This is a genomic window from Bacillus sp. FSL H8-0545 (assembly GCF_038006105.1).
Classification (GTDB): domain Bacteria; phylum Bacillota; class Bacilli; order Bacillales; family Bacillaceae_G; genus Bacillus_A; species Bacillus_A cereus_U.
Genome location: NZ_JBBOUO010000001.1, coordinates 2,721,001 through 2,836,343 on the forward strand (window position 1 = coordinate 2,721,001; position 115,343 = coordinate 2,836,343).

The window sequence follows — 115,343 nt, forward strand, 5'->3', positions numbered from 1 at the left end:
GCGGCAATTCCAGATCCGGCCATAAATACAAACGTATCCTTCCCGCTCCCCTCGTCATAAACATTCACTTTTTTATTATTGAAATTAACAAGTTCCCCTTCATTGTTCATTAATTTCGATTCCATTCTTAATTGATAGTTATGATATATAAATACAGCGCCTGTTCCAAGGAAAATAATGCTACTACACACCAAAAATATAATCTTTACTATCTTCAATAATTTTTTCATTTGACACCCCTTTCAGCCTATACTGAAAGGGTACAATGTAAAAATAAATTTCTAATAAATTTTTCAAAATTAATATTTTCTCTTTGTTTCTAAGTATGGATTTCTTTTAAAATTTCCAATTCAAAGACCTTTTTTAATACCTACGCAAATCCTTCAAAGTCTCCAATATATCATCTGTAAAGGCAGTAACACCCTCATTCTCTAAAGCTGTAAAATATAAACTTCTTAAGAAAGCTCTAATATTTTGTACTAAAATAGCATGCTGAGGATGTCGGATGTCTTCAACAATTGCTATACTATGTAGCCAGTTGCTCCACTCTTCTTCAGTTAAAAGATTTTGATTACGTAACGACATAATTGGCGTTACTAATCTCTCATCCTCAAAGTGTATGTATACGTAGTCACTCATACGAACTTTTTGACGAACAGCAGCTAGTATTGCATATGAAAACTCACGATTTTGTATTGTACGTGCTAAAGCATCTAGTGCATCTGCCGCATGTGCAGTAGAATGTGCCCAGCCTTTTCCTTCTACGTAACCCCTTACATCTTCTTCTAAATATACATATTCCAGAACTTGTTCTGCCACACTATACAGTTGTTCTTCAGATAACAGTGGTTCTCTTTCATGAACAGATAAAATAAGTGGTGGAATCAATACGGAGAACGCACGTTTAAAAACAGAGTCTGTTCCCTTTTCACCAATTTTATAAAATAAATAATCAGGACTAATTGCTTGTAGCATTAATCCTCGTAATTCTTTTTGTCGAAATACATCATTTGTAATCCACGTGTGAAGCGTACTATAAATCAAATCATCACGTAATTCAGCATCAGGTGATCCGATATAATCTAGCATCCATTGTGCATATGGATATGCATCTACATCTTCTGGTACAGCATAATTATTATTTTTAATTTGTTGTAATTCTGCTTTTAATTCTTGTACTTCTGTCATTATATTTCCTGTCCCCTTTTTACGTTTTTTAATTGCCTTATCCCCTGTTATTCACTTCATAAAATTACTCTCATTATACAAGAATTATAACAACAAATATAATGCTATACATATATTTCTGATTTTGTATTACTTTCTTTCCTGAAATATAACTTCTGGATTTTCTAAATCACTATTCTGAAATATAACATTCGCACACTCTTTCGGGTTATGCTCTTCAATATACATCTTACAAGCCGCATGATACCTGTTCAAAAACATCTTCTCTGCTTCTTCATAACTTCCAAAAACTTCTGTTTCTCGCTTTGCACCACGATTTCTCGCAATCTCAAAATCGGTATCTACAAAAATTTTATAATCAAATAGATGCTCAATGTCTTTTTTCAATAGAAATGTTCCATCTACTATTAGCACCATATTTGACAAGGCCACTAGCGGCTCATTATGTACAGAGACATCCGTTATTAAGTTATGAGAAATCGTTTCATACTGTAAATTCCCGCTAGGTCCTAAAGGCTTTAATAATCTTTCTTTGAAAGCTGTATAATCGTGTGCATCTTCGTAATACCCTCTTGCTGATTCTTTACCTTGTGTATAGCGAATTGCTCTCGGGTTATGAAAATCATCAATGCTTGCACGTGTTACTGGTACTCCGCACTGTTTCAATTCCTCCGCTAGTTCATTTGCAAATGTTGTCTTTCCTGAGGCTGTAATACCACTCACTCCAACTCTTATTGGATGAGTTAAATTTAACGTTAAAATATGATCAGCAATTTCTTTCATTCGTTTTTGGCGATGCACGATATGACCTCCTCATTTTTGTTTACATAACAAAAATTATGATAAATAAAAATATCACTACTTGTCGGTATATTTTTATTTATATACATATTCCTTATTTCCCTTTAAACCCTCGATATAAAGCAGTCCGTAACTCTTGCTTGTATTCCTCAATTTCTGGCATATCGAGCTCTTCTGCTAATCGAATTGCTAATTCAATATCATACGGTACACGTACGAGTTGAATGGAAAAGCTCGCTGCTTCTTTTTCATTGTAAGTTCCTTCAAAGATTAAATAGGATGCTTGTGTAATCTCAAGAGGGTTTCCTACGCTACCAGCATTACATAACGTTTTCCCTCTAAAATTTTGCACATACGCTTGGTGAACGTCACCGTAGCAAACGACATCTGGTTTTCTTTCCCCTTCTATATTTTCCGTCAAATCGCTATTTTCGAACATACTAACACGCTCTTCTCTTGAAGCGTGTGGTTGAACTCTTTCATATAAACTTCTCGGTGAAGCGTGGAACATACGAATGAGTTTCCCGCTCATATAAAACTCGATGGAAAATGGTAAACTCCTTAAATATTCATTTTGTTCTTCTGACAGTTGTTTTTGATGCCATTTTAACGCTTCAAATTCAGTTGGCTTTGTAATGAAATCATCCCAGTTCCCCATTACAACTCCTTCACATTCTTTACGAATGATTTCAATCACTTCGCTAGAATGAGGACCTTTTCCTACTAAATCTCCAAGACAAATAATGCGTTCGATTCCTCTTAATTTAATATCTTGCAGTACTGATTCTAAAGCCGGAATATTACCATGAATATCTGAAATTATCGCTATTTTATCCAAATGAACCCCTCCGTTATTTATTGTTTATTATATCCATATGATATGATTGATACCATTTCGGAATATAGGATAAAAAATGATTATGGTCTTCTAAAATTCGGTTTAATCTCTCCTTCATATCCTTTACTAAATGCGGTGTCGTTCGATTTGTCCATACTATATCGGATGGGAAAATCATTGCTGCGTATAGCGAATACAATTTCCAAAAATGCAGCGATGGTTCACCTCCGCAATAACCGTGAACTTGTCCTACAGCGAATGGTACGCTTATATTAGTCGTAAATAACGCTACTTTATAAAAATCATGAATTGGATCACCAAAATCGAATCTAGCAAAATCAATGACAGCCCTAAATTCATTATGTTCAATCATTATATTGGCTGGATGAAAATCGTCATGTAAAAATACAATTGGACGATTTTTTAATAAGTCTTTATGATTTCCTACAAAGTCTAACACTGTATTTAAATTTAGAAAGTCTACCTCATATTCTTTCAACGCTTCTAAGTATCTTTTATATTTACTCCATATAGACATTTCCCATGAATTACTTGTACCCTCTTTTTCGACTAAATGAATCTTTTTTAGCACTTCTCCGGCCTTTTTTCCAGCCCTATACTGCTCTTCGATAGACAAATTTCTTAATATGTCTTCACCATCTAGTCCATCAATCCACTCAAAAACTTGTACACATTTCTTTAATTCGGTAAGGCTTATAAAATAAATTAGTTTCGGCATGGGAATATGTAACGGCTCTAGCAGCTGCATATATTCATATTCTTCCTGCTTCCGTTCAAAATATGAAAAATCGCATACCTTTATAAAATATCTTTCACCATTCTCTAGTTCAATTTTATATTTCTCATCGAACGAAAAACCTTTTGAAATAACAGTCGCTCTTAAAATACGAGGCCAGTCTAATTTTCTTTCTATCGCTTTTAAAATTGTCTCCATAAAACTCACCTCTATTAATATATGTACATACTACCTAGTACTTCGTGTACTTGTTTACCTTCCTCTTTAAACTCCACCGCAAACGGATATTCCCCATACTGCATTAAACGTTCTTTTACTATCCCTTCCCCAATCGGTTCACAAAACTGCACACTAATACCACCAAACAATACACTTTGACACTCCGCATTCCATTCTTCATTTTTCATGACTGAGCTTGCAGTTAGCTCCATTACTTCTTCCCATTTCCGCACTGTTTCTCGAACATTTTTCACTGCGTAATGAATCGTTTCAATTTGTTGTACTTTGTTTTTATGTTCAGTGATTGTTCCTATGTTACGTAAATCGTTTCTTCTTTCTTCGTCCGTTTCATTCCATTGTATAAAGAAAGGTAATTTCGGTCCGTTCTCTTCTTGCTTTACAAATAACATTTTCCATTCTAAAAGACGGCCATCTTTCCTCATACGTTTTCCTTCAAATGGTCCTATCGTATGTAAGCCGTGCTTGTTAAGCTTAACTGCTAGTTCTTCAATTTCATCTGTTCGAATTGCGATTTGTAGCATCCCTTCTCCATTTTGCAATTTAACAACCGTTTCCTGTACTAATGGATTTTCTGCTTCTTTCGCTTTTTCTTCATGCTTAACTGCTAAAAATTCTATATATGATAAATCAAAGTAACATAAACTATTCCAAGTCCCCCAGTTTGTATGCTCACCGCCTAACGCAGTATGAAAACCTAGTGCCTGCATTTGTTTTGTCGCCTCCTCAGGCGTACAATGAACTGCGTGAACGAGATGATCAAATGTTAACATTTTCTTTCTCCCCTTTCTCTCCATCCTTTTATTGTATATTTTCTTTTTATTTCATTCAATTCAAAAAAATTTAAAACCTAGTTGATTTATACGATTAATATGTATTATAATAAAACAAATTTAAATATTGCTGATTGGAAAAACCAAAGGCACTTTTCTCATACGGGAAAAGTGCCTTTTTATTTATTATTACAGGGGGATTATTTATGCAGAAATTAATTATCTTTGCTATTATCGGATTTTTCGCTCAATTGATTGATGGAGCACTTGGAATGGCGTACGGGGTAACGTCTTCCTCTTTATTATTAATGTTTGGTATCGCACCGGCTGTTGCATCTGCATCGGTTCATTTAGCTGAAGTCGTTACAACTGCGGCTTCTGGTGCATCTCACATCCGATTTGGAAACGTTGATAAATATACAGTTTCCAGGCTTACATTACCTGGAGCAATTGGTGCATTTGTTGGGGCATGTTTTTTAAGTAATTTACCTGGCGATGTAATTAAACCGTATATTTCCTTATTTTTATTTACTTTAGGAGTTTATATTTTATTACGATTCATCATTCAAAAACAAATTGTTTCTTCAAATAAGCGTATGTCTGCTAAACAACTTGTACCGCTCGGTCTGTTCGCAGGATTCGTTGATTCAACTGGCGGTGGTGGCTGGGGGCCTATTACGACACCTGTTCTTCTTGCAAAAGGAAATGATGCTAGAAAAGTTATTGGATCTGTAGATACGAGCGAATTTCCTGTTTCACTCGCTGCAACAATCGGCTTTTTCATCTCACTTGGTTGGGAACAAATAAGCTGGGTTTGGGTATTTGCCCTAATGCTCGGTGGTATTGTTGCCGCACCAATCGCAGCATGGTTAGTACGCATCGTTCCTTCGCATTTACTTGGCGTACTCGTTGGTGGACTTATTATCTTTACGAATATACGTACATTACTTACATCATTTAAAGTTGATCCAACTATTATTACACTTTCTTATGTTGCAGTTAGCCTTATCGTTATTATCTCTATTTTCATTTCTGTCCGTAACCATTCGAAACATTCAACAATTGGATACCCGGCAAATCAAAAACAAATGCTACCATAATTACGTAAAATACCGCCCGATTTACTTCGAGCGGTATTCTTTATTTTTCAATCTTCCAATTTATCATTGTTTCAGTACTATTTACTCTTTTCATATGTAATTTCTCTAATACACGAATAGAGCTATAGTTATCAAGGAGTGTCTCCGCTATAATCGTTTCCACTTCTCCTGTTTGAAAAGCCCATTTCATTAATTCACTAACTGCTTCTGTTGCATACCCTTTATTCCAATATTTCTCAATAAATCCGTAACCAATTTCTACTGTATGTTGCTCGTTCGGTTTCCCTTTAAATCCTATATCACCTAGAACAACATCATCCTCTTTCCGAATAACATACCACGCGCCCCACGGTAATAAAGCCGCATCTTGTTTCACATTTTCTATATGCCCTAAAATATGCGGGCCACTATTGTATCCTTGATTATTCGCAATTTGAACCCATTCTTCCGTACATGGGATAATATGTAATCTTTCAGTTTCTAATTTCATAACGATGTCCCCTTTTCAATTAAACAATACTTCAATTTTACTATAAATATATAGAATATTCATTCTTTTTCGTATACACATATATTTATTCTTTGAAACAAAATAAAAAACTAATCCCCTTTAATAGTTATGTCGAATTATATTTTCTGAATTTTCTTTTAATTTTAAAGGGTTTTTCATTATTTTTTGCGAAACTTTTGTATAACAACTTTTTATTTGTTAATTGTTACATAACAGTAGGTTCGGGTGGAGTTTTGCAAGCGTTTCCTGTACAATAACCGATATTTTTTGACTTTTCCCAACAAAATCCCTTGCAATATATTCAGAAAGTCATTACAATTGCCATATATTAAAAATCTTAGCAATATATAAATCCTCATCAATCCGATGAGGTAGAGGTTGCAACTTTTAAGAGTAGAACGGCCGAGACACAGAGAATGTCACCGACTCCGTTTGAAAGGAAAAGTTGCCGAAGTTTATATTTCTTCTCTGGAAATATTGGCTGGGGCTGTCTCCGAAAGGAACAGAACTGTCACGTTTACAAAATTACCGTGTAGACGTGGGGTGCTATCTTAACGGAAGGGTATGATGGGGTGGTTATTTGTGAAACGTTCCGCCTAATTCTTTTGGCGGTTTTTTGTATTTTTCTCCCCCGCTCCTTCCTATCTTACAAGAAAAGGAGTGTTGAACATGAATAGCGCAACGAATCAAGCTACCTCTAAAACGCAAACTACACAAGGACAAGGTGAATTAAAACGTGGATTAAAATCTCGTCACCTTACGATGATTTCTCTCGGTGGTACAATCGGTACCGGACTATTTCTTGCCAGTGGTGGTGTTATCCATTCGGCTGGACCTGGCGGTGCACTAGTCGCATACGCTGCAATTGGAATTATGGTTTATTTCTTAATGACAAGCTTAGCAGAACTCGCAGCTTACATGCCTGTTACTGGATCATTTAGTACTTATGCAACAAAATTTGTTGATCCATCACTTGGCTTTGCACTTGGATGGAACTACTGGTATAACTGGGCGATTACGATCGCTGCTGAACTAGCGGCCGTAACATTAATTATGAAATTTTGGTTCCCAGATACCCCTTCTCTTATTTGGAGTGGACTTTGTTTAGCTATTATTTTTCTCTTAAACTATTTATCTGTTAAAGGTTTTGGTGAATCTGAATATTGGTTCGCACTTATTAAAGTAGTTACTATTATTATCTTTTTAATTGTCGGTTTTATGATGATTTTTGGAATTATGGGCGGCGAATCTGTCGGCTTTAAAAACTTCACTGTTGCAGATGCACCATTTAACGGTGGTATCATGGCAATTATCGGTGTATTTATGGCTGCTGGTTTCTCATTCCAAGGAACTGAATTATTAGGAGTAGCTGCTGGTGAAACTGCTGATCCAGAACGCAATATTCCAAAAGCAATTCGTTCTATCTTTTGGCGTATTTTATTATTCTACATTTTAGCAATTCTCGTTATCGGTTTATTAATTCCTTATACGACTGAAAGCCTTGCAGCGAGTGATGTTACAGTAAGTCCATTTACACTTGTATTTGAAAAAGCGGGCGTTGCCTTCGCTGCTTCTGTTATGAACGCTGTTATTTTAACTGCAGTTCTATCTGCTGGTAACTCTGGAATGTATGCATCAACTCGTATGCTTTGGGATTTAGCTCGCCAAGGAAAAGCACCAAAGTTCTTAGGCAAATTAGATAGCCGCGGTGTACCTGTTAACGCATTAATCGCAACATCAGTAGTTGGTAGCGTCGCTTTCATCGCTTCTTTATTCGGTGACGGTGTTGTATACATTTGGTTATTAAATGCTTCTGGGATGTCAGGATTTATTGCTTGGGTAGGGATTGCTATTAGTCATTACCGTTTCCGTAAAGCTTATATTGCACAAGGGAAAGATTTAAAAGATTTACCATATCAAGCGAAATGGTTCCCGTTCGGTCCAATCTTTGCATTTACACTTTGTGTTATCGTTATTTTAGGACAAAACTACGGGGCATTTACGGGAGCATCTATCGATTGGAACGGTGTACTTATTTCTTACATCGGTTTACCACTCTTCTTAGTACTATGGTTAGGTTATAAATTTATTAAGAAAACGAAAGTAATTCCACTTGATAAATGTGAACTGAAATAGAATAAAGTATAGCAAAACGAGCAAACAAATTTGTTTGCTCGTTTTTTCATTACAATTCATCTCCCTTCCCTATTGCCACTGTTTTTGCAATAATAGAGGAAATATAAATAAAGGTTGGGATTACATGAACATTCGTATTACTGATGAAGCAATAGCAGCTATACATAGACTAGAACGTGAAGACAAAAAGATTATTCGCATTAGAGGAACAATGACAAACTCTTGCAGCATTTTCGTTGATGTTGATTTAATTTGGGATACATATAATACGGATGATGTTGTATATGAAGATGAACAGCTTATTGTACAAATGGACTCATTCACAAAAGACTACACTGGTGATACGGTGAAACTTGATTATAAGACGACAGGTTTTAGTATAACGACTCCTAGTGAGACGTTGGTGTATGGGTTGTCGATTAAAAAATAAAAATTGTTTTTATCTGACCAATGAGGTGAAAAAATGGGTAAATACGTTCCATTAAAATTTTTATTCAATAAAGAATTAGCAGAAAAAATGGCTGATTCTATTTGTAAACACGAGCCTAATTTCTCTAAAAAAAACTTTGTAGATTCTGTAACATGTAAAGTTGAAAATTTAGAGTTAAAGCAACGTGTCGAAGTAATAGCAGATGAATTACACAATGCATTACAAAAAGATTTTAATGAAGCAATACATATATTACTGAAAACATTGGGACCAGAAAACACAACAGAAGTAGGCACATTTACAAACGGATACATGTACATGCCTATCGCAAAATACGTTGAAAAATATGGACTTAACGATTTTGACTCCTCATTCCATGCAATGTATGAAATAACAAAAAGGAATACTGCTGAATATGCCATTCGTCCTTATCTTGAAAAATACCATGAAGAAACCTTAGACATATTACAGCAGTGGTTACGTGACGAAAACAGCCACATTAGGAGATTAGTTTCAGAAGGTACTAGACCAAGACTTCCTTGGGCAAAAAAAATAGGAGCTCTGAAAGGTGACTTCAGAAATAATTTAAAGCTTCTTGAGCCATTAATGAATGACCCTTCTAAGTATGTTCAAAAATCTGTAGCCAATCACATTAATGATATTACGAAAGAAAATAACGAACTCGTTCTTCAATGGTTGCAACAATTACTCGATAAACAGCATCCTGTTAACCCTTGGATTATGAAACATGGATTAAGAACGATGATAAAAAATGGCACTTTACCAAAAGATTTTTGTTTTTAAGTATTTTAAACAAAAACGCTTATGCTTCAAAAATGAAGTATAAGCGTTTTTTCTCTTTAAAGCATTATCCCTGCCTTAATATATTTTGAAACATTTCTGGCTTACTTTGTTCAAAGCTCTCTATTAGTTCTTTTCCAAATATCGTTATACTCTTTTCCCAAGGATGACCTAAATAGCCCCACTTAAAATCCTTCTGAATAAAGAAATAATAATCTCCATTTGGAAAAATCGGGATAGTCCACTCATCAAATTCATTTCTTTCAAACTCTAAGTGTGGATTCACCCAATAACATTCATGTTGCCAATCAAGTGCCATTATATATTCATTCAATGCTGTATTTTCTTTAAAAACTTGTACCGCTTTATCTTCCAGATCGTCATATGCATTTAAATCTACCGATTCTCCGAAGTAATGAGATATATCATATGTAACAAAAGGACTTGGCACCTTAAAAGATGGAAATACAGAATCACTTGGCGAAAACTTAAGCTCACTATATATCCTGTCCCCAATTTGGTCGTACTCTTTGTCTGTAAACTCCATCCAATTTTTCATTAAACAACTGCCTTCTCTTATAAGTTCAAAGGATTTCCACTCAATTATCCCGAATATATAAATAATCATTCTCGCAAGGAGCCAATTTATATGAATCTATTCGAACACGAAACGTAAAACCGCTTCATTTTAATAAGAGGTCCTCCCTTTCTCTTTTCTTACTATATCATTCATTAACGAAATAGGAGGATACAATTATGAAACGTGATCCATTATTTTTAACTTTATTAGAACGTGCAAAGACAAACTTTAGCGGCTGGGATTTTTCTTTCATTTCAGAAACTGGCCGAATGAAGAGCGAGCCTTTATCATGGTCATATGGCAGTACTGCTTTCCAACTTATGCTGCGTGCAAAATCTATGCTAGATATGGGTACTGGCGGCGGAGAGTTTTTATCTATGTTACAACCATTCCCGCCAACTATTTATGCTACTGAGGGCTATGCTCCGAATGTCCCAATTGCACGAAAGAAATTAGAACCTTTAGGGGTTACAGTCGTAGAAGTGACCGATGATACTGTTTTACCATTTCAAGATGGTCAGTTTGATTTAATTGTGAATCAACATGAATCCTATTCTGCTTCTGCAGTGAAAAGAATTCTTTCCACCAATGGAACATTTCTTACACAACAAGTCGGTGGTCTTGATTGTGCGGAACTTAATGAGCAGTTTGGCACACCGCTGAATAGCGAATTTTCAAGTTGGTCACTCAAAACGGCATGTAATGAACTAAAGGAGAATGGATTTACTATTTTAGAGGCCAAGGAAGAGTTCCCTCTTCAGCGTTTTTATGATGTCGGTGCTGTTGTCTATTACTTACAAGCAATTCCGTGGCAAATTCCTGATTTTACAGTAGAAAGCTATAACGAGGAATTGTATCGCATACATGAAATCATCTTGCAAAAAGGGTATTTTGATGTGAAGCAACATCGTTTTATTATAAAAGCGAATTATGTAGAGTAAAACTTGAATTAGCATTCCTTGCAAAAAAGCCAAATTCTTTATTGGAATTTGGCTTTTTCTTAGTATTTTAACGCATCTTATCCTATTGAGAAATGAGATGTTTTTCATATCGTTTTTTCGTATCATCTTCTGTCAGAATAGACGTTTTGTAATCAACAATATTCCGGGATACAATCTCATTTATTTTTCTTGGTGTTCCGCATCCCATTCACTTAAATAGGATGCATATTCTAATTCATCTGGATTATCATGTAACATAGAAATAAACTCTAATTTATTTCCATCACAATCCAGAAAGTATACACTTGCAGCTGGCATCCATCTTTGGACAATTGGCTCTTGATTTCCTTTCTCCTGGCTTCCTACCACTTCTATTCCACGATTCTCTAACCACAATTTAGAAGTCTTTAGAAATTCTAAATCTACACCAAAAGCAAAGTGTTTCATCTCAAAATCTTCAATATTTTTTACTTCCCATAGTCCAAGCATTTGCTTTTTACTTTCCCCTACCCAAAAGAAAGCCACTTTTCTTTTGGAGAGTTTTCTTGCTAATGCTAACCCCAACTTATTTTGATAGAAATCTATAGCCTTTTCTAAATCTCTTACATGTAAATGAGTTTCGTATATGTTCCGTATCATTCTGCTTATTCCTTTCTTTATTGGTAACTACGGGTTGAGTAGTTACTATTATTATATCGAAATTGAAATATGATAAATCTAACTGAGGTAGCAAATTCAAATAAAAATTCTACTACCTTTGTAGGAAAAATCTCCATTAAATTCAGATGAAATCATATTTAAATAATGAAAAAACGCTATTCTTTTAGTATGAATATAAAGAAGGGATAGCATTTTTTACTCTTGGGGTAGTTAATATTTTCAAGTTGATGGGTATGGAGTAGCATCAACGCCATTCCACATTCCCATTGTTGGCTTTTTGTTTCTATTTAAAAGGAGTATGATATTGTGTACTTATACATATCATCATACCCCTTTCTATTTCCTAACCGTTAACTTACTATAAAAGTGTTAATTATCATCCTCTTTATAGGAGCACCTGCGGATTAAAAGTTACTTCTAATTCATTGAATGTTTTTTGAGGAAAATAAATAAAAATACTAAACTAGTCTAGTATTTTCATTTTTGAAAAAGGATAATATATAAATTCCACCTTGCCAATAACGTTATCTTCTTCAATATAACCTAAACCATTCCGACTATCCTTACTATGTTCACGGTTGTCTCCCATTACAAATAACTTATTTGGCGGAATCTTTGTCTTTTGAAAGTTGTAAAACACTTGTGTATTGTTATATAAATCTTTATTTATATAAGGTTCCTCTTGCTTTTTGTCATTTACGTATACAGTTCCATTCGTTATGTTAATTACGTCACCAGGAAGTCCTATTACGCGTTTCACATAATATTTCGACTCATCTTCTTCCTTAATAATGACGATTTCTCCGTGCTGTAAGCTAGAAAAATGTACAGCGGCTTTATTTACAAATACGTAGTCTTCTTCCTGTAAAGTTGGCTGCATTGATTTTCCTTCCACTTTACATAAAGTGAACGACTGGTACGTTACTACTAGGACAAATATAAATAGTATGTACTTTCCCCAACCTCTCTTAATCTTCTCTTTCATATCCATTCCCACCTTATCAAAACACTTTTTAACTCAAAAATATATCACTGCACCTGTTCATTTGCGCAGTGATATACTACAATTTGAATTTTTTTACTGTGCCTTATTCGGCTATTGTGTTACTGGGACTGGACTTACACCCGATCTCTGCGTTTTCAAATCAAAATATGCATCCAAAATTTCTTTACCAATTGCAGAATTAATACCTGATTTATCATTATTCACCCATGGCACAACAACAGAAAAAGCGACTTCCGGATCAGCATCATATGGCGCATACCCGGCGAGAGTTAAATTATAACATTTTTTTCGATAGTTGTTTTCATCTCTGCCAATATCACTTTCTCCACCGTACACTGTTTCTGCTGTTCCTGTTTTTCCAGCCGGTTTATAAGGTAATCCTTTAAAAGTTCCAGCACCTGTCCCATCAGTCTCCTGGAAAACTCTTCTAAATCCTTCTTTCACATGATTTATATATGACAGATCCATATCCACTCGGTTTAACACGACTGGTTCCATCGAGTGAATAACTTTTCCGACTTCCTCTGGTCTATTTGGTTGCTCTCTAATTTCTTGTACAATTTGTGGTTTCATTCGGTAACCACCATTTGCAATCGTTGACATATATTGCGCAAGTTGCAGCGGCGTATATGTATCATATTGCCCAATCGCATAATCAAGTAAAAAACCAGGTATATTATCGGTTCTACCCATTTGACCAATCGATTCATTTGGAAGGTCAATACCAGTTGGCACTCCTAGACCAAATTGTCTAAAATAATAGCGCATTTTATTAAACGCTTCTTGTTTAATATCTAGCGGATTGTTTGGTACATAATCAATCCCCGCAATCTTTAACGCCGTATTAAACATGTAGACATTGGATGAAACTTGCAATGCTCTTAAATCATCAATATCTCCAAAGTCTTTCCACGATTTCTTCGGCTTCGAACTTCCTTTAAAGAACATTGGTGCATCAAAAAAATGCGTATATGGCTTAATCGCTCCTGTTTGATATCCAGTTAACAACGTAGCTCCTTTTACCGTCGATCCTAACTCATAAGAGCTTATCATCGTTCCTAAAGCGTAGTCTTCTATTTGCATCCCGCCGTCTTTATTTACAATTTTCTTTCCTGCTAATGATAGAATTTGACCATTTTTCGGATTCATCATAACGACGAATGCACGATCCATCATCGGTTCAGAAGAATGAAATGCCCTTAAATTCCTTTCAAGACTTTCCTCCACTTTCTTCTGCAAATCCATATCAACTGTTAACATTAAATTATCTCCACTTTTTCCTTTTGTCACTTTTTCAGTCCGAATAATATTTCCAGCTTTATCAGTAATATTTTTAGACTGTTCTTTCGTTCCATGTAACATATCTTCGTATTGTTTTTCGATGTAACTCTTACCAATACGATCATTTCTGTTATAATCTCGTACTAAATAATAGTCTAATTGCTCCCTTGGTAATCCCTCATTCTCAGTAGAAACACTACCAAGTACAGAACGTAGTATTTTATCATTTGGATATTCTCGCTCCCAATCCACAGTCGTATCTACGCCTGGCAAGATCGATAATCTTTCACTCACTACTGCATATTCATTTTGACTTACATCTTTTTTGACGATTTGTGGCGTCATTTTATATCCCGCATTCATTTTGCTTTTAATTGCTAGTACTTCTATATCCTCTTTCGAAAGCTCGTTTAATTCTTCTTGTGTAATTCTTTCTCGTCTCAACTCTTCTACTTTCTTATCTAAGTCTTTCCCTTCTATTTCCTGCTTCCTAAATTTACTCTCATCTTCTTTCGTTACTTTTGTTGCTGCGCGTTTTTCATTTAACTGCATCCAAAAGTCTTTTTTATCTGTCTCTGTTAACTTGTCCATATCTTCTTGCGGCATTTCAATGAGCTTTGCTAAATTTCTTGCCACTATTAAAACCTCTTTTGAGTCCACTCCTTTCATCTTCGTATATGTAACAGTTCGTAACGGTTTATTATTTACAATAACTTTCCCTTCCCGATCAAACATCTTCCCTCTCGGAACTGGAGTACTCACCGTTACATCTTCCTTTTTATTCACTTCATTTCGATACGTTTCTCCGTCAATGATTTGTACTTTACCTAATTGAATAATAATAGCTGAAAATAAAAGAAACACGATAAAAAATAGTACATTTAACCGAAACGGAATATGAGTCTTTTTCTTTTCCGACTGCTTCTGCTTCTCCTTTTTCTGTCTCATTTTGCTCCCTCGCTTCATTCTATTAACATTTCTCTACATAAAACATACGTTCACTACAGTGCAATCAAATACATCATTATGTATCAAATTTAATTTTATGATATATATAGAATTTTATATTAATTACAAAAGAAATAAAAGATTTAATTTTCAGTTTTTGTATTTTATATCCTATTTATTACCATTCCCCTTAATACGCAATAACATGAATATAATTCATACAAAGAAACTGAGGTGGACATCATCCACCTCAGTTTCTTTACGAAAACAAAAACTTATTTAATCGAAGATAACCCTTTGGCAAATTCACCAATCTTATTTTGAAAAATAAAATCAAAATTGTATTCTTGTCCCGTTAATTCTTCATTTACTAAAATTGTTGTTGCGCCTACTTCCCTCTTTGCGATTTCTGGGAATGACGCGACAGGCTGTACTTTGAGTGACGTCCCCATTACAAGAAGTACATCTGTTTCATATAAACGTTTGATCGCATTTTGATACTGAGGTAACGTATCTCCGTATAAAACAACATCTGGATTTAGTATGAAATTACACTTCTCACAACGCGGCACTTCATGATCAATCATATATTGTAAATCATATCCCGTTTTACACTTTGGACAATGCGCTGTTTGCAGTGTTCCGTGTAAATCAATTACATGTTTACTACCACCTACTTGATGTAAACCATCAATATTTTGCGTTAAAATCGTTATGTCTTTCCCTTGTTCTTCTAGTTCCGCTAAAAAGCGATGCCCACGATTTGGTTTATATTGATGAAACGTATTAATTTGAAAGATTTCTTTATAATGCTTCCAAAACTCTTTCGGACTTCGGTTATAATATCCTCTTGATAAGTACATCTCTACCTTCGCATCAGCATACAATCCATTTGATGAACGAAAATCTGGTATACCGCTTTCCGTACTTGCGCCAGCGCCTGTTAACACTGTAATTTTCTTCGCTTTTTCTAAAATTGAACGTACTTCTTCAAATTGCTGCACAAAAATCACCTCTATGTATATTCCTATACTTATTATACCAGTTGTTTACAGTAGGTGTTGTACAATTCGGTTTACTTACTACGTTGCATTATCTAAACCCAAACCAATTTAATGGTGTAAGAAAGTTATCTTGGGATCAACCATCCTACACTATCACTTCTCATATTGCAAAGGATGGTAGAGAGTTTTATTCATCCGCAAAAAAATAGAAGGTTAACCGTTCTAGAATGCTTAAGATTAATGAGTGTTCCAGATACATACGTTATTCCGCCTCATATACCATTAAGTCAACAATATACACTTGTTGGTAATAGCCGTAGCATTCTTAGTAGCTAAAGCACTCTCACAATCAATTTTGGATTGTTTAGAGGTAGATTCAGTGAAAGGTGTGTCTAATGAGCAAATGACGATTTTTCAATTCATTTAGAAAGTAGCCAGAAGGCTGCTTTTCTTCATCGATGGGCTTAGATAGTTATGGACTACTGGGAGCCTCTTAAGTTATACTTGTATAATATAAAAAATTAATAAGGGGTAATATTAACATTATGAAAGAAAAAAACGAACTTGTTCAAAGTATTCCTCAAACAGGATTTTTTGGGCATCCAAAAGGATTATTCTCTTTATTCTTCACTGAGTTTTGGGAAAGGTTTTCTCATTACGGAATGAGAGCTATTTTACTGTATTATATGTACTATTCGGTCGCAAAAGGTGGATTAGGAATTGATCAATCTACCGCAACCTCGATAATGGCAATTTACGGTTCCTTACTGTTCATGTCTAGTATTATCGGTGGATGGATATCGGATCGTTTATTTGGTCCAAGTAAAACCGTATTCTTTGGTGGCGTTTTAATTATGATTGGCCATCTTATTTTAGCTTTACCGGGTAGTAAAAGTGCGTTATTTATCTCTATGGTCTTCTTAGTTCTAGGAACAGGGTTGTTAAAGCCTAACATATCGAACATCGTAGGAAGTTTATACAGTGAAACAGATGCGCGTCGTGACTCAGGGTTCAGTATATTCTACATGGGTATTAACTTAGGTGCCTTACTTGCACCTTTAGTTGTCGGAACATTAGGTCAGCAATATAATTTCCACCTTGGTTTTGGAGTTGCGGCAATTGGTATGGCAATTGGGTTAGGGGTATTTGTTGGAACAAAACAGAAAAACCTTGGTCTAGTCGGTACACAAGTACCTAATCCATTATCAGATTCGGAAAGAAAAAAGACTATCAAGTATTTCAGTGTTGGTCTGGTTGTATTAGCATTGCTAGGTGTGGTTACAATTCCAACTGGGTTGTTAACTATAAATCGTTTTACATTCTTGATTAGTATCTTAGGGATTGTTATTCCAGCCTATTATTTCATTTATATGTATCGTAGTCCTAAAACAACAAAAGTAGAGCAATCTCGTCTTCTTGCGTATATACCACTCTTTATTGCAGCTACAATATTTTGGTCTATACAAGAACAAGGTGCTATTATCTTAGCGACATACGCGGATCAACGAACTCAATTACAGTTCAATGGAATTACATTGCATTCCGCTTGGTTCCAATCATTAAGTCCAATCTTTATCGTAACGCTTGCCCCGATTTTTGCATGGGTTTGGATAAAGTTAGGCAAGAAGCAGCCTTCAACGGCAAAAAAATTCGCTATTGGATTGCTATTTGCAGGTTTCTCATTCTTAGTTATGATTATTCCGGCTTTAATCAACGGTACTCACTCTTTAGTGAATCCTATGTGGTTAGTCCTTAGCTTCTTTTTAATTGTAATTGGAGAAGTTTGTTTATCTCCTTCAGGGTTATCAATAACGACGAAGCTGGCTCCAGCTGCTTTCTCTTCGCAAACCATGAGCTTATGGTTCTTATCAACTGCGTCTGCGCAAGCAATAAATGCCCAAGTTGTTAAACTGTATAATCCTGCAACAGAAGCAATTTACTTTGGTGTTATTGGTGCTATCTCCATTTTAGTTAGCATCCTGCTGTTTGCATTATCATCAAAAATCCAAAATTTCATGAAGGGACTTCAATAACGGTCTCTTATTGAAATGAACAAATACAAGTTTCTATGTGAAGAGTAGCCAAACGGGTTACTCTTTTTTTGTATAACCATAGCAACCTCCACACAAACGCAATATAATGTGATATTTCTAGGAAAACAAAACATAATGCAACTTGGTAAGAGAGCTGACAAATAGGTAAATTGCTCTCCAATTCTTACATAAGTAATATCCATTACGTATTTTTGATTTTGTTTTTCTGCTTGAAACTCTCGGTTCAAATGGTTTTTAAATACCACAGATGTTTTTCTTCCATAAAACGGACGTTTTTTTCTGATGATAGATTGAACGCCCAGCTCTCTCATCAGACGGCAAACACGTTTATGATTCATTATCATTCCTTCCCGCGTAGATTTGGATTGCGCTTTTTTAAATACTCAACCTGCGCCTTCAAATAAGTATTTTCTTCTTCAAGACTATTAAAATTCTTTCAATTCCAAACACCACGTTGATCCTCAAATGACTCCCCTTGTTGAGCTCGTTTTACCCACTCTACAATTTGAGCATCACTCTTCACACCAAGTTGTTCACGAATTTCTCGTAATGATTTTCCTTCTTCTAATCGAAGACGAACTACTTCTCGCTTTAGTTCTTCTGTATATTTTTGAAATGATTGTCCTTTTTTTGCCATAAAAAAATCCCCTCCAGATAAACCAGTATTGAGTCCATCATGCCAGATGGACTCTTTTTTTACTGTCTACCTATAGGGGATAATACCAATGCCTCTCTTTTATATTTGGAATTCTGCTTGTTGTTCTTCCGTAATAGTCTCATATCCGTCAGGGTTAACTGTATTACTAAAGATTAACTTAGCTGATGTAATCTCCTCAGGCTTCCCTTTAATAATAAGACCTACACTTCCCTCTTTTTTTACTTTACCATAAAATTTACTATCATTATCTTCTCTTTCCCAAATGAAATCATTTCCAATTGCATCCAGCTGTTCACCATTGTTCAGAACAACTTTTTGAAGACCATAGAAATCTACATTTTGATCACTAGTGTTTTCTACACTGTACTGAATTTGTATGTAATTTAGATCCTCAGGCAACTTGTTCCCGCCTGTATATTGAAGTAAAAATTCTGTCATAGACTTATTAACTTTATTAAGCTTAATAATCTTCATATCTTTTACAGTATATTTAATAGGTGCAATATCTACAGTTTGGTTAACTTCTTTAATTTTCATTAATTCGGCTTCATTACCATCTGATTTGGCTTTCTGTCCTACTTTAGATAAGTTTACAGTACCTTTCTCCTCTTTTTCGGACTTGTTAGAAACATCTTTTTGCTCAGCAGAAGTTGCTTTTTCCTTATCCTCTGTGGATGCTTTTTCATTTCCACAACCTGTAAGAATGCTTCCAGTCAGCATGATGCTGCCTAATAAAATTGAAATTTGTTTTTTCATAATGTACCCTCCATGGTGTTTCTCATACTTAATTTTCCCTTGAAAACTTTACCATGGAATATTATATTATGTAAATAGTTACATCAAATTAAAAAGAAATCCAATTTTCGGATTTCTTTTCCTTTATTACCAGTTATTCTATTATTTTTGCAAACATTTTTTAAACTTGCTATTTAGCTACTTTATCATCTTGAAGTTGCTTTTTTATTTCATTTTATATTTCTAATAAATCCTTATCGAATAACAAAATATTAAAATTAGATTTAACCTTCTATACGCGTGACACATAATATTACTCCGAAGAATAGAATTTTACCCATTGCCCTCACCTTAACTATCTCTCCAAAACTTTGTGAAATCATCTATGGAATATGATTGTATCCCAATTTATTCTTCTATTTAATGCGTCGCACCGCCGCACGCTACAATATCTACTTCCACTTCCGTCGTTACCTCGATTGCTAATTCTATCCCTTTACTAATAGTAGAAAGTGACATACTCGGTTGACCTGGATAGTTAGTAGCTTGTTCTGGTAAGAACGGAATATGAACAAATCCACCTTTTATTTTCTTATCATGTTTCTCTAGTTCGTGCATAAGACCATAAAATAAATGATTACAAACGAATGTACCTGCCGTTTGTGAAACAGATGACGGTATACCTTCTTCGCGAAGTTTTTTCACGATTGCTTTCATCGGAAGTGTGGACCAATATGCAGCAGGTCCTTCTTCTACAACCGGTACATCTACTGGCTTGTTCCCTTCATTATCAGCAATTCTTGCATCATCAACATTAATTGCTATTCGCTCTATCGTAACATCTGGTCTGCCCCCAGCTTGTCCAATACATATAATAATGTCAGGCGACAACTCTTCTATATACGCTTTTAATACTTGTATCGATTTATGAAATACCGTTGGAACTTGTTTACTTATAATCTTGTATTCTCCAATTGTTTTTTCATGTAAACTTTTTGCGACTTCCCAAGCTGGGTTGATGCTTTCTCCTCCAAACGGATCAAATCCTGTTAATAATACTGTTTTCATAGTTTCACTCTCCTAATTAGAAACGATATACAAGGCCGTACATGATAAACATATTGATAATGAAAATGGAAAGAGCAATTGGTACTTGCGCCTTAATAACAGCATTCTTATCTTTCAATTCTAAAAGCATCGCTGGAACAATATTAAAGTTTGCCGCCATTGGCGTAATAAGCGTTCCGCAATATCCAGCAAACATACCGAGTGCTGCCATAATTGCTGGGTTCCCGCCGTGCATTTGAACAATTAAAGGCAAGCCAATTCCGCCAGTAATAACCGCAAACGCAGCGAAAGCATTTCCCATTACAACTGTGAATAGCATCATTCCTAAACAGTACGCCATAACAGCAACGAATGGATACTCTGTTGGTAACACTTGTCCGACTAAATCAGAAACGACCTGGCCAACGCCAGATTTTGCGAAAATACCGCCAAGCGCTGCTAACATTTGTGGTAAAATAACAGCCCAGCCGACAGCCTGTAGTAATCTGCTTCCTTCTTGAACAGGCGTTGTTATTCTCGCTTTTGTAATACGCATCGCTGCAACGAATGCGAGTAATGCACCTAACGCTAATGCAACTAACGTTACTTTATCAGGATCAACAAGAGAGACATTTCCCCATTTGATTTTCCCTAATGTCAGTGTACCGATAATTGTAAAAATAGGTATTAACAGTGCAGGCATAAAAATTTTATTCTTTAATTTCTCAGCATGTTTCACACGTTCTTGCACTGGTACTTCTTTCTCCTCGGATTTTGTTACTTTATTTAATGAAGCTAACACGACCATAGCGAGTACGATACAGCCAACGTAAAACGAAGGTATTACATTTCCAAATAAAAATGTAACTGCAAACAATGCCCAAAATAAGCTAGAACCGAATCGGTTTGGATGTTCACGATCAAATGCAATACGAACAGCGATAAATGCAACGATTATTCCTAATACATAATAAATTGTATCCATTGTTATGATGTTCATCTTATATAGCCTCCTTCTCTTGTTTTTCTTCTGCCTTCATTGTTTTCTCTATATACTTATCAAACCTTCTAAACCTAATCCAGCTCACAATTAGTGCGGATATCGCAGTTGGAATACCCCAAAGCGCCATATCCCATACACCGACATGCATACCTACTGAATCGAAGAATCCCTTCATTAATAAAATGGCACCAGTTGCGATAAAAATATCTTCTCCGAAAAACCAAGCTGTATTTTCCGCAGCTGCTGCGTTTGCTTTAATCTTTTCTCTCAATTTTTCAGGTAGTTTACCATATTTACCTTGTGCAGCTCCTTCTGCCATTGGCGCAACTAGCGGTCTCACTGTTTGCGCATGACCACCGATATTAAGTCCAAGTGCTGCTGATGATTCTCTTATCGTAAAATATGACATTAATACTCTTCCAGTTGTTGCTCCTTTTGATTTCGTTATAAGTGCTTCTGCTCTTTCTTTTAAACCGTAACGCTCTAAAATTCCGATTACCGGTAAAGTTAATATGATTGGCATAGACATATATCTGTTTTCTATGAAAAATTTACCGAACATGCTGATCACATCATAAAAGCTTAAACCAGAAACCATACCAGTAACAATACCCGCAACCATTACTACTAACAGTGTATTTAGTCTAAATAAAAACCCAACTGCAACAAGTAGTATCCCAATTAATTTAATCATTTCCAGCACTTCCCCTCATTTATTATTTCGGTGCACTTATAGAAACACCATTAAGTTCGAATGTTCTGTATATTTTTTCCGCAAATTGTACTGCTTTCTCTCCGTCCCCGTGTAAACATATCGTTTGCGCCTGAACTGCTACTTTCTCCCCATTAACCGATTCTACATACCCTTCCTTCACCATTTGAAGTACTTGTTTTATTGCTTCATCTTCATTTTTTATAAGAGCATTTTCTTCTGTACGGCTCGTTAAAGTTCCATCCTGCTTATACGTACGATCAGCAAAAGCTTCTTGTACGAGAGTTATATTATATTTTTCTGTTGCCCTTATAAACGCCTCACTATTCGCTAATCCGTAAAGTAATAATCCAGGGTTAATATGATAAATTGCTTTTGCGATTGCATCCGCAATTTCCGAATCAGTTGCCGCCATATTATATAACGCACCGTGCGGTTTTACATGTTGCATTTTCCCTCCGGCAGCTCTAACAAATCCTTCTAATGCGCCAATTTGATATAAAACATAATCGTACACTTCACTTGCTGAAACATGCATATTCCTTCTTCCAAATCCAATTAAATCAGGAAATCCAGGATGCGCTCCTATTGCTACGTTATGCTGCAGAGCTTTTTCAACCGTTTGCCTCATAACGGCCGGATCACCCGCATGAAAACCACAAGCAACATTTATAGAGGAAACGAACGGAAGAATTTCATCATCATTCCCCATTTTATAAGCTCCAAAACTTTCTCCTAAATCACAGTTTAAATCAATTGTAGTCACGATGTTTTCCTCCTAATCTCAGCTTCGTAAAGCGATGAATTTCTTTAATAGACTCATACTTATTTCCTGTTCTATATATAAGTGTGCAGCTTCTTCCATAGTTATTTTTTCAAAAGTTACATAGTCTCCTGGTTTCAGCTGCGCTAGAAGAGGTAAATCTACTGAAACTACATTTCCAATTCTCGGATAACCACCTGTCGTTTGTCTATCCGCCATTAATATAATAGGCTGTCCACCATTCGGTACTTGAATTGTTCCGAATGTAACTGGGCTCGATAAAATTTCTATCTCTTCAACTCTATTTAAAACATCTCCGTCAAGCCTATATCCCATGCGATCAGCATAATTGGATACTTTATACTCTTTCGAAAAAAACGACTTTATACTTTCTTCTGTAAATTGATCATATTCAAAGTCTGTTATGACGCGAAGAATAGGCTGCTTCTTATATTTTGGTAAAGTATTGTTACAAATTGCCCACTTCGTTTTTATACGCTCTTCTTCTTGTAAATTTCGAATGAAACGACTCCCAACTTCTGCCCCTGTACCAATTTGAAAATAATCTCCTTTTTTCAGCATTCTCCCTTCAATACCGCCAAGAGCAGCACGTATGTAAGTACTTTTACTTCCCATCGTACGATCAATATTTATACCACCCGCAAAAGTCACATACGCCCTGCAACCGCTTTTCGCTTTTCCGAGACAAAGCATGCTTCCTTCTTCAGCTAATACGGGACGCCATAATGGAATGCGTTCTCCATTTAACAACGGTTCCATATCTGCTCCACCAATCGCGAGCAAAGTCGTTTTCTTGATTAACAATTTAGGTCCCATTATTGTAATTTCGAGTCCAGCCTCATTCTCCTCATTACCTACTAACATATTAATCATCCTGAGCGCATTTTTATCCATAGCCCCGCCAACAGGTACACCGTATTGTTGATAATGAGATCGTCCTAAATCTTGGACTGTTGTAAACATTCCTGCATGCAAAACCTCTACATCCATTCTTTAGCCCCCTCAAGCGATACGTACTCTTCCTTTGTTATTGGTATAAATCGTAAATACATACCACTTTGAATATATGTTGGTGTTTCTTCTTTTGGATTAAATAGAGAAATAGGTGTTCGGCCGATAATATTCCAGCCTCCTGGTGTTTCAAGCGGATAAATACCTGTTTGATTTCCGCCAATACCTACTGAACCAGGAGCAATTTGTAACCGCGGCGTTTCTTTTCTAGGTGTTTCTAGTTCTTTCGGTAATCCGCCTAAATATGGGAACCCAGGTGTAAAACCTAACATATACACGAAATATGTTGTTTCACTATGTATTCGAATAACATCCTCTACTTGTAATCCTTGATAATATGCAACCTCTTCTAAATCAGGTCCATATTCTCCCCCGTAACACACCGGTATAGAAATATGTTTCACATCTCGGTTCACTTCTTCTTTATAAGAATCACACAGCTCCTGTATATACTGGCAAACGTGATCATATGGCCTTTCACTTCTCTCGTTTTGCTTCCATACTTCGTACAAATTGTAGTACACCGCTAATGAAGTAAACGACGGAACGCATTCAACCATTCCTGCAAACGGATGCCGCCTCAGCGCTTGAAATAATCGTTGTACTTTTTCGTATATATCCATCCCAATTTCTTCACCAAATGTAACAATAATTGCTTGATCCCCTAACGCAGAAAATTTCATCCCACTCCCTCTTTCTATGCCCAAAAGCCGAGTTCTTTCGAAATGCGGTATGCTGTTTCTTTCACTTTCGCAGTAAAATATGAAATGTTACTTTCGCTATACTCAATTGCTAATCCCGAAATACTAATGCCAGCTACAACCGTTCCATCACTTGCAAAAATTGGTGCTGCTATAGCCGCTGTATGATTTTCTAATTCAGAGTAGCTAATTGTGTACCCTTCTTTTTTCGCCATATGTAATACTTCTAACAAATGCTCCTTATTCACGATCGTTCCATCCGCAAACTGCTTTAAATCTGTTTCCTCTACGTACTTTCTTTTCTCTTCCTCTGAAAAATACGATAGTAAAATTCTAGGACATGCACCAGCATATAGCGGAGCCCTTCTTCCAACCGCCGTATAAACACGTACCGGCTGAACTCCTTCCATCTTCTCAACATAAATTGCATCATTACCATCTTGAATAATTAAATTTACTGCTTGCCCTAAACTATCTCTAAGCTCTTTCATATAAGGTATCGCAATATTTCTTACGGATAACCTTTGTGAAACAAGTTGACCAAATCGTAAAAAAACGACTCCGAGACGATACTTTCCCTTTTCTGTTTTTTGTAAAAAGTCCATTTCTTCTAACGAGCCAATTAAACGATAAACAGATGTTTTCGGCATATTCGTAAGCTGAACCATCTCTGTTAAACTTAGCTCCTCATGCTCATAAAACAACTCTAAAATATCCATTGTCTTAACTGCCGTTTTATTTATACTCATCCTATCTCCTTTTCGTTCCGAATTTCGGAACTTAAATTCCGTTTTTCGAAACAAACCTATAATTTAAAATTATAAAATATTCTTTCAATTCTATCAATATATTTTTCACAAACAAAAAAGTATGGAAGAATATTTCTCCCATACTTTTGCTTTACTTTATAACGCTCTCACTTGTTTCAATGGCCAGAAAACAGCTTGTCCTTTTCCGACAATTTCATCTTCTGAAATAAACCCAAACATACGACCGTCTTTAGATACTTCACGATTATCTCCTAAAACAAACACTTGGCCTTCTGGCACTTTCGTTTTCCCTGTGATTTGTTCTAACGTAAAATCAGGAGTTAATACACGACCTGCTGCCTTTTCTTTAAATTCTTTTAAATACGGTTCTTCCATCGCTTTTCCGTTTACATATAAAACATCATCTTTATACTCAACTGTATCACCTGGTAAACCAATTACTCGTTTTACTAAATCGTACCCTTCTTTTCCGTGGAAGACGATAACGTCAAAACGGTCTAACCCGCTTATACTATAACCAATCTTATTAACGAGAACTCGCTCATTATTTTCTAAAGTTGGCATCATCGACTCACCTTGTACTAATGACGGCGTAAATAGCACCCCACGAACGATAAAGGCAATCGCAAGGGTAATACCTATCGTTTTAATCCATGAGATCAATTCTTTCTTCGTATTTGTCTTCATCGTCTCTCCTCTTTCTTAAATACTTACTTTATTATTTCAACTAACTCTTGTACTAACTTTAGGTCAATTTCAGAAAAACATGACTTACCTTCTCTAACCGCTGTACCTACATGCGCCTGCGTAATTCCAGTTTCATCTAGCAATTTTTTTACATTCTCTTTCGTTACTCCGCTTCCGACAACAAGCTGTATATTCCCTTCACTTTCCTTTTGCATCCCTGTAAGCACCGGAATATTATCTACTACATTTCCTTGTCCGCCTGAAGTTAACACGTGAGTAACTTTATTGAATTTCTTCAAAGCTTTCATCGCTTCTACTGGATTTTCAGTATCATCTATCGCACGGTGATACGTGACATTTATTCCATCTACAACAGATAATAAATCTGCTAATTTCTCTTCATCAACTTCATTTTGTTCGCTTAATACACCTAATACAACACCAGCAGCCCCAAGATTTTGAGCAACTACAATATCTTCTTTCATCATTTCAATTTCTTCTTCCGTATATGTGAAAGACTTTGCATGCGGACGAATCATAACATGAACTGGTATTTCCACTGTTTCTACTGCTTTTTTTATAAAAGCATAACTCGGTGTTAAACCACCTTCTGTATACGATGAAATGAGTTCAATTCGATTTCCACCAGCCTTTTCAATTCGCTTCACATCTTCTAAACAAGTTGCAATAACCTCTAGCATGAGATAACCTCTTTTCGTACTTTTTTCTTATTATACAGTAGGTGAAATAAGAAAAATAGCATTCCACTATAAAACTACAAAAAGAAGAATGAAAAGAAAGATTTATCAATTTTATAATAAATGGAATATATGTTATGTTTTTCTAGTTATTATACATTCTTATATTCTTATAAAGGGAGAAAAATATATGATTCTTACAAAAAAGCGGTTCGTTATCTCTAGTTCATTTATTCTCATCGCATCACTTTGCACGATTACTTTATTAACAAAGCAAAATACAAAACTAGATTCCTCATCTTCAAGTATAGAAAAAGAAACTATTACAGAATTTATGATGCGGGAAAGCCCACGCAAGACTTTAGTCCGTCTTTAGACGTGGGATGAAAGCATCGTTTTTGCATAGCAAAACATGGTATACTTTATTTATAGTCATGCAAAAGACTCTAAAACGACTGTTCTCTGAAAACAGAATACATATGAGGTTGGGGTAGCAAATTCTTCTACTCCGTAAAATGTATTAAGTCGTCATGCAAAAGACGTAAAAACATTTGAGAACCAACAATCTGTACGGTATGGTCACAGTACCGTAGCCCACGAACCTATATGGTCTGTTGTGGGAGTGGTGATGGCACACCGCAATCTTGCACGTCAGCGATACCAGAAATGGACTTCGCCTTTGGTAGCAAGAATCCCACTGACGTTAGTCAGCTTGCCCCTTTAGGGGTGGGAGTGTCAATTATTCAATTAAATTCAAAGAAGATCGTTTAGTCAAACACACGTTACAGCCAAATGAAAGTAAATCCTTTACTTTACGTTCACTCATCGCCAATCCTTTACCAGGTGATTATTCGTTATTTGCACATAATCAAGACGGTTCTGAAGGTAGTATGAATCTTGAAGTACAACCACAATAGAACAAATTAAAAAGGCTATCCTCTTATCAAAAGGATAGCCTTTTTAATTTGTAAAACGAGAATTCCCTATTCTTTGAACAATGACATAATACATGGAATTATATCAACGATTTTTCAAATATATCTATCACAACTCTAAATATATCAACGATTCAACATAGAATACTGATTCACCGACAACGAAAAGTCTGTTCCAGAACGGAACAAACTTTATATTTCTTCATTACGACCGAAACGCCGCATCCGCCAGCATAGATAGCGTTGCATCATCTCATCCATCGGCGGATTGTGTAGTCCTGCTCTGACGTTTAAATAATAGCGATGAAGCGGATTTTTTTCTGATAAACTTTTCGCCCCTACGATGCGCATTGCTTTATCTACAATAGATATTGCCGCGTTCGTTACAACATATTTCGCAGCTGCTAGTTCGGCTTGCAATGATAATTTATCTTCTGCCTCATCGTATTTTTTCGCAATTTGATATAAAAAGACGCGAGCTTGCATAAGCTCAAGTTCTAATTCTCCAACTAATCTTCTAACATTCGGTAATAAACTAATAGAATGATTTAAACTATTTGGCTTGTATGATTCCGCAAACTGAACCGCATAATTTCTTGCCGATTGTGCGATTCCTAAATAACATGCTGGTATATGAAGTAACCAGCCAATCCCCTTAGCTTTAACCTTTGAACCCTTTATATCAGTGAAAAAGCGATCTGGTATCTCTACATTTTGTAAAACGAGATCATGGCTCGCAGTTCCTCGCATTGCGATACTATCCCACGTTTCTTCAATTGATACGCCTATCGTATTCTTTGGAATGACAAACTCTCCGATTTCTTCCTGGCCTTCAACACTTGCTGAAATGATAAAATAATCAAGTACTGGCGCCATTGTCGTAAACGTTTTTCTTCCATTTATAATCCACTTCTCACCTTTTTTGACAGCTAACGTCTCTGGTTTCCCGCCGCGCGTAGGACTACCTGTATTCGGCTCTGTCGCTGCTCGATTAAAAAGCGCACCATTACGCACTTCTTCACAAAACCAAGTGAACATTTCCTCATTCCAAGAGCGATTTTCAGCTAATTCCTTTACAATGCCCAGGTGCCATCCAATTGATAATGCGGTAGCACCGCAGCCTTCTGCTATTTTCTCTTGAAATAAAACGAAGTCATATAAAGAAATCGCATTGCCTCCCAATTCTTTTGGTAACGTTAATTTCGTATATCCGATATCTTTCAAATTATTAATATTTTCATACGGAAATGATCCTAATTCACTTAGTTGATGCTCCCTTTCCATGAACTTCGGAATCAATTTATTTATTTTCTCAATAACTAAAGATTGTTCTTCTGTTTCAACAAATGAGAGTGCCATACATAATCTCCTTTATGTTCGATTCATAAACCGTTCATTTTGTCATTATGATTATATGAAGTTACCTCTCTATTGTTTCACTATTCCGATAAAAATACAATGCTTTTGAACAATAAGAAAAGTTCCTATATGAAAGGATAGGTTCTTTTCTTATATTAATCCCCTTTCAATGCCTTTAATGGCAAAGAGGTTACATATCCAATATACGAGCATAATTCTTTAAAAAAGAAAGGGATTTCTGTATCTAACGTTTTATACGCTGACGTTGGAGTTGGTGATGCATACGCTTCAATTTTAAGATGTTTTGCAATTTTCATCGCACGTTTCATATGAAGTGGATCACTCACGATCGTATATGTGCGTATTCCATTCTCTATCCCAACTTGCTTTGCATTCTTTAAATTCTCCTCTGTGAAAAGAGATTTTGTTTCAATTAAAATATCCTCATCTTTTACACCATGTTTCAGTGCATACACTCTAGCAGTACGCGCTTCCTCAAGCTCTGCCTCAAACTTTGTACCACCTGTGAAAATAATCTTTTTAATATTACCGTTCTTATATAAAGAAATTGCATGATTAATTCTTTCTTTAAATACAGGAGATGGTTTTCCGTTCCATGAAGCTGCTCCCAGCACGATACCAGCATCTGTCTTCACATCATCATCTGTTTTAAAGCGATAACTCCAAATATCGTAAGCTGCATAACTTACATATAAAATAATAGAACAAATCATAAGCAAGAATACTTGCAAGATTCTTCTTTTCTTACTTTTCTTATTTTCTTTCATTTATAACTGCCTCCGTACATCATCCATACTTCTATATAAAAACGTATATATCAAATCATTTTGTTTGAATTTGTTTAAAAGAAGGAATTTTTCTTGTCATATATATTCATTAAAGGGTTTTCATTTAAAATTGAGGATTATCAATTCATTTTTCGTTTGCGGTTTCATTACATTTGTATAATTTATAAGTTTATTACCATACAACTACATTGTAACGAATTTTTTATCATAATGGAATGATGAAACAAAAGAAGTAACTGTTTTGTAAGAAAAAAGGTATATTTTTCATCTTGACGATCAATACACCTTTCTTAATATGAATTATCGTTTTTCTTTATACGACTCTAATTTTTCTAATAACCGTTCTTTTACAGCTGGCCATTCACTTGCAATAACACTGTATACAACTGCATCTCTAACATGTCCACTCGGCAATTTTCTTTCGTTTCTAAGTACACCCTCTTTTACTGCGCCGAGTCTTTCAATTGCTCTTTGTGCTTTTTCATTTCGGGCATCCGTCTTAATTTGTACTCTCCGCATATGCAACTTTTCAAAAGCATATTGTAATAACATATACTTACATTCTGTATTCATACTCGTACGTTGTACACTCGGGTCATACCACGTTTTTCCTAACTCAACAGTCTTATCTTCCACTGAAATGTTATATAAGCGTGTACTTCCTACTATTTCATTCGTCTTTTGATCCACAACAACAAATGGCAAATCTTTACCTGCCCCATAAGCTTTTATCGCCTTTTGAACATATTGCTGCATATCTTGAACAGTATCCATTTTAGAGATTAAATACGCCCAAATATCTCGATTTCCTTCCACGATTGAAAACATTTTTTCGACATCATTGCTATCCATTAACCGTAACTTGGCTCTTTCGTGAATAATTTCCATTTATTACCCCTCCTCTCTTGTAACTATATCATACTACCTTAAATCGTTTTATATTTATATAAAAATATAATATACCTTTAAAATAAAGGTTTATCCCAAATACCTCGTAAACTGTATTTTATGATAAATAAAAATGCGATGCCTTTTATTCAAGCATCGCACTCATAAATTGAATTGAAATTTACTTTTTTTCCATTACTGCAAAATAATTATTTTCGCTATCTGCAAAATTAAATATTCTACCTGAAGGCATATTTACAATTTCTCCGACTGTAACTTTTTTGTTTACTAAATCGCTATATAAACTATCGAATTCTTTTGAGAAGAACATTAAGGAAGGTGTACCAAGATTTAACTCAGGCTGCATTTTAGCAATTAGCTCCTTATTATGGAGAATAATACTTGTTTCAGCTTCTTTAGTTGGAGCAATTTCAATCCATCGCATTCCTTGACCGTTATCTTCCTCTGAAATTACAATAAATCCTACTTTTTCTGTCCAGAATTCCTTCACTTTATCTTGGTTATTTACATACAACATAATTTGACCAACATTATTAATCATCTATTTCAACTCTCCCTTACAAAAATTTTTATTAAACCCAATGTTTTAAACTTTATTATCACCGAAAATAAAATTACGGTATAAAAAACTATTTCAGCGACTCCAATCGCTCATTCAAACGATCCCAAGTTTCGGTGATACCTTGTAGCATGCCCATGTCCATAACACTCTTAAGTGCCTCTTTGTTAGCATATTCAGCACGGTTTATTAGCTTTGTCTTTCCACCTAAATCGATGAATTCCAATGTCATCTCCGTTGACGGCATAGAATCATTTACATTGCCTTCAGCATCTGAAAAGTAATCAGTATAGACAATTTTCTCTGGTTCAATAATCTCTTTATAGACTGCTTTTCCCCATGATTCCATACCAAAAAATTGCTCCAAGTTCTGATTGACACACTTCATACAGTAGTGCCAAACGCCTCCCGGACGGAAGTCGACAGTACATGCCGGAATTTCCCAGCCTCTTGGCCCCCACCAATGTTTCAAATGCTCTGGTTCTTTAAACATACTGAATACTAAATCGCGCGGCGCATCGAAAACGTGCTCCAGTACTAATACCCGATCGTTCTCCACTCTTGATACCATTGTATTGTTTGACATGTTAATTCCTCCTTAAATATGAACTGATTTTATGACTTTTCCTTGTTTTGCAATTCCTTCAAATACTCATCTAAATTATCGAATCTCTCTTCCATCACACGCTTAAATGACTGTACCCAACAATCAAGCGCTTGGAAAGGTTCAGGTCGTAACTTATAAATCCGGCGATTAGCTTCAGCTTGCACTTCCACAATTCCAGTATCACTTAGCACCTTTAAGTGTTTCGAAGTTTGTGGCTGCCTTAATCCCAGATGATCGGCAATTTCCCCAACAGTTAGAGGACCGTCACGCAACAGTTCAACGATATTCATACGATTCGGTTCAGATAAGGCATTCAGCGTCGCCACGTTCACACCCGAAATTTTCTCCGACATATCACTCACCTCGTTAAGTGATGGTCTCCGGTTATAACACATTAATATCATCACTAATATTATCGTCTTGTTGAATTGATTATATCCAAATGAGAATATTCCTGTCAAGGAATATTCAAAAACTAAATTCACACTAAATGTGACTTTCATTTTGAAATAAAGTAAAACTTTAATTCGTGTTTTTTATTTCTCTCCACTGATTATTATCTCGCACGAATTGCGATTTTACGATAAATAAAAAAGAAGTCATTTGAATCAAAATGACTTCTTTTCTGTTTGAATAAATATTAACTTTTATTAAACAGATCATATTTTTCCATGCTCTATTACTTTATCCCTTTTAACCTCACTTAACCTAATTCAATTTCCCTCAACATCTCTTCCTTAGGACCAAACATACGAATTCCTTGTCGAATATACTCTTCCCATATAGGGTGTGAAAGCTCATCAATAATAGTTAATATCGTACCGATTAAATAAGAGAAATAAGAAGAAAATACAACATTTGGTTCTAATAACATTAGTTCTCCTTTTTTCTGACCATCGATTATTACTGAAGAAATACTCTCCTTTGATTCCTCCCAAAAAACGAGTATTTTACTCATTATTTGTGGAAATTGATCGTGATGAGCAATTACATATTGTACTAATCTTAAAGAACTACTTTATTGAATAAAAAATTTCATTTGTTCATATACCATCTTTGAAATTCTCTCTAATGGTGAACCATCGAATTCATGAACTAATAAGAATAGTTTTCTAAAATCTTCAAAAGGTGCTAATACTGCTGCTTCAAACAATTTCTCTTTACTTTCATAGTAATATGCTACACTACCAAAGCTTACTTCTGCCGCCTCTGCTATTTTAGACATAGTAGTCGGAAAATGGGGCAATCTGCTCTGTTAGGTTGATAGGCATATGGAGGTACCTATTCAAGGGAAAATCTGGATAAACCCCAATAAATACTATATACTAATAAACGGGAGGGGATAAAAATGCTAGATCAAATCACTTGGGGAACGCCAGCCAGCTTATTATGCTTAGGATTCTTTTTTGCAGGGTTAGGAATCTTCTTAAGAAGTATTACGTCATATACGAAAAATAAATAAAAGTTCAAAAAAACACAAAATTTTCGTTTAGAGGATACTTTAAAATCTTAGGTTGATGGGCTTGCAGATTGCCCCCAAAACAAAAAATTGTACATTTTCACCTGGAGATATAAATTTTCTCGTTTTGGGGTATTTGCTTTTCTTAGCTTGATAGCCATGTGGGAACACCCTGCTTTTAATAAAAAATAACAAACAAAAGAATCCTTCTTTTTACAGAAGGGTTCTTTTTATAGCTTTATCTTTTTAAAATAATAATTTTCAATTCTACTTTATTTATATTTTTCCAGCTTTCCCCTTTCATTACCTATACCTTTATAAAGTTAACATGATTTTGATGATACTTTTCCTTTTTTAAAGCAACAAATAAGCAATCGGCGTAATAATAAGCAACGTTAATATCGTTCTCTGTACATATAAAATAATAAGTTCAGATACTTTTAACGGAATATCTGTTGATAATATACAAGGGATTGATGCGGAGAAAAACAAAATAGATGATTGGGTAGGGACCAAAATGACTGCTCCGGAACTAGACCAACCTTGGCAAACACCTCAAGGAAAAACCGTAAATGGATACAGAAATACACATACGATTATCATAACTGGTGTAGATGATCACTTTATATACTATAATAATCCATTAGACGGTAAAAAGGATGTACCCACATCAAAATCTCGCTTTGAGTACAGTTATAACCAAATGGGTAAAAAGCTTTAAGTATCGATTAATAAAAAAGCCTATTTTGATCATATGATTCAAAATAAGCTTTTTCTATTACCTCTCATAATCATCCACAATCACTTGAATCACACGATACGATTCTTCAGCTACTTTCTCATTACTATCCCTATTCGCATCGTATGTAATTAACGCCTTCCAAAGCGCCCATCCTCTCGCTCTATTCCATGTTTCTTCATCCATACGTAGTACTTTTTTAAATACCTTTCTACTATTCTTATCAAAAAATGTCCATGCCATCGCTGCATCACAAGCAGGGTCTCCTACTCCTAAAATACCAAAATCAATTACGGCACAAAGCTTTCCATCTTTAACAAGTAAGTTACCCGGTGCAACATCTCCATGGACCCAAACTGGTTTGCGGTCCCATGTTGACCTAAGTGCTAAATCCCAAAGATGTTTTAATAATGTCTCATCAAAAACATCCTTATTATTTTCAATGGCTACTCTTGCCTCTTTATCGTATACAGATATAAGTCCGCCCCGGTAAAAATTATGCGCTCCAGCTATTGGTCCGTTACTCGTATCAATTGATTGCAATTCTACTAGAAATGAACCTAAGTCCGTTGCAAATCCTTTTAAGTCACGAACATTTTCTTTCGTAACTGTTTCTCCCTCTATCCACTTATTAATAGACCAGGACCACGGATACTCTTCAGACGGATTTCCTTTTGCAATTGGTGCAGAAATTGGTAAAGAAAGTTCCTTACTTAATATAGGAAGCCACTTGTTTTCTTTCTCTACTTGCGGTGCATATGCTGCAGCGCTTGGTAATCTGACACTCATCTGATCTCCTAAATGAAACGTTCTATTATCATGCCCGCTAAGCTTTACAGGCTTCACTTCTAAATGTGCCCATTCAGGCAACTGTTCCTGTATTAACTTCTCAACTAAACTTACGTTAATTGGATTCATTCACTTTCTCCTTTTCTTTTGAAATTTACTAAGCCCATCCGTACTACCGATATACTCAAAATCACATCGCTTATAAAAATCATTCAACAGTTGGTTATGCCCAACACAATCTAACTTCAAATACTCTTTATCACTTTGTACATTCTCTTCTACCCATTGTAAAATCCATTCTCCTATTCCATTCCCCTTATACTCCCGCTTCACCGCAAATCTATGAATATATAAAGAATCAGAAACTTCCTCTTTACCAAAAATACGTTCATCCCATTCATTTTGTTTAGGAGATACTGTAACCGTACCGACAATTTCATCTTCCTTCGGAACAACATACGTATATTTCTCGCTTATGCCTTCTAATATTTCAGCTGTAGCTTCTCCTCCTAAAAGATACTGCCATTGATTCACTTCTTTATGTTGTAGCCACTGTGCTACTTCTTTTAATAGAGTGATAATGCTATTACTTTCTTCTTCTGTAGCAATTCGAATTGTATATTCTTTAACTGTATTTCTCTCCATATTGCGTTCTCCTTTCATATTACTACCATACTGACAAACGCGTTCTACCGTCATTTTCATCTGTAACGTATTCAACATAAAAACCTTGATTCAGTGCATTTTCATACATCAACTCAATCGCCTTTTGATTTTTCGCATAAATTTGTATGTAATCACCATCCGCCACTAGCACGACTACTTCGCACTTACTCTCTTTAAATTCTTCATATGTTTCAACCTCTTCTAATACTTCCCCTTTTGGATATGCTTTTAAATCTGCAAAAATGAGATAATATATGTTGTCTTTTATTAATTTTTTAAATTCTAATCCATTCATTATTTTTTTATCTTCCGAAAATAATTCTGACCCTAGGCCATCACGCACTATTAAATAAGATTCCTCATTTTCCACTCGCCAATCAAATACAGTAATATCCACTGGTTTTAACACTTTCCAAAGTAAATTGCTGTATTCATTTGGAATATCTACAAAAATGCCTCTTTTCATTTGTTTGCTCCTAGCTTATTTATTTTCATTTTCGTTCCATACATTATATACCAAATTCAACTACTATATTTTGTCGATACTCTTTGTAACTTGTATTTCATCGCAAAAAAACCGCCCCACTACTAATGAAACGGTTTCCTTCTACTTGTATTTAAGTATTTCACTCAATTACTGCACTACGTTTTAAACTAATTTCTAATATATTCACCACATCAACCATTCATTTTTCATATTCACTTCGCCTTCACAAAATAATATAAAAACCATACCGCATGATTTTGTTCATCTGCAGCTATTCTGCGCAATAAATCTTTCATATGTGCATCCGATGTTTCATCTGAAATTCCCAAATAAAAATCTACTGTCTTTTGTTCATCTTGTATAGCAAATTCTAATCCTTGTAAGTACGTATTAGGACATCCTTCATTGATCTGCGGTTTAGGCTGCTGACCAGTTAAATTCGTATAGATTTGTACAAAATTTTGAAAATGCCTTATTTCATCATTACGAATTTCAAGAATTTGATTTCGTTCTGCCTCGTTTGGAGCCATGGTAGCTAATTTAGCATAGCAGCTTATAGCGCTATACTCTCCGTTTATAGCTTTTTCAATATCACTTATCAACTTATCATTCTGCCTATAACAATCATGATAATTCGAATTATACATCGTATCCCCTCCATAATTTCGCATAACATTTTATGCACTTTGAAATAGTAGGAGCATGTATACAAAAAAGAACCGCAAATACTAATTCTTCAATCACCTTTAAAATATTGAAAAAGCCTATCTATCGCTGCTTAATTTCCTTATCAATTCATAATGAATTCATCAAAAAAACGCTTCACTACAAGTGAAACGTTCTTTACCTTTTAAGCGCTTAATTCAGTTTTATGTTCCTTTATTGCACTACGCTTGAAAGCCGTTACTAAAATGATAACCATACTTACCACACCAATCCAAACGAGCACAGTAACAGGTGTACTCCAGCTTAACCCTTTTCCAAAGAAGAATATTTCTCTAAGTCCTTCGATCATAAATTTCATTGGTAACCATGAGTAAATCCAATCTTGATAAAACGGAGACAACATTTCAGGCGCTAATGATAATAATGGTGCCCCGAAGAATAGTAAGAGTGCGAATAAACCGATACCTTTTAGCCCAACTAATGAAAGTACCGCCGCTATCATTAAGAAGAAGCTAAAAGAAGTGATGGATAAGAATAGAGCCGTATCCCTGAAGTTTGAAATATTTAATCCTACCATGCCATCCGCGATCCATGTTAGACCAAATCCAATTACAAGCGCCGCGATAGCTCCAGCTAATATTTGTTTTAGTTTTAATACAAAGTTTTCTTTTCTTGTACCTACCGGCATTTTGCTAATCGCAATAAAGATGATTGCTGCGCTCGCTAAACTTGCGATCCATAACGGTTGGAATAACGAAATTGGCGAGTTACCGTTTGCACTATTTTTTCCAATTTCATTCACATTCGTTACTTTCTTTGTAATCGGTGTTACTAATTTCGAAACTTGATCAGTTGTTAAAGTAGTCCCTTTTGCTTTAAATCCTTCTAGTAACTGCGTACGAACGTTATTGTTCATATTATCAACTACGCCATTTAACATTTGCCCTGCCATAGTTGAAGCCGCCGTATTCATTCCTTGATTTATTAATATTTCTATCTCTGGCGAAGATGGCTGTGGTGTTCGTAGCGATGCTTGTTTTACGCTAAAGTCTTTCGGAATGACTAGTGCTGCGTAATACTCTTGATTATTTAAACCTGTTTGAACAGATTCCTTATTTTTTACTTCTACCCACTTTACCGCAGGTTCTTCATCTGATTTCGATGTTTTTTTAATAGTATCAACGATTGTTTGCCCCATATTCATTTTAGCTTGATTCGGAATTTCCACTCCTTGATCCTCATTTACAATTGCGATTGGCAAGTTTTTCGGCTTAGGTTGAACCGTTGGAAATAATGTTAATGAAAAAATAAAAACAACAAGTAGTGCAACAACTGGTGATAACAATAAAAGTTTATTTTTAAACATATTCTTTTATCCTCCTATAATTTGATTTATAATAACCAACAACGTGTTGTTTATTTGTATTTTGAATTATATGTTTGAGTTAAATCTTATACAATAATCAAAAATCGTGAATGTGTCGGTTAAAAGACACTTTCTTTAAATGTGTTGGAAAAAATTAAGGAGGGACATGCTTTGCGTGATAGTAATTTAGATTTACGTGTTATTCGTACGAAAACTGCCATACGAAATGCATTGGTGGCGTTAATTGAGGAAAAAGGTTTTGACGCCATTACAGTGAAAGATATTACTACGAAAGCAAACATAAACCGTGGTACTTTTTATGCACACTATCAAGATAAATTTGATTTAATGACAAAATGCCAAGAAGAAATTATGTATGAGTTTTCTAGCATCGCCAAACAGAAATTTCCGGAAGTTATTGCTGAACTTGGATCAAATCCTTCTCCGACAACGCCGTTTGTACTTATCACTTCTATCCTTGAATTTTTAAACGAAAATAGTGATTTTATGAAAGCTGTACTAAGCCCAAAAGGAGATTTATCTTTCCAAACAAAATTGAAAGACTTCATGTGGAAAACACTATTTGAAGATACGAATGGCGCTCTCATTAATAAGGAAAATTTACTTGTTCCAAGTCAATACTTAGCTTCTTATATGGCATCTGCTCATATAGGTGTCATTCAGCAATGGTTAAATAATGGACAAAAAGAAACACCTGAGGAAATTGCTCGTATTTTATCAACAATCGCAGTTCATGGACCTTTTTATGCAGCTGGCTTAAAAAAATAAGCTTAACTGCATAGAAATATGCTTTAATCAATCTGAACATCAACAAACTTCTAAATGAAATATATGGCTGAGTAGTTACTATTATTATTAATAACTTGAAATTTATGTTCCTATGAAAAAAGCTGTTGAAAGGAATCCTCTTCAACAGCTTCTCCATTATTAACGATATAAACGAACTGCACCTGCAGTATTATCATCTGCTTGTCCAACTACTTCAAATTTCAATCCAAACTTCGGTACTTTACGTCCTGCATCTGGGATTAAATCGTTCATATACAATTTAGAATCATCAAACTTCGTTACACCTGGTAACCCTTTGTAATCATATGTTCCGCGTGTTGGAGATACAACTTTCCATGCTGGCGTTTGGTTAAAGGAGAACGCAGCATCTGCGATTTGGTATCGTGTACTATTTTTAACAGTTGGTTTGCCGTTTAGCGTTCCAACAATTGCCTCTGGGTGAGAGTCAACAACCCCTAAGAAACCTTCGCCTGGATGCATACCAACCCAATTATCTGTAAAGCTAGAGTCTGCATACCATACAACAAGACCTGTATTATACGGTACACCACCGCTATATTTTAACGCTTGATCAGCACCAGCGTAGTTTCTCCACTCTAAATAATAGTTATGTTTCTTCTTATCAAAACCGTTTGCTGTAACGAAACCATTTAATTTTAATTTCGCTTCGCCTTCTGCATCATCAGAGAACACAACATTTCCATCTACAGTTAATGTAGCGTTATCAAGAGTAAAACCGTTCGGTGCAAAACCACCATCTGTAATGTATTCGAATACTAGTTTTACTTTTTGACCTTTAAATTGGCTTAAGTCATATGACTTATCTACCCACTTACCATCCGTTGTGTCTAGACCATTTTTCACATTCTTTTCGCCAATTCGATCCACTAACGTTTTCTTATTATCTTCTGTCACTGCATGTACTTCAAGGAAGTCATAATCTGTTTCAATTTCATACAATGATTTGTAATCAAACTTCGCCATTGTTGCATTTGTTAAATCAAACACTGGCGTTTCTATTGTTGTATGAAGATTATCACCTTTTGTACTATAGTAATATTTCTTACCGAATGCAGGTTGAATACCTTTTACATCTTTATCTGGTAAGTTAACGCGAATCAGACCAGGACGAGCTGATTTCGTTACACTTTGATCTAAGTACGTCGCAAAACCTATACCGCGATTTAATTTATCATAGTCAATCTCTACAATATTTGCCCAGTTTCCACCCATGTTCTTTTGAAAGAACTCTTTGTTTTGCGGAGAGAAACTCGGTGGCGTTGAACCTGCAATTTTACCAGCCCAGCTGCCGCCGCTCATAACAGACCAAGAATTAATTGGCTCACCTGATCCTGAGTACTTCGTATCATACTCATCTGGAAGACCTAAATCATGACCAAATTCATGTGCGAATACACCAACTGCTCCGTCTTCTGGCTCAATTGTGTAATCGTATGCTGCCATTTTGCCGCCCCAGTTATCAACTTTTGCTTTTGTTCCTTCAATTGGATATGGTGTTCCAAGGTTCCAGCGATGTGACCAAATTGCATCATCACCTAGTCTACCACCGCCTCCATCTTGCCCAACTCCAGCGTGAATGACCATTAAGTGATCAATAAGACCATCTGATTCGTTTTTATTGCCATCACCATTATTGTCATATTGATCGTATTGGTCAAATTCAGATAAATCAATACCACTTTCTACAGCTGCATTTAATGCCTCTTTTACAAAATCACGAGGTCCTTTTGGTCCTTTATTATCATGACCGCCATCTCCTGCATCTGCACCATAATCCGCTGCTGTACCTGGAACTGTCAACCACTTTGTTACTGTCCCATCGACTGTATAACTACCACCAGATTGCTCTTCATAATATTGTTTAAATGTTGGGACTTTTGAACCATCAAAAAGTGTAAACGGCTCATTACCAAATAACATTTTTTGATAATGTTCTGGATTAAAATCATTTGAATACATATAACCTGGTACTTGATCAATATTGTTATGCTTAAAGTCAGCAAACTCTACTAGCAATACAAGAACTTTATCTTTACGAACATCACCGTTATATTGTTTTTGCTTCGCTGAATTAGTTGGTACTTTGCCGTTTAATCCCCCTTTAACCGACTCTTGTCCAACTACCGGGCCACTAGCAGGTTGATCAGCTTTTTCTTTCGCATCTGCTTTTGCATCTTTAACTTTTTTCAAAAAGTCAAAGGCTTCTCTCGAGACACTATCCCCCGCTGCTGGTTCTTTTCCAGCATTTTCGCCTTTCTTCTTCTCTACGTATTTTTCAACAGCTTTTAATGTGTCTTCTTTCGACGTAGATTCACTAATTACACCGCGTTTCTTGAGCGCATCTGCTAAACGCTCCTCTGGAATTAAATTTTCATCAATTGGACTTAAAGCTCCTACATTAGAAGGCGTTGCCGCATAAACAGATTGACTACCAAATCCAAATGTGCAACTAAGCACAGCTGTCGCCGCAAGCGTAGACAGCACTTTAAAAGGCTTTTTCTTCATCCCCATTCCTCCCCAATATTAAATACGTTACAACGTTTATATAATAAAGAATATTCTAATAATTTGCAATATACTGTCTTAATTTGTAATATTTTTGAAAATATTCTTTGTTTTAGATTGGTATACATTCTGATTCATCGATATTTATGGTTGCTTCTTGCATGTGAATTAGAATCGTGGCATGTATGTTTTCTTCTACGACAAGGACATCCAAAGAAATCCAATCCATATGCTCATTTTTATTTTGATCTTCAGTTTCAGGTGATAGCAGTTGGCTTAAAAAAATAAAAGATCATCCACTACATATAGTGAATGATCTTTTTAACTACAGTATCTCAATATACCCTTCTGTTCCATGTACCCGAATTCGTTGCCCGTCTTTTATTAGTTTTGTAGCATTCTCTACCCCGACGACTGCTGGTAATCCATATTCACGTGCAATAACTGCTCCATGTGTCATGAGTCCACCAACTTCGGTGACTAACCCTTTTATAGATACAAACAATGGTGTCCATCCAGGGTCAGTAAATGCGGTAACTAATATATCTCCATCTTCTAAATTCGCATCTTCCATGTTTAAAATAACGCGAGCTCTCCCCTCTATAACTCCAGAAGAAACAGGCAGGCCTACAATCGCTTCGACCGGGAGATTTTCTCGTTTGTACTTCCCTGTAATGATTTCTCCATCAGACGTAATAACACGTGGGGGCGTTAGTTTTTCATATAATTTGAACTCATTTTTTCGATTATTGATGACTTTGTAATCTAGTTTATTTGTACAAACAACTTCGTGAAGTTCTTCAAAAGTTAGATAGTATATATCTTCTATTTCATTAATAATGCTATTTTGCAAGAGTTTCTCGGCTTCTTTTAATATTGCCTGCTTATATATGAAATAGCGATTAATCATGCCGTACTTTGGATATTCACGATAACCGATAAAATTCCGGATGTTACGAATCATTCGCTTCGTCTCTTCTATTTTTTGTTTACCATCCGGCAAGTGCTGCAATCGCTCTAATAACTCTTCTTCTTTTTTCAAAGCTTCCTGCAGCCCTGCTTCAAATTTCCGTTTACCAGCACCAGTTTCAAAATCTCTTATGTTATTTAAAATCATCGGGATAATTGTAGTTGGCTTTTCACTCCAGCGCGTTTTTGTGATATCGATTTCTCCGCTACATCTCATTCCGTATTTATTCAGAAAAGCATAGATTGCATCTTGTGCTTTATCCCCGCCTTCAAACTTAACTAGCTCATCTAAAAAACTGTCATCTTCTATATGCTGTAAATAAGCAATGACTTCTGGATATGGCCGAATCACATCTGCAACATCCAATAATGCTAGACCCATTTCCGACGTAATATTGTTTTGTACAGATTGTGAAAGTGTGTCTGCTACGTTTTTTTCACCTAGCCATTGCTCCATCTTTTCATTGATCCATGATGAAGCATTCATACCTGCCATAAGGACAGCCATACTTTGCGGGTGAAATAATATTTTCTTTAATTGCTGGATATCTTCTAAAATAAAATCAAGTACAGCCAGCCCTGATTTCGTTTGAATGTTTTGTTTTAACTCTTCGATCGATGCTTGACTATTCTTTATTAAATCCATAACGATTGCCGGATCGTTTTCGATTTGTGGTTGTGAACTTGTAGGTGGCATACTTTTACCAAGACTCTTTTCTTTTACATCATCCGGTAACAATTTGATAAAATCATCTCGCTCTATTACAGTCGTTAATGCATCTTTAATAAGCGGCTCCGAGTTCCCTATTGTATTTAATAAAAGTTCTCTACTAGCAGGCGAAGCCAATCTTTGTGCAACATCAACAAACAACCTTCCTCCAGCTTGAAACCTCGGTCCAAAGGATGTTAACTGGAATAAAGACATTCCTAACGGCTTCAAAGGATCGGTCATCATTTGTTGGTGACCAACCGATACATACACATGATTTTCCTGATCATTTGCTTCTGGAATTGGATATAAAGTCGTTATCGGCCTGCTTTGAACAATATAAAATGTGTCATTAACTAAACACCATTCAATATCTTGTGGGCAGCCAAAATAAGCTTCGATCTGTCTTCCAATCTGTGCTAGTTGTAATATTTGTTGTTCCGTAAGCGTTTGAATCTTTTGCTGAGTGAGATTGATTTGTTTCGTCTCTGTTCCGCCCTCTTTTAAGGCATAGATAGCCAATTTTTTAGTTGCGATCATCTTCTCGGCGATTTCGCCTTCTTTTACTTTATAATTATCGGCAGAGACCAGTCCTGATACTAATGCCTCGCCAAGTCCAAAACTGGCATCGATCGATAACACCTTTCGGTTACAAGTAATCGGGTCAGCAGTAAATAAAATTCCCGAAGCCTGCGGGAAAACCATTCTTTGAACGACAACACATATAGAAACTTGGCTATGTTCAAAACCATTTTGCATGCGGTAAATGACTGCTCGATCTGTAAATAAAGAAGCCCAGCACTTTCTTACATGCTGCAAGATTGCTTCTTTTCCGATGATATTTAAATACGTATCTTGTTGACCAGCAAATGAGGCATATGGTAAATCTTCAGCAGTAGCGCTAGAACGCACTGCATAAGCATGTTCATTTCCAAAACGAGAGAGATAATGAGCCACCGCTTCCACTACATCAGAAGGGATTTCTACTTCCATAATGGTTTCTCTGATTTTCTTACTGATTTCACCAATTTGATCTCGGTCCTCTATTTTCAATATTGTTAATTGATTCAACAAAGCTTGAAACGCTTCATTTTGTTCGATGGCCTTTTCATACCCTATCGTTGTAACACAAAAACCTTCTGGCACTTGAATCCCTTGAATGTTTGATAATCCCCCTAAATTCAATCCTTTTCCACCAACGAGCGAAAGCTGTGTTTTTTCTATTTCCTGAAAATCGAGAACGAAAGAACTCATTTAACATCTCTCCTTACTGTTCATGTGCTATTGATTGTAGCAGTAGTAAATGAGAATAAACAGTCTATTTTGAACGTGATTTACATGATATAATTAAGTTAGGAAGAGATAATTATTTTTATTCCCCCTCTAATTCACTTCAATTACATCACCAAACTTAAACATTCTCTTATTACGAAAAACATCAGTACATATAATCGTCTTATTTAATGGATGAATATCAACTACTGTTATGTAATTTTTATATAAGTAGCCACCTCTGTAATATGTAAACAGTGTGTATGTTCAATTTCACGACCATTACGACAAAAAAATCACCAACTTCTTTACGTACAGGAAATCGGTGATTTTTGTTTAAATAGTCCCTTAAGGAACTATCAGTTTTTTGTTATGTTCAGATTTTACAAAACTAGTTTCTTATACTCATCACATATGGATACATTGGATCTCTTAATTCAAAGTCATACGTTTCTCCATTCACAATTCCTACCACCTTCTCACTATCATATAAATTGAGTAAGAAACCGGCCATTTGTTCAGCTGTATGGAACTTAGGAACAACATTATCATATTCAAAATTATCAACATCATAAGACCGTTTTGCAAATTCGGTCTCTGTAGCAGCAGGAGCCAACACTTTTGCTTGCATTGCTGCTCCTTTTTCTTTTAATTCTTGTGCTAGACCTTCTGTAAAGGCACTTACATAGAACTTTGTCGCGCAGTAAGTCACAGCATCGGCAACAATCCTATATCCTCCTCCTGAAGATATATTGATAATTTGAGTTCCTTCAACATCTGCATAATCACGTACATAAAGAGAGGACAGAACGGTTAAAGCCTCAATATTCAAGTGAAGCATCGTCTCAATTTTATTTAACTTTTGCTCCCCAATGGAAGCAAAGTTTCCAAATCCAGCATTATTAATCCAGGTTTCGATTTGATAAACCTGAAGACTTTCATAGAATTCATAAACATTTGCAGTAACAGATAAGTCAACGGTTCGAATGACAACATCCAGGTCTGGATTAATTTCAGCCACTTTTGACTTTAACTTTCCTAATTCCTCCTTTCTGCGTGCTGCTATAATTAAGTTTTTTCCACGAGTCGCAAAAGCAAGAGCGGTTTCATATCCAATTCCTGAGCTAGCCCCTGTAATAACTGTATATTTCATATAAATCCCTCCTGAATTTTATCCAATTGATTTAATTGTAAACGAACTATGAGTTGATTATAATGATTAGAGTAAACTCTAAGTCAAGAAAAATTTATATGGAGGTTTCTTATGTACACTATTGGTGAAGTGGCTAAAATGTTAGAGATAAGTACATATACATTACGGTATTACGAAAAAGAAAAAATTATAATTCCTGTTCGTAACATTAACGGAGACAGACGATATAACGATTCACATATTAAATGGCTGCAATTTGTTATCAAGTTAAAAGAAACACAAATGCCAATTGCGAAAATAAAGAAGTATGCTGCATTAGCTTTGGAAGGAGAACATACCACGACAGAGCGTTTAAATCTTTTAGAAGAACATAAACACTCTATTAAGGAACAAATTAGAACGTTAAAAGCTGCGGATGAGATGCTTGAATATAAAATTACCACTTACAAAGATTTCATCAATAAACGAGATTAAATACAGGTTTTATAAGGAAAATCGCCACAGATCTATGGAATAGAAAGAACCATAACCTTGCCGTTTCCCTCTTATTCCCCACTATTTTTTGGGATTGAACAGTTAAAGATATAAGCTGGTGGTACATTTCTAAGTTCCCTTTTCACATCTATTCTATTAAAAAACTGACTAAGAAAATTCTTTTTAAATTTAGTATATTGAAAGGTAATAAAATTCCCACCTTCCTTTAAAATTTTGGTGGTAGTTAATAATATTTTTTTTGAAACATTTGGGGGTAAACTAGAAAAAGGAAGACCAGAAACAATATAGTCTGCATAAGGAATGCAATAGCCCTGTAGATACTCGTCAATATTTTCCGCAGACCCTAATACAATGAATACATTTTTCTCTTTTTTATATTTTTCTTTCAATAATAAATAAAACTCTTTATTATTTTCCACTAATAAAAGAGTAGTATTCGAACTTCGTTTTTCAAGCAATTTATTCGTGAATACACCCGTACCTGGCCCATATTCAACAATATATTTAGCTTCCTTAAAATTGATGCTTTCCACCATTTTATCTGCAAGAAACTTTGAACTTGGAAGTACTGCACCCACGTTTCTTGGATTCGTTATATATTGAGATAAAAAAGACAGAGGCTTCATATTTAATCACTCCAATAGTTTGAATTTACTACTATAGTTTAAAATTCAAACCTGAAGAAACTATAGTGACATCCTTAAGAATCCTTAAGATTTGAATAAGCTCTCTAAAAATAGTTTTTCTTAAAGGACATACCTTATAAAAACTCCCTCTCTCCCCTTTACCATAGTTTTTTCAAACGTCAGATACAGAAAACCATATATTTCTCATTCGCTTTCCAAAGAAAACCTATAAGATTACCAGTAATTATACACATACTTGCGGTCATATCCATGAAAAATTCGTCGGTGCAACGTTTTGTAAGGCTAAACTTGTTACATAATTGGATTTACAATCATTATGTCCGTACATTTTCATATTTCGTACAACCTAATCATCTTTTCATCCATAGCACTTTTGAAGGTACTTCTCCTACTACAGCCCACTTTATATACCGCGAATCGAGTCTTTTTTTAATATATGAAACAATTACATAAAAGTTACGAAGATCTACACAATGTCATCACTCCAAGTGATAAACATAAATGAATCCCACGCTCGCGTAAATAATACGTAAACCGTACTTGCTCTTTCAATTGTTCATTTAAAATACCTGTCTTTTAATTTTAAACAGGTGTTTTTCTATATTTAAGCAATACTATTTGACGGAGGAATCTTTACCGAAATAATTAAAGCACAAACAAAAAAGCCGCATTTGCGGCTCATAAACTTATAGGACTAACACATGCGTTCATTGAATTACTTACCGTTTAATCGCATCAACAATTAACGATGGAAAGCCAAGTTTGTTTCCTTGATTTCTAGAATCATATCTTTTTGAACGGAAGATAACACCATCGTTCGCATCCCATTCATTGTAATAAAATTGCCCATTTTCATCACAATATTCCAGCAAAACTACTTCAAATCCAGCAGTTTCAAACATTTCCGTTAATGTTTTATAATTATGAACGACTTTATGGCTTGCAGCTGGATGATTTTTCGGGCCAGGTCCGCCTACTTGAACTATGTTTTGATATGTTTCATCTGGGAAAAATGCATCAGGGACGCCGCACCGAATATGACCTGACGGTTTTAAAAATTTATAACAAATTTCAGCTGCTTTTACCCCTTCTTCAAAAGTAAGGTGTTCCCATACATGCTCTGCTAAAATAGCTGAAATGGAGTTATGTTCAAATCTTTCTTCCCATGTCCGTTCAACTAATAAGTTCAGCTCATCTTCTTGCGTTTGAATCCAACCTGGATTGTTATTAAATGCCCCAGCTCCCACTACTACTTTCATTTCTTCTTGTTTTATTACCATCATTTTCACCTCGTAAAAATTTCAAGTCATTCATCTTTTTCTATGCTTACTATAAATTCCCCTTCTTTAGCTAAACTGCCGGTTCGTTCAAACAGAAGAGCTATACCTGTATTATGTAAGCCTTTTGATCTTGTAAAATAGTTGGAGATAAAGACTTTGAAACTCTTGAACAAATAGTCAAAATTCATCAAATACAAAAACGCCATTCTACAGAAAGAATAGCGTTTTTTTCATTTTAGTTTTATTAGTTATTAGCTTGATAGTGGTATCCCATACAATGCTTGATACTAATATAGAAGATTATTTTTTTCTAACTCAACCAAGCCTCTGCCAAAACCGTCTCACACCCATTGAATAACGCAAACTTTTGGAAACAACTGTTCAAGGCTGTTCGCAATTGTATTGTTTGCTTCACACCATTCTCGTACCAGATGTTTTTAACAACGAGCGTTCCAGTTTTTCGTTCCGCGATTATCTCGGCTCGTCCAATGAAGCTCTCTCCATATAATAGTGGCAGTACATAATAGCCGAATTTCCGTTTGATTGCAGGCGTGTAAATCTCCCAGGTGTAATCGAAGTTAAACAATTCGCTGATAAGTTTTCTATCCCATATGAAATTATCTAGCGGTGCAATAAGTTCACAACGTAATTTCGGTTTCTGATGTTGCAGAACTGATTCAATAAGCGGTAAATCCTCCGTGAGACAATACAACCTATCCTTCGTTTGTTCAACAGCAACAGCAATGATGCGAGCTTCGTGCAATAGCTGGCGGAAAACCTCGTTGCGCTGTGTTGCTTTCAACCCCCATATGTTCAGCCATGCGTCTGACGCACGATTCCATAAAAGACCTACAGAGCCGATTCGACGCAGTATGCGCCACTTATGATGCTCAAGCTCATCTTCCAGCGGCTCTGGTGCATTCAGCAAATGCGGCTGTATGTACTTCTTGGCGATATCGTAATATTTACGCGTTCCTTTTTTATGATGGATAATTAACTCACCCGTCGAATACATCTGTTCCAGCACCGAACGAGATGTATTGTTTCCGCCGCTCCAATGGATGGCCGATTGCCAAGAGAAATCTCCATTCAATTTTAAATCACTCGAACTTAGCGCACCGTGATTTTGGATATGATCCCGTACATGCGCTGTCAATACTTCCATTTCGGGATAGCGTTCTGCATGCTGGCGGGCGACTTTCCTATATCGCCCAAAATACGGCCAATCCTCGACAGGGATAATGGCCAGGTTCTTGTCGGGATAATCGACAAGACTTCTATCCTCATATAACAACTCGGCAAGCATTCCCTTAGTAAATCCCTTGATTCGCGACTGTAGCACTAATTCGGCGTTCTTTCCACAAGCATCGATGGGATCGTATTGAATACAGCTAGCTTGCCGAACAAAGTCCAATACACCTTGCTTCCCGCTAAATTTATATTCACCTAAAAGTCCATGTTTCAACAAAAGAAATTGCCGTGCCTGGCGGTTTGTTAATTGAATCATGTGCGTACCTACCTCTAGTTTATTTTTTTTATTATATTACAGTGGGAGATGAATGAAAAAAAAGCGCAGGAGCGAAGAGAAATTTGCTTACTGCCTCGATGGGGACTTGGATTTTTTGTTACTTGGTTTGAGTCCAGTACAATACCGAACTCAAACCAAGCAAGTGTACTATGTCCTAATTTATCATCTGTTACGGCTTGTAATATTTTCAATGTCCCTTTCACAGCCACTGTCCATTTCTTATAAAAACATCCACTTGTCGATATATCCAAACGCCTTCTCTAAAAATCACTTCTTTTTAAGAATACAAAATATTCCACCAAAAAACAAGAACGAACGTTCCCTCACAGAAGAATGGAGGTTCTGGTGCAAAGCTCACAATATAGTAAAAAAGAGCCAATCCCCTATGCAATAGAAGATTGACTCTTTCCTTTATTCACCTAGTCAAAAAAATTGTTTCATACGTTGCAATTCAGACCACTCTTTTTCCTATCTGATCATCAAATCCCCAATGAACATGTGAGGGTATAATTGGAGACATATAATCCGTATGACTACAAAGAGTAACGACTAAATCAAAACTATTTAAAACTCAACCAAGCATCTGCCCAGTCCGCATGATCATTTCCATTACCGTTACCTGCGTCCTCAACTACTAGTTTTAATTCTTTCTTACCCGTCAGATCAACATCAACAAATTTGGCCGGAGTATTATAGTACATTGTGCCGCTATTAAATACTTCCACTCCATCAAGTAGTACTTTAAACACAACCGAACCGCCTTTACCACCAGGTTCCTGATCAATTCCTACATAGGAATTAAATTGTTTGTACGTTGCATTTGATATATCATAGGTAACTTCTGATTTTGCATGAGTTCCTATCCCTTTTTTATACGTAATCGGCCCTGTAGTTCCAAGTAATGACAGTGGGTTTCCGTCGGTGCTTTTATCTTTTTGAACCGTTGCCCATCCGGCAGTTGCTTTTATCCATGGAATATCACTAAGATAGATGCCGCCAGAAGCAACTTGCACTTTTGTTGAAGTTACCACCGCATTCCCCAGTTTTACAGAGACTCCAACCTCTTTCATTCCTTTAAACTGAGCTGGCGGGGAAATAACAAACGAATATGTCTCCTCTCCTCCTGCAGGTAATTGAAAGTCCGTTGTTGATGGCTGTGCATTCCATCCGTCTGGTAATTGCAATTCAATTTTGCCAGGTGTCACTTTTTCCTTTATTTCATTTTGAACCTTTACCTTTAATGTAGTAGAACCACCTTCAGCGCTAATTGGATTTGGTTCTACCTTTGCCGAAATTAGCTTTACTGCTGGAATTACTTCTATTTGATTAGATTTACTAACCGTCCCATTATCTGTGTTTACTTCAGCTTCAATGACGTAATTATTAGCAACTGCATCAATAGGGACAGGTAAATCTGCCTCAATTGTTTTCGATTGCCCTGGTTCAACGCCTTCAAAAGCTACTGTAATCGGTTTAACATTCCAGCTCTCTGGAGCCTTTACAACCACTTGCCCTGAAGAAGATTTCGATGTACCAAAGTTTGATAAATGAGCCTTCACCTTAACTGTATTTCCTGCAGTTACACTGTTCGTAGATTCCAAATCGAAATTGAGCATAGACTCAATTTTATAACTTTTACCTTGTTCAGTTTTAAATGAAATTGTATCGCCAGCCTTCGTAAATTTCACCGGTGTATTCGTTCCGACTCTTGTCACAGTAAATGGTGTATTGAACATTGGACTTTTTAACTTTACATCGTTTCCGTGATCGGAAGTCACACGAATGACTGTAGGCATACTATTTTTCCAGTTCGCATCAATCGTAAATGCACCGCGTGCTCTTAGTCCTTTATAAGAACCATCCTTCCAAGCTTTCGGAAGGGCAGGCAACAATTGAATGGAGTCGGTATGGCTTTGAATTAACATTTCAGCAATTCCCGATGTTGCACCAAAGTTTCCATCAATTTGAAACGGTGGATGAGTATCAAATAGGTTACTGAGCGTACTTCCAGTAAGTTGCCCTTGCAGAATTTTATAGGCATGGTCACCATCTAACAAACGTGCCCATAAGTTAATTTTATTCGCTTTACTCCAGCCTGTTCCCTCGTCACCACGATGGTTTAAAGTAACTTTAGCTGCCTGAAGCCATTCCGGTGTATTGTGGTTAATCATACTTCCTGGATATAAGGCCACTAGCTGCGATATATGCCGGTGCGTTTCAGCAGGATCGTCTATATCATCCTTCCATTCTTGCACTTGACCATATCTGCCAATTTGAATTGGCGAGAATAATCGATCCCTTTTAGCCGTTAACTCATCTCGAAACGCCTTATCAGTATTCAAAACCGCACTAGCTTCGATTACATTTGAGAACAACCCATACACTAACTGTTGGTCAAAGGCACATCCATTAGAAATACCACCAATCTCTGGAGACCAGCACGGAGAAACAACCAACTTCTTATTTTTATCTTCAACTAAAAACTTACTATGAAACTCAGCCGCTTCTTTAATTATCGGATAAATCTTTTCTTGTAAGTATTGTTTATCATCCGTAAACTTATAATGTTCCCAAAGATTTTGGCCAATGAAGGCATTCGCACTAGGTGCCCATCCCCAGCCTAATCCCCATCCAGGAGCAGTAAATCCAAATGGATTATTCATCGTGTTAACGGTCCATCCACCGCCTTTAACACCGAAATGTTTTTCTGCTGAAACCCTTCCTGGTTCTCTTAATGAGTCCACATAATCCATTAATGGCAAAGCGGTTTCAGACAGATTCGTCACTTCTGCAGGCCAATAATTCATTTGCAAATTAATATTGAAATGATAGTCACTCTCCCACGGTGGTGTGTTCGAATTATTCCATACCCCTTGTAGATTTGCAGGAAGCGTTCCTGGTCTTGAAGAAGAAATGAGCAAATACCTTCCATATTGGAAGAATAGTTCTTCCAAATACTTACTGTTTTCTTTACTGTAAGATGCTAGTAGTTCATTTGTTGGAACAGATGGTTTTTCCCCTCCTAAATTTAAAGAAACACGATTAAATAAAGAGTGATAGTCTTTAATATGTGTATATTTTAAAACCTCATAACTCTTTTTAGAAATAGCGGCCATGATTTTTTCAACCTTTTGATGTGGATCCTCCCCTTTATAAGTAGGATATTTATTTTCATAATCAGTAGCCGCAGTCATAATAATTGTTAATGTATCAGCATTTGCTACTTTAATTTTCCCATTCTCTGCTGTTAATGTACCGCCCTCATTCAGTACTTTGAATTCTGATTCATATTTCATTCCATTATTCGCTATTTGTCCTTTGATGGTGATTTTGTTATCTACGGACGATACTTGCCCTCCCTGTGCGCTAGTAGGTCTAACATCTAATGAAAGCTGTTTAGATTCACTAGCAGTTAAACGCATGACCATAACGCGATCAGGATAACTTGTGAAATATTCCCTATTATATTGAACACCTTTATAGTTATAGGAAACAGTAGCAATTCCCTCATTTATATTTAATTCCCTGCGATAATTGGAAAATGTAGATGAATCTGGCATATTAAAATCTAAATATATATCTCCAAAATTTTGATAGGAACCAAACCCTTTTTGAAGACCTGTGAGAAATTGTGAAGACTCCTTTTCAGCCCCTGATTTATCACCTTTTGCTACTTTTTCCCTAATGCTATCTAAGTGACTCGCTGCCCCATCACGATTCCCGTAAGTATAATCACTTGCACTGTTTGGTCCACCAGTCCAAAGCGTTTTTTCATTAAACTGAATACGTTCTTGCTGGACCCCACCAAAGACCATTCCGCCCATATAACCATTACCAATTGGCAATGCTTGTTTTTCCCAATCTTTTGCTGGCTGATTGTACCAGAGTGATAGTTTCTTTCCCTCTGGTTTTGGAGTTTCAATCGTAATAGGTGATGTTGCCTTTACCTTACTAACTTCTCCAGCTCCTCCTAAAGAAAATAATAAAGTACCAAAAAGCAATCCCCCTGTTAATAGGTTTCTAAGCTTCAAATTTCCATCCCCTTTTGAAAAGCGAATGTAAAGTGTCTCCTTTTACATATTGACTTATTCTCTCCTTGAAATTCGCTATTCTTTTATATTGAAGCATAATAGGCAAAAATATATTCGCCTATTACACCCCGTTTTATATACCTTTTCACAAGCGAAATGATTATCGAATAAATGCTGCTGGTACACCACCGTCAACTGTGATCATGCATCCCGTTGTTTTATCCGCCTTTGAAGAGGCAAAGAAAGCAATCGATTCAGCAATGTCTTTCGAATAAATATTGACCAATAAGGTTGTGCGTTTACGGTAATGCTCCTCTAACTGATCAGGCTCAATACCATATGCCGCAGCACGTTCTTCACGCCATCTTGAACCCCAAATGGCTGATCCTTGAAGAACCGCATCTGGAAGAACTGAATTTACACGAATGCCATACTCACCGCCTTCAGCTGCAATACATCTCGCTAGGTGCGTTTCGAGTGCTTTTACAGAGCTGTATGCCGTAGCATTTTTCCCTGCATACACAGAATTTTTCGAACCGACAAATACCATATTCCCACCAATACCTTGCTGTTTCATTTGCTTGAACGCTTCACGTGCCACTAAAAAATATCCCGTTCCAAGCACATTCATATTTAAATTCCATTCCTGAAGCGTCGTTTCATCGAATGGACTAGACGTTGCCAGCCCTGCATTGTTCACGATACTATCAACGCCTCCGTAAGCAAGGGCTGCCTGCTCAAATGCCGCCTGTACTTCTTCTTCTTTTGTTACATCCATTTTCACCGCGAGCGCACGACCTTCGCCATACTTCTCGTTAATTTCAGCCGCAACTTTTTCTGCCCCTTCAAAGTTCAAATCAGCAAGCACTACATGCGCACCTTCTGAAACGAGGCAGCGTCCCGTCTCGCTTCCGATTCCACCAGCACCACCTGTAATAAGGGCAACCTTGCGAGAAAATTCAGCTTCAGCTGGTGCTAACGATAATTTATATAGCTCCAATGGCCAGTACTCAACATTGTAAGAGTCATTTTCATTCAAAGAAACAAAACTTCCAAGTGTTGTGGAACCTTTCATTACCGAAATTGCTCGGTGATACAGCGCACCACTTACTTTTGACATCACTAGATTTTTACCGGTATTCACCATACCGATACCAGGAATTAAAATAACGCGAGGTGCAGATTCAAACATTTGATCTCCTTCGTATTTGTTACGTTCAAAGTAAGCTTTATACTCGTTTTTAAAGCTTTCCACATCAGCTTTCATTTTCTCTATTAATCCGTCCACGTCTTTTGTTTGCGGATCCCAATCAATATACAAAGGAGTGCGCTTTGTGTGAACTAAATGGTCAGGACAAGCCGCTCCAACTTGAGACAACTCTGGTGCATTGTGACTGTTTACAAATCGGAGTACTTCATCCGTATCGTCATAGGATAAAAGCATTTTCTTTTCATCACTAACTGCCCCGCGAATAATCGGCATTACTTTTGCAAGAATGCTTCTACGCTCTTCTACTGAAAGTGCTTCGTATTTTTGACCTCCGAATACAGTACTTTCATTCACTCGCTCATTGATATACTGCTCTGCCTCATTAATAACCGCAATCGTTTTTTCATAACTTTCCTTCGCCGTTTCTCCCCAAACAACTAAGCCGTGTTTTTCCATTAATACTAGTTCAGCATTCGGATTATTTTTCACGCCTTCTGCAATCATTTTAGATAAGGTAAATCCAGGACGTACATATGGAACCCAAACAAAACGGTTACCGTAAATTTCCTCGGCAATTTGTCTTCCATTATGTGCGCAGCAAAGACTAATAATGGCATCTGGATGTGTATGATCCACATGTTTAAAAGGCAAGAAAGCATGCAATAATGTTTCGATGGACGCACGCGGATGTTTGCTGTCAATCATACAATGCGATAAGTACTCTACCATTTCTTCGTCTGGCATTTCTTCACGCTCAATTAATAAACGAATGTCTTCCATTCTTAAACCAGTAAAGTTTTGTGCTTTCATAGTCGCTAAATCGGATCCACTTCCTTTAACCCACATGACCTCTACATCATGACCACGAAAATCCTTTTCCACTGTCTTTACCGATGTGTTTCCGCCGCCCCAATTACATACTGCACGGTCTGTTCCAATTAAATTCGAACGATAGACTAATTCTTCTACTCCTTGCGGTAATTGAGATACCTTTGTTTCGTTCCATAAGCTTTTAACCATACTTTTACCCCCGTTGTTTTTTTGTTTTTGGTGTTCTATTATTTCGGATACCATCTTACTTCTAATAAAGTGAAACTCTATGTTCAAGAGTTTGATATTACTTGCGATTATTTTGAGCACTAGAATCCTTTTACATATAAAACACCTTAATCAATTCCAATAACTTATTTTTATCGGACATTTTTTGTATAGTAACCCCCCGATATACAATCAGGGGGAATCCTTGCATTAATGGTATAATGGCCCAAAGTTTTGGCAGGCGCGGTAATCTGCTGCTTCCGGATCTTTTGTTCCGAACATTCCCCATGCACTCGGTCTAAAGATTTGTTCTTCTTTGACGTTATGCATATTTACAGGAATTCTGAGCATCGAAGCAAGAGTAATTAAATCGCTGCCAATGTGTCCGTAGCTTATTACACAGTGATTGGCACCCCAATTATTCATCACGGTGTAAACATCCTTAAAGGCGCCTTCTCCCGTTAGATTTGGAACAAACCAGGTTGTTGGCCAAGTTGGATCAGTTCTCTTATCCAATATATCGTGAACCTCTTCCGGTATCTCAACCGTATAGCCTTCTGCAATTTGTAAAACAGGCCCTAATCCTTTAACAAGATTGAGACGAGCTGCTGTTACAGGCATATTTCCCTTTGTTAAGAAATCACTCGAGAATCCGCCTCCGCGGAAATACCCTGTTGAAGCTGGTCTCCAGGAAGTAGCTGCCAAACAGTTTTGAACTTCTTCCTCTGTAATTTCCCAAAACGGTTTTATAACAGGCTTTCCATCTTTCGTTTGTTGTCCTGTACCATCAAGTGCAGCTGAACCGGAGTTAATCATATGAATAAATCCATTTGCCGCCAATCCTTCAGGTTTATGACCTGTCACACGTTCTATTGCCTCTTTACTCCAATACGTTCTTACATCAGCAAAAACTTGAGCCGTATTTGTTAATAAATGGCCAAATAGCATCGTAACTCCATTTAAGCTATCATTTTCAGTAGCCATAATGTATGGCGGACGAATTCCATTCCAATCAAAGGAGGAATTTAAAATCGTTTCCATAAAGTCACCATTTGGGAAATGATCCGTCCATTGACGCTGACCTTGGAAGCCTGCAGAAATGGCGTTGTATCCTTGCGCTTCCTCACCATATCCAAGTTCCTCCAATTTTGGATTTCCAACCATGAGATCCCTTGCAATTAATGTCATTTTAACGCTAGTTTCCCAATCTTTATTCTTTTGCTCTCTTGATCTTTGCATTTCTTCCGTATTATTATCTGGGCCTTCTGGACAATACTCCTTCACCCAGTTTAAAGCTACTTCATATTCTTCCTTATCATAAATCTCTTCATCTATCCTTCTTACAAATTCAGACATGTCAATGTATTCATTTCTCATTCCCAAATAATCCTGGAAAAATTCAGGTTGAACTGTACTGCCAGCAATCCCCATGGATACAGATCCCATCGAAAGATACGATTTTCCTTTTAGAGCGGCAACAACAAGACCAGACTTTGCAAATTGAAGTAGCTTTTCCTGCACATCCTCAGGAATAGATGTATCACTTAAATCCTGTACATCTTTCCCGTATATTCCGAAAGCCGGAATACCCTTTTGATTGTGGGCGGCTAGCACCGCCGCCAAATAGACTGCTCCAGGACGTTCTGTTCCATTAAATCCCCATACTGCTTTTGGAATATCGGGATTCATATCCATTGTTTCAGAACCATAGCACCAGCATGGTGTAACCGTAATGGAAACACCGACTCCCTCTCCTGCAAATTTTTCAGCCGCTTGGGCAGCTTCAGCCACACCGCCAATACATGTATCAGCAATGACACATTCTACTGCTTCACCATTATAGTGACGCAAATTTTCAGTTAATAAGTTTGCTACCGATTTTGCGAGATTCATCGTCATATCTTCAAGCGATTCACGTACACCATTTCTTCTGCCATCAACAGTTGGTCTTATGCCGATTTTTGGTAATTTATTATAAAATCTATTATGAACAGTTTTCATTTTAAAACCCCTTTTTCATTACATTTCGGTCAATTATTTCGGTAAAACGGCCGTATGCTTCCTGCCATTCTGATTGATTTTGAGGTTGATAGTGCTTAACAGTAAACGAATTTTCAACAATTTCTCTACCTTCCTTTAAATCTTTTATTTTTCCTAGTGTGATCCATTGAGATAATGAATTTCCAATCGCACTCGCTTCAACCGGTCCCGCTATAACAGGGCGGTTTGTCGCATTTGCGGTAAATTGACAAAATAAATCATTTTGAATGCCGCCGCCACCCATATGGATAACCTCTATTGATTTTCCAGTTAAAACTTCCAGTTTCTCTAAGACCCACCTGTATTTCAATGAAAGACTCTCCAAAATACAACGGAGGAAACTTCCTTCCGTTTCAGGCGGCTGTTGACCACTCTTTATACAGAAATCCCGGATTTGTTTTGGCATATTTTCCGGATTGAAGAAAGAAGGGTCATCTGGGTCTACGAAATGTGCAAATGGTTTTGTATGTCGAATCAATTCTGCCTCTTCTTCGTAAGTAAAAAGCTTGCCTTCTTTTACCCAAACCGCTCTACATTCTTGCATGAGCCATAATCCCATAATATTTTTGAGCAGCCGAAACTCGCCATCTGCCGTTCCTTCATTTGTAAAGCCCCATTCCAAAGCCTGTTTACTCATTACTGGATCCTTTACTTGAACTCCCATTAAGATCCACGTACCGCAGCTCATGAATACTGAATTTTCTGACTTTATAGGCAGTGCTGCAAGAGCACAGGCAGTATCATGTCCCGCTCCAGCAATAACATTAACAGGTCGTATGCCAAATTCGTTGTGAATCGAAGAAAGGGTCGGACCAAGAGTCGTTCCTGGCATCACAATATTTGCCATGATCTCTATAGGCAGGTTTAACTTTTTCATAAGAGCAGTATCCCAATTACGCTCATGAATATTAAATAACGATGTCGTTGTACTGATCGTATATTCATTCGCCTTTACACCGGAAAATAAATAACTAAGCAAGTTTGGTGTTAATAAAAGAGTTTTTGCCTTTTCCATTAAATCCGGGTTATTCTTTTTTATCGTATAAAGTTGGCAAATCGTATTAATTGCTGCTGGTTCAACTCCCGTTCGAGAGAACAAAACATCCCTTGGAATGACTTCCATTATTTCTTTTAGGCTATCATTTGTATGTGGATCTCTATAAGAATAAGGATTGCTAAGTAGTTCACCAGTTTCAGATAGAAGCCCGAAATCAACGCCCCATGTATCGATGGACAAACTTTCAATCGACTTATGCCCTTTTCCAATACTTTTACCAATTCCATTCTTCATTTCCTGGAATATCCTTAAAATATCCCAATAATAATGACCTGTTACGTAAACAGGGCGATTGGAGAACCTGTGAACCTCTTCAAGATAAAGGCGTTTCCCATCAAATCCACTTACCATTAAACGCCCATTGGATGCACCTAAATCAAAAGCCCAAACTTTTTCCATTCATTCACACCCTTCGAAAACATTTCAACTACTCCGCATCTTTTAGTAGTTTTAATCTATATTTCTCAGAAGATAGATTTCTTAAATCCTGACATTCTTCCTCTGTAAGGACCCTTGGGACTCCTACTGTCGATGCAATCGTATATACTTTTGCCGCTTCCTCTAGAATTTGCAAAAGAAAATATGCTTCTTTCATTGTTTTACCAACCGTCAGTACTCCGTGATTTCTCATTACTACTACATCATTTTCTTCAATCACGCCGGATACCGCATTAGCCAATACTTCTGTAGTCGGAATCATATAGTCAAGGTAAGCAACGCTTTTAATCATTGCCGGAAAATCCGGGAATAGACTCGGAATGGTATGACCGGAACATGATACACCTACCGAATAACTTGGGTGGGCATGTAAAACAGCTGTTATATCAGGACGTTTACGAAAACATTCCAAATGCATTAAAATTTCAGAGGATGGTTTTAAATCATCCAATATCTCACCGGTTTCAATATCAACACGTACCCATTGATGGTCTTTTATCTCTTGCAAATCAAAACCGCTAGGAGATATATACATGATATTTCCATCTCTCATACTCAAATTTCCACCTGCTCCTACAACAAGACCAGTTTGCACAATTTTATTTGCATATAATTTCAAATCATTTATTACATTGGACAATGTTATACACCTCAGCTTCTATGTTATTGTTATTGCTTGTTTAGGTTTTATTGATAAAGAACTGCTTTAATTTTTGGATCATCAATGTTCGTTTTATCATACCAATAGAAACCAGTGTCGATTGTTTTTGATACTTGTTTACCATCTAAGTTCTCAACAGCAGCTTTAACAGTTTCATAACCAATTCCAATTGGGTTTTGTGTAATCGCACCTGCCATTACTCCGCTCTTAATCGCATCGATTTGTAGTTTACCTGAATCAAAGCCAACCACTACTACACTCTTTTTGTTCAATTCTTTAACAGCATTTACTACCCCAATCGCAGAACCTTCATTTGTACCGAAAATACCTTTTACAGTTGGATGCGCTTGCATAATTGCCTTAGCAGCATCAGTTGATTTTAATTGATCACCGCTACCATATTGGATATCGACAATTTTGATGTTCGGATACTTTGATTTGATTGTATTTACAAAGCCATCTCGGCGTTCAACACCTGTTTTACTTGTCTGGTCATGAGCAACAACTGCTACTTCCCCTTTTTCACCAATTAATCTAGCCATTTTCTCAGCTGCAAGAGCTGCTGCCGCTTTGTTATCTGTTGCAGCTGTTGCTACAGGTATATCCCCCTCAACACCTGAGTCAAATGCAACAATCGGAATTTTTTTGTTTTTTGCTTGTTCTAATAAAGGAAGAGCAGCCTTAGAGTCTAATGCCGCAAAACCAATCGCATCTGGTTTTTTATCAAGTGTGCTACGAAGCATCTCAACTTGTTTATCAACCTGTGCTTCCGTTTCAGGACCTACAAATGTAATATTCACCTTATATTCATCTGCTGCTTGCTCAGCCCCTTTTTTAACTGCCTGCCAGAACTGATGCTGGAACCCTTTTGAAATGATCGCAACATAACGCTTGCCGTCATCTTTTGCAGGAGCATTACTATCCTTACTTCCCGTGCTTGCATTGTTTGAAGAACACGCCCCCATAAACATTGAGATTGCGAGAATTGACGATAAAACTATGCCTTTTTTTGCTTTTTTCATCTGAAATTCCCCCTATATATTTTTTTATAAAAAACAGTATCACAGTTAATTCTTTGCTTTTTTGTTTCGCAACACATCTGCGTAAACTGCTAATAAGATAACCGCCCCAACAACTACTGTTTGCCATTCTTGAGGAACTGAAAGGATTTGAAGACCATTTGTTAACACACTCATAATCAATGCACCGATAACAGTACCAAGAATTGTTCCTTTACCACCACTTAAAGAAGTTCCTCCGATAACTACTGCTGCGATTGCTTCCAATTCATATCCTGCTCCTAAAGCTGGCTGAGCAGAATTTAGACGAGATGCCATTATAATACCTGCAACACCAGTAAAAACACCTGCAAGCATGTAGATAATTATTTTCCACTTATCCACATTCACTCCAGAAAGACGAGTTGCTTCTTCATTGCTTCCTAGTGCAAATGTATACCTTCCGATTATCGTTTTATTTAAAATTAAGCTTGCGAAAATGGCCATTCCAAAAAAGATAAAAACAGCATTCGGAATAGCAAAACCAGGGATAATAGAACCCATCGCAATTTTGTTAAAGCTCGGTATAGAAGTGAAATAGATTGGAGTAGCTTTAGAAATAACAAGTGCCAATCCTTTAGCAATCATCATCATAGCTAACGTTGCAATAAATGGTGGAATCTTCAATTTTGCAATTGCAGCTCCAGAAATCAAACCTACTACGGCACCTATTAAAATCCCTAAGGTAACAGCTACCCAAACCGGTAAACCTAAGTTGACAGCAAAAACACCTGTCATAACCGAAGATAAAGTCAGTACGGTTCCACATGATAAATCAATTCCACTTGTAACGATAATCATCGTTGCACCTAAAGCAAGGATGCCTGTAACAGCTGTCGATAGAAAGATTCCTATAATGTTATCAAATTGTAGAAAATTAGCTGAAGCAATTGAAAAAATCACAACAAGTACAATTAAACTTGCAAATGCTAGAAGCTGCTGAAGAGCATTTGAATTAATCCCTCTCCTCATCTTCCCTTCAACCGGAAATTCTACTGCTTTTGGCATTTCCATTCCTGTTCACTCCTTTATAATCCGTTAATATCCATTACATAATTCGTTTTGTCGCAAGAGTCATAATTGCTTCTTGCGATGCTTTTTCATCATTTTTCAATTCCCCAGTTATCTTTCCTTCACACATGACAATCACACGATGACTTATCCGTAAAATTTCAGGAAGTTCTGAGGAGATCATAATGATAGATTTTCCTTGCTCAGCTAATTCATTTAGTAACTTAAAAATTTCGTCTTTTGCCCCGATATCAATTCCGCGTGTAGGCTCATCAAAGATTAAGATATCTGAATCTCTAGTCAACCACTTGCCAATAACCACCTTTTGCTGATTCCCTCCTGAAAGATTTTTCACTAATTGATTACCTGACGGCGTTTTTATTTTTAACCTTTTAATGAGTTCCTCAGATTGTTGATCAATTTTAGATACATGCATTAAGCCAAGAGGTTTTACATAATCTTTCATGGATGCCATTGCAATATTTGTTTTTACATCCATCCCAACTAGAAGCCCAAACTGTTTTCGATCTTCGGACAAATAGCCAATTCCATGTTGTACTGCATCAGTCGGGCTTTTTATACTCAACCTTTTTCCATTTATGAAAATCTCCCCTGAATCTAATGAATCTGCCCCAAATATGGCACGGGCTACTTCAGTTCTTCCAGCCCCCATCAATCCAGCAAAGCCAACGATTTCCCCTTTATACAGTTCAAAACTTACATCCTTTATCGTGTTCCCTCTCTTTAAATTTTTTACTTCAAACACTTTTTCTCTCGTTTTCTCTTTCATTTCTGGTTTTTGATTGTTATCAATTTTTCTTCCAACCATCATAGAAATAATTTGTTCAATGGTTGCATCCTTCGTGTTCATCGTTCCTACGTATGTACCGTCTCGCATAATCGATACACGGTCAGTAATTTTCTTTAGCTCTTCCATACGGTGAGAGATATAAACAATTCCCACACCGTCCTGACGTAGTTTCCGAATCATAACAAACAATGCATCGATTTCGGTATCAGTTAAGGCTGCGGTTGGCTCATCCATAATCAATACTTTTGAATCAAAGGAAAGAGCCTTAGAGATTTCCACCATTTGTTGTTTTGCAACTGTTAAATCGCCTACCAATTCTCTTGGATCTAGATTAATGTTTAACCTTTCAAATAGTTTTTTTGCCCTGTTATTTAGTTCTTTTTCATCCAAAAAAAGATTAAATAACCCTTTAGGTTCTCTTCCAATAAAAATATTTTGGGCAACTGTTAAATGCGGAGCTAAGTTAAGTTCCTGATGAATAATGCTGATTCCGAGTCTTTGTGCTGCTTTTGTATCTGGAACCTCTATTTCTTTTCCTTCGTACGCAATCGTTCCGGCATCTCTTTGATAGATCCCTGTTAAAATTTTCATTAATGTGGATTTCCCGGCTCCATTCTCCCCCAAAAGTGCATGAACTTCGCCTTTTTTTAATTCAAACCTCACATTAGAAAGCGCTTGCACACCAGGGAACGATTTACTAATTCCCTCCATTTTTAGTAGCAATTCACTCATCCCATCACCTACTACCCTATCAATTTTTTTATCAAACAATATATTCGTTTAATACTGCGCTAATCAGTAACCACGCCCTTTTTTAAAATCATATTGGCATAGAGAGCACTCTCACTAGTTGCAACAATTGCATAAGCCTTCTTTGCCCTCTCATAAAATGTAAAGCGGTCAATCATCTCAAAACCATCAAAATGAGTATCATATTTTTTAATCACTGCATCATACGTTTCCCAAATGGAAGGCGCGATAGGATCCCCCTTTACAACCTTCATTAATGAAACAGAATGATTACTATACGTATCGAGTGGAAAGAATTGCAAAATTGCCTGTAATACTTCAAGAACCCCATGTCCTTCACATCGAATTAGCTTCGTTGCGCAAGAGGCAGCAGGAAAATTTCCATCCGCTAAAACAATCTCATCCCCATGCCCCATTTCTAAAAGAATTTTCATTAAATCCGGACTAATTATTTTCGGTATTCCTTTTAACATTTCTATCTCCCTTCCGATTTTTATCTTAACGAAAATCATCATTTCAAATCGTTTTAACTACGTACACTTTGTGCATCTATTAGTAATTTCGGTGTAAATATTTCATTAAAAGGACCTTCTTCATTATTTAAACGTTTCAGTAATATATCACCCACCCTTTCCCCCATTTCATATGGTTTGTGAGCTACTGATATAATCCCAGGTGCTTGTAATAATTGGGCTGCTTCAACGTCACCAAAGGAAGCTATCACTATGTCCTTCGGGATAGAATAGCCTCTCCTCGTTAACTCAAGAAGAACACCGAATGACATTTCATTATTCAAGGATAGAATCGCTGAAGGTTTCTCAGTAAAGTTAAGAAAATAATCAACTGCTTTCATTCCACCCTCTCTTGTGAAAGTGCTATTAAACGTATAGTTTTCATCTTCCTGAATCCCAAACTCTTCCAAAGCTTTCTGAAATCCTTCATAGCGCTCTTTACCTGTACTAACGTTTAACAATCCATTCACAAGACCAATAGATCTATGCCCCTGTTTTAAAAGATAGCTCGTTAATTTATAAGCACTTTCAAAATTACTTTCTATAACCGAATCTAATTTTGAGTCTCCAATCTCAACAGTCCGATCAACTAAAACAATTGGCACACCAGCTTGATGAATACTTCTTACCCTTTCTTCACAACCCCCAGCAGTCGCCAATACAATAGCATCTACTCTTTGCTCTACCAATAGCTGCAGCAATTTATCCTCTTTTTTAGGATTTTCATGACTGCTACAGAAAATAAGATTATAGCCCTTTTGCTGAACAATATCTTCAATAGCCTTTGAAATTGTCATGTAATACTGGTTTGTGATATCTGGAATCACAACACCAATCGTGTATGTTTTATCTTGCTTTAAACTTCTAGCAATCGCATTTGGTTGATAATTAAGTTTTTTCACAGCTAAATAAACACGATCTTTAATGTCGTCACTAACAAATCCGCTGTCGTTTAGCACCCGAGATACTGTAGCTGTAGACACATTCGCTTCCATTGCAACATCTTTAATTGTAGACTTTGCCATTTCATCACTCTTTCTAAGTTTTCAAGAAATCGTTTACTTCAGTTTTGCTTAAACCCTTAATTCATCCATGTAAACGATTACTTAGTAGTTTATACGGATAATAATAATTTAATTTTCAGAATAATTCAACACTTTTTAAAAACATTTTTTCTCCAAAAAAATATGCCTATACATCAGATAACCTGTAAAGTGTGAATGAGATCATTTTTTTATGATTACATGACTTTTTTTAGACTTTCTGTTGCTCTATATTCTATAGAAGGAATGCTGCAACATTGTTCTATTACGAAGATTCGTAGTACATAAAAAGAAAGAGCCTACTCGTATGAGTTGGCTCTTTCTCTACTTACCAATACAGATAGATTTTCTCCTCTTATTTTATAAGCTCTCAAATGTTCTTCTACTTCTCTCTCGTCACCTAATAGACTCATCGTCTTTTTAACAAAGTTCCAATTTAAACTACCGGATAACCATAGTAACGAAGAAAACCTTTTATAATCATTTGAAGTTAAAATGTTACTAGCTTTATACCCTTCTAAAAATGCTCTAGCAACTTTCGAGCATACTTCATGTGACTCTATTCCTTCTGTCCGGGAATACCACTTTATTAAAAAGGCTAGTCCTTCAATACGATCAACATATCCAATAGATTCAAAATCTACAATACCTTTCACACATTGATTTGAGTTCCATACAACATTTAAAGGATTTAAATCTGTTTGTACAATAAACTCCAAATTACTAGTATGTGCGCATTTTATATGATACTTAGCGAGATCTATATACTCCTGCAATTCCTTGCATGTACTGCTCTTATTTTCTAATAGCTTTATAAACTCACCATATCCATCTAAATGAGATTTCTTTTGAAAAGTCGAGCTTTGAAATGTACTAGAAAGATCATGTATCTTTCTTGCTTCCTTTCCAAAGGCTTCTGCCATAGTTTCTGTACAACGAGTAATCTGTTCTCCTTCAATCCAAGTAGACAATACAAATCGGTACTGTTCCTCATTCCAAGTGACTAATGTAAATGAATCTCCCGCCCTATTCTCCTTAATCTGCATAAATGGAATTCCATGCTCTCGTAAATAATACGTAAACCGTACTTGCTCTTTCAATTGTTCATTTGATAACGTCCCAAAAGCTGGGTTGATTATTCGATTGCTATTTATAAACCGTGCGGAATACCGTATTTCATTCACCAAGATTTTGTAGTGTAAATCCGTATTCCAACTATCCTTATGTAATTCTTCTTCAACTACTAATGTATGGATTTCTTTAAAATAATTTATTAATACGTCTTTTATTATGTGTTTCACCCTATTCTCCTTCCATGTAAAAATCTTTTAAGATGAGAGATTTGTAAAATACACCTAATTTACTCAAAAGGAAAATAATATCCTACATAATTAAACACATTTGCAAACCCTACATTTTCTACAACGGCAACAGAAGGCTTGTTTAATTCAGAAATCATACGTTACACCGCCTTCCTGAAACTATTCTATTCTAACTTTACCATTATAACAGAATATTCTATATTCTTTTCATTTGATTTAAACCGATGCAACAAATAAATGGATATGTAATGAAATCTATAATAAAAAAGAGCCAATCCCCTATACAATAGAAGAGTGACTCTTTCCTTTATTTATTCGCCTGTTTCAGAAAATCGTTTAATACGTTCTCCGATTTCATTACGAACACGTTGAAATTCAGACCACTCTTTTCCTGCTGGATCATCGAATCCCCAGTGAACACGATTCACATGTGATGGAGTAGATGGACACACAGCATCTGCATGACTACAAAGCGTAACGACTAAATCAGCACTATTTAAAGTGTTTGAATCAATTATATCCGATGTTTGATTTGTTATGTCGATATTTATTTCTTTCATAGCTTTAATAGCATTTGGATTTACTCCGTGTGCTTCAATGCCTGCAGAATATACATTCCACTTATCTCCTAAGTATTGCTTGCCCCAAGCTTCTGCCATTTGGCTTCGGCATGAATTTCCTGTACATAAAAAGTAGATTGTTTTTTTGTTTTCCATGTTGTTGTCCACCTTTGTTTTTAAATTAGACTGGTTGATCATTAAAATATTTACGTTTAAACCAAAAAGCAACGTTTACAAGTGCAATCATTACAGGTACTTCAACTAACGGTCCGATAACAGCTGCAAATGCTGCGCCTGAGTGAATACCAAACACACCAACTGCTACAGCAATTGCTAACTCAAAGTTGTTGCTACCTGCTGTAAATGCTAACGTTGTTGTCACCTGATAATTTGCACCAATTTTTCTTCCCATAAAGAAAGAAACAAAGAACATCACAATAAAATAGATTAATAGCGGAATCGCTATTCTTACTACATCAAATGGTACGCTAACAATCATTTCTCCCTGTAAAGAGAACATAATGATAATCGTAAATAGTAATGCAATTAATGTAATTGGACTAATCTTAGGTATAAACACCTTTTCATACCATAGTCTTCCTTTTAGTTTCACTAATACGAATCGTGTCAATATACCGGCTATAAAAGGAATTCCCAAATAAATAAATACTGATTTCGCTACTTCTGCCATTGTAATATCTACAATAGCCCCTTCAATTCCTAACCACTCTGGAATTACTGTTACAAATACGTACGCATAAACTGAGAAAAATAACATTTGAAATACCGAATTAAAAGCAACTAAACCTGCTGCATATTCTTTATCCCCATCAGCAAGATCATTCCACACAATTACCATTGCAATACAACGTGCTAAACCAATCATAATGAGCCCGACCATGTATTCCGGCTTATCAGGAAGAAAAATAATTGCTAAAACAAACATAAGTACAGGCCCAATAATCCAGTTTTGTACTAAAGATAGAACCAACACTTTTACATCTTTAAATACCCGGCCCATTTCCTCGTAACGAACCTTCGCCAACGGTGGATACATCATTAAAATCAAACCAACAGCAAGCGGGATAGATGTCGTTCCAACTTGTAATGTATTAAGTCCGTCTACTACACTAGGAAACACCAATCCTAAACCAATTCCAACAGCCATAGCTAGAAAAATCCATAATGTTAAATATCGATCTAGAAAAGATAAACGTTTCATTTTATTTTCCATCTCCTATTAACAACAAGAATTTTTATCTACTACGTTAGAAGTCGTGCAACAAGATGGATCTTCAATTTTATGAACATCACTATCTGCTTTTGTATAAAAGAACTCCCACTCGTTACCATCAGGATCCGTTACCCAAAACTTATCTTGAACCGCATAACAACAAGTAGTATCCATCTCATCACGTGCAAAGAAACCTTCTTTTTCTAATCTTTCTTTATGAAATGTAATTTCTTCAGCTGTCTCTACTTGGAAACCAAAATGATTTACCTGATTTCCCTTCACTTCATCTCGTACATTCAGTGTAAAATTAAGCCCTGGGTTTTCTAATGAAAATTTTGCATAATCCATTTTCACCTTAACTGGTGACACACCAAATACCTTTTCATAAAATTCAATAGACTTCTCTAAATCAGTAACATTTATACCAACATGAACATATCTCATAACTTATTCCTCCTCTTAAAATGATATTAATCAATTTTTTTTGATTAATAGGGCAAAATTTTAACAACAGCTCCCTTTTCCTGTTTTTCTAAAGATACAGCATAATTCTTCTGATAATAAATTATTTACTTCCGCATCATTTAAATCATAATAACTCCACGTACCTTTTGTTTCTTTTACAATTAAACCGGCATCTAACAGGATTTTTAAATGATATGACAACTTAGATTGTGTCATTTCGAAAACCTCTGTTAAATCACACACACAAGTTTGTCCTCGCTGACAAAGTTCATACATAATCTCTAAACGCTTCTGATCAGCTAACGCTTTAAACTTTTTCTCATATAGCTGAAAATCTTGTGCCACTATCATTCACTCTCCCTTCATCAATTTTTTTTGATGTTTATAGTATATACGCTGATTAGTTCTTTATGCAACTTATTAATCAATTTTTTTTGATTAATATTACACTTTCCTCAAAAAAGAAAAAGGAGTGGATCATCCACTCCCTTTAACCTCCTATCCTTGATTCCTCTGCTCCTCTCTAAACTCCTCCTTCACCTTCTCTAACAACCCTTCTTCTGTAATTAATCGATACGCTGTATACGCTAGTGCTTTTGCCGATGTAATTAATGCTTTGTCTCCTAATTGTGAACGTGCTGCTTCTCTAAATTCATTCGTATGAGCAATTAAGTCATCTGGTCCGATTTTAATGTACGGATGAATTGTCGGTACGACTTGGCTTACGTTTCCTGCATCTGTTGAGCCAATTCCTACTCTTTCTTTACGGTTTACGTCTTCACCTAGTAATTCTAACTCTTCGGCTACGACGTCATTAAATGTTTTTGTTACGAGTAGTTCATCGATTTCATTTTGGAATTGATGAATTTTCACTTTCGTACCGGTTGCTAACGCTGCCCCCTGTGCAATATTTCTTACTTTTTCTGTTACTTCCGCACATCTTTTTCTCGTTGCTGCTCGGATGAAGAAGCGTGCCGCAGCATAATCCGGAATAATATTAGGTGCTTTTCCGCCTTCTGTAATGACCCCATGAATTTTCACATCTGACGGAAGTTGTTGGCGAAGTGCATTAATACTGTTATAAAGCTGAATAATCGCATCTAATGCGTTTATTCCTTCTTCTGGTGACGCTGCTGCGTGAGCTGTTTTTCCGTAAAAATGAAAATCAAGTGGATCAACTGCTAGTGACGGACTCGTTGTCGCTGTTTTTCCGCTCGGATGAATCATAAGCGCCGCATCAATATTTTTAAATAAACCAGCTTTTACATAACTCGATTTCGCGCTACCGTTTGGCCCGCCCTCTTCTGCTGGTGTTCCGAACACGACAACTTCTCCGCCGATTTCTTCCAGTATTTCTGATAATGCGATCGCTGCCGCAACGCTAATTGTGCCAATTAAATTATGACCACACGCATGACCGAGTCCTGGCAAAGCATCATACTCCGCTAAAAATGCGATAACTGGTCCGTGTTTTCCTGAGCTTTTTCGCGCGATAAATCCTGTTTCATGACCAGCTATATTATGTTGCAATTGAAATCCTGCACTACCTAGCAATAAACTTAACGTTCTTGATGCATAAAATTCTTGGTTACCAATCTCCGGATTCGCATGAATATCATGACTTGTTTTTATGTACTTTTCCTTATTTCTTTCTATACTCTCTTCAATTGTTTTTCTTTGTGACGTTACTCCTGTCGCTCCCATTTTTCTTCCCCCTTTATTTTTACGTAAAAAAGCCTCTTTCTAAAAGATAGAAAGAGGCTTTGGCATATACAGTCAAAATGAGCTTCTTTCTTATCTTTCAAGTTACCTTGCTGGAATTGGCACAGTATTCATAAAGAATCCGCTGCCGAGGTGTCATAGGGCCAGTCCCTCAACCTCTCGTGATAAGAATTTTCATAAAATTATATTAAATTATTTTTATTCTAAGTTTATTCCAAGTAAAAGTCAAGGAATTCCTATCCGAATTTACCGAATATCTAAAAACCCTTTTAATACACCAATTGTTTCAGGTGCTTGCATTCTTGCACATATGTACGGAAATTCCATACTACCTTCAAACATCATTTGAGATGTAAGAGGTGCTCCTGCCCAAAAGATTTCATCATCGATTAATATAAACGGGAATGCTTTATTTTGCCTTTGTAACTTTATATTTTTTAATGGAACTGGTCCATCACTATAAACTGTTATTTGCGCATTCGTACGCATTAACGCTTGCCATACTCGTTTATCAACTTGCCTTGTACTTGGAAGGGAAATGATAATTTTTCGTTTTGCCGCTAAAATATCTTTTAATAACCCTTTCGGTTCTTCAAGATTCATTTCCATAAACCAACGTAATCGTTTCGAGATTTTTCGCTCCCACACTTGTCTTGATGTCGTGCGATCATACACATCTCCGTGACGTTCTATATGAGCGGTTAATTGCGATAACGCTTGTTTTCTCGACAGATTTTTACGCATGTAGTGGCAATCTGATAATTGAATGAACTTTCCTCTCGCTCTCGTTACTGCTACATTGACGAGACGATGGTTTTTATGATCAAAGAATAACACACCAGGGCGTTCTTGTGGGTAACTATCAACCGTATCAAAGATCATCATATCTCTTTCGGACCCTTGAAACTTATGAACAGTCGCCGCTAAAACTGGTATGTTTTGATATTTTGTTTTCTGCAACATTTCTCTAATACACGTTGATAAAAAGCGCGACTGCGCCCTGTAAGGTGTAACAACACCGATCGATTGAACACCGTCTAACAGTCCGATTAAAATCATTTGCATTGCTACTAAGCCAGACATAATATTAAAACGAGAACCAGAAGCAGCGTCTTTTAAAGAAAAGGCTCCCATTAAGCTCGTATCAAATAAAACACTGGCTTCATTTGCGAACGGTTGTAGTTTTGCAAGTTCCTTACGCTCTGAAACAGATGCATGATCATACACTCTATTTTTATAAATAAATGAATTGGTAAACTTCGATATATCCGCATGCATACGTCTCTGTTCCTGCAACATAAAAAGGTTCGGATGTGCTTCTGATTTATTTACAGAATCAACAATCCCTGCATGATAAAACATATCTTCGCCGAGCCACTTTCGAACAAGTTCATGATTCGCCATCGCAATAGGAGGCAATTGTAAAAAGTCACCACAAACGACAATACGTTTTCCAAGAGAAGCAGCTAATGCAATTTGCGGAACATATGCCATACTTACTTCATCTACGACAACTAAATCAAATGTACGCTCATAAATAAGTGAATCAATGGCACATTTTGATAGCGTTGCACCGATTACTTGCGCATTTTCAATATATTCTTTTTCTACTTCTTTAATTTTCGCTTTTTGCTTTCGAAGATCACTTTCAATCTCTTGTATACGCTTCTTATCAGCAGAAGTCGCTTTATATGATAAAATCTTTTCACGAAGATCTTGTCGTGTCTCTTCTAAATAGAGTCTTTCTTCTCCCCAAGATCCGTTCGTCGTTTCAACTAACTTCGATGCAAGTAACGTTTCATGATTTCGTATATGTTCATGTTGGCTAAAACCGTAACGAACGATTTCACCAGGTGTCCATTTCTTTTTCTTCTCAATTTGCTTCGTTACTTCGCTCATTAATACGTCAACTGCCGCGTTACTGTGAGCTAACACAAGTACCGATTTTCCTTTTTGATAATGAGCCGAAATAATACGTGATAAATTGTACGACTTCCCTGTTCCAGGCGGTCCCCACACATACGTTGTCGGATTGTAAAAAGAACGGTAAGCCAATTCATTTTTCGTATTTTTCATCTTTTCAATATGTTTCGGACTGCTCGTCCCATCAACAAGACGCTTTATACGATTACGTTTCAGCTTATCTTTATGTGCTTCTTTCAATCTCTCTTGCAGTTGTTCTAACAATTGCCACGGTTCACTGTATAAAACGGCTTCTCGTATTTCGCCTTGTATATAATCATTTAACTTCAATTCGATTTCTAATCCATGTACAGATAATACTTCCCCCGCCGCTTCCTCACCATCGAACTCAATTCGAATTGGTGAACCTTCAGGTAAACTTACTTCCGATATAAGCTGAAATACGTATACTGTACTTTCATAATCTGTATATAAAAAACGACCGTTAATGATAGAAATTTTACTACCACCTATCGTTTTCCAATGTTTTATTTCATATGCTAATGCATAATGCCACTCTTTCATTGTTTCCGATAATGAAGGAGTTTGAGTAGTTGTATTCATAGTATAATCTCCTTCCTTCTCCCCAAACATACTTTCTCACTATACCATATAACACGCTAAAATTTATAAGGTTTTTATCTTGCTTATTTTCTTAATTTTCAATAATATATTGTATATAATTTTCAGAAAGAAGGAGTGCACATGCCAGTTAGAAGAATCGAACACGTCGGACTTATGGTCACAAATTTAGAAACATCTATTTCATTTTATGAAAAAGTAGTTGGCTTACAACTTATTAAACGCATGGGACATCCAAACCCAAACTTAAAGCTCGCATTTTTAGGCGTAGAAGAATCAAAAGAAACGATACTTGAACTAATTGAAGGTTACAACTCTTCCCTTCCGGCAGAAGGAAAAGTACATCACATTTGCTTTAAAGTAGATTCATTAGAAGATGAAATTGAAAGAATACAGAAACATGAACTGTACCCTATAAAATGGACAGTTTAATAAAAAAGCCCTGAAAAATCAAGCACTTAAAAGGTGGTTCCGATATTCGATCGGAGCCATCTTTTTTAATGTCCACTGATAACGATTATAATTATACTCCTCCATATAATCCTTTATGTTGAGCTCAAGGGATTCAAAGGTTTGACAATCTTTATAATCTAATTCATCTTTCATATGACCAAAAAAGGATTCCATTGGTGCATTGTCTAAACAATTGCCCCTACGGGACATAGATTGTCTGATCCCCATTTCTCTTACACGTTTCTGAAATTCAGGGTGTGTATAATGAATACCTTGGTCTGAATGTAGAAGCGCTTCAGGATGAATGACTTCTCCTAATCTCTCTTTCAAGTTATCTAATGTTTGATAGACGATATCCATTCGTAAAGAGGAAGAGACATGATAGGCTAAAATCTCTCGTGTTGCGCTGTCTTTTACACATGATAAATAAGCCTTCTTTCCTTTTCCATAAAATAAATAGGTAATATCCGTTAACATACTTTTTTCAGGCTCTTCTTGATTGAATTGGCGTTTTAAAAGGTTCGGACATGTTTTATGTTCTTGTGTCGCTTTTGCGATGTGTTTATAAGGATTCGCTCGGCGAATCTTTGTCACAAGGCTATATTTACGCATAATACGATAAATACGCTTGAGATTCATACAAATTCCTTTTGTCTTTTCCAACACCATTTTGATAGAACGACCACCACATGTTTTCCCTTTTCGATTGAAAATTTCTTGGATCCATTCATAATCTGTTTCATCATTGCGTTCTTTTTCCAGCTGTTTATCTGTCTGATGAAGCCACGCATAGTATCCACTCCGACTTACCCCAGCCAGTGTGCAAAGGTAACGCACCATACGTGGGAATTGAAATCGACGTAAGGTTTGTTCAATCAGTGTGTATGTTTCTCGTGGTGTTAACACTTCTTCTGTAACGCCTGCCTTTCGAGTTCGTCTAACTTTTTTAGGAATGTTAATTCCGCTTCTAAAAACGCAATACGTGCTTCCGCTTTCTTTAATTTTTCATCAGAAGAGAGGGTTTTTTCCGAAGGGCGTCCCGTACTTCCTTTCCCACGGCGTTCTGTATAAAAGCCTTCCTCACCAAATTGTTCAAAGGTTCTTCGCCAACGTTTCAAGCATTGTTTTGGCTTCTTCTCACCAATCACAGCTAAGTCAAACCCATTCTCTAAAAAGATTTGGCTAGGACCTTTTCCTTGTTGATTTTCTTTTACCGCTCTTACTTTGAAATCTGAACAATAGCTAATCGAACGGTCCGACGCTTTTAATACATTTTTATTTTTTTCTAGCTGTTTCATTTGAATTTCGTTAAAAATAATTTTACTCATTCTCCGTACCTCATTTCTATCGTTGGTTCCATTATAACGAGGTTTTTTGATAAAAATACACAAAAACCCCGAATCATGGGGCTTTTTTTAAGTGTCCATGATTCGGGGTACAGTTCAACATGGAGTAACTTTTTTACTAGGAGAAGAAATCGAAACATTACCGGATGGAACACGTTACATATTTTTCGCTGGTCCGGATGGAGAATGGATTGAGTTTTTTGAAACGGAGAGATAAAGTGAAACTTTAATCAGAGGGGGTTTTGTCCATCCCCCACTGATTATTAACCTTCGCCAATCGGGCGTTTACGGGCAGCCCGACTCCCACCTAACTCCTTTGCTTCAACCTGAAAATTCACCCAGATTAAGAAACAATCATTTTGTTAGGAGTATAAAATGATGAATACAGCCTATATTATTGTTTTTTGGGTGCTTATACTATTTCCAATCCTTTATGTAATCAAGATAAAGAATTGGAATATAAAAGTAGCTATCGTATTAGTCGGAAGGATCTTATTAAGTATTGTCTTTTTCTTAAATGGAATGTATTTAGGACTGCAACGAAATTGGGTACAGCCCCCCTATGAAAAAGAATGGGATTTCTTTATTAAATCTTTACAAAATGGAAAAACAGAAGTACTTTTAGAATTATTACTTCTAATTATTATCGTCATTTTCGACTTACTAATTATATTTTGTTATAGAAATAAAAAGAAATAGAATACCCTATTTCTTTCCTTTAAGTTATATATCTGAACAGAATTGTTACAACCTGAGCGTGCAGCAAAATATCTAATTTTTTCAAGAATATAAAAATAGAGGTCTTTTTTATGGGTGCTATTCACATAATTCTCTAAAGCTAGATTGAAAAATACCCCTTTCTACATACTTTCTAACAACATAAACACACAACTTCCCCCTTTATTTTAACCTCTAAAATGAAACTTTTGTTTCATAATAACAGCAAAAAACCTTACCTTTGATAGTAAGGTAAGGTTTTTTGTAATCGGATAAGACAATATTCATCTTAAAATATAATAACGTATACAAATCAACCCCACGGCTCTCCATGCGTATATTGTATACTACTTGTTGTATTAACCTTTGTTTGGTCCGTTGAAACATTTACTCCATTTAATAGCACGACTGTTATTATTAATCCAATTGTACTGTTTATGATTCTTTTCATTTTAAAGCCCCTTTCTGAAAACCTTTTTCTTTTTCTTTATAGCCTAAATAGAAGTATTCACTAGATTTTATTGAATTTCCTTCTTTATGATATTTAACCGCTAATTTTTCAGCATATTCCTGGACATATTGCCATAAACCTACTTCATTAAAGAAAGAAATGCCATTAGAACTAGCTACCTCTAATTCTTCAGCAGAAACATTCTCATTCATTTCTTTTAGAATTGTAAAATGATGTTTATATTCTTTTTGTTCTAGTTCATTACAGATTACTAATCCTTTTTCAATTAGGGACGCTGCAAGCTTTGTTTCTCCTAACTTAAAATTCTCTCTAGCTTCCAAAAAAATCGCTCTAAAGTGATTCGGGATTTTTTGTGCTACTTCTGATAAATAACGAAGTGCTAACTCAGATAGATCTTGTTCTGCATACATAACCCCTAAACTATGCCGAACTCGTAACATTAACTCTTCTTCATTCTGCTTTTTCAAAATATCCAGAGACGACATAAAATAAACTTCTGCCTGTTCAAATTCATTTAACTTTATACATGCTAAACCCAGAACATTGTCACATGCTGCAACCTTCCTGTTACACCCGTACAGCCCTTCAAATGTATTTCTTGCTCTAGTTGCATATTGAATTACTAAAATAGGCTGGCAAACATGGTAATAATAGTTGGATAGCTTAAAGTTAAATTCTGCTTTTTCGATTGGATCCTGAATATTTTCCAACAGTGATTCAGCTATCCCATAATGCTTTTCAGCCACTTTAAAATCACCGTTTATCGTAGCATGAGAAGCCTTAAAGAAATGGTAATAATATAATAAAGATTCATCTGATGGAACTTCATCTAACTTCATTTTTCTTAGATCATTCTTAGATATATCAGATTGATTGGGGTAAAACTCTGCACTTAACATTTTAAACCTAAAATCTAAAAGTGAATAATACTCTGTATTCTTTTGATCTTCTTCCATGCTATTAACTTTTGTATCAATACTTTGTTTTAATTCCTTTGCCTTAACGAAATTCTGCGAACGAATTTCTCGATACCACTCATTTAAAAGTAAAGTAATTTCTTCTTTTTTTATTGTATGTACACTCATATAGTCCCTTCTCCTTTGCCTATAGATTACTAACATAATAACAAAAAATAGTTCAAAAAACATTTAATTTTCTGAATATTATTACTCAAAAAAACTTTCTCAATAAAACCTCATCATTTCTACTCTTTAAACTTATAGCTTGTTCCTTATTCTTTTCTATTAGGGCTACCGCCACACATCTATCAACTTAAGCGAGTAATTGTCCCAAAAATGAAAAAGATGAGTGTATTTCTTAACTTGATAGCGATGTTGCGGCTCCCCTTTTAGAATAGTAGAGTATAAACGTGAAAAAACTCCTAACAAATTTTGTTAGGAGTTTTTTAAAATACGTGATATTTTATTTGTCAATATTTCTTCAATCTTCATTATTGATTTCTATTGTGCCTGTTCTAGCACTAACCTTTAAAATATTTAATAGATTATCAGGTGTCTTGATTTCCAATTCATATTCAAATTTAGATTGTGCTAAGTTGTCATCTTCTAATTCGAATTCTTTTTTCACATTAATAATCTCTCCATTTGTATGAGCTAAAGAAATTTCACGAACTTGTTTCTCTGTGTAGTTTTCATTCTTTTTTGCATAATTGTAACCCATACCATAATATCCACCAACAATAGCAATACCACTTACTAAAATAGCAATTGCACTTATAATTATTTTCTTTTTATGTTTTAACATTTTCATCCACTCCTTAATGATTAATCATCTATTCCAAATCTTGCTTCAAGTGCATTTTCTGCTTGCTCTAATTGATCTTCAAGTATATCTTGTTCTCTTTCTTGTATTTGATATTGTTCAACAGTTATCGTTCCAGCGTGATAATCTGCTTCTAACTGATCTTCAGATAGATCTATCTTGTCATCTAATTGGTCAATTTCTTTTTTTGCTGCTAAGTACGTATTTAAGTTATCTTCTTTTGCTCCAACTGGTTTCGTGTTATTTGCCTTTTCTACAATAGATGTAACTTCGTTTTTGAAATCTTGTGTTTGCTTAGTATCATTCATAGCAGGCCCTGTTTCGTGTGGTTCTTGTTGTAGTTGAGCACCTTCCTTTTGTGATTTATCATTTTCTACTTTCAGTTGTTGCACTTCTGTATCGTTATCAGCTTGAGTAGAACAAGCTGTTAAAAATAAACAAGACATTGCTCCAATCATCATCCATTTTCCCATTATGTTCTCCTCCCTTTACATGTGCACCTTATCCTTGTCTTTATATTACTGAACAAACATTAAAGGAAGATTAATGTGCAAAAAATAAAATGATATAATTAAATAGTTTCTAATCTTTCTTTAATGTTTTGGAATTATAGTGATACATATAAATAAGAAGAAAAGGAGAATGTTAATGCGAGTTCTTATTGTCGAAGATGAACAAGACTTACAAAATATATTGGTAAAACGATTAAATGCAGAATATTATAGTGTCGATGGATGTGGGAATGGAGAAGATGCTTTGGATTATATAAGCATGGCTACCTACGATTTGATTGTGCTTGACATTATGATTCCCGGAATAGATGGTTTACAAGTATTACAAAGATTACGCGCGGACAATAATACAACTCCTGTCTTGCTTCTTACAGCTAAAGATACAATCGATGATCGCGTAACAGGACTCGACTTAGGTGCGGACGATTATTTAGTAAAGCCGTTTGCTTTTGATGAGCTGTTAGCAAGAATTCGAGTGTTGATGCGAAGAAAAACAGGAAATACATCTAATGTGTTTGAAATCGCTGACCTAGTGGTGGATTGTAATATGCATAAAGTAACAAGGGGAGATCGAGTTATCAATCTTTCCAGTAAAGAATTTGCTATTTTAGAATATATGATTCGTAATAAAGAAGTTGTGTTGACACGAGATAAAATTGAGCAACATGTGTGGAATTACGACTATGAAGGTGGCTCGAATATTATTGATGTTTACGTCCGATACCTTCGTAAAAAAATTGATAGCCAGTTTGAAACGAAGTTAATTCATACAGTACGAGGCACTGGTTACGTATTGCGAGTAGAATCATGAAAAGACTATCAATAAAAATGAGAGTGACCCTGTGGTATACGGGGCTAATTGTAATTATTATGGCTCTCGTGTTAGCTTTTATTTTAACTTCTTCAGATAAAGTTTTGCTGTTTAATATGAAAGGTCAATTGAAGAGCACAGTAAAAGAAAGTATTGAAGATATCGAATATAAGCATGGACAGTTAAAGATTGACGATGATTTTGAAACCTTAGAAGATGGAGTAAATATCCTCATTTATAGTAAACAAGGTGAGCTGCTGGCAGGAAATAGTCCAACAAGCTTTAATAAAAAGGTACCGCTTAAATCCGATGAAATACAAACCATTAAAGACGGTAATAAAGAATGGATTGTATATGATTTTCTCCATAATGTAGGCGGCGATGAGCAAGTCTGGGTTCGTGGAATAATGACCATGAATCAATTATCATCAACCATGAATACGCTTATTGTGGTAACACTCATCTCATTTCCATTACTTATTCTCATTGCGGCAGTGGGAGGATATTTTATTACGCAAAGAGCGTTTCGACCTGTGCAACAAATGAGTGATTCAGCTAGTAAAATTGGTGATGGTAAAGACCTTTCGAAGAGAATTAATTTACAAGGTTCATCGAAAGACGAAATGTATCATTTAGCACAAATCTTTGACAAAATGTTTGAGCGATTGGAGACATCATTCGAAAGTGAAAAACAATTTACATCTGACGCATCTCATGAATTAAGAACACCAACATCTGTTATTATTTCGCAATGCGAATACGCTTTATCACAGAGGAATAATCCGAAAGAAATGGAAGAATCGTTAGAAGTAATTTTAAGGCAATCACGTAAAATGTCCGCGTTAATCTCGCAACTCTTATTATTAGCAAGAGTTGACCAAGAAAAGCATAATACTTTTCAATTTGAATGTATCAATATGAGTGAATTAACGGAAATCGTTGTAGAAGAGCTTTCATTAATGGTTCAAGAAGCTTCGATTAATATAACAACTAATATAGAGGAAGACCTGTTTATTAAAGCAGATCAAACATTGATGATGCGTTTATTAATGAATTTACTAACGAATGCGATTGCTTATAGCAAAGCGAACGGTACTGTGAATATGCAACTGTTCCGTGATGAAACCAACATAATAGGTAAAGTCTCCGATAATGGCATAGGCATCAGCGAGCAACATATTGCGAAAATATGGGACCGCTTCTATCGAGTTGACGCAGCACGAACATCTTCAAACAATGGAAACACAGGTTTAGGATTGTCGATGGTAAAATGGATTATAGAACTACACGGAGGAGAAATTACCGTTGAAAGTAAATTAGGAGAAGGCAGTACTTTTACATTTAAACTACCAATTGAAAAACGAGCATAATGTATGCTCGTCTGTAGCTTCAGAATAAAGATTGATTAAAAAGCTCTCTTCACTCCTTATTTAAAAGTAATTACAAAAACTCCATTTTGAAAAAGAGTGATCAAAATGGAGTTACTCTTTTTAGCTATATATGAGATTTTATAAAACCATCTACTTAAATCTATTTTCCAAATATACTATTCAACACTCTGAAATATTCTAATCAACATAATCACTCATTTAACTAAAGAAACTTGTTAATTGCATAACGCTCTTCTGACTTTCCTTGCGAAAATTAGTGGATCATCAACGTCTTCAATATTAACGTAAATCAAATTTGGATCATCACATAACCACTCATTGTGTATAGACGAAACTATTATTCCTTGTTTAATAATTGTAGCAACAAATTCAGTAACTTCCTTTTGTAAAAGTGCTACCCGCCCTAGACATAATGCCCGTCCAGTTTTATTATCTCTTGATTCGAATGAGAAAGAAGTTGTTACTCTAAAACGTTTTCCTAAGATTGTTGCTTGTATTTCATCCCGGTTTATTGTTGCCACGCATTTTCCACCGGCGAATCCTTCTTGGCCGCCGATAATTCTTGCAAACTGTTGACAAATTGATTCCTCATTAATCGCCATACCTTCAATCATCCCCCCTTTTACTGTTAGGTTATGAATTCATACATAGGTCTGAAACGGTAATGAATCTATTCAGTTACAAAAAAGATGATGGCAATCTAACGAAATCTGTTAGCCAAATTATTCTTGATCCTATGAATTGCTACCAGAGTTTAAATGATGCAGAATTTTTTTGTTATGAAGTGTTTTTCCTTTTTAGCTTGAGGGGTATGGGGTGCTACTCCATCGCTATTAAGTTAAGAAACACATTCTTCCCCAAATGTTCAGTTACAAAATGTCTTAGACTATATTTAGTTGGTATAACTAGATTCCTCTATTCTTCTTTTCTAAATGTAACACTGAAAAGATTTAACCTTATCATTGGAGGGCACATAGATACATGACAATTGATTAAACTAGATCATGAACTATGAAATAAATTTTTATAAGTAAAACCCCAGAAATCCAATGGTCTCTGGGGCTTTATTATATATTTATCTCTTTTTGCTTTTTGGTTTGTTTATGTCTATAAAGGAATTTTCGACCTGTTAGAGAAATCAGTAATAAAATCATTATTAGTACTAAAAATTGCATAAATGATAAATCAAAATATTTAGCACCTGTAACAATTAAAAGTGTAGAAATCGTACCTTTTACAATGAAAAAAATAACAATCCATAATCCGCCCTTTTTCCAGTTCATTTTTATTCTTCCCCTTCCTACGTTTATATCTATAAAAAAATCAGTGATAGTTCTTGAAAGTAACACCTTAATGGAAATCTATTACATTAATAAAAAAAGTCATGTCCAATTAAATGTGACGATTCTATAATAAATGCAAATGATATTCATTGTCAATTTTATTCGCTATTTTAATTCCAATCGTCTCCATAATGGGACGATTGGAATAACCATTCTTTTCATCTCAATCTCTTTCCGCTTTATTTCTTCTGGGTAATGTGTAAGGAGATAATAAAGTTCTGTGAACTACCCACCACATAGTATCTCTTATGAGCTTACTTGAAGTGGGGGCTTTTCGGTTAATCGTTACTTTTGATAGCTGACTCCCTTGTTCCAAAGGTTATTTTATTACTAATCATGTCAGCGCTAATAAGCGTATGGCTTCCTGCTTGATAGTGATAGCTGCATTAATCACGACTTATTTTTAGTCCACACGAACACTCATATGTTCTTTCAGATAGTGACATTTCTTTTTTGTTTCTACAAACGCCACACATCTTTGTAGAAGGAAATCACTTATCTATTTTCACAAGCTGTTTGCCTTGTTCTTGTAGCTTATACGCTAAGTATGCTTCATTACATTGCTTGGAAATATTAAAAATCACAAGGAAAAGAAGCTAACAATAAATTGTTAACTTCTCAGCTTAAGGCAAAATAGTATCTTTCCTTATTTTTTAATATCTAGGTTGTGATTTAATATTGGTAAGATGAGCATCAAACATATCAATTATTTCAAGAAATCTATCAGCTTCACGAAATACATGGTCTGCTAATAATGGATGAATGATACTCTTTATTTTACATTGCTCAATTAAATCACGTGCCGTTTTCTTAAAATCCCGAAGAGATGTGACTGACACACGATTTTGATCTAAAAATTGATCTAAAAGAGGAACTGTTTGAGATTGTGGTTTCATAGATTCTAAGTCAATTGCTTGATACATTAATTCATCAAAATCATTGCTAAAATTCCGTGCTGTATCTACAAGCTTTCTTTCCGATGGATCAAGAAGATGACCAATAAATTTAGCATGGTCTGCCATAATCCTTAAAAAGAAAACATTTTCTTTAATAATAGCATCAGGAAGGGCATCTAATTTACCTTCATTTAATTCAATTAAACGTTTTCTAAAATAATCAGCTTCCCTACTTGTATGGTCAACTAACAGTGGAAAATTATTTTGCCCTGGCAATTTACATGTGAGAATTAATCCTAGAATTTTTCGTTTAAATCCCCAAATATTAGTTGCAGCTTGTTGTACTTCTGAATTAAATCTTTTTATTTGCCCAGGATCTGTTTCATTTGTATAGGAATACGCTATTTGTTCGATATGTTCAAACAATCGATAAAATTGATTAGCTTCTTCGATTAGTTGGGTATCCTCACATCTAAACCCCAATCGAAGAAAAAAAGAATGCTCCTTCATGATTCTAGACCAAAAACGAATCTCATTTAATGACCGTTCAACAAACATTACAGACGTAACACCCGTATCAGGATGTAATGATGAGGTTTCATCCCTATTCATTCTTAATCCCCCCAGTAAATACTAAGCTAGTTCTATTCTTATGAGTAAATATATATATAAATGCCATCAATAAAAATCCATGATGATATTGAGCAGGTCCTTTTGGAAATAAAGAAAAGACACCATCGGGTGCCTTTCTCTGACTCGATAACCACATTTTATGTTTAAATGTACCTAGCTTATATTTTGTATTTTTTATAACTGCCCCCCTGCACACGAGAAGTGCATAGTATAAATAATAAAAAAGAAGCAGAAAATCACTCACGATTTTCTGCTTCTTTTTTAAATTTAAGTTCTTGATACATACATCGCTTCACGCAAGATTGCTATTTACTAGTACACGATAACTGGATCATAAGTGTTCAAACTATCATACACAGTTTTTGCAACATTAGGAAGAAGGTTAACACACCCGCCTGATCCCCCTGTTAAATAAGCATTATTTGCCCAGTTTGTTCGCCAGCCTGCATCATGGAATCCTTGACCGCTATTTGTGAATGGAACCCAGTAATCTACTTTAACGGCATAATCAGCTTTACCTACTGCGCTTCCTTTCAACGTGTATGGTGTTCGTTTATATAGGACGTACCACACACCTGGTGATGTATCTTCACTCGTGCTATGTTTACCAGTTACTACATTTGTTGTGACTGCTAATTTGCCATCTTTATAAATCCAAATTTGTTGATCTGCAATTGAAACTTCCGCATACGTGTCTCCAATACCATTATTCGCTGTTGTTTTATAACCGATACCTTCCTTCTCCCAACCATTTCCATGAATATTAGAAGCAGATAGCGATTTTTCACCCTTTTCAAAAGCTTGTTGAACTTGTTTTGTTTCTTTTTCAACATCTAGTGCCCAGCCATAGCCTTGCCCTTTTACTGATATGACCGAACCAGAATGAGTTTTAAATGCGAAATCTTTATTTAACGTTGATTTAGCATTATTAATTTCAGCAAGCTTATTCTTAATGTCGCTCGCATCGATTGTAACTTTCATATCCTTTGACATAGAGGCATTTTGAATTAAATCTTTTGCTTTTAAAGGATAAACTTCATTCTGCACTTTATACTCAACGGACTGTTGAAGAAGATTTTGTAGTGCTTCCTCCTCTTTTTTGACAATCGGATCGTCTTCTTTAATAGGCTTTATGTATGTAGACTTCAGATGAATTTCACTTTTATACTTCTGCTTGTCGTAATCTTTCAGTAGACTAGTAACGTCATACTGTTTTCCTTCAACGCTTTTCGAAATAACAACTTTTCCTTGTTCGAGCTTCGCCATAGCATCTTGAGGCGCTTTTAATTTTTCATTCATAGAGATGAGCTTTTCTTCTACAAGTTTTTTCATCGTTTCACTACGATACTGATCCGCCTTTTCCGGTAGCAATGAATAATTTTTTTCCTTTGAAGAAGGGAAAAATGTCCACTGGCTTTTTAATAGTTTCTTAACTTGAGGCAAATCTTTTTCCGTAAGTTCCGTTTTTGTATCTTTTTCATCTAAAATTTGTTGTTGATCGACATAGACTTTGTTTGCTAATCCAGATGTTTTTAATTTCTGTATTGCCTGATCAGCGCTCAGACCACCGACTTTTGTGTCATTAATCATAACATTCGAATTGAAGTGAGTTGCCTGATAATAACTCATTCCTCCAATGAGAAGTACAATTACACCAACACCCGCTGCAATAAGCTTCCAATTTGTAAAACGTTTGCTTGATCTTACTCGTTTTCTCTCAACTTCTTCAACTGATTCATTTACTGGATTGTTGTTCATCAATCTTTCCCCCGTATACATTAACGTCAATCGATTTTAAACCAAAACCATTGACTAGTGTACCTTATTTTTCCTGAAATTTCATTATTTTTAACTAGATTTTATCGCAATTAATTGATTTAATTTAGATTTTTTAATAGAACGACACATTGAATAGTCCCTTACACGTAGTAAATCATTACAATAAACACCAAAAAGTTAAGTACCATATACTTTTATTCAGCTAACTTCTCTCCCGTAACAATCCAAAACAAAGTGGCTGCATTTTTTCCTTCTAATTGAGCATACCGATTATCCCCCGCCATTACTTCTACTTTATCTTTATTAGGACTTATCCAAATTTGATACAACACAGCTTTCGCCTCTATTTTCGGATTTTTAAATTGAAAAACAAAGTGATAATCAGCTGAACGAGACATTTTCACTTTTTTATTTTCAAAATGAATTTCATTTAATATTTTCTTTACTTGCAACACCTGATTATTGTCTGTCACTATCTTAAGATCTTCATATTCATCATCACCAACACGTTTTTGCACTTCGATTCTTTGATCTTCATTTCCTAGTATATTTGAACAGCCTGTTACTATGAATATACAAATAGCAATAAACACTAAAGTCAATTTTCTAATTCGCATATTAGTCCCCCTCTTTTTAATAAAAGGTGTTTTAAATTGTAAAATAAAGGTAATCACCTTGTGATTTTACATATAAAAATTAATAAGGAAGGAGTGCCATTCCATGCAACTGAAAACATGCACTTGGAAAAGTTATACGTTTCTTATTGTAAGTATATTCGTTACTATTAATCTATTTCTCTTCTCACCTATTTTAGACAGAGTTGGTGTAGAATATGCGGTTCCTTTCGCATACTTCATATTAGCTTCCGCTGTTATAGCAATTATTTTAGCAGTTATCTCTTTTTGTAGTCGTATCGAAAAGAGAATTTTATCTATTATCGGTTTAACCTTTACGTTATTTAATACAGCAATTATTTTATTTTTCCTTTGGTTCGGTTACCATTTCACGTAAAATATAATCCGTAACCTAAAAGAAGTATTAATATTATAGAAATGCTGAGTATCGTGTATATGCCCCACCTTAATGCTGTACTCATATAATCACCCCTCTCACGTTTCGTCAATTCCATTATATAACAAATGATTCATTGAAAGTTTAGAACATATTTTAAAATAAATTAAGCGAAGTAAGGGAAGCCATTTTGCTTCCCTTACTTCGCCTTTAAAGAATAATGAATAAGCGTGAATAGCTTACTCATCCGGCTTATTAAGTAACAGTTCACTATTTTTTACACAATTGTAATTATAGTGTTTTTTGACATTTGATCATTATAAATTTAAATGGAGGTTTACTCTCCATATTCTTATGTGGCTCCACAATTTCTGTAGTTTCCATCAGTCCATATTTTCCAAAGTCTTGTTTTACCGAGTCAACATCATAAAAGTACATTTTGACCCCTTCCATTATCTCGAAGTAATCTTTACCTAGTTGTTTACCCTTCCCAAACATTGGGGCATCTTTAGAAATAGTAGTAAAAATCATATATCCGTTTGGTTTTAGCTGACTATAACAATCTTTAATAAACTTCTCTCTCTCATCCTTATTTAATAAATGAATAAGTGCATAACAAAATATACCATCATACAGTTTGTTATCAAAAGGCATATCCGTTACTGAACCATGGAAGAAATCAGCATTAAGTTCATTTGCCCTCGCTAATTCAATCGCTGTTTTTGAAATTTCAATACCTGTTACATGTATTCCGTTATCAATAAAAACCTTCGCATTTCTACCGTATCCAATACCAGGAATCAATATATCCTTCACTTTCTTTTCAAGGAAAAAGTCCTTCGCTAAAATTGCGGAGTCTGAAGGTTCAAATCCCCACATCATTTGATTTTCTATAAAACTTGCTTCCCAAAATTCTGTCATAGTTCAATCTCCTTTATAAACATATATATATCGTTGTTTACCATTGAATGTTGAAAAATCATCGCATATTCACGAAATTGTATCAAATTTCAACATTAATTCAAAACAAAAAGCATTGGATACCCAATGCTTTTTCACACTTACGCAAACAGAGACGTATTCGCATATAAAGCTGGTGAGCCACCTGAATGTACGAATAAAATGTTGTCCTCTTTATTAAATTTACCTTTTCTAATTAAGTCAATTAGTCCTGCTACTGCTTTACCTGTATAAACTGGATCAAGTAAAATACCTTCTGTTTTCGCAAGTAACTGAACTGCTTCTACCATTTCCGCTGTCGGTAACGCGTAACCTGGTCCTACATATTCATCAAAACATGTAACAGCTTCATGCGAAATAGAGTTTGGAATACCAACGTGAGCTGAAGTTTCATCTACAAGTTTTGCTACTTTCTCTTCTTGCTCCGCTTTTCCTCTACTTACGTTGATTCCGATTACAGGAATTTTGCTTTGCGTTCCGGAAAAACCAGTAATTAAACCAGCATGCATACCAGCGCTACCACTTACGCAAACAACTGAACTGAAATCAATTCCTTGCTCAAATGACTGAGCCATAATTTCTTGCGCACAAGCAATATATCCCATTGCGCCAGTAGGGTTCGATCCACCAACTGGAATGACATATGGTGTATTTCCTTTTTCACTTACTTCTTTCGCTACTTTATGCATTTCCTCCATAAGATCTGTTCCGTTTGGCACAACAATTACGTTTTCAGCGCCTAATAAATGATATAAGAAATAGTTTCCGTTAAAGTCTGGCTTTTCTTCTGGCTCAAGCCCTTCTTCTAACACAAGAATACATTTCATTTTTTCTTTTACCGCAGCTGCAAGCGTTAGACGGCAATGATTTGACTGAATACCACCAGCTGTAATTAACGTATCTGCACCTTTCGCCTGTGCATCCGCAACTAGAAACTCTAACTTTCTCGTCTTATTACCGCCAGCTGTTAAACCAAGTAAATCATCTCGTTTAAAATAAATAGTCGGCCCACCAAGTGCTTCAGAAAAATTGTTTAATTTTTCAATTGGTGTATATGATTCTGTATATTTTTTTCTCGGGAATTTAGCTAAATTCATCAAAAACGCTCCTTTTATACTCTTTTACAGTAAATGTAACCATACTATTATTACATGGAAAAATGATGAAGTCACCTTTCTGGATTAAAAATGTATTGAAATTCGGTAAATGAAATTATATCGGCGATTTTTCAAATTTATCGACCGATTCTTAACTTTCATCGGCGATTCGACATAGAATATCGACTTACCGACAAGAAACGACATATAAAACCCAATTCTCATCAATCAAAAAAGAGCCCACTCTTCTTGAGATGGGCTCTCTCCAATCACTTATTTGCCAAAAAACGAAGAAGCTGTGTTAATCCCGGCTCTAAATTCATTTCTCCTTTATGACGAACATATACGATTTTGTCGCCATCAAATTTTGGCGGGTTTCCTGGATTATACGTATTCCACTCGTTCGTTCCTTCTACAGAGTACTCCATATATTCTGTTGCACCAACGATTACATTATTTCTATCATCAGCCGTCACATCTGGTGCCATTTGTGCGATTTTCGCATCACTTATTGATAATTTCTTTATATCCTTATCACGTTTGTAATCGTAAGCTGTTACGATTACATCGTTACCATATGCTTTCACTTGTAATCCTTGTTTAAATGAATATCCATCTGGAGCATTCTTCTCTCCGCCATTTGGTCCAGCTGACATCCAGCCTGTTTCAATTCCGCCCGTATTTACAACCGTAAATCCTTTTTCATCTCCGCCTTCAATTTTCTTTTTACCAGCCCAATCTGGTAAGTTTAAATCCCAATGCGTATGACTTGTGAAGAAAACAACTTGCGGATAGTCCTTTAATATATCGTACAATTTATCAATGTTTAAATAATCTTGTAAATACGGATTTTGTCTTGATCCAGATACCGTATCCGGTAAAACGTGATGAGAGAAAATGAAAATTGGTTTATTTTTATCTTTTTGACTATACTCTTCTAAATTTTGTTTTAACCATCCTAATTGCTCATCACTCATATATACTTCATCCCACATTTTCGAATCGTGGTATTTCATATATTTTTCAGTTCCTAAAAATAAAAGCGGATAACCGTCTAACTCTTTTTTATGATATACTTTATCTTTTCCGCTAAATTTTAAATATCGATTAAACAATGTCTCTTCCGTTACACCATTTGGCCATGTATTTTGAGAGAGTTTTCCATCAGCTGTCCATTTACCAGCGTAAAACTCATGATTCCCAACCGTTGACCATACATTCTCCGGGTGCTTATTTTTGTTTAACACACGCTTCACATCATCATATTGTGACTGCTGTCCAGTTGGCGTTATATCCCCATTCATAATAAGCGCTCTAGAAAGTGGCGTCACTTTATTCATATCTTTTAACACGTGATCAAAATCCCCTAAATCCCCTTGAATGTCACTAATAACATTAAACATCGTAGCTGTTTTTCTTACTCGCTCTTTCTCTTCCGCATGCATTGTAAATGTCGGTAATAATACCGCCATAACAGCTAATGAAGCAACTGCCTTTTTCATACAATTTCTCCCCCTAATAATAGAATGTATAAACTGACACGCTCTACTTTCTCTTAGGTGCTTGTCCAATTCATATTATAAGGAGGGATTGTAAAGATAGATGGAGTGAAAATTTAAGTGTTTTTTAAGAGATTTTGTCTTTTTTACACTACCCATTCAACAATTGGCACCAATTGTTCTATTTACCTATTAATATTAAATGAGTGTAAAATCACACGATAAATCGCTTAGTTTGATACGTTGTGTTTTAATCTATTTTACATAATCTCAATAAAATACTTTACCTTTTCAAATTCTCTTCATTTAATCCGAACAACTCTGACAAAATAAAACGTCCATCTTTTCTTATCAGTACATCATCAAACCAAATTTCACCACCGCCATACTCTGGCCTTTGAATGTTTACTAAATCCCAATGTATTGCTGATTTATTCCCATTGTCTGCACCTTGTAACGAATCTCCAATCGCTAGGTGAGAACTACCATTTATTTTTTCATCAAATAACGTATTATTCATCGGATGTAGTATGTAGGGGTTAAAGGCCAGCGCAAACTCTCCAATATATCTTGCTCCCTCATCCGTATCAAGAATCTGATTAATTCGCTCTGTATCATTTGCATATGTCTCTATTATTTCCCCCTGTTTAACATGTAACTTTACATTTTGAAACGCATAACCTTGTTGAACAGATACTGTGTTAAACGTTATTACTCCATTTACAGAATCTTTGACAGGTGCTGTATATATTTCGCCATCCGGGATATTATCCGTACCATCCCCCTTTAAAACGCCTATTCCTTCAATAGAAAACTCCAAATCCGTTCCTTCTCCAATAATCCTCACTCGTTTTGTCTTTTCCATTAATTCTTTTAATGGCTCCATTGCTTTCGACATTTTCTTGTAATCTAACGTACATACATCATAATAAAATTTTTCATAAGCCTCCGTGCTCATATTTGCTTCTTGCGCAGAAGCCGCATTCGGAATGCGAGTTGTCACCCATCTCGTTTTATACACTGCTTCACTATGTGCTTTTCCAAATATCTTTTGATATAACTTCATTTTTTCTGCCGGTACATCTGCTAATTCATATGCATTTCTAGGACTACGGAGATTAATATAAACTTGCATTTTACTTAATCGATAACTCTCCCAATCTGCAAATAACTTAAATTGTTCTTCAGATCCTGATAGAATTAATTGCCTTGTAACAGAAACATCGCGCATTGATACATGCGCATATCCCCCTGCTTTTTCCACAGACTTAATAATTTCACGAACTACTGCGGGATCTATTTCAGTAACACTTTGAATTAACACATGATCACCAGGCTGCACTTTAGTCGAATGATTGACTAGTACATCCGCTAATTTCGATAGTTCTCGCTTCATTACGCTCTCGTCCCTTCACTATCGTTTCAATAGCTTAATAAAAAATAAAAGGCTCTTTTCGTAAAGATTGTTGCTTATAATTAAAATAAAGGTTAATTTTCTTAATACGGTATAGTATTTACAGCAGATTATTCAGCAAACGGGCAGGATTGTGAAAGTATTGAGTTCGAGATATCTTCCTAAAAACCATTACTATAATAAAAGGATGACAAAATTTTTATGGTTAGTATGATAATTTGGAAACAGAAGTCAGCTTAATCTATGAAAACCTTATCTGAGGAGTGATGTAGGTGAAACAAAATATTTACGATAATCCGAATTTCTTCAAAAACTACACAGCATTGCGTGAAAGTGGAATAAACGCTAATGACTTCATAGAACAGCCAGCAATCAAATCATTAATTCTGTGTTTGAAAGGAAAATCGGTATTAGACTTGGGTTGCGGTGATGGTCATTTTTCAAAGTATTGTATAGAAAATGGTGCAAAAAACGTAATAGGTGTAGACATATCCAAAAATATGATTGAACGTGCTAAAAAGTTAAATCAGGATGATAACATAGAATTTATGTGTCTTCCTATGGAGGATATGGGACTAACCAATCAAAAGTTCGACCTGATTATAAGTTCCCTCTCTATACATTACATTGAAGATTACTCGGCAATGATTCAAAAGATTAATGAACTATTAAAAAGCAGTGGTGAATTTATCTTTTCAACCGAACACCCAATAGCAACAGCTCGCAAAGGAAGCAACCATTGGATAAAAACTGAGGATGGTAATACATCACACTGGGCATTAGATAATTATCAAGAAGAAGGAATCAGAGTACACAACTGGTTTGTTGACGATAGTGTGGTTATTTATCATAGAACTGTTGCCACATTAATAAATACTTTGATTGAACACGGGCTTTCGCTGGATAAAATAATCGAACCACAATCAACTTTGGCAGGGATAGAGAAAATGCCAGATTTAATAAACGAATCGCGAAGTCCATCTTTTATTATAATCAAGTCAAAAAAAACAAAATAATATTTAAAAATATCTACCGCAATCTGGGAGCTTTTATTGAATTACGAAAACAGCCGTTTCACTAAGGAATGGCTGTTTTTTATACTTCACGCAGAAAATTCACAGTGATTTGATTAGAATTTTGACAGGCACTAAGTAGCATTTGATTTATCTGTTCTTTTTCCGCCAATTTTTTGCTTTGTTGAAGAAAGTTGAACCAATAAAGGTAATTGTCCAAGTATTTGGTTGCTACTCCTTGAAACCTATTCATCCATCCTTTTAATCGCTTGTGATAGTTGTTGACGTTTTGGAGATGGTAGATGCCCTTTTTTACATATCCTTCTTTGCTTAGATTAATAGGTTCGTGTTTCAGAGCTTTAATTAGAGCAAATTTCTTGTAGTTCGTTGCTGTGTCTGTGCATAGCAACGAAGAAGGGTCAATGTAGCATCCGATAACCGCATCAATTTCTTCAGCTCTCACACGACCAGTTCCAGCTTTTTGGGCGATAACTTGTCCATTACGGTCCTGAGCCACCACAACGGCAATTTTAAGATTGCTAATCCCTCTCTTTTTGTCTCTTCCTCCGCGTTTCTTGGACTTTCTATCTAAACCCCTACGCCCTTTTAAAGACTCTTTAAAAAAGGTCTCATCGCTCTCGATAATCCCGTTCAACATTTGAAACCCCATCGAACGGAGGGAATAACCTTCGACCATCATTTGAAAATATTTCGACCATTTTCCAAGATAACGTGTCCCTGAAATAGGGGTATTAGATAAGTCATTGAAAGACTTTCCACAGTCACGACAGAGATAACGCTGTCTATCTCTATACTTGCCGTTCCGCTTTACCTTGACACTACCGCAATGGACACAACCTAACCCTTCTTTAAAACGCATTTCCCTAATGGTGGTAAAAGCATCCTTCATATTCTCTTCATCGTTAGAAAAAAAAATCTTCTGTTAATAGATTAAACAGCTTGATTTGCTCATGTTTTGGCAAATCTGAAAAATTGGCATAAACGTCTTTCCACATACTAAAATCCCTCCTGAAAGAGAATTTTATTACCTCTCAGAAGGATGGTCAAAATAGCAACAATCTATACAAAAAGAGCCAAATAAAAAGAGAACTACTCTCTTCAAGCATTTCTCTTTTTCATCCAAACGATAGATATAAAATAAATCATTAAAAATATAATATATAAATTCCATAACGCCGGCATTGAAACTACACTAAAGTAAAGTGTCCCAGGTAATAACCAACCTCCACAAAGGATCATCAAAATCTTTTTCCTAACAAGCACTGCAATAACTGCTAAAAAAGACGGAAGCAAAAACATGAAAAATACAGTAATATATACTTCCTTATCAAGCATTTGATTACTGTAAGGATTAAAATAAAGGAAAACTATAGAAAGGATAAAAATGTTTATAGCCGCTGCTACCCCTATATAAACATTTACATTATTTTTCATAATCCTCCTACTCTACTCCCAATAGTAATATACTGACCACTTTCCAATACTATATTTCATTACAATACACGTTACTCATCTTTTAATTAGCCTTAAAATTGTAAATCGGCTTAATAATATGTTTGATATCAATTGTTTCTTTTGTATTCTCAACAATTTCATTCATTGGCTTATATACCATTGGAGCTTCATCTAAAGTGCTTTCTGCAACAGATGTAGTCCAAACTGCTGTCATTGTATTTTGAAAATCCTCTAAGTTAAGTACTTCTTTAGCCTTCTTACGACTCATAATGCGCCCCGCTCCATGCGGTCCAGAAAAGTTCCAATCTGCATTTCCTTTACCCAATGCAATGATTGAACCGTCTCTCATGTTAATTGGAATGATTACTCGTTCATCTTTCTGAGCTGAAATAGCACCTTTTCGTAAAATCATATTTTCCATATCGATGTAGTTATGAATTGTAGTGAATTGATCTATTACTTTCCAATCCATTCTAGTGACGATTTCATCCATCATTGCTTTACGATTTAACTCCGCATATTTTTGAGCAATCTTCATATCATTCATATAGTCTTTAAATCCTTGACCTTCTAAATAAGCTAACTCTTTATGAATTGCCGGCTTCTTAATCCCTCGTATAGCTTCATGTATTTCTTGTTGTCTACCTTCTCTTGTGAGACGCTCAATGATTTCTTCTTTAATAGATTTAACATTAATAAGTTGCTCGTAAGCAAGGTTTTGATAATACTCCGCTACTTGTTTACCTAAATTACGAGAACCACTATGAATGACAATGTATACATTCCCTTTATCATCCTCATTCAATTCGTGAGGTGGGCTACTGACGCCTTTCTGTGTTTCCACAGTAGGTTTTCAATAGCCTCCTCCCAAACCGTACGTACACATCTCTGTGTATACGGCTTTCCATTTACAAATATCTATCCCTGAGGGTGTGCAATGTTGTTATGACAATCATGGCACAGCACTAAGGTCTTTCTATTTCGAGCAATCATCATTTTCTCCCATAGTTCTTTTCCTTTTAGGTCTTTTAATCTATGAACATGATGAATCTCAAATGGTACATCTTCTTTTCCACACCATTCACATTTTCTAGCACTAATTCTTCTCTCTAATTCAGTAGTAGATAAACTAAACATCTGCGTATTTGGAATAACATTAGGGTCATCCTTCCTAATCGTCTTATCTCTGACGAAACCTTTGTTATAAAAATAACAGAAAGATTCACCTTTTTTGGTGTTGTATTTAATCCCCCAATGTTTCCCATTTCTAAGTTTATTAATCATTTTGTGAACACTCGATTGGTGTTTTCCAGCCAAGGTTTTCAAACAACTATATTCCATTACATATCTTAACTGCCACATTTTGTGGGTGACATTTTCTGCTAGTCGAAAGTAATTATACATACCTCGAATTTCAGCATTGTAGATATTTACAATTTCAAGGTCGCTAAGTCTTAAATACTGATTTCTATGAATCGGTTTCCAAACTTTTGCGTTAATGTCCTCAACTAGTTTATTTTCAGATATAAAATTTCTTAATGTTTCCTTTGGCATCATTAGACGAATGTTTCTTCTTGCATTTCTGATTGCTATACCTTTCGAGTTCTTATAGGTTTTATCATTGTTACCTACGCAGATATTGTAACTTAGAAACTTCGCATACTTACTACTGTGAGTGATTAGCGTCTTTTCATCTGAAAGTTCTAACTTTAGTTGGGTCTCAAGAAAATCTTTTATTTTCTGCTTAATCTTCTGACAGTCTTCCTTACTTCCATTAATACCAATGATAAAGTCATCGGCATATCTAACGTATTTGATACGCTTAAATTCAGTTGAATCAATAATATATCTAGTATTAGACATTTCTTGTTTAATCAACTTATATTCCTGAAGTAATTTCTGTCTTTCTGTTTCGATTTCGCAGTGGTTGATTTTCTTTTTTAGGTTTCCTGCTTTAAATTCAAGATTTCGGTATACTGGATTTCGCTTTTGGTCTTTCTTTCTGTCACCTTTGTCATAGTCCTTCTTTAATTCATCAACAACATATTTATCAAGTTCATTCAGATAAATATTCGCAAGAATTGGACTTATAATGCCCCCTTGAGGTGTTCCACTATAAGTCTTTTTGAATTTGAAGTCTTCAACATAACCTGCTCGAAGAAATTTCCACATTAATCTGATGAATTTTTCATCTTTAATGGTTTTACGCAAAAGGTTAATGAGTACGTTGTGATCGATATTATCAAAGAAACCTTTAATATCTCCCTCAACAAACCAATTTACTCCTGTATAAAGTCTTGAAATCTCCATCAGAGCAGTATGGCAACTTTTATTTGGTCGAAATCCATGAGAGTGATCAGAGAAATTCGGTTCATAAATAGCCTCTAACACCATTCTACAAATTTCTTGAACAACCCTGTCCATGAAAGATGGTATCCCTAAAGGTCGTTTCTTATCATTTTTCTTCGGAATGTATACCCTTTTTGCAGGTTTGGGTTGGTAACTCTCATCTTTTAGAGAATCAAGGATCTTATTGATTCGTAATTCATTGAATCCATCAGCAGTTTCACCATCAATCCCACTTGTAGAACTTCCATCATTTTTGTAAATGTTGGAGTAAGCCTTGATATACATTTGTGGGTTATATAGTATCCTGTATAATCTATCGAAATAGAAATCTTTTTTCTTCGCCTGTTTTGATAGATTGATTAAAACTATTTCAGAATTTTGCAAGAGCCTTTCGCTCCTTTCTATATAGTTTTAATCCTTGTAAACTGTTCCCCTTCGCCATGTAATAGGCTTTCCCTATCTCGGACTACTACGAGAACTCCGTTACCTTGCGGAATATTCAGAGTCAATACTCATAGCCAATTGGCGTTTCCGTTTAGGTAATCCCCAGTTAGTACAGTAAATATAGGAAGATTGTTGTCGGATAGTTCTTTCACGCTTTCATTACATCTGTAACTGCGTTAATCCTCAAACGAAAACCATTGCAATCTGATTCACGGATTCAGTTACAACACCTTTGGAATATTTTCCGATTATCCCAAAGTAGGATTAATGTTAGGTTTCAGTTGGCTTTCCTAACAGTGAACCATAGCACCGCTTACGCTCGAACTTCAAACATTACAGTCTTTATCCTCATACAATCCTTTATGCCTCGATATTCAGTCGCAATCTTACCAACTGATTGACTTATACCTTTACAACCATGCTACACTCCCTGTTCACTTTCGATTCCAGATAAGGTTGTTGGCATTACCCCAGTTTTCTTAGGGTATCGCTACCTATTTACGCAATATTTACTGCCCATCTTGGGCGCACAATGAAATGATTTCCTCCACCAAGTGTACCAATACTCTTTTGAGCACGTTGTAATGTGAACGGGGCTCTTACACTATCAAAATCAATTATTTTTGAAAATCTATGTTCCTTATCTCGAATACGAAAACCACTTGGGACAAATTTACGAATTGTTTCGTCTAAGTGATCGAAGTTGATTTCCTCTTTCTTCTTATTAATCATAACAACTTCCATGCCACAACCAATATCGTACTTACCTCCCAGTTTCCTGAAAGAGTGGACTATACCTTCTCTACAGTCATCGAGATACGCAGTCTCTACTGTAGGCTCACCGTATTAATTATTCCTCTTCAACTCAAAATGGATGAGGAATAATTCTGTATCTTAGTCTGCTAACCTGATACAAGTCTCTGAACCATTCGATTATGTCACCATAACCACTGGCTGCTGATTGCCCTCGCCTTTTATCGTTAGGGTTCCCAGTCAATTGAGTGAGTAGTTTAAAGTCTGAGCCGATTAGTTAACCCCGACTAAATTAGGAACGATTTTATCTTGAATTGTCATTGTTGTCCCAATCGTACAACCTGCCCCTGCATGTGTATCTGGCATAATACGAATCTTGCTATCCTTTACGAACTCTTGATTACAAAGATCAATAATTTGACCTGCTGCTGTTTCTTCTACGTTAGTAGTAAATATTTTCGCTTCATTGTATTTCCCTTGTAATTTCAACATTTTCTATTTCCCCTTTCCTTTAGTTTCCACAAAACAGTACTCATATATATGTAGCAATATATTTATAATTATATTTTCCATCACTACATTTAATTTCCTTGTTTTTCCTAAAAAAAAGACACAGAGATTTCTCCCCATGCCTACTTATAGCTTTAAAAATTAACTACTGAATATTTTTATTGCGCTCTAATTGGTTTTGAATTCCTGACCTATCAATTTGAATCCAATACTCTGCAATTTTTCCATCTTCTACTCTATACACTGCACTTGCTATTTGAATTATTGGAAGTCCTGTAGGTTGATATCCATCAATTTCTCCTACATGCATACCTACTTGTTTCCAACGTACATATACTTTACTTCCTTGTACTAAAAATTCTTGAATTTCTAAAGAAAAATTACCATATACTTCAACCATCTCTCTTACATGTTCGGCATAATCTTCAGGTGTTCTACAAACTGTTTGTTCTTCTTCAGATACAATTTGATGTGCCAATACTTTTTCTGCCATTAATTGATTTGCATAGTCAGGATGATTCCCTGAACGTACTTCATCAAAAAATTTTCTAACAATTTGTTCTGGCGTCATTTTAAAACCCCCTTATTAAGAAATCCAATACTAATCATATCATAGTTTATTGTAATCTAACTATTAAAGTAAACTGATTCGTGTATACAATAAAAAGATAAAATCTCTTCTTTCTTAAGAAATTCCACTTGTTCCCCCTGAAAATTCACAATAATAATTATCTACTTCTTCACCGCATGAATATAATGCACCGTTTCAAAAGCTTTCAAATAATCGTTTCGACCTTCAAAATATAATGTATGGATATCCTCTGGTGATAAGTGCTCATAAATGAGTAAGCCCGCCTTCTCTAACAGTACTTCCATTTCGGTATAAGAATAACACGCTGTCATCGGTTCTCCACCTACCGAAGCCATTTTCACCATTTTTTCAACTCGATTGGACAGCCCTTTTTCTGTAAATAAGTTTTCATCCGGATAATCGAAAACGATAGAACTTCCTACTGGAACCATTTTGAATAAACATTCTATTAAACTGGAAAGTTCCTCTTTCATTAAATAATACGTAACCCCTAACAAGCTGAAGAAAGTCTTTTTATTTTCAAATCCTTCATTTATTAATTCTTGTTTAGAGAAATCCTTAGTGAAATCCATTGAAACAAAATGAAGATTATTTGGAACTTCAAGTTCTGCTTCTTTTATTCTTTCCTTCTTAAACTGCTGTGTAGAAGGATGATCTACTTCAAATATTTCTATATTATTCTCTAATTCTCGGTGTCTAAAACTGAACGTGTCTAAGCCTGCACCGAGTATGACGTATTGCTTTGCTCCTAATACCATCTCATGTAGCAATACTCTTTCACAATAGGCTGCACGTGCTAAAGGTGTTGGTGACAACTGAACTTGCGTAATCCATTTTAATATTTCTTTTGGATTGTCTTGAAACTGCTCTGCAATGTCTTTATTGAAAAAATGTATCCCTTGAACCATGTTCATTTCAATATTGTTACGCTCTTTTTGTGAAATTAAATCTTTAGCTACATAATCATCAAAGATTTTAGGACTATCAAACTCACTATGATACGCCCTCCCGAAAGCTGATACTAACGACGTTACACTTGCTTCACCTTGTTTCATGCACATACACTCCTTCATTTTCACAACAAAAATAGGGTTCCCCTGGCCAGGAGAACCCTATTATACACGTTATTTTCATATTGGTAAATTATAGCATAAATAAGTTTTTTTGTCAAGTTCTCAGCTCTCTTTAACACTTCAATAAATTGTATGTTTTCAAGAGGAAAATTGAAATTACATACAGAATATTCCTATTTTAATGAACAGGTCCTTTTGAAAATACAGAAAAAACACTCTAAGGTGCCTTTCTCCTACTTCATTTTTCATATCAATAGAGGATTTTCATCAGTTTAAATATCGAATATTCTAAATTATTCATTCATTCTTTTTTGAGCAGTATTAGTATCTTGAGATACTGGTATGTGTTCGGTAGCTCTAGATAAACCTGTTTTTGGCATATTAACATAGATCGCTTCAGAAGCACCTTTTTCTATTTGATAGGTTTCGTGAAAAACACCGACACTCCCATTATCTTTAATCTTATTATTGTATGATTTCCAAGCATATGAATGGTTTTCTCCGTGAGCATAGTTTACTAATTCGTCGAATCCCTTCCAGTATTGAATTAAAATTACTTTTCTCCAACTAAATAAGAATTCTGTATGTAAGAAACCCCATTGTGGGTTTTGATACAATTCTTTAATCATAGGTCCCATAGCATTAAAAACTGGTATCCACTTCCAAAATTTTAATAAGTTGTTAATACGCATACCAATAATAAAAACAACAAATTCTTTATCCTTGCTATTGGCTATATGCCTGCCGTTAAAAATTTTAGCTCCCACTTTAATCCCCCCCTTTTTTACTGAACATAAATAATGTGCAGCTCCCAAATAAACCATAACACTTTCCTAATAATTTTCCAATTACTTTAACATAGATTATGAAAGGCTGTACTTAACAATAAAAGGTATATGTTTCCCACCTTTTTTATTATTAACAGCTATCATTAACATTTGCCCTAGATCTCCTTTTCGCCAGGAACATTTCCATACTTCAGGGCTTTTTTAAAGCTTCAAATGATTGTTCCTTATGCTTCACCTCGAAAGGAATAAACGAAATTAAATTTCCTTCTAGATATATCTATTTCAATAATCATAGTATTGCTGCCTCCTTTCTAAACAGAATATTTTTAGTTCATTTGAGTTAAGACAACATCACATCACAACACACTCCTTCACATCTTTTACAAGATTAGCGTTCAAACAAAGCTGATCAACTCCCCTACTCTATAAAGTAAATAATAGAATTTAAAAATTACATACTCATAGATTATTATGCAAATACTTCCTCTGAGCGCCGCACATGGTATATAATAATAAAATAATCTACTTCTATATGCTCAAGTCTACACAAAACAGCTCATGCATATGAAAGAAAAGAGGTACAAAAATATGAAAACAAAACAAACAATCGCTGCGTCTACACTAGCTTTAGCAATGATTGCGGGATCTACCCCTACTCATGCAGAAGTAAATGATGCTACTGCTGGGCAAAGTACTGGAGATCGCTTAGCTGAGATTAAGCAACATAGACAAGAGTTAGATGCGAAATTGCAGCAGCACAAAGAAAACGTGGATCAAACATTGAATGAACTTAACCAAGTTAAGGAAAATGTTGATACAAAGGTGAATGAACTACATGAACGTAAACAAGTTGCTGATGAAAAAATTAGTGAGATTAAACAGCAGAAACAAGAGTTAGATGCAAAACTTCAGCAAGACAAACAAATCGCCGAGGATAAAATCGCTGAAATTAAAGAGCATAAAAAACAAGTAGATGAAAAAGTTGCTGAAATTAAAGAGCATAAGCAAACTGTTGATGAAAAGGTTAACGAGATTAAAGAGCATAAACAAACTGTCGATGAAAAAGTGAATGAAATTAAGCAGCATAAAGAAAATATCGATGCAAAGGTTAATGAACTTAAGGAAGTTAAAAAACATGTAGATGAAACATTAGCTGAGTTAAAGAAAGCGAAACAAACTGCTGAGGACAAACTTGCTGAAATTAAAGAAAATAAGCCGAATACCGGTAACACGTTAGAGGAACTTAAGAAAATCAAACAAAATTTAGATAGTCTTTCATCTAACTTAGAACTAGCTAAACAAGATATAAAAAACAAACTAGCTGAATTACAAGAAGCTAGACAAGATTTACTAAATAAAATAAACGAAATCAAACAAGCGAAACAAACTGTTTCAGACGATTTAACAAAGAAAAAACAAGACTTAGATATTAAAATAAACGATTTTAAACATACTGAGAAAAAAATTGATGACAAATTAGCTGAGATACATACAACAAAGCAAAATGTAGATAACAAGATTAATGAAGTATCACAACCTAAACAAACGAAAGTGGATAATAACACTACTGCTACTGTTCCTGCAAAAGATAATGCTAGAGAACTTCCTAACGCTGGTAGTGAGCAATCAAGTAACGTTCCACTCGGAATGTTATCTGTCTTAGGCGGCGTTTTATTACTTTCTCGCAATAAAATTAAAACGTTATTCTCAAAATAATGCTATTATAACTATCTTAAATTATTAATAAAAAGGACAACAGCGTTTATATGTACTGTTGTCCTTTTTCATTGTTTAATTTTGTATTAACTGCCCATCTCTAAGCGTCAATATACGATCACATACATCAAGCATTCTTTCATCATGTGTAATCATAATTGCTGCTTTTTGACTTTCTTTCACTTCACGTTTCATCATTTCAACTACTTCACGTGCGCGTTTTGAGTCTAAGCTTGCAGTTGGTTCATCAGCTAATATTAAATCTGGATTGTTCATGAAAGCACGAGCGATTGCTACCCTTTGTTTTTCCCCACCAGATAGTTGATTTGGATAATGAGTTTTTCTTTCGCCTAATCCAAATGCCGCTAATAAGTGATCAGCACGTTTTTCAGATTCTTGTTTGTTGTATTTTTTTAGCTTTGCAATGTAAAGCAATTGTTCTTTTACATTTAAATATGGAACAAGATTTGCGAACTGGAAAATGAAGCCAATTTTTTTCAAACGAATGTCTGTCATTTCCTTTTCTGATAACTTCGTAATATTTTTCTCACGAATGTAAATATCCCCTTTTGACGGTGATAGTAAAGCACCCGCGATTGATAATAACGTACTTTTCCCTGATCCAGAAGGACCAACGATTCCGATAAACTCTCCAGCTTTCACATCAAGCGATATCGGATGAAGGGCTGTTACTTCAGTATTCCCTTCTCCGTACACTTTACTTACATTGTCTAATTTTAATAATGAAGTCATTACATCCCGCCTCCAATTGCTTCTAATGCATCAACTTTTAATACTTGATATAACGAAATAAGTGTTCCTAAAATACTAATTACGATAAAGATTGCTGCATATTGTGCAATCATCGGTGTTGTTAATAAGAACGGCATACCTGCTGGTAAAATTTGTTCTAATCCTTGTACAAGAACAATACTGATTATCATCGCCACAACTGATAAGAATAACGCCTGTACGACTAAGCTATTTGCTAAATAAGAATTTTTCGTACCGATTGCTTTTAATACACCTAATTGCTGTGTTTTTTGTAATGTAATTACGTAGAAGAATACACCAATTAGTAACGCAGCGATAACAAGTAAGAACGCAATGATCATCGTTAATGTTCCTTGCTCTTCTTTAAATCCTGGAATACTTTGTAATACTTCTTTTTTGTCGATAACATGTGCATTTTTAATGTCTTTATCTGTATTAAGTGCAATTGCACTATAATCTTTTTGGTTTGGTTGTGAAATAGCGCCCCATACGTCTTCATTTACATAAACGACTGGTGTATGGCTAAACATTTGATTTTTCGTAAATCCAACGATTTTAAATTCTTTCTTTGAAACAGGATCAATAATTGTATCCCCAATATCGATTCCTTTTTCTTTAATTGATTCATCAGCAACCATTTCGTTGTTTGCTGTACCTAACTTCTCACCTTCGACAATTTTCGGTTCTAAAAATGAATCGCGTTCACTTGAGAAAATAGCGACATCAACTTTTTTCGAACTACCTTTCTTTTCATAAGTTGAATTTTTTACACGAAACGGAACGGCCTCTTTCTCGCCTACTTGATTTACTACGTTATCTACATCATCTTGCTTAATTTGTGAACGAAGTAATTTATTTTCCGCATCATCCGCTAGTACAAATTTATTTGCCTCCATATTTTGAATCGATGAAGCATTATCATATGATAATCCATTTGCTAATCCTGAAATTACAAGGACTAAAAATGATAATAACACCATAATAAGTCCGATTAATCCATATCTTAATTTTGATTGTTTTAATTCACGCAGAGCTAAAAACATTTCGCTCGCTCCTTCCTATTACTTTCTATGCACTTATCATAAAAAAGAAATATGAACGGAATATGAACAGAAGATTACAGAACGGAAATTGAATTTTCAGAAAGTATTGAAAATAACTAAAATCCTTGATACAATTCAGTCAAATAATCTTGACCGAGTAATTTAATTTGAGGAGTTGATCATTTTGAAGCCCATGTTAACACTAACTACTTATAGCCAACTAAAAGCAATGAGCGATCCACTACGTGTCGAAATGATGATGCGTCTATGCGAACGTCCTTATACAGGACAACTACTATCTGAGAAATTCGGCATTTCAAGGGCGAAAATTCATTATCATTTAAAAGAATTAGAGAAGAATGGTTTTATAGAGATCGTTTATACAGAAGAAAAGAATGGCATCGTTCAAAAGTTTTATCAATCTGTCGCTAAAGGCTTCACACCTGCCGCAGACCTATTACCTCATTTAGAAATATTAAGCGAATCAGGTCGCCAAATCTTTTTACAAATGACGGAAAGAACGAAAAGCCATATTCTCGCTGCACCAGAAGAAGCTTTTACATTACGAAAAGTAAGCGAAGACCCAGCTGAATGGAATTACGTTTCATCCTGCTGGGAGTTTGATGCCACGCCAGAACAATTTCAAGTGTGGGTGAAAAAGTTTTATGAAGTGATGGCTGAATTAAACGAGCTCACAAAAGATGCGGATAAGGATCCAAATAGTAAAGCTTATTACATTTCTACTACTGCACTGCAAATCGATGAGCGAGCAATGCGGCGATTTGTTAAAAAAGAAGAAAAATAAACTTGTCGATGTTTGTCGGCAAGTCGATATCTCATGTCGAAACGTCGATATAATCAAAGTTGTGTTCGATATATCCTGATTTACGTCGATATAATTTCATTTACAAAAAAATCGTAATACGATTTTTTTACACCAACGGTCAATTTTATTTTACCGAATAATTTTTTCATAAAGGAGTAGATTAAATGGACGTATTAAAAAACCGGAATTTCCTCTTATTATTTTTAGGGAGAATTTTTACAAACATAGGAGATAGTTTGTATTATGTAGCAGCGATGTGGCTCGTATATGAACTTAGTGGTAATCCTTTTTATTCTGGATTGGCTGGTTTCCTTACATTATTACCTTCTGCATTACAATTTCTTACTGGTCCATTCGTTGATAGATGGTCAATCAAAAACACCCTCGTCATCACACAAGTTCTGCAATGCATTCTTATATTAATCATTCCTATTACACACTACTTCGATCTATTAACAGTTCAACTACTACTCATCATTATGCCCATCGTAGCCTTTATCGAACAATTCGCCTATCCCGCACAATCAAAAGCTTTACCACTTCTACTGCATAAAACACAATTATTAAAAGGAAACTCACTCTTTTCATTTGCATATCAAGGCATTGATTTAATTTGCACGACTCTTTCTGGAATATTAGTAGCACTACTTGGCGCAATCACTTTATATGTAATTGACTCCTTTACATTCGCGATTACTGCCCTTTTGTTCTTTTCATTAAAAATGCCGAAACAAGCAGAAGCCAATACATCGCTTTCCACTAAACAATATTTCTCTGAATTAAAAGAAGGCTTTTCAATCGTCTTTCGTTCATTAATGGGCGTCTTCTTAATCGGTTCAGTTGTCGCTAATTTTTCAATTGGTATGACGATGGCGATACTTCCTTCTTTCGCTGATTCTTTAGGTGGCGTGAAATTATATGGCTTCTTTTTAGCCGCTATATCAGCCGGCAGTTTAATCGGAGCACTATTCAGTTCATGGGTTGGCAAACGTAATGTTGGCCGTGTCTCCATTATTAGCTTTGCAGCTGGCGCTGTCTTTTGGTTTCTCTCTACGATTGTACCGTTTCAATGGCTGTCTATTTTCTTATTCGGCTTAGCTTGGATTCCAATTGGTGCTACCAACATATTATTTGCGACGATCAGTCAAATGGCTATTCCAAATCAATATCTTGGACGCATCAATTCAGTCATGCGAAGTATGGGCACAATTGCTATGCCGTTCGGCTCTTTAATTGGCGGATATACTGCAAATGTATTTAGTAGCCAACTCATTTTTGCGCTCGCTAGTATCGGGATTTTATTTATTTCTCTCGTATGGCTACTTCATCCGAAATTACGTTCACTGCCGAAAGCTGATGAAATTACAGCGGATACTTTTGGGGTTCGGTTTAAGGAAGAACATGGGAAAGGTGCGGCTTTATAGTAAAAATAAAGTATTATCTAATCCGTAATGTGTAGAGATAATAAAGTTATTTAATTTTAAAAGCTCAAACAAGCATACCCCCGTTCTAAATTTAGGACTGGGGTAAAAATATAGTTGCTTAATTTTGTATGTAAGATACTTCACTACACTAAAAATAAAACAATAAAGTCGTTTAAAAATCTAAGTTTTATTCAACAATAACGCCTTTAATGGAATAACTAGAACGCTCAGTCAACGATTTGATGGCCATGCCCCCTGCATTTTCCTTAATTGAATAATTTGGCCTGTATGATAAGCATCATGAAGCATGATGTCTAGTAATTTACCCTCAAGTGAATTTTGTTCAAGCTCTTTTTCGGAAATTGCACTCAACACCTGTCTTAAATTACGTTGAGCATTTTCAGAACGTTCAACGACTTTCTTCCATTCCTTATCACCATTAGATTGATTGGTAAGATAAAAGGTTTCATCACCGTCGAGATTATGTGTCCATTCACGGCCTTCCAAGTTTGCAGCAAGTCTCTCTTTGTAATAAATGAGATGATTAACGTTCTCCCAAATGGTTTTCATTCCCTCTCCAGGTGGTTTCCAGATAGCCTGTTCGGCTGTAAGTCCTTCTATAGCATGTTTAAACGGTGCATACCAACTCTCTTTATCGAATGTTGAATCTAGTACGTTTAAAAACAAGTCAATTCGTTTCAAATTAATCTCCTCCCTAAATAGTTAAAGTTTCAATAAAATCCTTATAACTCTGTAGGGATTCTACATTTTCAAATAAACTTCCTGCTAATTTTATTCCACAAACTGACCCAATTGTGGAATAGAATGACTCGCATTTTTCAAACAACTCTTTTTCACTTTACACGTAAGTGAAAATATATCGACCAATCAACAAAAAGAAGAGGCTGTTCCAAAACAACCTCTTCCCTTACAGTTATTTCGGAAGTTCAACGCGAACAGTCGTCCCTTCCCCTTTCGTACTATATACCGAAACGTTTCCGTTATGGAGTTCAACGATTTTCTGCACAATCGATAACCCTAAACCGCTACCTTCTACGTTTCTTGCCCTTGCTGTATCCACTTTGTAAAAACGATCAAATATACGATCCATTTCTTCTTTTTCCATGCCGATTCCGCTGTCTGATATAGAGATCATAACGCTAGATTCTAATTCTTCTACAACAAATTCAATTGTCCCACCATCGTTTGAAAACTTAATGCTATTCGTAAAAATATTACTCCATACTTGATGAAGTAAGTTTTCATCACCTTTTATGACGATGTCTGGCACATCAAATTCAACAGCTATATCTTTCTCACGCCATTTCCATTCGAGCATAAAAATGACGTCCTTAATTTGCTTTTGTAGATGGAATTCTTTTATTCGCAAAACCTTCTCCTCTTTATCTAATGAAGCGAGCGTAAGTAACTGTTTACATAAACTAGACATTCGCTTACTTTCGCCCTCAATAATTTTCAAGTAATGTTTTCTTTCCTCTTCACTCATACTCTCTGACTGTAATGTTTTCGAAAAGCCTTGTATAGAAGAAAGTGGCGATTGAAATTCATGAGAAACGTTAGAAACGAACTCTTGTCTCATTTGATCTAATTCTTTTATACTCTTTGTCATCTTTTGAAAATTAGTTGCTAGCGTACCGATTTCATCTTTTCGATTTTCATCTAATTCGATATCATATTCACCACTTGCAATCTTTTGAGTCGCTTTCGTAAATGTTCGAATAGGACGAACGATATAACCTGCTGCAATCGCTATAAAAATAATACTTAATAAAACGATAAACCCAAGTAATACCGCTAAGAAAATTCTCATCTCGCCAAACTGTTGCTGAATGTCAGGACGAATAAATAAAGCGTACTGTTTATCACCATGTTTTAACGGGACACCGACACTATTAATTAATTCATTATCGAAAAATCCTGTAATAAACAAGCGGGTTGGATAGGTGGAAACACCATTATACGTTTCACCTTGCAGTACTTTATGAACTGTAGCATCACTAATTGTTATCTTACGAAACGCATTCCCGATACGCTTTCCATTCTTTTGGTCATCTACAATATAAATTTCATATCCTAATTTCGCAATAGACTGTAAGTATGCCTCTTTATTTTCTTCACTTTGCTTTTCATATAATGATTTTACTTCCTCAGCATACATTAAAATCTTTTCACTATTGTAAGGTTTTAACTTCACTTGATAGTACACATTTGTTAATAAAAAACCGATAATACTACTAAGTAGCATAATCCCGACCGTCATAAAAACAAATCTAGAATACAATGATTTCATCTTATTTCAACTCCAACTTATAACCGAGTCCGCGCACTGTCGTAATTTGAAAATCGTCTGTTCGTTTTGAGAAACGATCTCGTAGTCTCTTCACATGAACGTCAACCGTTCGCTCGTCCCCTTCAAAATCCATTCCCCATACTAGCTCAATTAATTCTTCTCTTGAAAATGTTCTTCCGGGATAACTAGCAAGCTGTGATAATAATTCAAATTCCTTTAAAGGAAGCAAAATCGTTTGACCGTTACACTTTACTTCGACACCTTTTCGATCAATTGTCGTTCCGTGTAGTGTTATAATGTCAGCACTCAGCATTTGATAACGACGTAATAAAGCTTTCATACGAAAAATTACTTCAGCCGGTTCAAATGGTTTTACAATATAATCGTCCGTACCAGAAATGAATCCTTTTTCTTTATCCACTAACTGATCTTTCGCCGTTAATAAAATAACAGGAATATCATGATACTTCCGGATTTCTTCACATAACGTATAACCATCAACAAACGGCATCATAATGTCTACGATTGCAAGATGAATATTTTCTTCCTCTAATACACCTTGCGCTACCTTTCCATCTTCAGCCTCAAAAACTTTAAACCCCTCTTTTTGTAAATGGTAATGTAATAACTCTCTAATATGCTTGTCATCATCAGCTAATAAAATATGTATCATCTTCATTAAACCCTCTCTTGTTCATCCTTCTACATTCTTACATTAAGAAACAATTGGATTTTTTGCAAGAAAAAGAAAAACAATTACAGCATTAATTTTTTCATGGCAATGAGCTAAATTTTAAAATCCATTAAGTGAAATTATTGAGGTTATCAAAGATACTACGCATTAGAACCGCAATACAGTACAACAGATCGTATGATAATGTAGCTTTGGAATAAAGGTTCATAAATAATACCTACAAGCCAATATTTTACGATAAATAAAAAGAATCCATTTTGAAATAGATTTTAAATAGACTAAACTAAGAAGAGGATATTACGTTCAATATATGAGTATATATCCTCTTTTCTTATAAACATTAGATTACTTATACAGATAATAAAAATAAAACTCTATATGTATACTGAATTCAGAAAAGTTTGTATAATTTAGGTAGCTAACGTATCTCATAACGGAAAGCGTTGTGAGGTCTTTAGACTGAGCGTTAATTTTTTTAGGGGTAAAGTGCTATGAGAGTACAAGAGGTTCTCATAGAGAATAACAACAAAGGATACATATTACTGGATCAAAAAGGATTCCCTGTAATAAATCATTTAGGAGGTGACAATTATTAATGAAACAACAAGAACGTATTATCTTTCGTGAGGTTCAGCGACCACAACAAATTTGGGTATGGATACTCATATTTGGGATCGCAGCACTGATGTGGTATGGATTCATTCAACAAATTATCCTTGATACCCCGTTTGGAGATAAACCAGCTCCCAATGGTGTGTTAATTGCTTTGTGGTTGTTTTTTGGGATTGCCTTTCCTGTATTAATGCTTGGGGTATTGAAACTGATTATAGAAGTCCGTGAAAAAGGTCTTTATGTTCGTTTTGTTCCTTTTCATTTTCAATATAAACAGTACCTTTTCAAAAATATATGTCACTATGAAAGCATTACTTACAGTCCACTAAAAAGATTCGGAGGATGGGGAATTCGTTTTAACCTTAAGGGTGAAACGGCCTATAACATGAATGGAAAGAAAGGTATAGAGTTAAAGTTGAAATATAACACAGTGGTAATCGGCACTCAAAAACCGGACGAATTAAAAAAAGCATTGGACTCGGCACAAAAAGCATAATGAAAATTAATCGTCAACAAACGGGTATCATTGTAGAATAAGAAAGGACATTACATATTAGTCATATAAAATATATAATGTCCTTGAATTTATTTGTTTTTTTAAAATTTAGGTCTTGATAATTAAGTGATCAAAATAGATTCTCATATTTTCACATTAAGATTATTTCAATAAAAAATATTGCTCATTTTCTGCCTTTTTAAAAACTAATTCTAACTCTTATTAAGCCTTAGAAATATCAACAAATCCTTCTCCAAACACATCACGAACATCGTGTATAGCGATGAACGCAGCCGGATCCGTAGTTTGAACAATCCGCTTTAGCTTCACTACTTCTTGCTTATTAATAACAATATAAAGAATTTCCTTCGGAGTTTTTGTGTAATAGCCATGACCTGAATACACAGTAACCCCTCTGCCCATTAAAGTAGTCACCTTTTGAGCAATTTCATTCGGGTTATCAGAAATAATCGTAATAGCCTTTTTCGGATTTAAACCTTCAATTACAAATTCCATCACTTTCGTTCCTACGTATAGCATAATAATTGTCAGCATCAGTTTTTCTGCACCAATGATGAAATAAGATGAAAACGCAACGATTAAATCGAAGAACAGTAGACCATAGCTAATGCTCCAACCTAAATACTTATGTGTCATCCTCGCTAAAATGGTAGTACCTGCTGTTGTTCCGCCAACACGAATAATTAGACCAATCCCGCATCCTATAAATATTCCTCCGAAAATGGCATTTACCAGCATTTCATCCGAAGTAATATACCAGCCCTCTGTCAAATGAAGAAATAGCGAGTTAGTAACTACAGCAATGATCGTATAAATTGTTGTTATCTTATTCAAAAATTTATAGCCAGCTATTAACAAAAACGCGTTTAGAATTAAGTTAACTAAGCCTGGTGACCATTCAAATAAATAGTAGGTAATAATCGTGATACCCGTTACTCCACCCTCACCAAACTCGTTCGGGATAACAAACAAATTCACACCTAACGCAAAAAGAAATGCACCAATAATAATAAAAATAATGTCTGTCGTTCTTTTTTTCATACAGTACCTCACTTCTTATGTAAATATTTATTCTGCCATAAACTCTCACCATTATATCGTGGAATATTCAAATCGAACAGTGGTTTGTTTTTATTTTAATATAGGATGACAAACAAATTCCCCCTAAATCCGTATGTAATTAAAAAAGTAAAATAACTGTATTTATTATGTACTACAAATAAAGTTTTGATTTCACATACAATTCACGCTAAAAAATGTATATGAACACTCTCACTCGCACAAACTTCGAATACAAAACAAATAGGCGAAGCTATAGAATAGACTTCGCATCAAGCATTTGATCACAGAGATTTATATGAGATTTTATATTCATACACTCCAGAAATAAATTTACTTATCTTTCTCCATATATTCTTTAATCTTTCGTTCTTCCCACTCTTTTCCGAATATCCCAATTGGAAAAGTTGTCAAACCGTGTATAACGATACCGATTCCCCAACCTCCAAGTGGATATAAAAACCATAATTTACTTGAATCAGAGCTTATATTTATAAAAAAAAGCATCAAATTAACTAGTATATAGACCGTTAAATGAATGTAAAACGCTTTTAAATTCTCCATCCTTTTTTTAGCTCGTAAATAAACCTCATCTCGCTCCACCCTTAAACACCTCTTTCATTATTGTATTTTTTAAACTCGCTCCGATTTAAACATCATATTCTAATCGAAAATCCCTTATTCTCAAAAATTCACAAAAAAAAAAAGATCGTCTTCGTTGCAGAAAAATTGCAGGTACCAGTAGACACCCTCCTTTTTGTTCGTAGTACGATACTTTACGAAAAAAATGAAAAATCAAATTTTATAATAGAAATAAAATCTTTAAATCTGTATAATAAAATAGAAAGTGACATTTTAATACAGAAAGGTTTTGATAACATGCTAGGTATCGATGTCAAAAAAACAGATAAAGAATTAATTATTTCATGGCAACTAGCTAAGGTTCAAATTCCATTAAGTGAAATTATTGAAGTTACAGAAGATGAAACCTATGCTGGTGTAGAAGAAAAAAACGTAATCCGAATTGGAACAGCATACGCTACAACAGATCGGATTTTAATCAAAACAGTAAAACAAAATTATCTATTATTTACGACGAATAGAGTCGCAATTTTGAATAAAATTAATGCATAAGCAGTACGCTAAAACACTTGTCTGTATATTTTTATCCAACTCAACTGTATACCCGCATTTTTAAAATTATTATAGATCCAATGATGTACCTTAATCCCGAATATAAAATAAACAAAAGGTACCCATCAAATTATCATACACATGATCATTTGATGGGTACTGCATGATACATTTGTTATTTACAGAAGTCTAATTAAGACCAAATCCAAACATCATCATTATTTTCAACGTTGCTCTTTACCTCATAAACCTTTTCGATATGATCCGTTGTGTTCCAGTTAATAGAACTTCCGCCCCAGCCCACATACTTCATATCAATTTTTACTTTCTCACCCGTATTGAATACTTGTCCCTTTGTTAAGAAAACATCAATAATAACTTTCTTCCCGTTTAGCGATGGATACTCAACTACGACATATTTAGTAGAAACGTCCCCCTCATCTTCCATCGTTCCTACTTTTGATACTTCTCCAATTACATAATCAGGTGAGCCATCTTCTTTCATGTGCATGCCTAACTTGTTTGTTGTATTTTCAACTGCAGTTGCAACCATATATTCTGTAAAATTACGCATCATAGATCCAGTAGCTTTTACTTCATCCCCTACTTTCACATTTGAACGTGAATCAATATAAACACTAACAGGTTCTTCGTATTGCTTAGATTTAACGATAATCACACCATTATCCACTTCTACTACTCGCCCTTCTAACGTCGAGAAATTCGACTCAATAGAAGCCGCACTCGCTTTTGACAGTTCTAATCCTGGTAAATTCGTTCCTGATAATGCTGCGATCCCTAAAGCACCTGCTAAAATTAATTTTTTCATACCCATTATGAAACATCTCCATTCATGATGATTTTATTTTTTCGATTGGATACGACCAACCTGTAACTATTATAGTTACAGACAATAAGGAATAGCAACCATCTTTCTCATGCAATGTTGCATACTGTAATTTTTAAATTTAAATCGATTATTCCTATATTCAACACGAATGCCAAATCCTTGCATAACAGCAGGTAAACTGATTGATGATGAAGAAACTAATGTCATGCATCATATTTTTTCAATGCTACATTTTGTATAATCGTAGTCCATTAAATTATGTAGGAGCGGAATTAAAATGTTAATGAAACCAAAAAGATTACAGTCGGGAGATATTGTGGCAACAGTAAGCCCTTCGTGGGGAGGATCAGGTGATTCTGAGCTAAGATGGCGTTATGAGCAAGGAGTAAAAAGATTAGAAAAAGTTTTCGGTCTTAAGGTTGTCCCAATGCCAAATAGTTTAAAAGGTAGCGAATTCATTTATAACAACCCAGAGGCTCGTGCGAAAGATTTAATGACAGCATTTAAAGATACGCGCGTGAAAGCAATCATTGCGAATATTGGCGGAGAAGATAGCATCCGTTTACTTCCTTATATAGATTTTAATGTGATACGTGAAAACCCGAAAATTTTTATGGGGTACTCTGACGTTACCGTTTCACATTTATTTTGTCATAAAGCAGGAATTTCTTCTTTTTACGGTCCAGCAATTTTAACCGATTTTGCCGAAAATGTAGAGATGGATCCATATACAATTGAAATGGTGAATCGAACTCTCTTTTCAAATGAGAATATTGGCGAGATTCAACCAGCTCATGAATGGACGAGTGAGCGTTTAGAATGGATAGAGGCGAATAAGGATCAACGGCGTACGATGCAGCAAAACAATGGATATGAGCTACTTCAAGGCTCTACCACTGTACAAGGGCGTTTAATTGGTGGTTGTATTGAAGTACTGGAGTTTGCAAAAGGAACGGAGCTTTGGCCTGAGAAAAAGTATTGGGAAAATAGTATCCTTTTCTTTGAAACCTCTGAAGATCATCCAGAACCAAGTTATATAAAGTATTGGTTACGAAACTATGCTGCGCAAGGCATTCTGCAAAAAGCAAAAGGAATCATTTTTGGTAAACCGAAAGACGAAATGTATTATGAAGAATATAAACATGAAATACTGAAAGTTATGAGGGAATATAACTTAGAAGATTTGCCAGTTCTTTATAATTTAAATTTCGGGCATACTGAACCGAAGTTTATTTTACCTTACGGTGCGATGGCAGAAATTGATTGTGAAAATAGATCTTTCTCTATTTTAGAAAGTGGCGTGGAATAAAATAAGTGTGGGGTTTCCCCCCACACTTATTTCATTTCCTTTGCCTACTGATTAAAGAATAATCCCCGAAAAACTCCCCTTCATTACTTCCTTTTCAAGTTGATTCCTACATATAAACATCGCAATAATCTTTGTGCGATTTTTTTCATCTGGTTCAAATTGTTCAATGGTTACGTCACAACGAATCGTATCACCGCTAAAAACAGGACGTAAAAATTCAAAATCCATTTTGCGAGCTAGTACGTTATAATCACCACCCATTTTTGTAGGCAGCGTTGCTGTTAAAAGTCCTTGTACAACAAATCTCCCCTGCTCATCTGGTGTAACATGATGAACGCCCTCATCTTTAGATACTTCCGTAAATAACGCAACATCCTCTTTCGTAAAAGTTCGCTCAAAAGTGATTTTCTCCCCTACTTGCAATTCCATCCATACCCCTCCTCAAAAACACTTTTAAAATAAGAAAAACCGAAACTAAAAATCATTTCGGTTTTTCAAACTAAAGAAGTTTATTTTAACGAATGTACAAACAACCCACTACGAAGTTTCGGTTCAAACCATGTTGATTTCGGCGGCATTACTTCTCCAGCGTCTGCGATTGTTAATAAATCTTCCATTGATGTCGGATATAACGCGAACGCTGCTTTGTATTCACCGCTATTCACAAGACGTTCTAGTTCTTCTAATCCGCGGATTCCGCCGACGAAATCAATGCGTGAATCAGAGCGCGGATCATGTATTTCAAGCACCTGACTTACTAAATGATCTTGTAAAATAGATACATCTAAACGTCTAACAAGATCATTCGCATCAAATGTTTCCTCTTTCACTGTGAGCTTATACCACTTCTCGTTTATATACA

Annotated in this window: 110 protein-coding genes, 12 pseudogenes and 2 riboswitches (2 of these 124 only partly in view); of the genes and pseudogenes, 24 read left to right on the forward strand and 98 right to left on the reverse strand. The window is 35.5% G+C overall.

Annotation, left to right across the window (positions count from 1 at the left end; translation table 11 throughout):
- From MHI07_RS14215 to MHI07_RS14240, 6 genes are all read right to left on the reverse strand, one after another.
- Window positions 1-230, reverse strand: the start of a protein-coding gene (locus MHI07_RS14215; protein WP_340824555.1) for an alpha/beta fold hydrolase. It extends 757 nt beyond the left edge of the window; the window shows 230 of its 987 coding nt (coding positions 1-230); the start codon lies at window positions 228-230; its stop codon lies beyond the left edge, outside the window.
- A gap of 133 nt (window positions 231-363) precedes the next feature.
- Complete coding sequence (locus MHI07_RS14220) at window positions 364-1,188, reverse strand: DUF2785 domain-containing protein (protein WP_340824557.1); 825 nt, start codon at window positions 1,186-1,188, stop codon at window positions 364-366.
- 129 nt (window positions 1,189-1,317) lie between these two features.
- Window positions 1,318-1,989, reverse strand: a complete 672-nt coding sequence (locus tag MHI07_RS14225; protein ID WP_340824559.1) for a hypothetical protein — start codon at window positions 1,987-1,989, stop codon at window positions 1,318-1,320.
- Window positions 1,990-2,083: 94 nt separating this feature from the next.
- Entirely contained in the window at window positions 2,084-2,827 is a 744-nt protein-coding gene (locus MHI07_RS14230; RefSeq protein WP_002161280.1) for a metallophosphoesterase family protein, read from the reverse strand.
- Between the two features lie 13 nt (window positions 2,828-2,840).
- Complete coding sequence (locus MHI07_RS14235; protein WP_340824563.1) at window positions 2,841-3,782, reverse strand: aminoglycoside phosphotransferase family protein; 942 nt, start codon at window positions 3,780-3,782, stop codon at window positions 2,841-2,843.
- A 14-nt stretch (window positions 3,783-3,796) separates the two neighbouring features.
- Complete coding sequence (locus MHI07_RS14240) at window positions 3,797-4,594, reverse strand: VOC family protein (protein WP_199709711.1); 798 nt, start codon at window positions 4,592-4,594, stop codon at window positions 3,797-3,799.
- Between the two features lie 206 nt (window positions 4,595-4,800).
- Between MHI07_RS14240 and MHI07_RS14245 the strand changes: the two genes are divergently transcribed.
- On the forward strand, window positions 4,801-5,694 hold the full coding sequence (locus MHI07_RS14245) for a sulfite exporter TauE/SafE family protein (RefSeq protein WP_199709710.1): 894 nt from the start codon (window positions 4,801-4,803) through the stop codon (window positions 5,692-5,694).
- Window positions 5,695-5,734: 40 nt separating this feature from the next.
- Here the strand turns inward: MHI07_RS14245 and MHI07_RS14250 are convergent, their stop codons facing one another.
- The gene (locus tag MHI07_RS14250; RefSeq protein ID WP_340824566.1) at window positions 5,735-6,184 is read right to left on the reverse strand and encodes a GNAT family N-acetyltransferase; all 450 of its coding nucleotides are present in this window, start codon (window positions 6,182-6,184) and stop codon (window positions 5,735-5,737) included.
- Window positions 6,185-6,569: 385 nt separating this feature from the next.
- Window positions 6,570-6,762, forward strand: a riboswitch (Lysine riboswitch).
- A gap of 112 nt (window positions 6,763-6,874) precedes the next feature.
- Here MHI07_RS14250 and MHI07_RS14255 point away from each other — a divergent pair.
- The 3 genes from MHI07_RS14255 to MHI07_RS14265 all read left to right on the forward strand — a co-directional run bounded on the left by MHI07_RS14255 (window position 6,875) and on the right by MHI07_RS14265 (window position 9,575).
- Window positions 6,875-8,341 (forward strand): amino acid permease, encoded by a 1,467-nt coding sequence (locus tag MHI07_RS14255; RefSeq protein ID WP_340824567.1) that lies wholly within the window; start codon window positions 6,875-6,877, stop codon window positions 8,339-8,341.
- 124 nt (window positions 8,342-8,465) lie between these two features.
- The gene (locus MHI07_RS14260) at window positions 8,466-8,771 is read left to right on the forward strand and encodes an iron-sulfur cluster biosynthesis family protein (RefSeq protein WP_002161275.1); all 306 of its coding nucleotides are present in this window, start codon (window positions 8,466-8,468) and stop codon (window positions 8,769-8,771) included.
- 33 nt (window positions 8,772-8,804) lie between these two features.
- The gene (locus tag MHI07_RS14265; RefSeq protein WP_340824570.1) at window positions 8,805-9,575 is read left to right on the forward strand and encodes a DNA alkylation repair protein; all 771 of its coding nucleotides are present in this window, start codon (window positions 8,805-8,807) and stop codon (window positions 9,573-9,575) included.
- Window positions 9,576-9,639: 64 nt separating this feature from the next.
- Here MHI07_RS14265 and MHI07_RS14270 read toward each other — a convergent pair whose 3' ends face one another.
- Window positions 9,640-10,131: a DUF2716 domain-containing protein gene (locus tag MHI07_RS14270; RefSeq protein WP_340824572.1), complete on the reverse strand. Its 492-nt coding sequence runs from the start codon at window positions 10,129-10,131 to the stop codon at window positions 9,640-9,642.
- A 197-nt stretch (window positions 10,132-10,328) separates the two neighbouring features.
- On the opposite strand from MHI07_RS14270, the gene MHI07_RS14275 reads away from it, so the two are divergent.
- The gene (locus tag MHI07_RS14275; RefSeq protein ID WP_340824574.1) at window positions 10,329-11,093 is read left to right on the forward strand and encodes a class I SAM-dependent methyltransferase; all 765 of its coding nucleotides are present in this window, start codon (window positions 10,329-10,331) and stop codon (window positions 11,091-11,093) included.
- A gap of 180 nt (window positions 11,094-11,273) precedes the next feature.
- On the opposite strand, the gene MHI07_RS14280 is transcribed toward MHI07_RS14275, so the two are convergent.
- The 5 genes and pseudogenes from MHI07_RS14280 to MHI07_RS14300 all read right to left on the reverse strand — a co-directional run bounded on the left by MHI07_RS14280 (window position 11,274) and on the right by MHI07_RS14300 (window position 15,992).
- Entirely contained in the window at window positions 11,274-11,732 is a 459-nt protein-coding gene (locus MHI07_RS14280; RefSeq protein WP_340824576.1) for a VOC family protein, read from the reverse strand.
- Between the two features lie 252 nt (window positions 11,733-11,984).
- Window positions 11,985-12,073, reverse strand: a pseudogene (locus MHI07_RS14285) (NUDIX hydrolase); the annotation flags it as partial.
- Window positions 12,074-12,216: 143 nt separating this feature from the next.
- Window positions 12,217-12,738, reverse strand: coding sequence for a signal peptidase I (gene lepB / locus MHI07_RS14290; RefSeq protein WP_002110612.1), 522 nt, complete (start codon window positions 12,736-12,738; stop codon window positions 12,217-12,219).
- A 111-nt stretch (window positions 12,739-12,849) separates the two neighbouring features.
- Window positions 12,850-15,006, reverse strand: coding sequence for a peptidoglycan D,D-transpeptidase FtsI family protein (locus MHI07_RS14295; RefSeq protein WP_340824579.1), 2,157 nt, complete (start codon window positions 15,004-15,006; stop codon window positions 12,850-12,852).
- A 257-nt stretch (window positions 15,007-15,263) separates the two neighbouring features.
- Entirely contained in the window at window positions 15,264-15,992 is a 729-nt protein-coding gene (locus MHI07_RS14300) for an NAD-dependent protein deacylase (protein WP_002161269.1), read from the reverse strand.
- 240 nt (window positions 15,993-16,232) lie between these two features.
- Between MHI07_RS14300 and MHI07_RS14305 the strand changes: the two genes are divergently transcribed.
- Both MHI07_RS14305 and MHI07_RS14310 read left to right on the forward strand, forming a co-directional pair.
- On the forward strand, window positions 16,233-16,328 hold the full coding sequence (locus MHI07_RS14305; protein ID WP_340824583.1) for a hypothetical protein: 96 nt from the start codon (window positions 16,233-16,235) through the stop codon (window positions 16,326-16,328).
- A 209-nt stretch (window positions 16,329-16,537) separates the two neighbouring features.
- Window positions 16,538-18,025 (forward strand): peptide MFS transporter, encoded by a 1,488-nt coding sequence (locus tag MHI07_RS14310; RefSeq protein ID WP_002161268.1) that lies wholly within the window; start codon window positions 16,538-16,540, stop codon window positions 18,023-18,025.
- 146 nt (window positions 18,026-18,171) lie between these two features.
- Here the strand turns inward: MHI07_RS14310 and MHI07_RS14315 are convergent.
- The 11 genes and pseudogenes from MHI07_RS14315 to MHI07_RS14365 all read right to left on the reverse strand — a co-directional run.
- A pseudogene (locus tag MHI07_RS14315) lies at window positions 18,172-18,683 on the reverse strand (transposase); the annotation flags it as partial.
- A gap of 99 nt (window positions 18,684-18,782) precedes the next feature.
- On the reverse strand, window positions 18,783-19,460 hold the full coding sequence (locus tag MHI07_RS14320) for a hypothetical protein (protein ID WP_002161265.1): 678 nt from the start codon (window positions 19,458-19,460) through the stop codon (window positions 18,783-18,785).
- A gap of 399 nt (window positions 19,461-19,859) precedes the next feature.
- A complete protein-coding gene (gene pcp, locus MHI07_RS14325; protein ID WP_070146698.1) occupies window positions 19,860-20,507 on the reverse strand; it encodes a pyroglutamyl-peptidase I in 648 nt (215 codons plus the stop codon).
- A 16-nt stretch (window positions 20,508-20,523) separates the two neighbouring features.
- Window positions 20,524-21,486: a DUF979 domain-containing protein gene (locus tag MHI07_RS14330; protein ID WP_340824586.1), complete on the reverse strand. Its 963-nt coding sequence runs from the start codon at window positions 21,484-21,486 to the stop codon at window positions 20,524-20,526.
- Between the two features lies 1 nt (window position 21,487).
- Entirely contained in the window at window positions 21,488-22,183 is a 696-nt protein-coding gene (locus tag MHI07_RS14335) for a DUF969 domain-containing protein (protein WP_000593391.1), read from the reverse strand.
- Between the two features lie 22 nt (window positions 22,184-22,205).
- Window positions 22,206-22,967 carry a 5-oxoprolinase subunit PxpA gene (gene pxpA / locus MHI07_RS14340; RefSeq protein WP_002161263.1) on the reverse strand — a complete coding sequence of 254 codons (762 nt, stop codon included), beginning with the start codon at window positions 22,965-22,967 and terminating at the stop codon, window positions 22,206-22,208.
- An 18-nt stretch (window positions 22,968-22,985) separates the two neighbouring features.
- Window positions 22,986-23,975 carry a 5-oxoprolinase subunit C family protein gene (locus MHI07_RS14345; protein WP_002161262.1) on the reverse strand — a complete coding sequence of 330 codons (990 nt, stop codon included), beginning with the start codon at window positions 23,973-23,975 and terminating at the stop codon, window positions 22,986-22,988.
- Entirely contained in the window at window positions 23,966-24,679 is a 714-nt protein-coding gene (gene pxpB, locus MHI07_RS14350) for a 5-oxoprolinase subunit PxpB (RefSeq protein WP_002127997.1), read from the reverse strand. Before pxpB ends, MHI07_RS14345 begins: the two co-directional genes overlap by 10 nt.
- Window positions 24,680-24,693: 14 nt before the next feature.
- The gene (locus MHI07_RS14355; RefSeq protein ID WP_002161261.1) at window positions 24,694-25,446 is read right to left on the reverse strand and encodes an IclR family transcriptional regulator; all 753 of its coding nucleotides are present in this window, start codon (window positions 25,444-25,446) and stop codon (window positions 24,694-24,696) included.
- 156 nt (window positions 25,447-25,602) lie between these two features.
- Window positions 25,603-26,154: a signal peptidase I gene (gene lepB / locus MHI07_RS14360; protein ID WP_002110627.1), complete on the reverse strand. Its 552-nt coding sequence runs from the start codon at window positions 26,152-26,154 to the stop codon at window positions 25,603-25,605.
- Window positions 26,155-26,177: 23 nt separating this feature from the next.
- Entirely contained in the window at window positions 26,178-26,855 is a 678-nt protein-coding gene (locus MHI07_RS14365) for a copper homeostasis protein CutC (RefSeq protein ID WP_340824597.1), read from the reverse strand.
- A gap of 88 nt (window positions 26,856-26,943) precedes the next feature.
- On the opposite strand from MHI07_RS14365, the pseudogene MHI07_RS14370 reads away from it, so the two are divergent.
- Window positions 26,944-27,180 (forward strand): annotated as a pseudogene (locus MHI07_RS14370) (hypothetical protein); the annotation flags it as partial.
- A gap of 812 nt (window positions 27,181-27,992) precedes the next feature.
- On the opposite strand, the pseudogene MHI07_RS14375 reads toward MHI07_RS14370, so the two are convergent.
- The 9 genes and pseudogenes from MHI07_RS14375 to MHI07_RS14415 all read right to left on the reverse strand — a co-directional run.
- Window positions 27,993-29,146 (reverse strand): annotated as a pseudogene (locus tag MHI07_RS14375) (acyl-CoA dehydrogenase family protein).
- 155 nt (window positions 29,147-29,301) lie between these two features.
- Window positions 29,302-29,934 carry a YdcF family protein gene (locus MHI07_RS14380; protein ID WP_088078866.1) on the reverse strand — a complete coding sequence of 211 codons (633 nt, stop codon included), beginning with the start codon at window positions 29,932-29,934 and terminating at the stop codon, window positions 29,302-29,304.
- A gap of 321 nt (window positions 29,935-30,255) precedes the next feature.
- Window positions 30,256-30,843, reverse strand: coding sequence for a GNAT family N-acetyltransferase (locus MHI07_RS14385; protein WP_061675630.1), 588 nt, complete (start codon window positions 30,841-30,843; stop codon window positions 30,256-30,258).
- A 181-nt stretch (window positions 30,844-31,024) separates the two neighbouring features.
- The gene (locus MHI07_RS14390; protein ID WP_002161255.1) at window positions 31,025-31,405 is read right to left on the reverse strand and encodes a VOC family protein; all 381 of its coding nucleotides are present in this window, start codon (window positions 31,403-31,405) and stop codon (window positions 31,025-31,027) included.
- Between the two features lie 88 nt (window positions 31,406-31,493).
- Window positions 31,494-32,009 (reverse strand): SRPBCC domain-containing protein, encoded by a 516-nt coding sequence (locus MHI07_RS14395; RefSeq protein ID WP_340824602.1) that lies wholly within the window; start codon window positions 32,007-32,009, stop codon window positions 31,494-31,496.
- Between the two features lie 29 nt (window positions 32,010-32,038).
- Window positions 32,039-32,383: an ArsR/SmtB family transcription factor gene (locus MHI07_RS14400; protein ID WP_340824604.1), complete on the reverse strand. Its 345-nt coding sequence runs from the start codon at window positions 32,381-32,383 to the stop codon at window positions 32,039-32,041.
- A gap of 350 nt (window positions 32,384-32,733) precedes the next feature.
- Window positions 32,734-32,904 carry a hypothetical protein gene (locus tag MHI07_RS14405; RefSeq protein ID WP_002161252.1) on the reverse strand — a complete coding sequence of 57 codons (171 nt, stop codon included), beginning with the start codon at window positions 32,902-32,904 and terminating at the stop codon, window positions 32,734-32,736.
- Between the two features lie 144 nt (window positions 32,905-33,048).
- Window positions 33,049-33,255 carry a TetR/AcrR family transcriptional regulator gene (locus MHI07_RS14410; RefSeq protein ID WP_002161251.1) on the reverse strand — a complete coding sequence of 69 codons (207 nt, stop codon included), beginning with the start codon at window positions 33,253-33,255 and terminating at the stop codon, window positions 33,049-33,051.
- Between the two features lie 588 nt (window positions 33,256-33,843).
- Window positions 33,844-34,011: pseudogene (locus MHI07_RS14415) on the reverse strand (YjiH family protein); the annotation flags it as partial.
- On the opposite strand from MHI07_RS14415, the gene MHI07_RS14420 reads away from it, so the two are divergent.
- Window positions 34,007-34,210, forward strand: coding sequence for a hypothetical protein (locus tag MHI07_RS14420; protein WP_340824607.1), 204 nt, complete (start codon window positions 34,007-34,009; stop codon window positions 34,208-34,210). The pseudogene MHI07_RS14415 and the gene MHI07_RS14420 overlap by 5 nt on opposite strands.
- 57 nt (window positions 34,211-34,267) lie before the next feature.
- On the opposite strand, the gene MHI07_RS14425 is transcribed toward MHI07_RS14420, so the two are convergent.
- The 5 genes from MHI07_RS14425 to MHI07_RS14445 all read right to left on the reverse strand — a co-directional run bounded on the left by MHI07_RS14425 (window position 34,268) and on the right by MHI07_RS14445 (window position 38,202).
- Window positions 34,268-35,146 carry an aminoglycoside phosphotransferase family protein gene (locus MHI07_RS14425; RefSeq protein ID WP_340824609.1) on the reverse strand — a complete coding sequence of 293 codons (879 nt, stop codon included), beginning with the start codon at window positions 35,144-35,146 and terminating at the stop codon, window positions 34,268-34,270.
- Window positions 35,147-35,662, reverse strand: a complete 516-nt coding sequence (locus MHI07_RS14430; RefSeq protein ID WP_340824611.1) for a GNAT family N-acetyltransferase — start codon at window positions 35,660-35,662, stop codon at window positions 35,147-35,149.
- Between the two features lie 22 nt (window positions 35,663-35,684).
- The gene (locus MHI07_RS14435; protein ID WP_340824613.1) at window positions 35,685-36,149 is read right to left on the reverse strand and encodes a DUF2691 family protein; all 465 of its coding nucleotides are present in this window, start codon (window positions 36,147-36,149) and stop codon (window positions 35,685-35,687) included.
- 233 nt (window positions 36,150-36,382) lie between these two features.
- A complete protein-coding gene (locus MHI07_RS14440) occupies window positions 36,383-36,817 on the reverse strand; it encodes a ferritin-like domain-containing protein (protein ID WP_340824615.1) in 435 nt (144 codons plus the stop codon).
- A 203-nt stretch (window positions 36,818-37,020) separates the two neighbouring features.
- Window positions 37,021-38,202: a YhgE/Pip domain-containing protein gene (locus MHI07_RS14445; RefSeq protein WP_088078869.1), complete on the reverse strand. Its 1,182-nt coding sequence runs from the start codon at window positions 38,200-38,202 to the stop codon at window positions 37,021-37,023.
- Between the two features lie 171 nt (window positions 38,203-38,373).
- Between MHI07_RS14445 and MHI07_RS14450 the strand changes: the two genes are divergently transcribed.
- Window positions 38,374-38,991: a TetR/AcrR family transcriptional regulator gene (locus MHI07_RS14450; protein WP_340824617.1), complete on the forward strand. Its 618-nt coding sequence runs from the start codon at window positions 38,374-38,376 to the stop codon at window positions 38,989-38,991.
- A gap of 159 nt (window positions 38,992-39,150) precedes the next feature.
- Here MHI07_RS14450 and MHI07_RS14455 read toward each other — a convergent pair whose 3' ends face one another.
- The 4 genes and pseudogenes from MHI07_RS14455 to MHI07_RS14470 form a co-directional block, all read right to left on the reverse strand.
- On the reverse strand, window positions 39,151-41,538 hold the full coding sequence (locus MHI07_RS14455) for an immune inhibitor A domain-containing protein (RefSeq protein WP_340824620.1): 2,388 nt from the start codon (window positions 41,536-41,538) through the stop codon (window positions 39,151-39,153).
- A gap of 325 nt (window positions 41,539-41,863) precedes the next feature.
- Window positions 41,864-44,470 carry a phosphoenolpyruvate synthase gene (gene ppsA, locus MHI07_RS14460; RefSeq protein WP_340824622.1) on the reverse strand — a complete coding sequence of 869 codons (2,607 nt, stop codon included), beginning with the start codon at window positions 44,468-44,470 and terminating at the stop codon, window positions 41,864-41,866.
- Window positions 44,471-44,599: 129 nt separating this feature from the next.
- Window positions 44,600-44,746 (reverse strand): annotated as a pseudogene (locus MHI07_RS14465) (YolD-like family protein); the annotation flags it as partial.
- A gap of 133 nt (window positions 44,747-44,879) precedes the next feature.
- On the reverse strand, window positions 44,880-45,641 hold the full coding sequence (locus MHI07_RS14470) for an SDR family NAD(P)-dependent oxidoreductase (protein ID WP_340824625.1): 762 nt from the start codon (window positions 45,639-45,641) through the stop codon (window positions 44,880-44,882).
- Window positions 45,642-45,752: 111 nt separating this feature from the next.
- On the opposite strand from MHI07_RS14470, the gene MHI07_RS14475 reads away from it, so the two are divergent.
- Window positions 45,753-46,115 carry a MerR family transcriptional regulator gene (locus tag MHI07_RS14475; protein WP_002110648.1) on the forward strand — a complete coding sequence of 121 codons (363 nt, stop codon included), beginning with the start codon at window positions 45,753-45,755 and terminating at the stop codon, window positions 46,113-46,115.
- A gap of 71 nt (window positions 46,116-46,186) precedes the next feature.
- Here the strand turns inward: MHI07_RS14475 and MHI07_RS14480 are convergent, their stop codons facing one another.
- From MHI07_RS14480 to MHI07_RS14585, 22 genes and pseudogenes are all read right to left on the reverse strand, one after another.
- Entirely contained in the window at window positions 46,187-46,762 is a 576-nt protein-coding gene (locus MHI07_RS14480; protein ID WP_078181179.1) for a class I SAM-dependent methyltransferase, read from the reverse strand.
- Between the two features lie 740 nt (window positions 46,763-47,502).
- Entirely contained in the window at window positions 47,503-48,066 is a 564-nt protein-coding gene (locus MHI07_RS14490; protein WP_340826904.1) for a class I SAM-dependent methyltransferase, read from the reverse strand.
- A 307-nt stretch (window positions 48,067-48,373) separates the two neighbouring features.
- Entirely contained in the window at window positions 48,374-49,570 is a 1,197-nt protein-coding gene (locus tag MHI07_RS14495; RefSeq protein WP_340824628.1) for a winged helix-turn-helix domain-containing protein, read from the reverse strand.
- 444 nt (window positions 49,571-50,014) lie between these two features.
- Window positions 50,015-50,162 (reverse strand): annotated as a pseudogene (locus MHI07_RS29395) (arsenate reductase); the annotation flags it as partial.
- A complete protein-coding gene (locus MHI07_RS14500; RefSeq protein ID WP_340824631.1) occupies window positions 50,152-53,622 on the reverse strand; it encodes a glycosyl hydrolase family 95 catalytic domain-containing protein in 3,471 nt (1,156 codons plus the stop codon). The gene MHI07_RS14500 and the pseudogene MHI07_RS29395, both read right to left, overlap by 11 nt.
- A 160-nt stretch (window positions 53,623-53,782) precedes the next feature.
- Window positions 53,783-55,852, reverse strand: coding sequence for a bifunctional aldolase/short-chain dehydrogenase (locus MHI07_RS14505; RefSeq protein ID WP_340824633.1), 2,070 nt, complete (start codon window positions 55,850-55,852; stop codon window positions 53,783-53,785).
- 228 nt (window positions 55,853-56,080) lie between these two features.
- Entirely contained in the window at window positions 56,081-57,871 is a 1,791-nt protein-coding gene (locus tag MHI07_RS14510; RefSeq protein ID WP_340824635.1) for an L-fucose isomerase, read from the reverse strand.
- A gap of 1 nt (window position 57,872) precedes the next feature.
- Window positions 57,873-59,366, reverse strand: coding sequence for a rhamnulokinase (locus MHI07_RS14515; RefSeq protein WP_340824637.1), 1,494 nt, complete (start codon window positions 59,364-59,366; stop codon window positions 57,873-57,875).
- Between the two features lie 28 nt (window positions 59,367-59,394).
- Complete coding sequence (locus tag MHI07_RS14520; RefSeq protein ID WP_340824639.1) at window positions 59,395-60,045, reverse strand: class II aldolase/adducin family protein; 651 nt, start codon at window positions 60,043-60,045, stop codon at window positions 59,395-59,397.
- 47 nt (window positions 60,046-60,092) lie between these two features.
- Window positions 60,093-61,088: an ABC transporter substrate-binding protein gene (locus tag MHI07_RS14525; protein WP_340824641.1), complete on the reverse strand. Its 996-nt coding sequence runs from the start codon at window positions 61,086-61,088 to the stop codon at window positions 60,093-60,095.
- A 45-nt stretch (window positions 61,089-61,133) separates the two neighbouring features.
- Complete coding sequence (locus MHI07_RS14530) at window positions 61,134-62,138, reverse strand: ABC transporter permease (protein WP_340824643.1); 1,005 nt, start codon at window positions 62,136-62,138, stop codon at window positions 61,134-61,136.
- Between the two features lie 34 nt (window positions 62,139-62,172).
- Window positions 62,173-63,678: a sugar ABC transporter ATP-binding protein gene (locus MHI07_RS14535; protein ID WP_340824645.1), complete on the reverse strand. Its 1,506-nt coding sequence runs from the start codon at window positions 63,676-63,678 to the stop codon at window positions 62,173-62,175.
- 59 nt (window positions 63,679-63,737) lie between these two features.
- The gene (locus tag MHI07_RS14540; RefSeq protein ID WP_340824649.1) at window positions 63,738-64,169 is read right to left on the reverse strand and encodes an RbsD/FucU family protein; all 432 of its coding nucleotides are present in this window, start codon (window positions 64,167-64,169) and stop codon (window positions 63,738-63,740) included.
- A gap of 53 nt (window positions 64,170-64,222) precedes the next feature.
- The gene (locus MHI07_RS14545; protein ID WP_340824652.1) at window positions 64,223-65,233 is read right to left on the reverse strand and encodes a LacI family DNA-binding transcriptional regulator; all 1,011 of its coding nucleotides are present in this window, start codon (window positions 65,231-65,233) and stop codon (window positions 64,223-64,225) included.
- A 317-nt stretch (window positions 65,234-65,550) separates the two neighbouring features.
- Window positions 65,551-66,552, reverse strand: coding sequence for a phosphotransferase enzyme family protein (locus MHI07_RS14550; RefSeq protein ID WP_340824654.1), 1,002 nt, complete (start codon window positions 66,550-66,552; stop codon window positions 65,551-65,553).
- Between the two features lie 59 nt (window positions 66,553-66,611).
- Window positions 66,612-66,701, reverse strand: a pseudogene (locus tag MHI07_RS14555) (GNAT family N-acetyltransferase); the annotation flags it as partial.
- 183 nt (window positions 66,702-66,884) lie between these two features.
- Complete coding sequence (arsC, locus tag MHI07_RS14560) at window positions 66,885-67,289, reverse strand: arsenate reductase (thioredoxin) (RefSeq protein WP_340824656.1); 405 nt, start codon at window positions 67,287-67,289, stop codon at window positions 66,885-66,887.
- Between the two features lie 25 nt (window positions 67,290-67,314).
- A complete protein-coding gene (gene arsB, locus MHI07_RS14565) occupies window positions 67,315-68,355 on the reverse strand; it encodes an ACR3 family arsenite efflux transporter (RefSeq protein ID WP_340826905.1) in 1,041 nt (346 codons plus the stop codon).
- Window positions 68,356-68,373: 18 nt separating this feature from the next.
- Window positions 68,374-68,811: an ArsI/CadI family heavy metal resistance metalloenzyme gene (locus MHI07_RS14570; protein ID WP_340824657.1), complete on the reverse strand. Its 438-nt coding sequence runs from the start codon at window positions 68,809-68,811 to the stop codon at window positions 68,374-68,376.
- Between the two features lie 60 nt (window positions 68,812-68,871).
- Window positions 68,872-69,183, reverse strand: coding sequence for an arsenical resistance operon transcriptional regulator ArsR (gene arsR, locus MHI07_RS14575; RefSeq protein ID WP_002110660.1), 312 nt, complete (start codon window positions 69,181-69,183; stop codon window positions 68,872-68,874).
- Window positions 69,184-69,330: 147 nt separating this feature from the next.
- Window positions 69,331-70,536 carry a M20 family metallopeptidase gene (locus tag MHI07_RS14580; RefSeq protein ID WP_340824660.1) on the reverse strand — a complete coding sequence of 402 codons (1,206 nt, stop codon included), beginning with the start codon at window positions 70,534-70,536 and terminating at the stop codon, window positions 69,331-69,333.
- A gap of 87 nt (window positions 70,537-70,623) precedes the next feature.
- Window positions 70,624-70,725: riboswitch (SAM riboswitch) on the reverse strand.
- Between the two features lie 75 nt (window positions 70,726-70,800).
- Window positions 70,801-73,110, reverse strand: a complete 2,310-nt coding sequence (locus MHI07_RS14585; RefSeq protein ID WP_340824662.1) for an AAA domain-containing protein — start codon at window positions 73,108-73,110, stop codon at window positions 70,801-70,803.
- A gap of 111 nt (window positions 73,111-73,221) precedes the next feature.
- Here MHI07_RS14585 and MHI07_RS14590 point away from each other — a divergent pair, with 111 nt between their 5' ends.
- Window positions 73,222-73,530, forward strand: a complete 309-nt coding sequence (locus tag MHI07_RS14590; RefSeq protein ID WP_340824664.1) for a VOC family protein — start codon at window positions 73,222-73,224, stop codon at window positions 73,528-73,530.
- Window positions 73,531-73,548: 18 nt separating this feature from the next.
- On the opposite strand, the gene MHI07_RS14595 is transcribed toward MHI07_RS14590, so the two are convergent.
- Window positions 73,549-74,879 (reverse strand): IS3 family transposase gene (locus MHI07_RS14595; protein WP_340824667.1). Its coding sequence is split into 2 segments (ribosomal slippage): window positions 73,549-74,492 and window positions 74,492-74,879, totalling 1,332 coding nucleotides; the frame shifts between segments, so codons are not numbered across the junction.
- Window positions 74,880-74,994: 115 nt separating this feature from the next.
- On the opposite strand from MHI07_RS14595, the pseudogene MHI07_RS14600 reads away from it, so the two are divergent.
- Both MHI07_RS14600 and MHI07_RS14605 read left to right on the forward strand, forming a co-directional pair.
- Window positions 74,995-75,114 (forward strand): annotated as a pseudogene (locus MHI07_RS14600) (VOC family protein); the annotation flags it as partial.
- 158 nt (window positions 75,115-75,272) lie between these two features.
- Entirely contained in the window at window positions 75,273-75,596 is a 324-nt protein-coding gene (locus MHI07_RS14605; protein ID WP_078181064.1) for a hypothetical protein, read from the forward strand.
- 331 nt (window positions 75,597-75,927) lie between these two features.
- Here the strand turns inward: MHI07_RS14605 and MHI07_RS14610 are convergent, their stop codons facing one another.
- The 4 genes from MHI07_RS14610 to MHI07_RS14625 form a co-directional block, all read right to left on the reverse strand.
- Window positions 75,928-76,065: a Phr family secreted Rap phosphatase inhibitor gene (locus MHI07_RS14610; protein WP_088078878.1), complete on the reverse strand. Its 138-nt coding sequence runs from the start codon at window positions 76,063-76,065 to the stop codon at window positions 75,928-75,930.
- The gene (locus MHI07_RS14615) at window positions 76,062-77,171 is read right to left on the reverse strand and encodes a response regulator aspartate phosphatase (protein ID WP_340824670.1); all 1,110 of its coding nucleotides are present in this window, start codon (window positions 77,169-77,171) and stop codon (window positions 76,062-76,064) included. The genes MHI07_RS14610 and MHI07_RS14615 overlap by 4 nt, the downstream gene beginning before the upstream one ends.
- A 355-nt stretch (window positions 77,172-77,526) precedes the next feature.
- Window positions 77,527-77,850, reverse strand: coding sequence for a PepSY domain-containing protein (locus MHI07_RS14620; protein ID WP_340824672.1), 324 nt, complete (start codon window positions 77,848-77,850; stop codon window positions 77,527-77,529).
- Between the two features lie 20 nt (window positions 77,851-77,870).
- Window positions 77,871-78,341: a hypothetical protein gene (locus MHI07_RS14625; RefSeq protein WP_340824674.1), complete on the reverse strand. Its 471-nt coding sequence runs from the start codon at window positions 78,339-78,341 to the stop codon at window positions 77,871-77,873.
- 175 nt (window positions 78,342-78,516) lie between these two features.
- Here MHI07_RS14625 and MHI07_RS14630 point away from each other — a divergent pair, with 175 nt between their 5' ends.
- Together MHI07_RS14630 and MHI07_RS14635 are read left to right on the forward strand one after the other, a co-directional pair.
- Window positions 78,517-79,191: a response regulator transcription factor gene (locus MHI07_RS14630; RefSeq protein WP_002161191.1), complete on the forward strand. Its 675-nt coding sequence runs from the start codon at window positions 78,517-78,519 to the stop codon at window positions 79,189-79,191.
- Window positions 79,188-80,561 carry a sensor histidine kinase gene (locus tag MHI07_RS14635; protein WP_340824678.1) on the forward strand — a complete coding sequence of 458 codons (1,374 nt, stop codon included), beginning with the start codon at window positions 79,188-79,190 and terminating at the stop codon, window positions 80,559-80,561. Before MHI07_RS14630 ends, MHI07_RS14635 begins: the two co-directional genes overlap by 4 nt.
- 236 nt (window positions 80,562-80,797) lie before the next feature.
- On the opposite strand, the gene MHI07_RS14640 is transcribed toward MHI07_RS14635, so the two are convergent.
- The 6 genes and pseudogenes from MHI07_RS14640 to MHI07_RS14665 all read right to left on the reverse strand — a co-directional run bounded on the left by MHI07_RS14640 (window position 80,798) and on the right by MHI07_RS14665 (window position 85,850).
- A complete protein-coding gene (locus MHI07_RS14640) occupies window positions 80,798-81,196 on the reverse strand; it encodes a DUF1259 domain-containing protein (protein ID WP_003190280.1) in 399 nt (132 codons plus the stop codon).
- A 453-nt stretch (window positions 81,197-81,649) separates the two neighbouring features.
- The gene (locus MHI07_RS14645; protein WP_078181067.1) at window positions 81,650-81,865 is read right to left on the reverse strand and encodes a hypothetical protein; all 216 of its coding nucleotides are present in this window, start codon (window positions 81,863-81,865) and stop codon (window positions 81,650-81,652) included.
- A gap of 394 nt (window positions 81,866-82,259) precedes the next feature.
- Window positions 82,260-82,473, reverse strand: a pseudogene (locus tag MHI07_RS14650) (zinc ribbon domain-containing protein); the annotation flags it as partial.
- A 105-nt stretch (window positions 82,474-82,578) separates the two neighbouring features.
- Complete coding sequence (locus MHI07_RS14655) at window positions 82,579-83,433, reverse strand: DUF2935 domain-containing protein (protein ID WP_078181068.1); 855 nt, start codon at window positions 83,431-83,433, stop codon at window positions 82,579-82,581.
- Window positions 83,434-83,766: 333 nt separating this feature from the next.
- Window positions 83,767-85,212, reverse strand: a complete 1,446-nt coding sequence (locus MHI07_RS14660) for a L,D-transpeptidase family protein (protein ID WP_340824684.1) — start codon at window positions 85,210-85,212, stop codon at window positions 83,767-83,769.
- Between the two features lie 215 nt (window positions 85,213-85,427).
- Window positions 85,428-85,850: a hypothetical protein gene (locus MHI07_RS14665; RefSeq protein WP_340824687.1), complete on the reverse strand. Its 423-nt coding sequence runs from the start codon at window positions 85,848-85,850 to the stop codon at window positions 85,428-85,430.
- A 103-nt stretch (window positions 85,851-85,953) separates the two neighbouring features.
- Between MHI07_RS14665 and MHI07_RS14670 the strand changes: the two genes are divergently transcribed.
- Entirely contained in the window at window positions 85,954-86,244 is a 291-nt protein-coding gene (locus MHI07_RS14670) for a hypothetical protein (RefSeq protein WP_340824689.1), read from the forward strand.
- Between the two features lie 291 nt (window positions 86,245-86,535).
- On the opposite strand, the gene MHI07_RS14675 is transcribed toward MHI07_RS14670, so the two are convergent.
- The 4 genes from MHI07_RS14675 to MHI07_RS14690 all read right to left on the reverse strand — a co-directional run bounded on the left by MHI07_RS14675 (window position 86,536) and on the right by MHI07_RS14690 (window position 91,196).
- Window positions 86,536-87,165: a class I SAM-dependent methyltransferase gene (locus MHI07_RS14675; protein WP_088078883.1), complete on the reverse strand. Its 630-nt coding sequence runs from the start codon at window positions 87,163-87,165 to the stop codon at window positions 86,536-86,538.
- 140 nt (window positions 87,166-87,305) lie between these two features.
- Entirely contained in the window at window positions 87,306-88,301 is a 996-nt protein-coding gene (locus tag MHI07_RS14680) for a D-cysteine desulfhydrase (RefSeq protein WP_078174899.1), read from the reverse strand.
- A 269-nt stretch (window positions 88,302-88,570) separates the two neighbouring features.
- The gene (locus MHI07_RS14685) at window positions 88,571-89,803 is read right to left on the reverse strand and encodes a DUF4073 domain-containing protein (protein WP_340824692.1); all 1,233 of its coding nucleotides are present in this window, start codon (window positions 89,801-89,803) and stop codon (window positions 88,571-88,573) included.
- 280 nt (window positions 89,804-90,083) lie between these two features.
- Window positions 90,084-91,196 (reverse strand): aminopeptidase, encoded by a 1,113-nt coding sequence (locus tag MHI07_RS14690; RefSeq protein WP_340824694.1) that lies wholly within the window; start codon window positions 91,194-91,196, stop codon window positions 90,084-90,086.
- 290 nt (window positions 91,197-91,486) lie between these two features.
- On the opposite strand from MHI07_RS14690, the gene MHI07_RS14695 reads away from it, so the two are divergent.
- Window positions 91,487-92,230 (forward strand): class I SAM-dependent methyltransferase, encoded by a 744-nt coding sequence (locus tag MHI07_RS14695; RefSeq protein ID WP_002066207.1) that lies wholly within the window; start codon window positions 91,487-91,489, stop codon window positions 92,228-92,230.
- Window positions 92,231-92,309: 79 nt separating this feature from the next.
- Here MHI07_RS14695 and MHI07_RS14700 read toward each other — a convergent pair.
- From MHI07_RS14700 to MHI07_RS14740, 9 genes and pseudogenes are all read right to left on the reverse strand, one after another.
- A pseudogene (locus tag MHI07_RS14700) lies at window positions 92,310-93,243 on the reverse strand (IS1595 family transposase).
- 103 nt (window positions 93,244-93,346) lie between these two features.
- Window positions 93,347-93,682 carry a hypothetical protein gene (locus MHI07_RS14705; protein WP_340824697.1) on the reverse strand — a complete coding sequence of 112 codons (336 nt, stop codon included), beginning with the start codon at window positions 93,680-93,682 and terminating at the stop codon, window positions 93,347-93,349.
- An 82-nt stretch (window positions 93,683-93,764) separates the two neighbouring features.
- Window positions 93,765-94,547, reverse strand: coding sequence for an RtcB family protein (locus MHI07_RS14710; RefSeq protein ID WP_340824699.1), 783 nt, complete (start codon window positions 94,545-94,547; stop codon window positions 93,765-93,767).
- Window positions 94,548-94,621: 74 nt separating this feature from the next.
- The gene (locus MHI07_RS14715) at window positions 94,622-96,436 is read right to left on the reverse strand and encodes a reverse transcriptase domain-containing protein (protein WP_340824702.1); all 1,815 of its coding nucleotides are present in this window, start codon (window positions 96,434-96,436) and stop codon (window positions 94,622-94,624) included.
- Window positions 96,437-97,027: 591 nt separating this feature from the next.
- Window positions 97,028-97,240 (reverse strand): annotated as a pseudogene (locus MHI07_RS14720) (RtcB family protein); the annotation flags it as partial.
- Between the two features lie 282 nt (window positions 97,241-97,522).
- Window positions 97,523-97,741: an RtcB family protein gene (locus MHI07_RS14725; protein ID WP_242214165.1), complete on the reverse strand. Its 219-nt coding sequence runs from the start codon at window positions 97,739-97,741 to the stop codon at window positions 97,523-97,525.
- Window positions 97,742-97,904: 163 nt separating this feature from the next.
- The gene (locus MHI07_RS14730) at window positions 97,905-98,330 is read right to left on the reverse strand and encodes an ester cyclase (RefSeq protein ID WP_131231435.1); all 426 of its coding nucleotides are present in this window, start codon (window positions 98,328-98,330) and stop codon (window positions 97,905-97,907) included.
- Window positions 98,331-98,491: 161 nt separating this feature from the next.
- Window positions 98,492-99,406 (reverse strand): class I SAM-dependent methyltransferase, encoded by a 915-nt coding sequence (locus MHI07_RS14735; RefSeq protein ID WP_340824707.1) that lies wholly within the window; start codon window positions 99,404-99,406, stop codon window positions 98,492-98,494.
- Between the two features lie 311 nt (window positions 99,407-99,717).
- Window positions 99,718-100,191: a DUF4188 domain-containing protein gene (locus tag MHI07_RS14740; RefSeq protein WP_215597867.1), complete on the reverse strand. Its 474-nt coding sequence runs from the start codon at window positions 100,189-100,191 to the stop codon at window positions 99,718-99,720.
- Between the two features lie 609 nt (window positions 100,192-100,800).
- Here MHI07_RS14740 and MHI07_RS14745 point away from each other — a divergent pair.
- Window positions 100,801-101,928, forward strand: coding sequence for an LPXTG cell wall anchor domain-containing protein (locus MHI07_RS14745; protein ID WP_131231429.1), 1,128 nt, complete (start codon window positions 100,801-100,803; stop codon window positions 101,926-101,928).
- Between the two features lie 75 nt (window positions 101,929-102,003).
- On the opposite strand, the gene MHI07_RS14750 is transcribed toward MHI07_RS14745, so the two are convergent.
- Both MHI07_RS14750 and MHI07_RS14755 read right to left on the reverse strand, forming a co-directional pair.
- A complete protein-coding gene (locus MHI07_RS14750) occupies window positions 102,004-102,681 on the reverse strand; it encodes an ABC transporter ATP-binding protein (RefSeq protein ID WP_215571818.1) in 678 nt (225 codons plus the stop codon).
- Entirely contained in the window at window positions 102,681-103,745 is a 1,065-nt protein-coding gene (locus tag MHI07_RS14755) for an ABC transporter permease (RefSeq protein ID WP_002161171.1), read from the reverse strand. Before MHI07_RS14755 ends, MHI07_RS14750 begins: the two co-directional genes overlap by 1 nt.
- A gap of 184 nt (window positions 103,746-103,929) precedes the next feature.
- Between MHI07_RS14755 and MHI07_RS14760 the strand changes: the two genes are divergently transcribed.
- The gene (locus MHI07_RS14760; protein ID WP_340824714.1) at window positions 103,930-104,550 is read left to right on the forward strand and encodes an ArsR/SmtB family transcription factor; all 621 of its coding nucleotides are present in this window, start codon (window positions 103,930-103,932) and stop codon (window positions 104,548-104,550) included.
- A gap of 185 nt (window positions 104,551-104,735) precedes the next feature.
- Window positions 104,736-105,995, forward strand: a complete 1,260-nt coding sequence (locus MHI07_RS14765; protein WP_340824716.1) for an MFS transporter — start codon at window positions 104,736-104,738, stop codon at window positions 105,993-105,995.
- A 231-nt stretch (window positions 105,996-106,226) separates the two neighbouring features.
- On the opposite strand, the gene MHI07_RS14770 is transcribed toward MHI07_RS14765, so the two are convergent.
- From MHI07_RS14770 to MHI07_RS14780, 3 genes are all read right to left on the reverse strand, one after another.
- Complete coding sequence (locus MHI07_RS14770) at window positions 106,227-106,697, reverse strand: DinB family protein (RefSeq protein ID WP_088078894.1); 471 nt, start codon at window positions 106,695-106,697, stop codon at window positions 106,227-106,229.
- A 232-nt stretch (window positions 106,698-106,929) separates the two neighbouring features.
- Window positions 106,930-108,306, reverse strand: a complete 1,377-nt coding sequence (locus MHI07_RS14775; RefSeq protein WP_340824718.1) for a sensor histidine kinase — start codon at window positions 108,304-108,306, stop codon at window positions 106,930-106,932.
- A gap of 1 nt (window position 108,307) precedes the next feature.
- Window positions 108,308-108,985, reverse strand: a complete 678-nt coding sequence (locus MHI07_RS14780; RefSeq protein WP_176108039.1) for a response regulator transcription factor — start codon at window positions 108,983-108,985, stop codon at window positions 108,308-108,310.
- A 610-nt stretch (window positions 108,986-109,595) separates the two neighbouring features.
- Between MHI07_RS14780 and MHI07_RS14785 the strand changes: the two genes are divergently transcribed.
- Window positions 109,596-110,108, forward strand: coding sequence for a DUF6141 family protein (locus MHI07_RS14785; RefSeq protein WP_002033084.1), 513 nt, complete (start codon window positions 109,596-109,598; stop codon window positions 110,106-110,108).
- A 222-nt stretch (window positions 110,109-110,330) separates the two neighbouring features.
- Here MHI07_RS14785 and MHI07_RS14790 read toward each other — a convergent pair whose 3' ends face one another.
- Window positions 110,331-111,170, reverse strand: coding sequence for a YitT family protein (locus tag MHI07_RS14790; protein WP_002161166.1), 840 nt, complete (start codon window positions 111,168-111,170; stop codon window positions 110,331-110,333).
- Window positions 111,171-111,521: 351 nt separating this feature from the next.
- Entirely contained in the window at window positions 111,522-111,791 is a 270-nt protein-coding gene (locus MHI07_RS14795) for a 2TM domain-containing protein (protein ID WP_078174921.1), read from the reverse strand.
- A gap of 276 nt (window positions 111,792-112,067) precedes the next feature.
- Between MHI07_RS14795 and MHI07_RS14800 the strand changes: the two genes are divergently transcribed.
- Window positions 112,068-112,322: a SunI/YnzG family protein gene (locus MHI07_RS14800; protein WP_340824723.1), complete on the forward strand. Its 255-nt coding sequence runs from the start codon at window positions 112,068-112,070 to the stop codon at window positions 112,320-112,322.
- 193 nt (window positions 112,323-112,515) lie between these two features.
- Here the strand turns inward: MHI07_RS14800 and MHI07_RS14805 are convergent, their stop codons facing one another.
- Window positions 112,516-113,157 carry a hypothetical protein gene (locus MHI07_RS14805; protein WP_340824726.1) on the reverse strand — a complete coding sequence of 214 codons (642 nt, stop codon included), beginning with the start codon at window positions 113,155-113,157 and terminating at the stop codon, window positions 112,516-112,518.
- A gap of 292 nt (window positions 113,158-113,449) precedes the next feature.
- Between MHI07_RS14805 and MHI07_RS14810 the strand changes: the two genes are divergently transcribed.
- Window positions 113,450-114,481: a S66 family peptidase gene (locus tag MHI07_RS14810; protein ID WP_340824728.1), complete on the forward strand. Its 1,032-nt coding sequence runs from the start codon at window positions 113,450-113,452 to the stop codon at window positions 114,479-114,481.
- Between the two features lie 51 nt (window positions 114,482-114,532).
- Here MHI07_RS14810 and MHI07_RS14815 read toward each other — a convergent pair whose 3' ends face one another.
- Window positions 114,533-114,910 carry an enoyl-CoA hydratase gene (locus MHI07_RS14815; RefSeq protein ID WP_078174928.1) on the reverse strand — a complete coding sequence of 126 codons (378 nt, stop codon included), beginning with the start codon at window positions 114,908-114,910 and terminating at the stop codon, window positions 114,533-114,535.
- Window positions 114,911-114,990: 80 nt separating this feature from the next.
- On the reverse strand, window positions 114,991-115,343 hold the final stretch of the coding sequence (locus MHI07_RS14820) for a DUF1015 domain-containing protein (RefSeq protein WP_340824732.1). It continues 895 nt past the right edge of the window; only the last 353 of its 1,248 coding nucleotides appear in the window; its start codon lies beyond the right edge, outside the window — the gene reads right to left on this strand; the stop codon is at window positions 114,991-114,993.

Excerpts from the sequence above, each read along its gene's own strand:
- MHI07_RS14220 (WP_340824557.1), bottom strand. The coding sequence starts at position 1,188 with ATGACAGAAGTACAAGAATTAAAAGCAGAATTACAACAAATTAAAAAT.
- MHI07_RS14235 (WP_340824563.1), bottom strand. The coding sequence starts at position 3,782 with ATGGAGACAATTTTAAAAGCGATAGAAAGAAAATTAGACTGGCCTCGT.
- MHI07_RS14240 (WP_199709711.1), bottom strand. The coding sequence starts at position 4,594 with ATGTTAACATTTGATCATCTCGTTCACGCAGTTCATTGTACGCCTGAG.
- MHI07_RS14245 (WP_199709710.1), top strand. The coding sequence starts at position 4,801 with ATGCAGAAATTAATTATCTTTGCTATTATCGGATTTTTCGCTCAATTG.
- MHI07_RS14250 (WP_340824566.1), bottom strand. The coding sequence starts at position 6,184 with ATGAAATTAGAAACTGAAAGATTACATATTATCCCATGTACGGAAGAA.
- MHI07_RS14255 (WP_340824567.1), top strand. The coding sequence starts at position 6,875 with ATGAATAGCGCAACGAATCAAGCTACCTCTAAAACGCAAACTACACAA.
- MHI07_RS14260 (WP_002161275.1), top strand. The coding sequence starts at position 8,466 with ATGAACATTCGTATTACTGATGAAGCAATAGCAGCTATACATAGACTA.
- MHI07_RS14265 (WP_340824570.1), top strand. The coding sequence starts at position 8,805 with ATGGGTAAATACGTTCCATTAAAATTTTTATTCAATAAAGAATTAGCA.
- MHI07_RS14270 (WP_340824572.1), bottom strand. The coding sequence starts at position 10,131 with ATGAAAAATTGGATGGAGTTTACAGACAAAGAGTACGACCAAATTGGG.
- MHI07_RS14275 (WP_340824574.1), top strand. The coding sequence starts at position 10,329 with ATGAAACGTGATCCATTATTTTTAACTTTATTAGAACGTGCAAAGACA.
- MHI07_RS14280 (WP_340824576.1), bottom strand. The coding sequence starts at position 11,732 with ATGATACGGAACATATACGAAACTCATTTACATGTAAGAGATTTAGAA.
- lepB (WP_002110612.1), bottom strand. The coding sequence starts at position 12,738 with ATGAAAGAGAAGATTAAGAGAGGTTGGGGAAAGTACATACTATTTATA.
- MHI07_RS14295 (WP_340824579.1), bottom strand. The coding sequence starts at position 15,006 with ATGAAGCGAGGGAGCAAAATGAGACAGAAAAAGGAGAAGCAGAAGCAG.
- MHI07_RS14305 (WP_340824583.1), top strand. The coding sequence starts at position 16,233 with ATGAGTGTTCCAGATACATACGTTATTCCGCCTCATATACCATTAAGT.
- MHI07_RS14310 (WP_002161268.1), top strand. The coding sequence starts at position 16,538 with ATGAAAGAAAAAAACGAACTTGTTCAAAGTATTCCTCAAACAGGATTT.
- MHI07_RS14320 (WP_002161265.1), bottom strand. The coding sequence starts at position 19,460 with ATGAAAAAACAAATTTCAATTTTATTAGGCAGCATCATGCTGACTGGA.
- pcp (WP_070146698.1), bottom strand. The coding sequence starts at position 20,507 with ATGAAAACAGTATTATTAACAGGATTTGATCCGTTTGGAGGAGAAAGC.
- MHI07_RS14330 (WP_340824586.1), bottom strand. The coding sequence starts at position 21,486 with ATGAACATCATAACAATGGATACAATTTATTATGTATTAGGAATAATC.
- MHI07_RS14335 (WP_000593391.1), bottom strand. The coding sequence starts at position 22,183 with ATGATTAAATTAATTGGGATACTACTTGTTGCAGTTGGGTTTTTATTT.
- MHI07_RS14345 (WP_002161262.1), bottom strand. The coding sequence starts at position 23,975 with ATGGATGTAGAGGTTTTGCATGCAGGAATGTTTACAACAGTCCAAGAT.
- pxpB (WP_002127997.1), bottom strand. The coding sequence starts at position 24,679 with ATGAAATTTTCTGCGTTAGGGGATCAAGCAATTATTGTTACATTTGGT.
- MHI07_RS14355 (WP_002161261.1), bottom strand. The coding sequence starts at position 25,446 with ATGAGTATAAATAAAACGGCAGTTAAGACAATGGATATTTTAGAGTTG.
- lepB (WP_002110627.1), bottom strand. The coding sequence starts at position 26,154 with ATGAAGACAAATACGAAGAAAGAATTGATCTCATGGATTAAAACGATA.
- MHI07_RS14365 (WP_340824597.1), bottom strand. The coding sequence starts at position 26,855 with ATGCTAGAGGTTATTGCAACTTGTTTAGAAGATGTGAAGCGAATTGAA.
- MHI07_RS14380 (WP_088078866.1), bottom strand. The coding sequence starts at position 29,934 with ATGAAAGAAAATAAGAAAAGTAAGAAAAGAAGAATCTTGCAAGTATTC.
- MHI07_RS14385 (WP_061675630.1), bottom strand. The coding sequence starts at position 30,843 with ATGGAAATTATTCACGAAAGAGCCAAGTTACGGTTAATGGATAGCAAT.
- MHI07_RS14390 (WP_002161255.1), bottom strand. The coding sequence starts at position 31,405 with ATGATTAATAATGTTGGTCAAATTATGTTGTATGTAAATAACCAAGAT.
- MHI07_RS14395 (WP_340824602.1), bottom strand. The coding sequence starts at position 32,009 with ATGTCAAACAATACAATGGTATCAAGAGTGGAGAACGATCGGGTATTA.
- MHI07_RS14400 (WP_340824604.1), bottom strand. The coding sequence starts at position 32,383 with ATGTCGGAGAAAATTTCGGGTGTGAACGTGGCGACGCTGAATGCCTTA.
- MHI07_RS14405 (WP_002161252.1), bottom strand. The coding sequence starts at position 32,904 with ATGTTATTAGAACCAAATGTTGTATTTTCTTCTTATTTCTCTTATTTA.
- MHI07_RS14410 (WP_002161251.1), bottom strand. The coding sequence starts at position 33,255 with ATGTCTAAAATAGCAGAGGCGGCAGAAGTAAGCTTTGGTAGTGTAGCA.
- MHI07_RS14420 (WP_340824607.1), top strand. The coding sequence starts at position 34,007 with ATGACTGCTCCGGAACTAGACCAACCTTGGCAAACACCTCAAGGAAAA.
- MHI07_RS14425 (WP_340824609.1), bottom strand. The coding sequence starts at position 35,146 with ATGAATCCAATTAACGTAAGTTTAGTTGAGAAGTTAATACAGGAACAG.
- MHI07_RS14430 (WP_340824611.1), bottom strand. The coding sequence starts at position 35,662 with ATGGAGAGAAATACAGTTAAAGAATATACAATTCGAATTGCTACAGAA.
- MHI07_RS14435 (WP_340824613.1), bottom strand. The coding sequence starts at position 36,149 with ATGAAAAGAGGCATTTTTGTAGATATTCCAAATGAATACAGCAATTTA.
- MHI07_RS14440 (WP_340824615.1), bottom strand. The coding sequence starts at position 36,817 with ATGTATAATTCGAATTATCATGATTGTTATAGGCAGAATGATAAGTTG.
- MHI07_RS14445 (WP_088078869.1), bottom strand. The coding sequence starts at position 38,202 with ATGTTTAAAAATAAACTTTTATTGTTATCACCAGTTGTTGCACTACTT.
- MHI07_RS14455 (WP_340824620.1), bottom strand. The coding sequence starts at position 41,538 with ATGAAGAAAAAGCCTTTTAAAGTGCTGTCTACGCTTGCGGCGACAGCT.
- ppsA (WP_340824622.1), bottom strand. The coding sequence starts at position 44,470 with ATGAGTTCTTTCGTTCTCGATTTTCAGGAAATAGAAAAAACACAGCTT.
- MHI07_RS14470 (WP_340824625.1), bottom strand. The coding sequence starts at position 45,641 with ATGAAATATACAGTTATTACAGGGGCTAGCTCAGGAATTGGATATGAA.
- MHI07_RS14475 (WP_002110648.1), top strand. The coding sequence starts at position 45,753 with ATGTACACTATTGGTGAAGTGGCTAAAATGTTAGAGATAAGTACATAT.
- MHI07_RS14480 (WP_078181179.1), bottom strand. The coding sequence starts at position 46,762 with ATGAAGCCTCTGTCTTTTTTATCTCAATATATAACGAATCCAAGAAAC.
- MHI07_RS14490 (WP_340826904.1), bottom strand. The coding sequence starts at position 48,066 with ATGATGGTAATAAAACAAGAAGAAATGAAAGTAGTAGTGGGAGCTGGG.
- MHI07_RS14495 (WP_340824628.1), bottom strand. The coding sequence starts at position 49,570 with ATGATTCAATTAACAAACCGCCAGGCACGGCAATTTCTTTTGTTGAAA.
- MHI07_RS14505 (WP_340824633.1), bottom strand. The coding sequence starts at position 55,852 with ATGGTTAAAAGCTTATGGAACGAAACAAAGGTATCTCAATTACCGCAA.
- MHI07_RS14510 (WP_340824635.1), bottom strand. The coding sequence starts at position 57,871 with ATGAAAACTGTTCATAATAGATTTTATAATAAATTACCAAAAATCGGC.
- MHI07_RS14515 (WP_340824637.1), bottom strand. The coding sequence starts at position 59,366 with ATGGAAAAAGTTTGGGCTTTTGATTTAGGTGCATCCAATGGGCGTTTA.
- MHI07_RS14525 (WP_340824641.1), bottom strand. The coding sequence starts at position 61,088 with ATGAAAAAAGCAAAAAAAGGCATAGTTTTATCGTCAATTCTCGCAATC.
- MHI07_RS14530 (WP_340824643.1), bottom strand. The coding sequence starts at position 62,138 with ATGGAAATGCCAAAAGCAGTAGAATTTCCGGTTGAAGGGAAGATGAGG.
- MHI07_RS14535 (WP_340824645.1), bottom strand. The coding sequence starts at position 63,678 with ATGAGTGAATTGCTACTAAAAATGGAGGGAATTAGTAAATCGTTCCCT.
- MHI07_RS14540 (WP_340824649.1), bottom strand. The coding sequence starts at position 64,169 with ATGTTAAAAGGAATACCGAAAATAATTAGTCCGGATTTAATGAAAATT.
- MHI07_RS14545 (WP_340824652.1), bottom strand. The coding sequence starts at position 65,233 with ATGGCAAAGTCTACAATTAAAGATGTTGCAATGGAAGCGAATGTGTCT.
- arsC (WP_340824656.1), bottom strand. The coding sequence starts at position 67,289 with ATGGAAAACAAAAAAACAATCTACTTTTTATGTACAGGAAATTCATGC.
- arsB (WP_340826905.1), bottom strand. The coding sequence starts at position 68,355 with ATGAAACGTTTATCTTTTCTAGATCGATATTTAACATTATGGATTTTT.
- MHI07_RS14570 (WP_340824657.1), bottom strand. The coding sequence starts at position 68,811 with ATGAGATATGTTCATGTTGGTATAAATGTTACTGATTTAGAGAAGTCT.
- arsR (WP_002110660.1), bottom strand. The coding sequence starts at position 69,183 with ATGATAGTGGCACAAGATTTTCAGCTATATGAGAAAAAGTTTAAAGCG.
- MHI07_RS14580 (WP_340824660.1), bottom strand. The coding sequence starts at position 70,536 with ATGGGAGCGACAGGAGTAACGTCACAAAGAAAAACAATTGAAGAGAGT.
- MHI07_RS14585 (WP_340824662.1), bottom strand. The coding sequence starts at position 73,110 with ATGTTTGGGGAGAAGGAAGGAGATTATACTATGAATACAACTACTCAA.
- MHI07_RS14590 (WP_340824664.1), top strand. The coding sequence starts at position 73,222 with ATGCCAGTTAGAAGAATCGAACACGTCGGACTTATGGTCACAAATTTA.
- MHI07_RS14605 (WP_078181064.1), top strand. The coding sequence starts at position 75,273 with ATGATGAATACAGCCTATATTATTGTTTTTTGGGTGCTTATACTATTT.
- MHI07_RS14610 (WP_088078878.1), bottom strand. The coding sequence starts at position 76,065 with ATGAAAAGAATCATAAACAGTACAATTGGATTAATAATAACAGTCGTG.
- MHI07_RS14615 (WP_340824670.1), bottom strand. The coding sequence starts at position 77,171 with ATGAGTGTACATACAATAAAAAAAGAAGAAATTACTTTACTTTTAAAT.
- MHI07_RS14620 (WP_340824672.1), bottom strand. The coding sequence starts at position 77,850 with ATGTTAAAACATAAAAAGAAAATAATTATAAGTGCAATTGCTATTTTA.
- MHI07_RS14625 (WP_340824674.1), bottom strand. The coding sequence starts at position 78,341 with ATGGGAAAATGGATGATGATTGGAGCAATGTCTTGTTTATTTTTAACA.
- MHI07_RS14630 (WP_002161191.1), top strand. The coding sequence starts at position 78,517 with ATGCGAGTTCTTATTGTCGAAGATGAACAAGACTTACAAAATATATTG.
- MHI07_RS14635 (WP_340824678.1), top strand. The coding sequence starts at position 79,188 with ATGAAAAGACTATCAATAAAAATGAGAGTGACCCTGTGGTATACGGGG.
- MHI07_RS14640 (WP_003190280.1), bottom strand. The coding sequence starts at position 81,196 with ATGATTGAAGGTATGGCGATTAATGAGGAATCAATTTGTCAACAGTTT.
- MHI07_RS14645 (WP_078181067.1), bottom strand. The coding sequence starts at position 81,865 with ATGAACTGGAAAAAGGGCGGATTATGGATTGTTATTTTTTTCATTGTA.
- MHI07_RS14655 (WP_078181068.1), bottom strand. The coding sequence starts at position 83,433 with ATGAATAGGGATGAAACCTCATCATTACATCCTGATACGGGTGTTACG.
- MHI07_RS14660 (WP_340824684.1), bottom strand. The coding sequence starts at position 85,212 with ATGAACAACAATCCAGTAAATGAATCAGTTGAAGAAGTTGAGAGAAAA.
- MHI07_RS14665 (WP_340824687.1), bottom strand. The coding sequence starts at position 85,850 with ATGCGAATTAGAAAATTGACTTTAGTGTTTATTGCTATTTGTATATTC.
- MHI07_RS14670 (WP_340824689.1), top strand. The coding sequence starts at position 85,954 with ATGCAACTGAAAACATGCACTTGGAAAAGTTATACGTTTCTTATTGTA.
- MHI07_RS14675 (WP_088078883.1), bottom strand. The coding sequence starts at position 87,165 with ATGACAGAATTTTGGGAAGCAAGTTTTATAGAAAATCAAATGATGTGG.
- MHI07_RS14680 (WP_078174899.1), bottom strand. The coding sequence starts at position 88,301 with ATGAATTTAGCTAAATTCCCGAGAAAAAAATATACAGAATCATATACA.
- MHI07_RS14685 (WP_340824692.1), bottom strand. The coding sequence starts at position 89,803 with ATGAAAAAGGCAGTTGCTTCATTAGCTGTTATGGCGGTATTATTACCG.
- MHI07_RS14690 (WP_340824694.1), bottom strand. The coding sequence starts at position 91,196 with ATGAAGCGAGAACTATCGAAATTAGCGGATGTACTAGTCAATCATTCG.
- MHI07_RS14705 (WP_340824697.1), bottom strand. The coding sequence starts at position 93,682 with ATGAAAAATAATGTAAATGTTTATATAGGGGTAGCAGCGGCTATAAAC.
- MHI07_RS14725 (WP_242214165.1), bottom strand. The coding sequence starts at position 97,741 with ATGTTGAAATTACAAGGGAAATACAATGAAGCGAAAATATTTACTACT.
- MHI07_RS14730 (WP_131231435.1), bottom strand. The coding sequence starts at position 98,330 with ATGACGCCAGAACAAATTGTTAGAAAATTTTTTGATGAAGTACGTTCA.
- MHI07_RS14735 (WP_340824707.1), bottom strand. The coding sequence starts at position 99,406 with ATGAAACAAGGTGAAGCAAGTGTAACGTCGTTAGTATCAGCTTTCGGG.
- MHI07_RS14745 (WP_131231429.1), top strand. The coding sequence starts at position 100,801 with ATGAAAACAAAACAAACAATCGCTGCGTCTACACTAGCTTTAGCAATG.
- MHI07_RS14750 (WP_215571818.1), bottom strand. The coding sequence starts at position 102,681 with ATGACTTCATTATTAAAATTAGACAATGTAAGTAAAGTGTACGGAGAA.
- MHI07_RS14755 (WP_002161171.1), bottom strand. The coding sequence starts at position 103,745 with ATGTTTTTAGCTCTGCGTGAATTAAAACAATCAAAATTAAGATATGGA.
- MHI07_RS14765 (WP_340824716.1), top strand. The coding sequence starts at position 104,736 with ATGGACGTATTAAAAAACCGGAATTTCCTCTTATTATTTTTAGGGAGA.
- MHI07_RS14775 (WP_340824718.1), bottom strand. The coding sequence starts at position 108,306 with ATGAAATCATTGTATTCTAGATTTGTTTTTATGACGGTCGGGATTATG.
- MHI07_RS14780 (WP_176108039.1), bottom strand. The coding sequence starts at position 108,985 with ATGAAGATGATACATATTTTATTAGCTGATGATGACAAGCATATTAGA.
- MHI07_RS14785 (WP_002033084.1), top strand. The coding sequence starts at position 109,596 with ATGAAACAACAAGAACGTATTATCTTTCGTGAGGTTCAGCGACCACAA.
- MHI07_RS14790 (WP_002161166.1), bottom strand. The coding sequence starts at position 111,170 with ATGAAAAAAAGAACGACAGACATTATTTTTATTATTATTGGTGCATTT.
- MHI07_RS14800 (WP_340824723.1), top strand. The coding sequence starts at position 112,068 with ATGCTAGGTATCGATGTCAAAAAAACAGATAAAGAATTAATTATTTCA.
- MHI07_RS14805 (WP_340824726.1), bottom strand. The coding sequence starts at position 113,157 with ATGGGTATGAAAAAATTAATTTTAGCAGGTGCTTTAGGGATCGCAGCA.
- MHI07_RS14810 (WP_340824728.1), top strand. The coding sequence starts at position 113,450 with ATGTTAATGAAACCAAAAAGATTACAGTCGGGAGATATTGTGGCAACA.
- MHI07_RS14815 (WP_078174928.1), bottom strand. The coding sequence starts at position 114,910 with ATGGAATTGCAAGTAGGGGAGAAAATCACTTTTGAGCGAACTTTTACG.